This is a genomic window from Sphingomonas sp. NIC1 (genome assembly GCF_001638925.1).
In the GTDB taxonomy this organism is placed as follows: domain Bacteria; phylum Pseudomonadota; class Alphaproteobacteria; order Sphingomonadales; family Sphingomonadaceae; genus Sphingomonas; species Sphingomonas aquatilis.
This window is the reverse complement of the sequence record NZ_CP015521.1, coordinates 1864766-1977839: the sequence shown is the minus strand read 5'-3', so window position 1 is coordinate 1977839 and position 113074 is coordinate 1864766. Positions and strand designations below refer to the sequence as shown.

106 protein-coding genes, 1 pseudogene and 1 riboswitch (1 of these 108 only partly in view) are annotated in these 113074 nt (G+C 68.4%); of the genes and pseudogenes, 47 read left to right on the top strand and 60 right to left on the bottom strand.

The features are described from left to right. A protein-coding gene (locus tag A7E77_RS09495; RefSeq protein WP_226341701.1) for a hypothetical protein crosses the window boundary here: on the bottom strand, nt 1–105 show its beginning. Its footprint begins 489 nt before the window's first position; 105 of the gene's 594 nt are visible here — the first part of the coding sequence; it begins with the start codon at nt 103–105; the stop codon falls past the left edge of the window. Between the two features lie 248 nt (nt 106–353). Here A7E77_RS09495 and ychF point away from each other — a divergent pair, with 248 nt between their 5' ends. The 3 genes from ychF to A7E77_RS09480 all read left to right on the top strand — a co-directional run bounded on the left by ychF (nt 354) and on the right by A7E77_RS09480 (nt 3423). Then, nucleotides 354–1454 carry a redox-regulated ATPase YchF gene (ychF, locus tag A7E77_RS09490; protein ID WP_063687504.1) on the top strand — a complete coding sequence of 367 codons (1101 nt, stop codon included), beginning with the start codon at nt 354–356 and terminating at the stop codon, nt 1452–1454. Nucleotides 1455–1633: 179 nt separating this feature from the next. Then, nucleotides 1634–2965: an ectonucleotide pyrophosphatase/phosphodiesterase gene (locus tag A7E77_RS09485; RefSeq protein ID WP_063687502.1), complete on the top strand. Its 1332-nt coding sequence runs from the start codon at nt 1634–1636 to the stop codon at nt 2963–2965. Between the two features lie 11 nt (nt 2966–2976). Next, on the top strand, nt 2977–3423 hold the full coding sequence (locus A7E77_RS09480; protein WP_063687500.1) for a MaoC family dehydratase: 447 nt from the start codon (nt 2977–2979) through the stop codon (nt 3421–3423). Nucleotides 3424–3452: 29 nt separating this feature from the next. Here A7E77_RS09480 and A7E77_RS09475 read toward each other — a convergent pair whose 3' ends face one another. The 5 genes from A7E77_RS09475 to petA form a co-directional block, all read right to left on the bottom strand. Further along, nucleotides 3453–4115, bottom strand: a complete 663-nt coding sequence (locus A7E77_RS09475; RefSeq protein WP_063687498.1) for a hypothetical protein — start codon at nt 4113–4115, stop codon at nt 3453–3455. Between the two features lie 323 nt (nt 4116–4438). After that, complete coding sequence (locus A7E77_RS09470) at nt 4439–4969, bottom strand: adenine phosphoribosyltransferase (protein WP_063687497.1); 531 nt, start codon at nt 4967–4969, stop codon at nt 4439–4441. Nucleotides 4970–5366: 397 nt separating this feature from the next. Continuing rightward, nucleotides 5367–6230, bottom strand: a complete 864-nt coding sequence (locus A7E77_RS09465; protein WP_063687496.1) for a cytochrome c1 — start codon at nt 6228–6230, stop codon at nt 5367–5369. A gap of 24 nt (nt 6231–6254) precedes the next feature. Further along, complete coding sequence (locus A7E77_RS09460; protein ID WP_043060285.1) at nt 6255–7541, bottom strand: cytochrome b; 1287 nt, start codon at nt 7539–7541, stop codon at nt 6255–6257. A gap of 16 nt (nt 7542–7557) precedes the next feature. Continuing rightward, a complete protein-coding gene (gene petA / locus A7E77_RS09455) occupies nt 7558–8139 on the bottom strand; it encodes a ubiquinol-cytochrome c reductase iron-sulfur subunit (RefSeq protein ID WP_017977513.1) in 582 nt (193 codons plus the stop codon). Nucleotides 8140–8299: 160 nt separating this feature from the next. Between petA and A7E77_RS09450 the strand changes: the two genes are divergently transcribed. From A7E77_RS09450 to A7E77_RS09435, 4 genes are all read left to right on the top strand, one after another. Beyond that, nucleotides 8300–8770, top strand: a complete 471-nt coding sequence (locus A7E77_RS09450) for a tRNA (cytidine(34)-2'-O)-methyltransferase (protein WP_063687494.1) — start codon at nt 8300–8302, stop codon at nt 8768–8770. A gap of 34 nt (nt 8771–8804) precedes the next feature. Next, the gene (locus tag A7E77_RS09445; RefSeq protein WP_151895473.1) at nt 8805–9230 is read left to right on the top strand and encodes a hypothetical protein; all 426 of its coding nucleotides are present in this window, start codon (nt 8805–8807) and stop codon (nt 9228–9230) included. A gap of 77 nt (nt 9231–9307) precedes the next feature. Continuing rightward, nucleotides 9308–10150: an oxygen-dependent coproporphyrinogen oxidase gene (gene hemF / locus A7E77_RS09440; protein WP_063687489.1), complete on the top strand. Its 843-nt coding sequence runs from the start codon at nt 9308–9310 to the stop codon at nt 10148–10150. 4 nt (nt 10151–10154) lie between these two features. Continuing rightward, nucleotides 10155–10739, top strand: coding sequence for a GNAT family N-acetyltransferase (locus A7E77_RS09435; protein ID WP_063687487.1), 585 nt, complete (start codon nt 10155–10157; stop codon nt 10737–10739). 52 nt (nt 10740–10791) lie between these two features. Here A7E77_RS09435 and A7E77_RS09430 read toward each other — a convergent pair whose 3' ends face one another. The 7 genes from A7E77_RS09430 to A7E77_RS09400 all read right to left on the bottom strand — a co-directional run bounded on the left by A7E77_RS09430 (nt 10792) and on the right by A7E77_RS09400 (nt 17146). Beyond that, nucleotides 10792–11736: a phytoene/squalene synthase family protein gene (locus A7E77_RS09430; protein WP_063687485.1), complete on the bottom strand. Its 945-nt coding sequence runs from the start codon at nt 11734–11736 to the stop codon at nt 10792–10794. Then, a complete protein-coding gene (locus tag A7E77_RS09425) occupies nt 11726–12307 on the bottom strand; it encodes a TIGR00730 family Rossman fold protein (RefSeq protein WP_043060303.1) in 582 nt (193 codons plus the stop codon). Before A7E77_RS09425 ends, A7E77_RS09430 begins: the two co-directional genes overlap by 11 nt. Before the next feature lie 38 nt (nt 12308–12345). Next, nucleotides 12346–12882, bottom strand: coding sequence for a septal ring lytic transglycosylase RlpA family protein (locus A7E77_RS09420; protein ID WP_063689847.1), 537 nt, complete (start codon nt 12880–12882; stop codon nt 12346–12348). Nucleotides 12883–13139: 257 nt separating this feature from the next. Continuing rightward, nucleotides 13140–14615: a phytoene desaturase gene (locus A7E77_RS09415; protein WP_063687483.1), complete on the bottom strand. Its 1476-nt coding sequence runs from the start codon at nt 14613–14615 to the stop codon at nt 13140–13142. Nucleotides 14616–14631: 16 nt separating this feature from the next. Continuing rightward, a complete protein-coding gene (crtY, locus tag A7E77_RS09410; RefSeq protein ID WP_063687481.1) occupies nt 14632–15798 on the bottom strand; it encodes a lycopene beta-cyclase CrtY in 1167 nt (388 codons plus the stop codon). Nucleotides 15799–16178: 380 nt separating this feature from the next. Beyond that, complete coding sequence (locus A7E77_RS09405; RefSeq protein ID WP_226341700.1) at nt 16179–16481, bottom strand: hypothetical protein; 303 nt, start codon at nt 16479–16481, stop codon at nt 16179–16181. Nucleotides 16482–16486: 5 nt separating this feature from the next. Continuing rightward, on the bottom strand, nt 16487–17146 hold the full coding sequence (locus A7E77_RS09400; RefSeq protein WP_063687477.1) for an acyloxyacyl hydrolase: 660 nt from the start codon (nt 17144–17146) through the stop codon (nt 16487–16489). 83 nt (nt 17147–17229) lie between these two features. Between A7E77_RS09400 and A7E77_RS09395 the strand changes: the two genes are divergently transcribed. The 3 genes from A7E77_RS09395 to A7E77_RS09385 are packed head-to-tail and all read left to right on the top strand — an operon-like array spanning nt 17230 to nt 18721. Continuing rightward, nucleotides 17230–17859: a hypothetical protein gene (locus A7E77_RS09395; RefSeq protein WP_063687475.1), complete on the top strand. Its 630-nt coding sequence runs from the start codon at nt 17230–17232 to the stop codon at nt 17857–17859. Next, a complete protein-coding gene (locus A7E77_RS09390) occupies nt 17859–18491 on the top strand; it encodes a hypothetical protein (protein WP_063687473.1) in 633 nt (210 codons plus the stop codon). Before A7E77_RS09395 ends, A7E77_RS09390 begins: the two co-directional genes overlap by 1 nt. After that, nucleotides 18491–18721, top strand: coding sequence for a helix-turn-helix domain-containing protein (locus tag A7E77_RS09385; protein WP_017977498.1), 231 nt, complete (start codon nt 18491–18493; stop codon nt 18719–18721). Before A7E77_RS09390 ends, A7E77_RS09385 begins: the two co-directional genes overlap by 1 nt. Here the strand turns inward: A7E77_RS09385 and A7E77_RS09380 are convergent. Further along, nucleotides 18682–19575 (bottom strand): LysR family transcriptional regulator, encoded by an 894-nt coding sequence (locus A7E77_RS09380; RefSeq protein WP_063687471.1) that lies wholly within the window; start codon nt 19573–19575, stop codon nt 18682–18684. The genes A7E77_RS09385 and A7E77_RS09380 overlap by 40 nt on opposite strands. Nucleotides 19576–19674: 99 nt before the next feature. Here A7E77_RS09380 and bla point away from each other — a divergent pair, with 99 nt between their 5' ends. Beyond that, nucleotides 19675–20526 (top strand): subclass B3 metallo-beta-lactamase, encoded by an 852-nt coding sequence (bla, locus tag A7E77_RS09375; protein WP_063687469.1) that lies wholly within the window; start codon nt 19675–19677, stop codon nt 20524–20526. A 4-nt stretch (nt 20527–20530) separates the two neighbouring features. On the opposite strand, the gene A7E77_RS09370 is transcribed toward bla, so the two are convergent. From A7E77_RS09370 to A7E77_RS09350, 5 genes are all read right to left on the bottom strand, one after another. Next, complete coding sequence (locus tag A7E77_RS09370) at nt 20531–22102, bottom strand: spinster family MFS transporter (RefSeq protein ID WP_063687467.1); 1572 nt, start codon at nt 22100–22102, stop codon at nt 20531–20533. Between the two features lie 102 nt (nt 22103–22204). After that, nucleotides 22205–22852, bottom strand: coding sequence for a hypothetical protein (locus A7E77_RS09365; protein WP_226341699.1), 648 nt, complete (start codon nt 22850–22852; stop codon nt 22205–22207). A gap of 8 nt (nt 22853–22860) precedes the next feature. Next, on the bottom strand, nt 22861–24096 hold the full coding sequence (locus tag A7E77_RS09360) for a TIGR04063 family PEP-CTERM/XrtA system glycosyltransferase (protein WP_063687463.1): 1236 nt from the start codon (nt 24094–24096) through the stop codon (nt 22861–22863). 48 nt (nt 24097–24144) lie between these two features. Continuing rightward, nucleotides 24145–25293, bottom strand: coding sequence for a saccharopine dehydrogenase family protein (locus A7E77_RS09355; protein WP_017977492.1), 1149 nt, complete (start codon nt 25291–25293; stop codon nt 24145–24147). A gap of 324 nt (nt 25294–25617) precedes the next feature. After that, a complete protein-coding gene (locus tag A7E77_RS09350; protein WP_063687461.1) occupies nt 25618–27402 on the bottom strand; it encodes an ABC transporter transmembrane domain-containing protein in 1785 nt (594 codons plus the stop codon). 150 nt (nt 27403–27552) lie between these two features. Here A7E77_RS09350 and A7E77_RS09345 point away from each other — a divergent pair, with 150 nt between their 5' ends. Then, nucleotides 27553–28785 carry a polyhydroxyalkanoate depolymerase gene (locus tag A7E77_RS09345; protein ID WP_063687459.1) on the top strand — a complete coding sequence of 411 codons (1233 nt, stop codon included), beginning with the start codon at nt 27553–27555 and terminating at the stop codon, nt 28783–28785. Nucleotides 28786–28854: 69 nt separating this feature from the next. Here the strand turns inward: A7E77_RS09345 and A7E77_RS09340 are convergent, their stop codons facing one another. The 10 genes from A7E77_RS09340 to A7E77_RS09300 all read right to left on the bottom strand — a co-directional run bounded on the left by A7E77_RS09340 (nt 28855) and on the right by A7E77_RS09300 (nt 39097). Then, on the bottom strand, nt 28855–29337 hold the full coding sequence (locus A7E77_RS09340; RefSeq protein ID WP_063687457.1) for a pyridoxamine 5'-phosphate oxidase family protein: 483 nt from the start codon (nt 29335–29337) through the stop codon (nt 28855–28857). A 358-nt stretch (nt 29338–29695) separates the two neighbouring features. Continuing rightward, nucleotides 29696–30874 (bottom strand): acetyl-CoA C-acyltransferase, encoded by a 1179-nt coding sequence (locus A7E77_RS09335; protein WP_063687455.1) that lies wholly within the window; start codon nt 30872–30874, stop codon nt 29696–29698. A 61-nt stretch (nt 30875–30935) separates the two neighbouring features. Then, entirely contained in the window at nt 30936–31370 is a 435-nt protein-coding gene (locus A7E77_RS09330; RefSeq protein ID WP_172436207.1) for a MaoC family dehydratase, read from the bottom strand. 193 nt (nt 31371–31563) lie between these two features. After that, nucleotides 31564–32736 carry a mechanosensitive ion channel family protein gene (locus tag A7E77_RS09325; RefSeq protein WP_063687453.1) on the bottom strand — a complete coding sequence of 391 codons (1173 nt, stop codon included), beginning with the start codon at nt 32734–32736 and terminating at the stop codon, nt 31564–31566. A gap of 7 nt (nt 32737–32743) precedes the next feature. Next, nucleotides 32744–33757: a DNA topoisomerase IB gene (locus A7E77_RS09320; RefSeq protein WP_063687451.1), complete on the bottom strand. Its 1014-nt coding sequence runs from the start codon at nt 33755–33757 to the stop codon at nt 32744–32746. 55 nt (nt 33758–33812) lie between these two features. Then, nucleotides 33813–34850, bottom strand: a complete 1038-nt coding sequence (locus tag A7E77_RS09315; RefSeq protein ID WP_063687449.1) for an acyltransferase family protein — start codon at nt 34848–34850, stop codon at nt 33813–33815. Next, nucleotides 34847–36208 (bottom strand): DUF5935 domain-containing protein, encoded by a 1362-nt coding sequence (locus A7E77_RS09310; RefSeq protein WP_063687447.1) that lies wholly within the window; start codon nt 36206–36208, stop codon nt 34847–34849. The genes A7E77_RS09315 and A7E77_RS09310 overlap by 4 nt, the downstream gene beginning before the upstream one ends. Further along, a complete protein-coding gene (locus tag A7E77_RS17940) occupies nt 36201–36356 on the bottom strand; it encodes a hypothetical protein (RefSeq protein WP_192929956.1) in 156 nt (51 codons plus the stop codon). Before A7E77_RS17940 ends, A7E77_RS09310 begins: the two co-directional genes overlap by 8 nt. Nucleotides 36357–36542: 186 nt before the next feature. Then, on the bottom strand, nt 36543–36881 hold the full coding sequence (locus A7E77_RS09305) for a hypothetical protein (protein WP_063687445.1): 339 nt from the start codon (nt 36879–36881) through the stop codon (nt 36543–36545). After that, a complete protein-coding gene (locus tag A7E77_RS09300) occupies nt 36878–39097 on the bottom strand; it encodes a ribonuclease R family protein (protein ID WP_063687443.1) in 2220 nt (739 codons plus the stop codon). Before A7E77_RS09300 ends, A7E77_RS09305 begins: the two co-directional genes overlap by 4 nt. Nucleotides 39098–39244: 147 nt before the next feature. Between A7E77_RS09300 and A7E77_RS09295 the strand changes: the two genes are divergently transcribed. Both A7E77_RS09295 and A7E77_RS09290 read left to right on the top strand, forming a co-directional pair. Then, entirely contained in the window at nt 39245–40165 is a 921-nt protein-coding gene (locus tag A7E77_RS09295; RefSeq protein WP_063689844.1) for a rhodanese-related sulfurtransferase, read from the top strand. Nucleotides 40166–40343: 178 nt separating this feature from the next. Beyond that, complete coding sequence (locus tag A7E77_RS09290) at nt 40344–40724, top strand: hypothetical protein (RefSeq protein WP_063687441.1); 381 nt, start codon at nt 40344–40346, stop codon at nt 40722–40724. A 55-nt stretch (nt 40725–40779) separates the two neighbouring features. Here A7E77_RS09290 and A7E77_RS09285 read toward each other — a convergent pair. Beyond that, a pseudogene (locus tag A7E77_RS09285) lies at nt 40780–41691 on the bottom strand (SMP-30/gluconolactonase/LRE family protein). Nucleotides 41692–41799: 108 nt separating this feature from the next. Between A7E77_RS09285 and A7E77_RS09280 the strand changes: the two are divergent. Further along, entirely contained in the window at nt 41800–43452 is a 1653-nt protein-coding gene (locus A7E77_RS09280; protein WP_063687439.1) for a thiamine pyrophosphate-binding protein, read from the top strand. 12 nt (nt 43453–43464) lie between these two features. On the opposite strand, the gene A7E77_RS09275 is transcribed toward A7E77_RS09280, so the two are convergent. From A7E77_RS09275 to A7E77_RS09265, 3 genes are all read right to left on the bottom strand, one after another. Further along, the gene (locus tag A7E77_RS09275; protein WP_017977474.1) at nt 43465–43929 is read right to left on the bottom strand and encodes a RidA family protein; all 465 of its coding nucleotides are present in this window, start codon (nt 43927–43929) and stop codon (nt 43465–43467) included. 64 nt (nt 43930–43993) lie between these two features. Next, nucleotides 43994–44629 carry a hypothetical protein gene (locus A7E77_RS09270; RefSeq protein ID WP_063687437.1) on the bottom strand — a complete coding sequence of 212 codons (636 nt, stop codon included), beginning with the start codon at nt 44627–44629 and terminating at the stop codon, nt 43994–43996. Then, on the bottom strand, nt 44629–44904 hold the full coding sequence (locus A7E77_RS09265) for a DUF3572 domain-containing protein (RefSeq protein WP_017977472.1): 276 nt from the start codon (nt 44902–44904) through the stop codon (nt 44629–44631). The genes A7E77_RS09270 and A7E77_RS09265 overlap by 1 nt, the downstream gene beginning before the upstream one ends. Nucleotides 44905–44943: 39 nt before the next feature. Between A7E77_RS09265 and A7E77_RS09260 the strand changes: the two genes are divergently transcribed. Next, nucleotides 44944–45306, top strand: a complete 363-nt coding sequence (locus A7E77_RS09260) for a response regulator (RefSeq protein ID WP_018250532.1) — start codon at nt 44944–44946, stop codon at nt 45304–45306. A 150-nt stretch (nt 45307–45456) separates the two neighbouring features. On the opposite strand, the gene A7E77_RS09255 is transcribed toward A7E77_RS09260, so the two are convergent. Continuing rightward, nucleotides 45457–46200, bottom strand: coding sequence for a MauE/DoxX family redox-associated membrane protein (locus A7E77_RS09255; protein ID WP_063687435.1), 744 nt, complete (start codon nt 46198–46200; stop codon nt 45457–45459). 327 nt (nt 46201–46527) lie between these two features. Next, the gene (gene rpmG / locus A7E77_RS09250) at nt 46528–46695 is read right to left on the bottom strand and encodes a 50S ribosomal protein L33 (RefSeq protein ID WP_017977469.1); all 168 of its coding nucleotides are present in this window, start codon (nt 46693–46695) and stop codon (nt 46528–46530) included. Between the two features lie 174 nt (nt 46696–46869). Here rpmG and A7E77_RS09245 point away from each other — a divergent pair, with 174 nt between their 5' ends. From A7E77_RS09245 to A7E77_RS09235, 3 genes are all read left to right on the top strand, one after another. Continuing rightward, nucleotides 46870–47205: a hypothetical protein gene (locus A7E77_RS09245; protein ID WP_043060516.1), complete on the top strand. Its 336-nt coding sequence runs from the start codon at nt 46870–46872 to the stop codon at nt 47203–47205. 24 nt (nt 47206–47229) lie between these two features. Beyond that, on the top strand, nt 47230–47796 hold the full coding sequence (locus tag A7E77_RS09240) for a TMEM165/GDT1 family protein (protein ID WP_063687433.1): 567 nt from the start codon (nt 47230–47232) through the stop codon (nt 47794–47796). Nucleotides 47797–47907: 111 nt separating this feature from the next. After that, the gene (locus A7E77_RS09235; protein WP_017977466.1) at nt 47908–48399 is read left to right on the top strand and encodes a Dps family protein; all 492 of its coding nucleotides are present in this window, start codon (nt 47908–47910) and stop codon (nt 48397–48399) included. 62 nt (nt 48400–48461) lie between these two features. Here the strand turns inward: A7E77_RS09235 and A7E77_RS09230 are convergent, their stop codons facing one another. After that, a complete protein-coding gene (locus tag A7E77_RS09230; RefSeq protein ID WP_063687431.1) occupies nt 48462–49295 on the bottom strand; it encodes a metallophosphoesterase in 834 nt (277 codons plus the stop codon). A 51-nt stretch (nt 49296–49346) separates the two neighbouring features. Here A7E77_RS09230 and A7E77_RS09225 point away from each other — a divergent pair, with 51 nt between their 5' ends. Further along, the gene (locus A7E77_RS09225; protein ID WP_063687429.1) at nt 49347–50942 is read left to right on the top strand and encodes a cisplatin damage response ATP-dependent DNA ligase; all 1596 of its coding nucleotides are present in this window, start codon (nt 49347–49349) and stop codon (nt 50940–50942) included. A 140-nt stretch (nt 50943–51082) separates the two neighbouring features. Here A7E77_RS09225 and proS read toward each other — a convergent pair whose 3' ends face one another. Next, entirely contained in the window at nt 51083–52612 is a 1530-nt protein-coding gene (gene proS, locus A7E77_RS09220) for a proline--tRNA ligase (protein ID WP_063687427.1), read from the bottom strand. Between the two features lie 222 nt (nt 52613–52834). Between proS and A7E77_RS09215 the strand changes: the two genes are divergently transcribed. From A7E77_RS09215 to A7E77_RS09205, 3 genes are read left to right on the top strand one after another with little or no spacing between them, the layout of a single operon-like run. Beyond that, nucleotides 52835–53749 (top strand): DMT family transporter, encoded by a 915-nt coding sequence (locus A7E77_RS09215; protein ID WP_063687425.1) that lies wholly within the window; start codon nt 52835–52837, stop codon nt 53747–53749. A 60-nt stretch (nt 53750–53809) separates the two neighbouring features. Beyond that, nucleotides 53810–55981 (top strand): primosomal protein N', encoded by a 2172-nt coding sequence (locus A7E77_RS09210; protein ID WP_063689841.1) that lies wholly within the window; start codon nt 53810–53812, stop codon nt 55979–55981. Nucleotides 55982–56010: 29 nt separating this feature from the next. Continuing rightward, on the top strand, nt 56011–57000 hold the full coding sequence (locus tag A7E77_RS09205) for a N(4)-(beta-N-acetylglucosaminyl)-L-asparaginase (RefSeq protein ID WP_063687420.1): 990 nt from the start codon (nt 56011–56013) through the stop codon (nt 56998–57000). Between the two features lie 304 nt (nt 57001–57304). Here the strand turns inward: A7E77_RS09205 and A7E77_RS09200 are convergent, their stop codons facing one another. From A7E77_RS09200 to A7E77_RS09175, 6 genes are all read right to left on the bottom strand, one after another. Further along, the gene (locus tag A7E77_RS09200) at nt 57305–57556 is read right to left on the bottom strand and encodes an ATP synthase F1 subunit epsilon (RefSeq protein ID WP_017977459.1); all 252 of its coding nucleotides are present in this window, start codon (nt 57554–57556) and stop codon (nt 57305–57307) included. A 1-nt stretch (nt 57557) separates the two neighbouring features. Beyond that, nucleotides 57558–57740 carry a hypothetical protein gene (locus A7E77_RS09195; protein ID WP_063687418.1) on the bottom strand — a complete coding sequence of 61 codons (183 nt, stop codon included), beginning with the start codon at nt 57738–57740 and terminating at the stop codon, nt 57558–57560. After that, nucleotides 57740–59221, bottom strand: a complete 1482-nt coding sequence (gene atpD, locus A7E77_RS09190; RefSeq protein WP_063687416.1) for a F0F1 ATP synthase subunit beta — start codon at nt 59219–59221, stop codon at nt 57740–57742. The genes A7E77_RS09195 and atpD overlap by 1 nt, the downstream gene beginning before the upstream one ends. Nucleotides 59222–59246: 25 nt before the next feature. Next, on the bottom strand, nt 59247–60155 hold the full coding sequence (locus A7E77_RS09185; protein ID WP_017977456.1) for a F0F1 ATP synthase subunit gamma: 909 nt from the start codon (nt 60153–60155) through the stop codon (nt 59247–59249). Nucleotides 60156–60230: 75 nt separating this feature from the next. Further along, a complete protein-coding gene (gene atpA, locus A7E77_RS09180; RefSeq protein ID WP_063687414.1) occupies nt 60231–61760 on the bottom strand; it encodes a F0F1 ATP synthase subunit alpha in 1530 nt (509 codons plus the stop codon). A gap of 5 nt (nt 61761–61765) precedes the next feature. Further along, a complete protein-coding gene (locus tag A7E77_RS09175) occupies nt 61766–62314 on the bottom strand; it encodes a F0F1 ATP synthase subunit delta (protein ID WP_078462262.1) in 549 nt (182 codons plus the stop codon). A 196-nt stretch (nt 62315–62510) separates the two neighbouring features. On the opposite strand from A7E77_RS09175, the gene A7E77_RS09170 reads away from it, so the two are divergent. Both A7E77_RS09170 and A7E77_RS09165 read left to right on the top strand, forming a co-directional pair. Further along, a complete protein-coding gene (locus A7E77_RS09170) occupies nt 62511–63452 on the top strand; it encodes a hypothetical protein (RefSeq protein WP_043060525.1) in 942 nt (313 codons plus the stop codon). Nucleotides 63453–63500: 48 nt separating this feature from the next. Beyond that, a complete protein-coding gene (locus tag A7E77_RS09165) occupies nt 63501–64526 on the top strand; it encodes a methylated-DNA--[protein]-cysteine S-methyltransferase (RefSeq protein ID WP_063687404.1) in 1026 nt (341 codons plus the stop codon). 214 nt (nt 64527–64740) lie between these two features. Here the strand turns inward: A7E77_RS09165 and A7E77_RS09160 are convergent, their stop codons facing one another. Both A7E77_RS09160 and A7E77_RS09155 read right to left on the bottom strand, forming a co-directional pair. Continuing rightward, the gene (locus tag A7E77_RS09160) at nt 64741–66279 is read right to left on the bottom strand and encodes a hypothetical protein (RefSeq protein WP_078462261.1); all 1539 of its coding nucleotides are present in this window, start codon (nt 66277–66279) and stop codon (nt 64741–64743) included. 107 nt (nt 66280–66386) lie between these two features. After that, a complete protein-coding gene (locus A7E77_RS09155; RefSeq protein ID WP_063687402.1) occupies nt 66387–67889 on the bottom strand; it encodes a S1C family serine protease in 1503 nt (500 codons plus the stop codon). A gap of 334 nt (nt 67890–68223) precedes the next feature. Between A7E77_RS09155 and A7E77_RS09150 the strand changes: the two genes are divergently transcribed. Genes A7E77_RS09150 through A7E77_RS09140 form a run of 3 tightly spaced genes read left to right on the top strand, consistent with a single transcriptional unit; the run spans nt 68224 to nt 72644 of the window. Further along, nucleotides 68224–69759, top strand: coding sequence for a CpaF family protein (locus A7E77_RS09150; protein ID WP_078462260.1), 1536 nt, complete (start codon nt 68224–68226; stop codon nt 69757–69759). An 11-nt stretch (nt 69760–69770) separates the two neighbouring features. Continuing rightward, a complete protein-coding gene (locus A7E77_RS09145; RefSeq protein ID WP_063687398.1) occupies nt 69771–71414 on the top strand; it encodes a DUF6311 domain-containing protein in 1644 nt (547 codons plus the stop codon). 42 nt (nt 71415–71456) lie between these two features. After that, the gene (locus A7E77_RS09140) at nt 71457–72644 is read left to right on the top strand and encodes an aspartyl protease family protein (RefSeq protein WP_063687396.1); all 1188 of its coding nucleotides are present in this window, start codon (nt 71457–71459) and stop codon (nt 72642–72644) included. Between the two features lie 265 nt (nt 72645–72909). Here the strand turns inward: A7E77_RS09140 and A7E77_RS09135 are convergent, their stop codons facing one another. From A7E77_RS09135 to phaR, 3 genes are all read right to left on the bottom strand, one after another. Continuing rightward, entirely contained in the window at nt 72910–73596 is a 687-nt protein-coding gene (locus A7E77_RS09135) for a hypothetical protein (RefSeq protein ID WP_063687394.1), read from the bottom strand. Nucleotides 73597–73834: 238 nt separating this feature from the next. Then, nucleotides 73835–74020, bottom strand: coding sequence for a hypothetical protein (locus A7E77_RS17720; RefSeq protein WP_043060532.1), 186 nt, complete (start codon nt 74018–74020; stop codon nt 73835–73837). A gap of 12 nt (nt 74021–74032) precedes the next feature. Beyond that, a complete protein-coding gene (phaR, locus tag A7E77_RS09130) occupies nt 74033–74596 on the bottom strand; it encodes a polyhydroxyalkanoate synthesis repressor PhaR (protein WP_063687392.1) in 564 nt (187 codons plus the stop codon). Between the two features lie 89 nt (nt 74597–74685). Between phaR and A7E77_RS09125 the strand changes: the two genes are divergently transcribed. The 3 genes from A7E77_RS09125 (at nt 74686) to A7E77_RS09115 (ending at nt 80266) form a co-directional block, all read left to right on the top strand. Continuing rightward, complete coding sequence (locus tag A7E77_RS09125) at nt 74686–75693, top strand: alpha/beta fold hydrolase (protein ID WP_078462339.1); 1008 nt, start codon at nt 74686–74688, stop codon at nt 75691–75693. A 21-nt stretch (nt 75694–75714) separates the two neighbouring features. After that, complete coding sequence (locus tag A7E77_RS09120) at nt 75715–76887, top strand: acetyl-CoA C-acetyltransferase (protein ID WP_063687387.1); 1173 nt, start codon at nt 75715–75717, stop codon at nt 76885–76887. Nucleotides 76888–77071: 184 nt separating this feature from the next. Beyond that, nucleotides 77072–80266: a TonB-dependent receptor domain-containing protein gene (locus tag A7E77_RS09115; RefSeq protein ID WP_078462259.1), complete on the top strand. Its 3195-nt coding sequence runs from the start codon at nt 77072–77074 to the stop codon at nt 80264–80266. Nucleotides 80267–80323: 57 nt separating this feature from the next. Here the strand turns inward: A7E77_RS09115 and A7E77_RS09110 are convergent, their stop codons facing one another. From A7E77_RS09110 to A7E77_RS09090, 5 genes are all read right to left on the bottom strand, one after another. Beyond that, nucleotides 80324–81346 (bottom strand): alanine racemase, encoded by a 1023-nt coding sequence (locus A7E77_RS09110; RefSeq protein ID WP_063687385.1) that lies wholly within the window; start codon nt 81344–81346, stop codon nt 80324–80326. Between the two features lie 53 nt (nt 81347–81399). Beyond that, nucleotides 81400–82170 carry an ABC transporter ATP-binding protein gene (locus A7E77_RS09105; RefSeq protein WP_063687383.1) on the bottom strand — a complete coding sequence of 257 codons (771 nt, stop codon included), beginning with the start codon at nt 82168–82170 and terminating at the stop codon, nt 81400–81402. Next, nucleotides 82161–83117 carry a FecCD family ABC transporter permease gene (locus A7E77_RS09100; protein WP_063687382.1) on the bottom strand — a complete coding sequence of 319 codons (957 nt, stop codon included), beginning with the start codon at nt 83115–83117 and terminating at the stop codon, nt 82161–82163. The genes A7E77_RS09105 and A7E77_RS09100 overlap by 10 nt, the downstream gene beginning before the upstream one ends. After that, nucleotides 83114–83911 (bottom strand): ABC transporter substrate-binding protein, encoded by a 798-nt coding sequence (locus A7E77_RS09095; RefSeq protein WP_063687380.1) that lies wholly within the window; start codon nt 83909–83911, stop codon nt 83114–83116. The genes A7E77_RS09100 and A7E77_RS09095 overlap by 4 nt, the downstream gene beginning before the upstream one ends. A 422-nt stretch (nt 83912–84333) precedes the next feature. Then, nucleotides 84334–86259 (bottom strand): TonB-dependent receptor plug domain-containing protein, encoded by a 1926-nt coding sequence (locus tag A7E77_RS09090; protein WP_063687375.1) that lies wholly within the window; start codon nt 86257–86259, stop codon nt 84334–84336. 135 nt (nt 86260–86394) lie between these two features. Further along, a riboswitch (cobalamin riboswitch) is annotated at nt 86395–86604 on the bottom strand. Between the two features lie 154 nt (nt 86605–86758). Here A7E77_RS09090 and A7E77_RS09085 point away from each other — a divergent pair. From A7E77_RS09085 to A7E77_RS09070, 4 genes are all read left to right on the top strand, one after another. Further along, nucleotides 86759–87616, top strand: coding sequence for a glucose 1-dehydrogenase (locus tag A7E77_RS09085; RefSeq protein WP_063687374.1), 858 nt, complete (start codon nt 86759–86761; stop codon nt 87614–87616). Between the two features lie 214 nt (nt 87617–87830). Beyond that, nucleotides 87831–89411 (top strand): aldehyde dehydrogenase (NADP(+)), encoded by a 1581-nt coding sequence (locus A7E77_RS09080; RefSeq protein ID WP_063687373.1) that lies wholly within the window; start codon nt 87831–87833, stop codon nt 89409–89411. Nucleotides 89412–89764: 353 nt separating this feature from the next. Further along, complete coding sequence (locus A7E77_RS09075; protein WP_063687369.1) at nt 89765–90622, top strand: dienelactone hydrolase family protein; 858 nt, start codon at nt 89765–89767, stop codon at nt 90620–90622. Nucleotides 90623–90633: 11 nt separating this feature from the next. Beyond that, nucleotides 90634–91251 (top strand): glutathione S-transferase family protein, encoded by a 618-nt coding sequence (locus A7E77_RS09070; RefSeq protein WP_063687367.1) that lies wholly within the window; start codon nt 90634–90636, stop codon nt 91249–91251. Between the two features lie 215 nt (nt 91252–91466). Here A7E77_RS09070 and A7E77_RS18465 read toward each other — a convergent pair whose 3' ends face one another. After that, nucleotides 91467–92195 (bottom strand): hypothetical protein, encoded by a 729-nt coding sequence (locus A7E77_RS18465; protein ID WP_264176989.1) that lies wholly within the window; start codon nt 92193–92195, stop codon nt 91467–91469. A gap of 110 nt (nt 92196–92305) precedes the next feature. Between A7E77_RS18465 and A7E77_RS09060 the strand changes: the two genes are divergently transcribed. The 3 genes from A7E77_RS09060 to A7E77_RS09050 are packed head-to-tail and all read left to right on the top strand — an operon-like array spanning nt 92306 to nt 95267. Beyond that, nucleotides 92306–92977, top strand: coding sequence for a response regulator transcription factor (locus tag A7E77_RS09060; protein WP_063687365.1), 672 nt, complete (start codon nt 92306–92308; stop codon nt 92975–92977). Next, nucleotides 92974–94341 (top strand): ATP-binding protein, encoded by a 1368-nt coding sequence (locus A7E77_RS09055; RefSeq protein WP_063687364.1) that lies wholly within the window; start codon nt 92974–92976, stop codon nt 94339–94341. The genes A7E77_RS09060 and A7E77_RS09055 overlap by 4 nt, the downstream gene beginning before the upstream one ends. Before the next feature lie 59 nt (nt 94342–94400). Continuing rightward, nucleotides 94401–95267, top strand: coding sequence for an SMP-30/gluconolactonase/LRE family protein (locus A7E77_RS09050; protein ID WP_063687363.1), 867 nt, complete (start codon nt 94401–94403; stop codon nt 95265–95267). Between the two features lie 65 nt (nt 95268–95332). On the opposite strand, the gene A7E77_RS09045 is transcribed toward A7E77_RS09050, so the two are convergent. Both A7E77_RS09045 and A7E77_RS09040 read right to left on the bottom strand, forming a co-directional pair. Beyond that, nucleotides 95333–96010 (bottom strand): DUF1013 domain-containing protein, encoded by a 678-nt coding sequence (locus A7E77_RS09045; RefSeq protein WP_020486343.1) that lies wholly within the window; start codon nt 96008–96010, stop codon nt 95333–95335. A 240-nt stretch (nt 96011–96250) separates the two neighbouring features. Beyond that, complete coding sequence (locus A7E77_RS09040; RefSeq protein ID WP_078462258.1) at nt 96251–97267, bottom strand: NAD(P)H-quinone oxidoreductase; 1017 nt, start codon at nt 97265–97267, stop codon at nt 96251–96253. Between the two features lie 95 nt (nt 97268–97362). Between A7E77_RS09040 and A7E77_RS09035 the strand changes: the two genes are divergently transcribed. The 3 genes from A7E77_RS09035 to A7E77_RS09025 all read left to right on the top strand — a co-directional run bounded on the left by A7E77_RS09035 (nt 97363) and on the right by A7E77_RS09025 (nt 100555). Then, nucleotides 97363–97557 (top strand): DUF1192 domain-containing protein, encoded by a 195-nt coding sequence (locus tag A7E77_RS09035; protein WP_017977424.1) that lies wholly within the window; start codon nt 97363–97365, stop codon nt 97555–97557. A 134-nt stretch (nt 97558–97691) separates the two neighbouring features. Beyond that, nucleotides 97692–100007, top strand: a complete 2316-nt coding sequence (clpA, locus tag A7E77_RS09030; RefSeq protein WP_017977423.1) for an ATP-dependent Clp protease ATP-binding subunit ClpA — start codon at nt 97692–97694, stop codon at nt 100005–100007. 77 nt (nt 100008–100084) lie between these two features. Next, a complete protein-coding gene (locus tag A7E77_RS09025) occupies nt 100085–100555 on the top strand; it encodes a hypothetical protein (RefSeq protein WP_063687361.1) in 471 nt (156 codons plus the stop codon). Here the strand turns inward: A7E77_RS09025 and A7E77_RS09020 are convergent. Continuing rightward, on the bottom strand, nt 100548–100991 hold the full coding sequence (locus A7E77_RS09020; RefSeq protein ID WP_063687359.1) for an NUDIX domain-containing protein: 444 nt from the start codon (nt 100989–100991) through the stop codon (nt 100548–100550). The two genes, A7E77_RS09025 and A7E77_RS09020, sit on opposite strands and share 8 nt — an antisense overlap. 151 nt (nt 100992–101142) lie before the next feature. Here A7E77_RS09020 and A7E77_RS09015 point away from each other — a divergent pair, with 151 nt between their 5' ends. Further along, nucleotides 101143–102813 carry a sensor domain-containing diguanylate cyclase gene (locus tag A7E77_RS09015; protein WP_063687357.1) on the top strand — a complete coding sequence of 557 codons (1671 nt, stop codon included), beginning with the start codon at nt 101143–101145 and terminating at the stop codon, nt 102811–102813. 116 nt (nt 102814–102929) lie between these two features. Next, nucleotides 102930–103124: a hypothetical protein gene (locus tag A7E77_RS09010; RefSeq protein WP_017977419.1), complete on the top strand. Its 195-nt coding sequence runs from the start codon at nt 102930–102932 to the stop codon at nt 103122–103124. Between the two features lie 23 nt (nt 103125–103147). Here A7E77_RS09010 and A7E77_RS09005 read toward each other — a convergent pair whose 3' ends face one another. Genes A7E77_RS09005 through A7E77_RS08995 form a run of 3 tightly spaced genes read right to left on the bottom strand, consistent with a single transcriptional unit; the run spans nt 103148 to nt 108157 of the window. Then, nucleotides 103148–104506, bottom strand: a complete 1359-nt coding sequence (locus A7E77_RS09005; protein ID WP_063687355.1) for an NAD-dependent succinate-semialdehyde dehydrogenase — start codon at nt 104504–104506, stop codon at nt 103148–103150. 46 nt (nt 104507–104552) lie between these two features. Next, complete coding sequence (locus tag A7E77_RS09000; protein ID WP_063687353.1) at nt 104553–105608, bottom strand: glycosyltransferase family 2 protein; 1056 nt, start codon at nt 105606–105608, stop codon at nt 104553–104555. A gap of 2 nt (nt 105609–105610) precedes the next feature. After that, nucleotides 105611–108157, bottom strand: a complete 2547-nt coding sequence (locus tag A7E77_RS08995) for a DegT/DnrJ/EryC1/StrS family aminotransferase (RefSeq protein ID WP_063687350.1) — start codon at nt 108155–108157, stop codon at nt 105611–105613. A gap of 153 nt (nt 108158–108310) precedes the next feature. Between A7E77_RS08995 and A7E77_RS08990 the strand changes: the two genes are divergently transcribed. The 4 genes from A7E77_RS08990 to A7E77_RS08975 all read left to right on the top strand — a co-directional run bounded on the left by A7E77_RS08990 (nt 108311) and on the right by A7E77_RS08975 (nt 113029). After that, nucleotides 108311–108781: a MarR family winged helix-turn-helix transcriptional regulator gene (locus tag A7E77_RS08990; protein ID WP_063687348.1), complete on the top strand. Its 471-nt coding sequence runs from the start codon at nt 108311–108313 to the stop codon at nt 108779–108781. After that, the gene (locus tag A7E77_RS08985) at nt 108778–110193 is read left to right on the top strand and encodes an efflux transporter outer membrane subunit (RefSeq protein WP_063687346.1); all 1416 of its coding nucleotides are present in this window, start codon (nt 108778–108780) and stop codon (nt 110191–110193) included. Before A7E77_RS08990 ends, A7E77_RS08985 begins: the two co-directional genes overlap by 4 nt. Next, the gene (locus A7E77_RS08980; protein WP_063687344.1) at nt 110190–111383 is read left to right on the top strand and encodes an efflux RND transporter periplasmic adaptor subunit; all 1194 of its coding nucleotides are present in this window, start codon (nt 110190–110192) and stop codon (nt 111381–111383) included. The genes A7E77_RS08985 and A7E77_RS08980 overlap by 4 nt, the downstream gene beginning before the upstream one ends. 113 nt (nt 111384–111496) lie before the next feature. Further along, nucleotides 111497–113029, top strand: coding sequence for a DHA2 family efflux MFS transporter permease subunit (locus A7E77_RS08975; RefSeq protein WP_043060816.1), 1533 nt, complete (start codon nt 111497–111499; stop codon nt 113027–113029). The last annotated feature ends 45 nt before the right edge of the window (nt 113030–113074 follow it).

Here is a 113074-nt window from a genome sequence, read left to right as displayed (position 1 = left end):
CGGCGTTCGCTGTGCCGCCATCGGCGCGGGCGCGGTCAGGATCGCAAGCGGCGCGACCTGCGCCTGTGCCCCCGTGGCCGTCGCCGCGGCCAGCCCTGCCATCATCCACCCCGACCGACGCATAAGCCCCCGTTGCAGCGTGCGTATCTGTCTGCCGTCGTTCCCGCGACGTATCCGCTGCACGACATAGACGACGCGGTATCAATCAAGGCACAATTGCGGCAGCGCTGGCCTGCGACGAGCCGGTGGATTCCATCGCCAAAGTGCGAAAACCTCGGAACGGCTGGTCAATCGCGCGCCATATGGCTAAGGCCGCGGCCTCCATTCCCTTTGTAGAAAACAGAGCACGACCCATGGGTTTCCGCTGCGGCATCGTTGGCCTGCCCAACGTCGGCAAGTCCACGCTTTTCAACGCACTGACCGAAACGGCAGCGGCGCAAGCGGCCAATTATCCGTTCTGCACGATCGAACCCAATGTCGGTAACGTCGCGGTGCCCGACCCGCGGCTGTACAAGCTCGCCGAGATCGCCGGCTCGGCGAAGATCATCGAGACGCAGCTCGCCTTCGTCGACATCGCCGGCCTGGTCCGCGGTGCGTCGAAGGGCGAAGGGCTGGGCAACCAATTCCTGGGCAACATCCGCGAGGTGGACGCGATCGTCCATGTGTTGCGCTGCTTCACCGATGGCGACGTGACGCACGTCGAAGGCAAGGTCGATCCGATCGCGGACGCCGAAACGGTCGAAACCGAGCTGATGCTATCCGACCTCGAAAGCCTGGAAAAGCGCGTCCCCAACCTCATCAAGAAGGGGCAGCAGGGCGACAAGGAGGCCAAGATCGGCGCGGCTGTGCTGGGCCAGGCGCTCGAGCTGCTGCGCGACGGCAAGCCCGCGCGCCTGACGCAGCCCAAGGATGCCGAAGAGGCACGCGTCTTCGCGCAGGCGCAGCTGATCACGGCGAAGCCCGTCCTCTACGTCTGCAACGTCGACGAAGCCGATGCGGCGAACGGCAATGCGCTGTCGGCCAAGGTGTTCGAAAAGGCGAAGGCCGAAGGCGCCGAGGCGGTCGTCGTCTCCGCGGCGATCGAAGCGGAAATCGCAACGATGGCACCCGAGGATCGCGGCGAGTTCCTGAGCGAGCTGGGGCTGGAGGAAACCGGCCTCGCCCGCGTTATCACCGCCGGGTACAAGCTGCTGAAGCTGCTGACCTTCTTCACCGTCGGCCCCAAGGAAGCGCGCGCTTGGACCGTCCATGCCGGCGCCAAGGCGCCCAACGCGGCGGGCGAGATCCACACCGACTTCGAACGCGGTTTCATCCGCGCCGAAACCATCGCGTACGATGATTACGTCTCCTGCAAGGGCGAAGCGGGCGCGCGCGAGGCGGGCAAGCTGCGCCAGGAAGGCAAGGAATATGTCGTCCACGACGGCGACGTGATGCTGTTCCGGTTCAACGTGTAAGCGGGCGGGGCCGAGGCGGCGGCCTGCCGGGCTCGCCTTGCCCACCTCTTCATCGTTTGCGCCTTAGGGGGGAATGACGTGGGACGGGCGGCCGGAAGCGCTGCCTGCTCCGCCCTTGTCGCCCCTCCCCGCTCGCGGCTAAAGGCAAGCATGCCTGCCATGATCGGGGTGATCGCCGCGTGAACCTTCGTCCGACCGCTTTTCTCGCCACGCTCGCGCTCGGCGCCTGCGCGCTGCCCGCCACGCCGCCGGCGCTGTCGCCGGTGACGCAGCCCGCGCCGTCGCAAACGGCGGCCTTGCCTGCCGAGCCCGACGCGCCCCCCGCGCCGCTGCCGCGCACGGTGACGCCGCCCGTGACGATTCTCGTCTCGATCGACGGCTTCCGGCCCGATTATCTCGACCGTGGCGTCACGCCCAACCTCAACGCGCTCGCGGCGGGCGGAGTGTCGGCGTCGATGCGGCCGTCCTTCCCGTCGGTGACCTTCCCCAACCACTGGACGCTGGTGACGGGCAAGGTGCCCGACCACCATGGCATCGTCGGCAACACGATGGAGGACTCGGCACGCCCCGGCGAGACCTTCACCATGGCCAACGACGATCCCTTCTGGTGGAACGAGGCCGAACCGATCTGGGTCACCGCGGAAAAGGCGGGCGTCCGCACCGCGACGATGTTCTGGCCGGGCGCCAATGTCGGCTGGGGCGGCACTTTGCTGCCCGACAGCCATGGCGCGGTCGCGAACGCCACCCGGCCCGAGGACTGGCAGCAGTTCAATCAGGCGGTGACGGGCGAACAGCGGGTCGATTCGGTGATCGACTGGCTGCGCCGCCCGGCGGCGACCCGGCCGCGCTTCGTGACGCTGTATTTCGACATCGTCGACACCGCCGGCCATGCGTATGGGCCGCAATCGCCCGAGGTGACGCAGGCCGCCGCCAAGGTCGACAGCCAGATCGGGCGGCTGGTCGCCGGTCTGCGCGACCTCAATTTGCCGGCCAATCTGGTCATCGTCGCCGACCACGGCATGTCGCCGACCAGCAGCACGCGCACGATCGCGATCGACCGGATCGCGGACCCGCGCACGTATCGAACGCTCAACAGCGGACCCTATATGGGTCTGTACCCCATGCCGGGGCGGCAGCAGGCGCTGGAGGCGGCGCTGCTGAAACCCCACGCGCACATGCAATGCTGGCGCAAGGGGGAGATTCCGGCGCGGCTGCGTTACGGCACCAATCCGCGTGTGCCGCCTTATATCTGCCTGGCCGAGCCGGGCTGGATGATCACCAAGACGGCGGTCAAGACCGCGTTCACCGGCGGCGCGCACGGTTACGACAATCAGGCGCCGGACATGGCGGCGCTGTTCATCGCCAACGGCCCGGCCTTCGTCGGCGGCAAGCGCTTGGCCAGCTTCGACAATACCGACATCAATCCCTTGCTGCGCGATCTGCTGAACCTGCCCGCGGGCCAGGGGCTGGACGGAAACGACGCACCGTTTAGGCAGGTGCTCAAACGATAGGAGAGCGACGGGTGCAGTATTTCGAGGACATCGAGGTCGGCAGCACGGCACGGTTCGGCGATTATGCCGTGACCCGGGACGAGGTGATCGCCTTTGCCGAGAAATACGATCCCCAGCCCTTTCACCTGTCCGACGCAGCGGCGGCGCAGACGCATTTCGGGCGGCTGTCCGCCAGCGGCTGGCATACGTGTGCGATGACGATGGCGATGCTGGTGGAACATCTGAAGGCCAACAACCAGGCAGGGTTGGGATCGCCCGGCATCGACGAATTGCGCTGGCTGACGCCGGTCTATCCGGGCGATCGGCTACGCTGCGAAAGCGAGGTGCTGGACAAGCGTCGGTCGGCGAGCCGGCCAGAAATGGGCATCTTTAAGAGCCGCATGACCGTGTTCAACCAGCATGACGTGCCGGTGATGACCTTCGTGTCGAACGGGCTGATCGCCACCCGCGAGCGATAGGGGCGCCGGCAGCGCGGCACCCCCGTCGATCAGCGGCGACCGCGGTCGCCGCGCGGGCCGCCGCCGCGATTGCCGCCCCAGCTCCGATTGCCGTTCCAGTTGCGGTTGCCGCCCCAATTGCGGTTGCCGTTCCAGTTGCGCTGGCCCTGCCAATTGGGCTGCGGATTGGGCGGGGGCGCCGCGCCGGCCAGCGGCTGCGGTGCGGGCGCGGGTTGGCCCGAGAAATTCTGGCGGTTGCCGCGCCAATTGCCGCGATTGCCCCAGTCCGGTCGGCCGGGATTGCCCACCCCCGGGCCGCCGGGGCCACCCGGCCGATCGCCGCGCCAGCCGGGGCGACGATCGAACCCGTTCCAATCGTTGCGGAAGTTGCGGTCGCCACGCCACTGATTGCGGCGTTGCTCCCAATAGCGGCGCTGGCCATCGTTCCACCGATAGGGTCGCCGGTACTGGTCGTAGACGTAGATGCCGGTGCCCGGATAATAATAGTCGCCGTACCAGCCGAAGTAGCTGGGATAGCCGCCATAGCCGTAGCCGCCGTAATAGGGATCGGCAAAACCGTCGTCGTAATAGCCATAGCCGCCGGTGCCGTAGCCGACGGACACGCCGCTATAGCCATAGCCGTCGGTGCAGGCGCTGGTTGCGACACCGGTGCCGAACAACAGGCCGACTAATGCCAAACGCTTGAAGATCATGGATGCTCTCCCATCATCGAAGGGCGCCGGCGAGTCGGATTGGCGAATCGGGGACGCAACCTATTGTCGTTCAACGAGGGCGGATCGTCGCGGGTTCCGGCTGAATGGGTCATGAGCAGGCGATGGGGCAACATCGGCGTGGTGCCATCGTACAGTGCCTACGCGTCCTCCGCTCGCGCTGAGCCTGTCGAAGCACAGCGTTGCGCACGCGAACCGATCGCTTGAGGCGCCCCGCCCTTCGACAGGCTCAGGGCGAACGGCATTGGTCACGGTTGGGGGGATTGGAGCGGCCGCGACGGTCGGGTTGGCGACGTTCCGGCCCCTCAGTGCCCCTCGAACGCGAAGAGGGCATCGGTCTGCACGCCATCGGCGCGCAACGCGTCCGCGCCGCCGAGGTCGGGCAGATCGATGACGAACTGCGCCTGCTCGACGATGGCGCCCGCCTTGCGCAGCAGCCGTACCGCGGCGCGCGCGGTGCCGCCAGTTGCGATCAGGTCGTCGACCAGCAGCACGCGCTGGCCGGGCACCAGCGCATCTTCGTGCATCGCGATCCGATCCTGCCCATATTCGAGCGCATAATCCTCGGCGATGGTCGCGCCGGGCAGCTTGCCATCCTTGCGGATCAGCAGCACGCCCGCCTTCAGGGGCACGGCGAGCGCGGCCGCGAACAGGAAGCCGCGGGCTTCGATCCCCGCGATCAGATCGACGGGGCCCGTGGTCGCGGCGACCATGCGGTCGATCGTCGCGGCGAGGCCGGCGGGATCGAGCAGCAGCGTGGTGATGTCGCGGAACTGGATGCCGAGCTTGGGGAAGTCCGGGATCGTGCGGATCAGCGCTTTCAGGTCGTCGTTCATGGCGGCGTGTGTCGCGTGTGGCGGGTGCGGGGTCAATGGTGGAGGGCTCCCTTCGTTATCCCGGCGGACGCCGGGATTCGTGGGTGGGGCGTGGCTGGCGCGCCGCGCCAACGCTTCCTCATTGCGTCCATGGATCCCGGCGTGCGCCGCGATGACGAAGGGAGATATGCCCCCCGTGCCTGCACACCACCATCATTCCCGCGGAGGTGGGAATCCAGAACCTCTGACGTCGCGGCTGGAGGGGCGACGGTAGCGCGTCTGGATTCCCGCCTTCGCGGGAATGACGGGGAGAGTGGGGCGCGGTCGTCTCCCTGCCCGCCTGCACACGAAAAGGGCGGGCGGTGCCGTGTCGCACCGCCCGCCCCGTCCCTCGGAACCGCCGGTCAGGCGGCCGGGATCAGTGCTTAATGTCGCGCCAGACGTTCTGGTAGGCGCCCCAGGCGAGGAAACAGAACACCAGCAGGAACAGCGCCGCCGCGAGGCCCGCACCATGGCGGGTGTCGAGGTTGGGTTCGGCGGTCCAGGTCAGGAAGGCGGCGATGTCGCGCGCCATCTGGTCCTTGGTCGCCTTGGTGCCGTCCGAATAGGTGACCTGGCCGTCCTGCGTCAGGGGCGGCGGCATCGCGATGTTCAGGTTCGCGAACCACGGATTGAAGTGCAGGCCCTGCGGCGTCTTCGCATCCGGGAACATCTTGAGGAGCTCTTCGCCCTTCTCGTTCTTATACCCGGCCTGGTTGCGATAGCCCATCAGCAGCGCGTGGACGTAGTTCGAACCGTCGTGGCGCGCCTTGGTCATCAGCGACAGGTCGGGCGGCAGCGCGTTGTTGTTCGCGGCGCGCGCGGCGACTTCGTTGGCGAAGGGCGACGGGAAGTGATCGCTGGGCACGTTCTTGCGCGTCGAGGCTTCGCCCGTCTCCGGGTTCACGGTCGGCTGTTCGATCACCCACTGGTTGGCGATCGCCTTCACCTCGGCTTCGGTATAGCCGATCTTCTGCAGGTCGCGGAAGGCGACGTACTTCAGGCTGTGGCAGGCCGAGCAGACTTCCTTGTAGACCTGGAAGCCGCGCTGCAGCTGCTGATTGTCATATTTGCCGAAGAAGCCGTTCGACGACAGCCCGATATTCTCGGGGTGCATGTGGAACAGCTGTTCGACGGTTTCCTTCGCCGGATCCTCGATCGCGGTCTTGGCGGTGCCGAAGAGCGCGAGTCCGAGGACGAAGATGAAGGCGGCGCCGACCAGGGAGGCGATGATGCGAGGCATGGTTCTGATTATCCCCCAGTCGGTTCAGGCTTGCGCCGCGCTGTGCGCGAGGCTGGTGCCACCGTGCTTTGCCAGCACCGCTTCGGTGATCGAATTGGGCAGCGGGCGCGGACGCTCCGACCGGGCGACCCAGGGCAGGATGATGAGGAAGTGCGCGAAATAATAGGCCGAGGCGATCTGCCCCAGGATCACGTTGCGCGCATTCGCTTCCGCCCCGCCGACATAGCCGAGCACCAGCACGTCGAGCAGCAGGATGCCGAGGAAAATGCGGTACTTCGGACGATAGTTCGCCGAGCGCACCGGCGACGTATCCAGCCACGGCAGGAAGAACAGCAGCAGGATCGAGCCGAACATCGCCAGCACGCCCCACAGCTTCGCGTCGAGGATGAAGTTGGCGGTGAAGCTCTTCAGGATCGCGTAAAAGGGCAGGAAGTACCATTCGGGCACGATGTGCGCCGGCGTCGAGAGCGGGTTCGCCTCGATGTAATTGTCCGGGTGGCCGAGCAGGTTCGGGCTGAAGAAGATCAGCAGCGCGAAGATCAGCATGAACACGCCGACGCCGACGCCGTCCTTCGCCGTGTAATAGGGGTGGAACGGCACGGTATCCTGTTCGCCCTTCACCTCGACGCCGGTCGGGTTGTTCGATCCCGGAATGTGCAGCGCCCAGATGTGCAGGATGATGACGCCCGCGATCACGAACGGCAGCAGATAGTGGAGCGAGAAGAAGCGGTTGAGCGTGGCGTTATCCGGCGCATAGCCGCCGAGCAGCCAGACGCGGATCGTCTCGCCCACCAGCGGAATTGCCGAGAAGAAGCCGGTGATGACCTGCGCCCCCCAGAAGCTCATCTGCCCCCAGGGGAGCACATAGCCCATGAACGCGGTCGCCATCATCAGCAGGAAGATGACGACGCCCAAGAGCCACACCATCTCGCGCGGTGCCTTGTACGAGCCGTAATAGAGGCCGCGACCGATGTGGATGTAGACGACGGCGAGGAACATCGACGCGCCGTTGGCGTGCGCATAGCGCAGGAACCAGCCGGCGTTGACGTCGCGCATGATGCTTTCGACCGAGCCAAAGGCGACGCCGGCGTTGGCGGCATAATGCATCGCCAGCACGACGCCGGTGATGATCTGGATCGCGAGCGCGGCGCCGGCGAGGACGCCGAAGTTCCAGAAATAGTTGAGGTTGCGCGGCACCGGATAGCCGGCCCCTACGGCATTGTAGACGAGGCGCGGCAGCGGCAGCTTCTCGTCCAGCCAGCGCATCAGCGGCTGCTTGGGTTCGTAATGCTTGGCCCAGGGAAAGCTCATGTGGTCTACCTTTCCCTTAACCGACCGTCACGACGGTGTCGGAGTTGAACGCATAATCGGGCACGTGCAGATTCTTCGGCGCCGGTCCCTGGCGGATGCGCGCCGCGGTATCGTAGGCCGAGCCGTGGCACGGGCAGAAATAGCCACCGAACGGCCCCTTGTTCTCGCCCTCGCCCGCGCCGAGCGGCACGCAGCCGAGGTGGGTGCAGACGCCCAAGGTGATCAGCCAGTTTTCCTTGCCCGGCTTGGTGCGTTCGGCGAGCGTCTGGGGATCGCGCAGCGTCTTGATGTCGACCGCATTCGCCTCGGCGATTTCCTTCGGCGTCAGGTTGCGCACGAAGAGCGGCTGCTTGCGGAACTGCGCCTTGATCGCCTGGCCCGGCTGGATCTTGGACAGATCGACCTCGGTGGTCGACAGCGCCAGCACGTCCGCCGACGGGTTCATCTGGTTGATGAGCGGCAGCACGATCGCGAGCGCACCGACGCCGGCGAAGGACACGGCGGCGATATTGATGAAATCGCGACGGCGGGGATCGTGGACTTCCTCGTGGAACGGCGCCGGCGATTCACCGGGAGGTACGTTGTCGTCAATCGCCATTCGTCTCTGCCCTTGCGTCTATGTTCTTGCGGAAGTGCCGGAGTGCAGCCCCACCGAACCCTGCCGTCCCCACGGCGGGCTTATGGCCTGATAGACGGCGGCCGCGCGCTTTGCCAACAGCATTTTGCGCTTCGCCGGCCCGCCGCTAAGGACGCGAGCCATGACCAGCCCCCTGCGCCTCGCCCTCTACCAGCCCGATATCGCCGGCAATGTCGGCGCGGTGATGCGCACAGCCGCGTGCCTGGGCGTGGCGCTGGACCTGATCGAGCCGATGGGCTTCCAGTGGGACGACAAGCGCGTCGCGCGCGCGGCAATGGACTATATCGACCATGTGTCGGTGACGCGGCATGCGGACTGGGACGCGTTCCAGCGGCAGGCGACCGGCCGGCTGGTGCTGCTGACCACGCGCGGCGCGACGCCGCTGCACGACTTTGCGTTCCGGGCGGACGACGTGCTGCTGTTCGGCCGCGAAAGCGCGGGCGTGCCGGAGGAGGTGCATGCGCGGGCGGACGCACGGGTGGTGATCCCGATGGCGCCGGGGCTCAGGTCGATGAACCTGTCGGTGTCCGCGGCGATCGTCGCGGCGGAAGCGCTGCGGCAGACGGGCGGGTGGCCGGGTGGCTGTCAATAAGGACCTTTTAAGATAGAACTGCTAAATCCCAAGCATGGGCCGCATACTCCTAATTGCACCGGCAGGCGGATTAATTGGCTGCTTTTTAGGCGCTGTCATCTGTGTGATCTTTTCTCTGCCCCATGCAAAGACTAACATCGACGTGGCACTTACGATTATTCAGATCGGCCTAGGTCTTTTTTCGCTATCCTCCATCGTGGCGGTTCCGATGTGCATCATTATTGGAGCTCCGATTATTTTTCTTTTTCGCCACAAGCTCACTCACAGCCCATTTGCGTGGTCAGCTGTTATAGGCCTGATTGGCACGTTGTTTAGCGCAGCGTCCCTTTACCCCTTGTTTGACGGCCGCCCGAAGCTGATGGAATCGCTCGTTCTGTTGCTGTTTGGAACAACCTGCGCATTTTCCTTTGCTCTCCTGTACGGATGGAGGACACGCAAAAGGCTAATTAAGCTGAATTGACCGACTGGAGCCAAGCGCTCCCCTGAGACAATCCGCCCCATCGACACCCCCTCCCCCGCGCCGCTAAGCCGTTGCCCATGCTGACGCTCGACGACCAACAGACCGCCGCCCGCCACTGGTTCGAATCGCTCAGGACGCGCATCTGCGCCGCGTTCGAGGCGATCGAGCGCGAGGCGGGGTCGGATGCGGCGTTCGACTATACGCCGTGGGACCGCGCCGATCCGTCGGGCGAGCCGGGCGGCGGCGGCGTGCGGGGCGTGATGAAGGGCAAGGTGTTCGAGAAGGTCGGCGTCAACGTCTCGACCGTCGGCGGCACGTTCGAGGGCGAATTCGGCAAGACGATCCACGGCGCCGGCGAGGACCCGCGTTTCTTCGCGACCGGGATCAGCCTGGTCGCGCACATGGCCAATCCGCACGTTCCCGCGGTGCATATGAACACGCGCTTCCTACGCACGACCAAGCAATGGTTCGGCGGCGGCGCCGATCTCAACCCGCCGCTGCCGGTCGAGGGCGACACGGCGGACTTTCACACGACGTTGCAGGCGGCGTGCGATGCGCACGGGGCCGACTATTACGAGCGCTTCAAGGCTTGGGCGGACGACTATTTCTACATCCCGCACCGGAAAGTGCATCGCGGCGTCGGCGGTATCTTCTACGATCATCTAGAGGGCGATTTCGACGCCCACTTCGCCTTCACCCGCGCGGTGGGCGAGGCGTTCCTCGACGTCTACCCGCGGATCGTGCGGCGGCGGATGCATGACGCCTTCGACGCGAACGACGAGGCGCAGATGCTGGAATGGCGCGGGCGCTATGCCGAGTTCAACCTGGTCTACGACCGCGGCACGTTGTTTGGGCTGAAGACCGGCGGGAATATCGACGCGATCCTGATGAGCCTGCCGCCACGCGCGAATTGGGCTTAAGGCGATGGCGCTGATCCCGGTCGACGACGGCGAGCTGGCGACGATCGTCACCACGCTGGAGATGACGCGCCGCCCGCCGCTGCGCCCCCTGCCCGCATCGCCGCTGCGGCTGGTGCGCTGGGCGACGCCCGAGCCGGAGAAATACCGCACGCTGTTCCGCCGCGTCGGGGGGCCGTGGCTATGGTATTCGCGGCTGGCGATGGATGATGCCGCGCTGACCGCGATCGTCCACGATGCGGGTGTGGAGGTCTATGCCGTCACCGATCGCGCGGGGATCGAGGTGGGGCTGCTCGAACTCGACCTGAGGCACGCTGGGGCGTGCGAGCTGTCCTATTTCGGTCTGGTGCCGGAGCTGGCGGGACGCGGCCATGGTGGCTGGCTGATGGCGGAGGCGATGGCGCGCTGCTGGCGGCCGGGGGTGACGCGGGTATGGGTGCATACCTGTACGCTCGATCACCCGGCGGCGCTGGGCTTCTACCGGAAGCAGGGGTTCGTGGCGGTGAAGCGGACGATCGAGACCTTTCCCGACCCGCGGCGGTTGGGCCTGCTGCCGGTGGAGATGGGCGCGCACGTTCCGTATCTAGCGTGACCTGACGCAACCGTCACCCCAGCGCAGGCTGGGATGACGACCATTGCCCCGTCTAGCGCGGGCGGGTCCATAGCCCGGTGCGGGGCGTGTCGAGGATATCGTGCCGGCCGCGCGCCTCGATCGCCGACTGGACGATGAAGGCGATCTTTTCGCCCTTCGACGTCGTCACGCGCACGTCCCACGCCGCCGGGCCAAGCGCGGCGACCTTGCGGCCGATCGTGCCATAGATGCGCGCCGCCGCCAGCACCGCCCAAGCCGATCGGAACGACAGCGCGCGCGTGCCGACGCGGGCGCTCGCTTCGAACGCCGCGGCGCGGTCCGTCAGGCGGCGCGCCAGCTCGGCCAGCACCGGGCGGTGTTCGGGCGCAAGGATGGCGTCGGGGGCGATCCCCTTTTCCGCCAGCCAGTCGGACGGCAGATAGCAGCGCCCGCCGCGCGCATCTTCGTCGATGTCGCGGGCGATATTTGCGAGCTGGAAGGCTAGGCCCAGGTCGCAGGCACGGTCCAGCACGGCGTCGTCGCCCGGATCGACGCCCATGATGACCGCCATCATGCACCCGACAACGCCGGCGACATGGTAGCAATAGGTGAGCAAATCGTCCTCGGTCTGCGGCCGCCAGCCGTCGCCGTCGAGGCGGAACCCCTGGATCAGATCGTGCGCGAAGCGGCGCGGCAGGCGCGTTTCGGCGGCGACGATGCGCAAGGCGTCGAAGGCGGGCACCCCCACCACCTCGCCGGCCAGCGCCGCGTCGGTGAGCGCCGCCATCTCGGCGACCCGGCGCGGCGCATCCTCGACCGGACGCAGGTCGTGGCCATGATCCTGCCCGTCGGCGATATCGTCGCACGCGCGGCACCAGGCATAGAGCAGCCACGCCCGTTCGCGCGTCGCCTGATCGAACAACAGGCTCGCCGCCGCGAAGCTTTTCGACCCCTTCGCGATCGATTCGTGCGCGGTCGCGACGATGGCGTCGCGGCTGGGCTGCGCCTCAGAGGTCAGACGTCTTCATCCGTACGATCGGCTGCGTCGGCACGTGCGCCGCCATCTTGTCGAGCAGGCCGTCCAGCGTCGTGTCGACGATCAGCAGGTCGCGGTGCTGCGGGCGCAGGAAGCCGACTTCGGCCGACTTTTCCCAGAAGGCGATCAGGTGATCGTAATAGCCCGCGACGTTGAGCAGGCCGACCGGATCGGCGTGATAGCCAAGCTGTGCCCAGCTCAGCGCTTCCCACAATTCATCCATCGTACCGGTGCCGCCGGGGATGGTGACGAAGCCGTCGGCAAGGTCGGTGAAGGCCGCCTTGCGCGCGTGCATGCCGCTGACGACGTGCAGTTCGGTGAGGCCGCGGTGCGCGACCTCGGCATCGACCAGCGCCTGCGGGATCACACCGATCACCTCGCCGCCCGCACTGAGCGCGCTATCGGCGATCGCGCCCATCAGCCCCAGCCGGCCGCCGCCATAGACGACGCCGATGCCGCGCTCGGCCAGCGTACGCCCGATGGCGCGGGCGGATTCGATATAGACGGGATCGGCAGGCGTCGCCGAGCCGCAGTAGATAGCGAGACGTTTCATGGCGCTGCCGCTACGCCGATGCGGGCGCAGCGGCAAGCTCAGCGCGTTTCCATCCAGCGCTGGCGGAGCGTGGCGAGCGTGTCGGGCGACGCATCCGGGCGTGGGCTGGCGGGCTTGCCGGCGCGCAGCCGGGCGCGGTCGCGTTCGGGCGGGTCGACCAGCCGGACGCGCACCGCCGCAGTGCCGCTCGCCCGGATGCCGAGCAGATCGGCCGCCCCGCGCGACAGGTCGATGATCCGCCCGCGCACGAAGGGGCCGCGATCGTTGATGCGCAGCAGGATGGTGCGGCCGGTATCGAGCGCCGTCACCTCGACGTAGCTCGGCAGCGGCAGCGTCGTATGCGCGCCGCTGATCGCCTTCGCGCGGAACCGCTCGCCGCGCGCGGTGACGTTACCCGATTCGCCGCCGTACCAGCCGGCGTACCCGAGCGCGTCATATCCGGGCGCGGGGGCGGGAACGTAGGTAACGCCGCGGACGGTGTAGGGGCGGCCGATCTTGACTGGAACGTCGGTGACCGCGCGGCCACCGCAGGCGGTGAGGGAGAGGGCGAGAAGCAGTGTGGACGTCCACCCCATCCATTTCGTCATTCCCGCGCAGGCGGGAATCCAGAACCTCTGCCGCTTCGGCGCAATCGCTACCCGTCGCGCGTCTGGATTCCCGCCTCCGCGGGAATGACGATGACGGACGAATTGGGGCAGAGGCCCTCTCGCGTCTCCTTTCGTCATCCCGGCGCATGCCGGGATCCATGGGCCCGGCGAAAGGCGTATCGCGCGAATCCGCTTGTCGCCCCTATCCATGGATCCCGGCGTGCGCCGGGATGACGAAGGAAGGCTCACCGCCCCGACAGCATCAGCGCCGCGGTGGCCTTGGCGCTGCCGACCACGCCCGGAATACCCGCGCCCGGGTGCGTGCCGGCGCCCACGAAATACAGGTTCGGGATATGGTCGTCGCGGTTGTGGACGCGGAAATAGGCGCTCTGCGTCAGGATCGGTTCGAGGCTGAAGGCGCTGCCCAGATGCGCGTTGAGGTCGGCGGCGAAGTCGCTCGGCGCGTAGCTGAACTTGGTCACGATCCGATCGTGGATATCGGGGATCAGGCGGCGGCCGACCTCGTCAAGAATGCGCTTTTCGAGGATCGGGCCGATCTCGTTCCAGTCGACCGGGAACTTGCCCATGTGCGGCACGGGGGCGAGCGCATAGAAGGTCGAGTGCCCCTCCGGCGCGAGGCTCGGATCCGTGACGGTCGGATGGTGGAGGTAGAGCGAGAAATCCTGGGCGAGCACGCCGTGGTCGTAAATGTCCTCGAGCAGCCCCTTATAGCGCGGGCCGAACAGGATCATGTGGTGCGGGATGCCGGGCCACGCGCCCTTAATGCCGAAGTGGACGACGAAGAGCGACGGTGAATAGCGCTTCTTTTCGAGCGCCGCCTTGGTGCGCTGGCCGCTGCGCGACGTCTTCAGCAGGTCGCGATAGGTGTGCATGATGTCGCTGTTCGCGGCGACGGCATCGGCCTGCATCGTCCAGCCGCTTTGCGTGGTGACGCCGGTCACCCGGTCGCCTAACGTCTCGATCGCGGTGACGGGATCGCCGAGGCGCAACGTGCCGCCGATCCGCTCGAAATGCGCGACCATGCCGGCGACCAGCCGGTTGGTGCCGCCGCGCGCGAACCACACGCCGCCGTCGCGCTCCAGCTTGTGGATCAGCGCGTAGATGGCGCTGGTCGTCATCGGATTGCCACCGACCAGCAAGGTGTGGAACGACAGCGCCTCGCGCAGTTTCTCGTTCTTCACGAACTTGGACACGATCGAATAGACCGAGCGCCACGCCTGGTATTTCGCCAGCGCGGGCGCCGCCTTCACCATCGACGCGAAGTCGAGGAAGGCGACGTGGCCGAGCTTTTCATAGCCTTCGTGGTACACGCCCTCGGCATATTCGAGGAAGCGGTGGTAGCCGGCGATGTCGGCGGGATCGAGCTTGCCGATCTCGCGCTGCAACGCCGCTTCGTCATTGGTGTAATCGAAGTTCGTGCCGTCGGGCCAGTTCAGGCGGTAGAAGGGGGTCACCGGCTCCAGCGTGACGTCGCGCGCCATGTCGGCCCCGGTCAGCGCCCACAATTCCTGCAGGCAGGCCGGATCGGTGATGACGGTCGGGCCGGCGTCGAAGGTGAAGCCGTCCTTTTCCCAATAATAGGCCCGGCCGCCCGGCCGGTCGCGCGCTTCGACGATCGTCGTCGCGACGCCCGCCGATTGCAGCCGGATCGCCAGCGCCAGCCCGCCGAATCCCGATCCGATGACGATCGCCGACTTCATGTCTTCTATCCCTGTCCTACCGCCATGCCGTCGTCCGCAGCGCGTGCAGCGCGCGACCGACCGGCACCGGCGGTTTCCCTGTTACGATGCGAGCCTTGTCCCCGATGCTCGACCGCCCCGCATAGAAACGGGTGATGAGCGCCGGGTCCAGACGGTAGAAGCGTTCGATGATGCGCCAGCGTTCCGCCGGATCGCCCGCGCGGAACATCATCGTGTTGAGCATGCGGTAGAATGCGCCGCGCCGCCAGTGCTCGCGCGCGTGATCATAGGCGAAGGTGGCGAGGCTCACGCCGGACCAGTCGCCGCTGTCCGCCAGCGCGATGGCGAAGCGCACCGCGTCGGGCAGCGAATAGCCGGTCGCGGGCTGGAACAGGCCGGCGCGCATGCCCGCCTTGGCGATCCCCTTGCCGGTCGAGCGCCAATAGGCGTCGAAATCGCCACCCAAGGTGATCGGCAGCGACCCCGCCTCGCGCCGCACGACCTGTGCGCCCGCCCACCCCCGTGCCTGTGCATAATCGGCTATGCGCGCGCGGATCGCGGGCAGGTCGAGGCCGGGCGTGTCGCTGTAATAGGTGTCCTCGACGAACATCCGGTCGGGCGCGAAGGGCAGGCAATAGACGAAGCGATAGCCGTCGATCTGGTCGACGGTCGCGTCCATCACCCGCGGCCGCTCGATGCCGTGCGGCGTCGGCAGCGCCAGTTCGTGGCCGACGAACTTCTGCCAGCCGAGCTCCAGCGTATCGAGGTCGCCGGGGCCGCGGCAATCGATGACGCCGCCCGCCTCGATCCGGTCGCCGTCGCCCAGCACCACGGCGGTCGCCGACAGCGCCAGCACGCGCCGGCCGGTCATGATCGCCTGCGGCGGCAGCTTGGCGCGCAGCACGGCATCGAACCGTTCGCTGGTGATCGAATAATAAGTCGCGTCGACATCGCGCGTCAGGTTGGGGAAGACGACGTCATAGCCGCGCCAGCCATGCACCACCATGTCCTGCACCAGCCCGCGATGGGCCTGGGCGACATCACTGCCGAAGAACGACCAGACGTGCTCGCCGCCCAGCGTCGTGCCGCTCTCGACGATGCGCACGTCGCATGAGGGCGCGCGCGCCTTCACCGCCAGCGCGATCAGGCCGCCGGCCAGCCCACCCCCGACGATCGCCAGGTCGCAACGGATCGTCGTGCCCATGGAAGAGCGCGTAGCCGAAAGACGGGGGGGAGAGAACCCGGGTTCGAGGCGTCCACCGTCGGTTCGTTGAGGGGCGCGATCGGACGGCGCGCGGGGAGGCTTGCCACCTCCGGTCCGTCATGCCCGCGAAGGCGGGAATCCATACCCTCTGACGTGCCGGCCGGAGGCGTGACGGTAGCGCGTCTGGAGTCCCGCCTTCGCGGGAATGACGATGAGAGGTGGAAGGCGACCATGGCCCCATTCACGCCGTCACCCCGGACTTGGTCCGGGGTCCACTCTGCAGCGAGGGGGATGATGAGAGGCTCTTGCCGTCCCCCCGTGGCCTGGTGGACCCCGGACCGAGTCCGGGGTGACGGGGGGCAAAACGACAGGCCTGCGCATCACCCCGCAGGCGCTGCCTCGCCATCGATCAGCCGCTTCCAGACCGGCGTCATGCACGCCGTCACCTGGGCGCTGGTCCGCGACATCGGCGCGCAGGCGAGCAGGCCTGCGCACATCCCCGCATCCAGTGCGGCATCGCCGCTGCGCCGTTTGAAGACGCAGCGTAGGTCGCCAGTGCGGCGATCGGTCTTGGTCACGATCCGCAGCCGTCTCGCCGCGCGTCGTCGCGCCACGACGACGATATCCTCTGCCGACGGCTCCGCGACGGGCGTCACCGCCTGCGCCGCCAGTAACAGCGCCACGACGATCACCGCCCCAGCGCCCGCACCAGCCGAATGCCGACATTGTCGATGCCCGGATTGACGTCCGAGAACAGCTGGCGGTGGCTGAAATGCTCCCAGGTCGCCTCGACCGCCCAGCGGCGATCGATCCGCACGCCGATCGAAGCATTGGGGTTGAACAGCACGCGCGATCCGAAGCCGGTGCGGGTCTGGTAGATTTCGTAGCGACGCCAGGCCTCGGCACTGTCCAGGCCGGGCAGGAAGGGGTTCGGCAAATAGCGATAGCCGTCGTGGATCGTCACGCCGATGCCGACCTGCGCATAGACGCGGCCCTTGAAGGCATGCTGCCGCCATTCCGCGCCGAGGCTGGCGAAGCTCGTCTTACCCGCGGTGCTGACCTGCACCTTCGCCGTCAGCCGCGGTTTCAATGCCCAGCGGATCGGCAGCATCTTGGTACGATAGACCAGCTGGACGTCGGTGGTGCCGTCCTCTTCCATGCCCTCATACACCTGCCCCGGCGGCAGTGTCGGGAAGGTCAGCTGGCTGCCCAACGGATGGAAGTTCGCGCCGTGCCGCAGCACGCCGATCGCCACTTCGGGCGCATGTGTCACCAAATCCTGCGCCATCGCCGGCGTCGGGCCAAGCAGCATCGTGGCACCCAACAGGCGCATCAACCCGGTCTTCATGACGTGTATCCCCTTCCACGGCTGTCGACCAGCCGACGTCTTTGGTGTATGAAGCCAAGAAATTTCTGTCAAACAGAAAGAATATGATGAGAGACGGATATTGGCTGCCGCCGCGCAAGGCGTGGCTGTGTCGGCTTGCGGGGCTGGTGTTTCTGATCGGCGCCGCGGTGATGCTGCCGGTGATCGTCTTTGCCGGGCTGACCCCGGGCGCGTCGCCGGGATGCGGCGGCGGCTACGGCTGCGTGTGGGAGGCGCGGCCGGTGACGCTGATCGACAGCGACGAGCGACTGCGCGTGGAGGCGTCGCCCGCCGCGCTGAAGGCGTTGAACGCCTTTGCCGCGCAGGGCCGGGTGCGCTGGGGCCTTGCGGGGATCGAGGCGATCAACGCTTTGCCCTTTGCCGCGTTGCTGTTCAGCGTCGGCGTGGCCCTCCGCCGCCTCGGTGGACGCGGTGCCGATCCGTTGCAGCGGGCATTGCCGTGGCTGCGCCGCGCCTCGATCGCCGCCATCGTCTGGACGCTCGCCCATGCGGTGTATCAGACCGCGCTCGAATCGTGGCTGTCGCCGGGCACGCCGGCCGGACCGACCCTGTACACGAACATTTACCTCGCCGACATCGCGACCGGCCTGCTGCTCGCCATCGCCGCCTATTGCGCAATCTGGGCAATCGAAGCGGGGTTGCGCGCACAACGCGATCTGGACGATTTCGTCTGATGCGCCCGCCGCTCGCCCCCCGTACCCGAATCGCACGCAAAGCCCGGCGCTGCCGTATCGCCGGCCTGCTGTTCCTGCTGATCGCGGCGCTCGTCGCGGCGACGATCCCGCTCGCCGGCCTGTGGCCAGCGCCCCGATCGCATTGCGGCGACCAGGGCTGCACTTGGTCCTCCGACCCCGTCACGCTGTTCGACGAGCAGGATGCCGAAAAGCTGCGCGCCGCGCCCGCCGATATCCAGCACCTCAAGGTCTATGTGCAGCGGCCGCTGGTTCGCCTCGGCCTTGCCGGGATCGAAGCGATCGACGTCGGGCCGCTGGTCGTCCTGCTCGTCGCGGCCGGAATCGCGCTGCGCCGACTGGGAGGGCCGCCCCGCGATGCCTTCGCGCAGGCGTTGCCGTGGCTGCGGCGCGCGACGATCGCCGCGATCCTCTGGGCGATCGCGCAGCCGCTGTCGGACAGCCTGCGCCAGATGCTGCTCTATCGCGGCACCTCCTGGGGACCGCATTGGCTGATCGCCCTCGATTTCAACGCGATGGCGATGCCACTGCTGCTCGGCCTTGCCGCCTATGCCGCGGTCTGGGCGCTCGAATCGGGGTTGCAGGCGCAGCGCGATCTGGACGATTTCGTCTGATGCCGGTCATCGTCAACCTCGACGTCATGCTTGCACGCCGCAAGGTGCGGTCGAAGGAGCTTGCCGAGGCGATCGGCATCACCGAATCGAACCTGTCGCTGCTGAAATCGGGTCGGGTGAAGGGTGTGCGTTTCGGCACGCTCGCCGCGATCTGCCGCTATCTGGAGTGCGAGCCGGGCGACATCCTGGGCTACGAACCGTCCGACGACGACCTGAAGGCGGCGGACTGATCGAGCAGCCAGCGGCGGAACGCCTGCATCGCCGGGCTTTCCTTGCGCGACAGCAGGCGGGTCAGCCAGTAGCGGCCGGCGTCGACCTCGATGGCGAAGGGCTGGACCAGTCGTTCGCTGGCGAGATCGCGCAGGCACATCGCGCGCGGGGCGAGCGCGACGCCCTGGCCCGCCGCCGCCGCGCCCGCCATCAGCGCCGAACTGTCGAACATCGGCCCGCGCAAGGGTGGTGCGTCAGCCCCGGCGGCGGCGAACCACAGGCTCCATTCGCTGGGGCGGTAGGAGCGCAGCAGCCGTTCGCGCGCCAGATCGGCCGGGGCGGTCAGTCGCGCCGCGACCGCGGGCGCGCACAGCGGGGTCAGCGGCGCGTCGAGAACCGCCTCCGCCGCCGTACCGTGCCATGCGCCGTCACCGAAGCGGATCGCGTAATCCAGCCCCTCACCTGCCAGATCGACGCGATTGTTATTGATCGCGAGGTGCAGGTCGATGTGCGGATGCGTCGCGTCGAAATCGTCGATCCGCTCGATCAGCCAGCCCGTCGCGAAGGTGCCGACCACGCCGACGTGCAGCGGGTGACGGAAGCGGCCGTCGGCATAGCCGTCCAGCGTCGCACCGATCCGGTCGAACGTTTCGGCGAGTACCGGCACCAAGGCATGGCCGTCGTCGGTCAGCGCGAGCCCGCGCGGCAACCGGTGGAACAGCCGCGTGCCCAGCCGGCGTTCGAGCTGCGCGACCTGATGGCTGACCGCGCCCTGGCTGACGCACAGTTCGATCGCCGCGCGGGTGAAGTTGAGATGCCGCGCCGCCGCTTCGAAGGCACGCAGCGCATTGAGGGGCAATTGGGCGCGATCCATGCGCCTAGGCATGAGGGGAGTTCATGCCTGTGTCGAGAGAAGATGCTTTGTCGGCGGTGTCTGCACCGAGGCATTCTGCGCAGCGAAGGAGATCCGCCGATGCTCATTACCCTGTCTGCAGCCATGCTTGCCGCCGTTTCCCCAACCGCGGACGATCCGCTGACCCGTCCGATCGCGGTCGAACAGGCGAAGGACTGGCTGCGCCCCGCCCCGCCGGTGCGGGTGTTCGGCAAGACCTATCTTGTGGGCTTCGGTGGGCTCAGCGTCGCGCTGATCGACACCGGCGACGGCCTGATCCTGATCGACGGGGCATTGCCGCAGGCCGAGCCTGCGATCCTCGCCAACATCCGCAAGCTGGGGTTGGACCCGCGGCGCATCCGCTACATCCTCAGCACCGAACCGCATTTCGACCATGCCGGTGGCCTCGCCGCACTGGTGCGCGATACCGGCGCGACGGTGGTCGCCAGCGTACGCGGGGCGGAGGGGCTGCGCTCGGGGCGGCTGGCCGCCGACGATCCGCAGCGCGGCTATGACAGTCGCTTTCCGGCGGTGCCGGCGGTGCGCACGATCCGCGATGGCGAGACGCTGCGGCTGGGCGATACGGTCGTCACCGCGCGGGCGACGCCGGGGCACACGATGGGCAGCATGAGCTGGAGCTGGCGCGCGTGCGAGGTGCGGACGTGCAAGGCCATCGTCTTCGCGAGCAGTCTCAACCCCGTGTCCGCGCCCGGCTATCGGTTCAGCGCGCCCGCCGCGCGGCCGGTGCTCGCTGCGTTTCGCCGGGGTCAGGCGGCGATGGCGGCGCTGCCGTGCGACCTGCTGATCACTGCGCACGCCGATCAGGACGACGCGACCGATCGCTTCCGCACCGCGCCCGGCGCCTGCCGCGCCTATGCGCGCGCGTCGGCGGTGAAGGTCGCCACGCGGTTGCGCGAGGAGCGGTCGCGCTAGGCGATCAGATCGGCTCCCCCGCCGCCCGCGCGCGCGCTTCGCGTGACGCCTCGGCGGCGGGGACGAGGCGATAGGCGGCGATCGCGCAGGTCAGCGTCACCGGCATGATCGCGAGCAGCGACAGCATGCCGACCGACAGGCTGCCCGACAGAGTCGAGATGCGGCCCGCCAGATACGGCCCCATCGCGAGGCCCATCAGCGTCGTGCCGATGAAGAAGGTCGCGGTCGCGGTGCCGCGCATGCGGGGCAGCACCAGATCCTGCGTCGTCGCCGCCGCCGACCCCAAAGCGCCGCTGGCAGTGAGGCCCGACAGGAACAGGCAGGGATAGAAGACCCAGACGCTCGACGCGGTGAAGGCACCGATCAGGAACGGGATCGGCACCGTCGCGCCGAAGATCACGACGATCAGCCGCCCGGCGGGGTCCGTGCGGCGCAGACGGTCGGCGACGATGCCGCCGATGGTCAGCCCTAGAAACCCGGCGAGCGCGCCGCTGCTGCCGAGCAACAGGCCGGCCCGCGCCGGTGTCTCGCCCAATGTGCGCAACACGTAGGGCGCGGCCCAGAAGCTGGCAGCGTAGCTGAGGAACGAGTTCAGGCCGTAGGCGACGACGGTGCAGAGGAAGGCCGGCGTGCCGACAATCAGCGCGAAGGTGGCGGGATCGCGGCGCTTAAGCGCGCAGGCCCAGGAGAAGACCGCATAGACGCCGATGCCGATCGCCAGCCACTGCGGCTTGGGTTCGCCGATGCCGATCAGGAAGGCGACGACCGCCACCACCGCGGCAAGGCCGGTGAGGTTGATGAGCAATGCCCGCGTGCCGCCGCGCGCCGCACCGATCAGCGTGAGCGGCGGGATGATCGTGAGCAGCTCCTGGAAGAAGGCGCGGAAGGGGGCGGGATGCTTGTCCGGTTCGGGCAGCCCCTCGACCAGCCCGCGGATCGGTTCGCGGATCGTCGCGACCCATAGCGCGACGATGAGGCCGGGGATGCCGACCGCGAGGAACGCCGCCTGCCACCCGACGAGACCGAAAGACCCGCCGTCGGGATAGGCGCGGTTCCAGCCCTGGACGATCAAGCCGCCGATGAACAGGGATACCCCGCCCCCGACGTACAGGCCCGCCGAATAGATCGACAAGGCCGTCGCGCGCAGCCGCTTGGGGAAATAGTCCGAAATCAGCGAATAGGCGGCGGGACTCGCGGTCGCCTCGCCGATCCCGACGCCGATGCGCGCCGCGGCGAGTTGGCCACCGGTGCGTGAAAAGCCGGACAATGCGGTCATGGTCGACCAGAGCGCGAGGCCGACGGTCATCAGCCGCACGCGGTGCCAGCTGTCCGCGAGGCGGCCGAGCGGGATGCCGAACAGCGCGTAGAACACACCGAAGGCGGTGCCGTAGAGGAAGCCGAGGTCCTCGTCCTTCAGATTGAGGTCGCGCTTGATGTCTTCGGCCAGGATCGAGATCACCTGCCGGTCGACGAAGTTGAGGACGTAGACGACGAACAGGATGCCCAGCACATACCAGGCATAGCGCGGCGCGGGCGCCTGCGCCGCCACGTCCCCGGACGCGGTGGGACCAGCCATCGACCTCTCCTTCGATTTTTTCGAAGGCTAACAGAGGTTCCGGGGCCCGATAACCCCAAAAGCGATACCCGATATTCTAAAGTGTGTCTGGCGGCGTGGACCTCACCGCTTCGGACGGCGGCGCGTGACACGCTCCAGCCGATCGATCAGCGATTCGATCGTCGGCGGGGCGGCGGGGGCGGCAGGCTCTTCGGCGGCCGGCTTGGCGGGCACGCGCAGCGGCGGCACGGGGCGCACCGGCGTCAGCGGCACGGGGGGCAGCGCACCGGGGTGGAAGGCGGCGAGCGGCAGGTCAAGGTCCGCCGGAATCGGCTGCTCGACCGGCGGTGGTGGGGGTGGCGCGCTGGTAACGGGGCGCGCAAACATCGTGTCGTCGTCATCCTCCAGATCCGCGGCTGATAGCGGGCGGCGCGCAGGCGCGTCAGGGTGCGCGTCGGCGCGGCGCAGGACGGGGACGCCATCGCTGGAGGCGGCGCGCGGGGCGAGCAGGCCCCCCGGGCCAAACAGCAGGAACAGCGCCGACCAGGTGACCGCACCGGCCAGCGCCCCGCCGGCCAGCGCCAGCACGGTGCGCGCGGTCGTGCCCAAGGGCGGTTCCGCCGCGCCGATCAGCGACGGCAGGCCGCTGCGCCATACCCAATCCTCCAGCACGGTGGCGGGTAAGGCAACGAACAGCAGGACGACGGCCAGCGCCGCCACTGCGCCACCCACCGGGGCGATCCAGCGCATCATCGCGGCGCGCGACGGCATGGTCTGGGTCATAGGCTGGCCGGGGAATGCTGGCATGCTGTGTCCATCAGCGCGGCCGACGTGAGCCGCTGGTAAACGGGATCGTAACGACGAATGTTTGACGACCAGTTACGCTCCGCCTCGACGAACGCGCGCCCACGGGCGCGGCGCGCATCCCAGCCGCTGCGGTCGGCGAGCAGGCCGGCGAGCGCCATCGCGATGGCGGCGGGATCGTCCGGGGCGAAGAGCGTGCCGGTGTCGCCGTCGCGGATCAGTTCGCGATGGCCGCCGACGTCGGAGGCGGCGACCAATTTGCCCTGCGCCATCGCCTCCAGGGGTTTGAGCGGTGTGACGAGGTCGGTGAGGCGCATGCGCTTGCGCGGGTAAGCGAGCACGTCGACGAGCGCGTAATAGCGTTCCACCTCGGTATGCGCCACGCGGCCGACGAAGCGGATCGCGTCCGCCGCCGGGGATGCCGCCGCCTGCGCGCGCAACGCCGCCTCCATCGGCCCGCCGCCGACTAGCAGCAGCCGCGCTTTGGGCCGGGCCGTGACCAGCGCGGGCATGGCGGCGATCAGATCGTCCAGCCCCTCATAATCGTAAAAGCTGCCGATGAAGCCGATCGTCTCGGCATCGTCGAGCCCCAACGATGCGGCGAGCGCGGTATTGCGCGCGACCGGTTCGCCGAAGAGCGTCAGGTCGACGCCATTGGGCGACACGACGATCTTGTCCGCCGCCACGCCACGCGCGATCAGGTCGCCGCGCAGGCCCTCGCAGATCACCGCCACCGCATCGGCGCGCCGCACCGCCCAGCTCTCCATCGCGCGGGTGACGCGATATTTGGCCGACCCTTCGGTGCCCGTGCCGTTGCCGACCGCCGCATCCTCCCAAAAGGCGCGAATTTCGTAGACCAGCGGCAGGCGCCGCGTGCGCGCGACGCGCAACGCCGCGATCGCATCGAGCACGGGCGAATGGGCGTGGAGGATGTCGGGGCGAAAGGCGTCGACGGCCGCGTCGATCCGCCGGGCAAAGGCGGCGAGGCCGCCGACCTCCCCCAGCACGCCGCCCTTTCGCGTCGCCTGGGTGCGATAAAAGGTCAGGCCATCGACCGATTCGACCGCGTCCGGCGCCAGGCCATGCCGCGGGCCGGTGACGGCGGCGACGTGCCAACCGCGCGCCTCCTGCGCCTTCAGGATCGCGCGCGTGCGGAACGTATAGCCGCTTTGCAGGGGCAGTCCGTGGTCGAGGACATGGAGAATCCGCATGGCCCAAGCCCTTGCACCCACAGTGCTTAATGCCGCGTCAACCGCAGCCTAGCCCGCGGTAAAGGTCAGCCCCGCTTTGTCCTGCAAGCGATCGCGCAATCCGGTGCCGAGCAGCGCGCCCGGCGTCCAGATGCCGCCCGCCCCCTCCGTTTCGATCAGGCAGCGCGCGGTTTCGGCGATCATCTTGCTGGTCGAACCGTAACCGGGGTCGCGGTCACCGGTCACCACCGCATCGAAGCGCGCGCCATCGGGCATCAGGCCGACGAACAGCAGGTCGTAATGGCCGCTGTCGCGCTCCTCCTTGCTGGGGCCTTCGCCGGGCTTGGGGCCCTTGTCGCCGGCGAGCGGATTGAGCTTGGCGATCGCTTCGGCGGCGGCCTTGCCCATGTCGCCCAGCCCGGCAACCATCATCTCGTCATAGACGAAGTCGGTGCCGTAGCGGTGGCCGAGCAGATAGTTGGTGCGGTGGACGTTCTTGGTGTTGATCGCCGCCATGATGAACGGCGCGACCCAGGTGTTGAGCGTCGCGTCGAATTCGGGGAGCATGCCGGTCGGCTGATGGGGGCCGCTGAAGCCGGGCGTCAGCGCGAACGGGCTGGCGAGCAGCCCGACGATCGAGGGGTCGCGTGCCGCCGCGGCGAGCGTCGCCTTCAGGCTGGCGGCGGTGCCACCCGAAAAGCCGCCCTTCATCGCGCGCACCCGGCCCTTCACCCGCGGCGCGGGCATGCCGTATTTGGCGCGTGCGCATTCTTGCAATGTCAGCACGCCGAGGTCGAAAGGGATCGAATCGAAGCCGCAGGAAAAGACGATGCGCGCGCCGGTGCGCTGCGCCTCGGCATGATGCGCGTCGATCATGTGGCGCATCCACGCCGGCTCGCCGCACAGGTCGACATAAGCGGTGCCGGCGGCGACGCAGGCGGCGATCAGCGGTGCGCCGTAGAGCTGGTACGGGCCGACGGTGGTCAGCACGACCTGCGTCGATTCGGCCATCGCCTTCAGCGAGGCGGGATCGTCGGCATCGGCGACGACCAGCGGCGTATCGGCCGGCGCGCCGATGAGGTCACGCACCTCCTCCAGCTTGGTGCGGCTGCGTCCCGCCATCGCCCAGCGGGTGACGCCCTGCTGGCTGAGATATTCGGCGACGAGACGCCCGGTGAAGCCGGTGGCGCCGTAGACGATGATGTCGAAGTCGCGCATTGCCCTCTCCCGTTTGCTTTACGCAAACGTCATGCGCTTTGAGGGCGGTGGGGGCAAGGCCTGCCTTCTCCCCGTCATGCCGGTGTATGCCGGGATTCATGGTTTCGGTATGGCTGATGGCGTACGCACCATCGCTGGCTTCGAGCGTCCATGGATCCCGGCGTTCGCCGGGATGACGAAGGGGTGGTGTTCCGCTTCATCCCACGCCGTCATTCCCGCGAAGGCGGGAATCCAGAACCGCTACCGGTGCGGCTCGAGCAGGACCTGCGCGTCTGGATTCCCGCCTTCGCGGGAATGACGGAGGAGTGTGGGGCGATTGGCCCCTTACGCCGCTTCGTTGAACTGCAGCCGGGCGAGTCGCGCGTACAGGCCGCCGCGTTCGATCAGGCTGGCGTGGGTGCCGTCCTCGACGATGCGGCCCTGGTCCATCACCACGATGCGCTGCGCGGCGCGGACCGTCGCAAGCCGGTGTGCGATGACCACCGTCGTGCGGTTCTGCATCAGCCGTTCGAGCGCCTGCTGCACCAGCCGTTCGCTGGCGGCGTCGAGCGCGCTGGTCGCCTCGTCAAGCAGCAGGATCGGCGCGTCGCGCAGCAGCGCACGGGCGATCGTCACACGCTGGCGCTGGCCACCCGACAGGCGCGCGCCGCCCTCGCCCAGATGCGTATCAAGACCCTGCGGCAGGGTTCGCAGGAATTCGGCGGCATTGGCCGCCTCCGCCGCGGCCCACAGCTCGTCGTCGCTCGCCTCCCACCGGCCATAGCGCAGATTGTCGCGCGCGCTGGCGCCGAAGATCACCGCATCCTGCGGCACCATCGCCATCTGCGCACGCACTGCGGCGGGATCGGCTTCGCGCAAATCGACGCCGTCGAGCAGCACGCGACCCGCGGCGGGATCGTAGAAGCGTTCGGCGAGCTGGAACAGCGTTGACTTGCCCGCTCCCGAGGGGCCGACCACCGCCACCGTTTCGCCCGGGCGGATGGTGAGCGTCAGGTCGTCGATCGCCGCCGCATCGGGACGGGTGGGATAATGGAAGCGCACGCCTTCGAACGCGAGCGCGCCCGCGACCGGCACGGGCAAGGGGATCGGTGCGGCGGGTCGGGCGATCTCGGGCGTCTCGCGCAGCAGTTCGGCAATGCGGCTTGCCGCGCCCGCGCCGCGCAGCAGGTCGCCATAGACTTCGGTCAGCGCGCCGAACGCGCCCGCGACGATGCCGCCCGTCACGACGAAGGCGAACATGCCGCCGCCCGACAGGCGCCCGGCGGTGACGTCGGCGACGCCTTCCCACACGACCAGCACGATCGACCCGAAGACGAGGCCGATCATGATCGCGGTCATCACGGCGCGCAGCGCGATGCGGCGCTTCGCGGCGGCGAAGGTCGCGTCCACCGCCGCGCCGAAGCGCGCCGCCTCGCGCGATTCCTGACCGAATGCCTGCACGATCTTCATCGCGCCCAGCGTCTCGGTCACCAACGCGCCGACATCGGCGATCCGATCCTGCGAGGTGCGCGAATGCGCGCGGATGCGGCGACCGAAGATGGTGATGGGCAGCACGACCAGGGGGATGCCGAGCAGCAGCATCCCGGCGAGCTTGGGCGACAACACGAACAGGTAGACCATGCCGCCGATGCCCGTGGCGGTGTTGCGCAGCGCGATCGACACGGTAGTGCCGACGACCGTCTCGATCAGCGTCGTATCGGACGTGAGCCGCGAGGCGATTTCCGACGGGCGGTTTTCCTCGAAGAAGCGCGGCGTCAGCGCCAGCAGGTGCGCCTGCACCTTCAGCCGCAGGTCGGCGACGACGCGCTCGCCCAGCCACGACACGTGGTAGAAGCGGATCGCCGTCGCAATCGCCAGCACCGCGACAATCATGAGCAGATAGTGGAAGGAGGCATCCACCGTCCCCTGCCCGCCCGCGACGAAGCCGCGGTCGATCACCCGCTTGAAACCATAGGGAATGCCGATCGTCGCCGCCGAGGTGGTGGCGAGCGCGGCCAGCGCGATGGCGATGTGGCGGGGATAGCGCAGCGCGATCTCCCACACGAGGCGAAGGTCGCCGAGCCGGCCCTTGCCGGCGGCGGGAGTGGGGGAAACGGGGGAACGCGCCATCGCTCGCGCCTAGCAGCAGGGGGCACACGGCTCAACGCCGCCGGCGCGTACTCGGTCTGGCGCTTATCGCGCGTCTCGGGCGTTCAGACGATTGCGGCAAGCGCGAATGCCGTTACGTATACGGCAACCAATACAGGCTAAGACACGATCATGCTCTACGACGCCTATGAAATGCAGCGCTCGATGCTGGCCGGGGCCAGCGCCATGGCGACCTTCGGCGCGGACTGGATGCGCAATCCGGCCAACCCTTGGTCCTATGTCGGCGGCGGCCAGCTGGTCAGTTCCGCGCTGGAGGTGTTCGCCCATGCCTCCGCGACGCGCGGCAAGCCGGCCTTCGGCCTCGATCACACCGTCATCGATGGCCAGGAGGTGGCGGTGCATGAGGAGATCGTGCTGCAAAAGCCGTTCGGGCAGCTCAAGCGCTTCCGCCGCGATGGCGTGGAAGGCGGGCCGAAGCTGCTGATCGTCGCACCGATGTCGGGCCATTACGCGACGCTGCTGCGCGGCACGGTGGAACGCATGCTGCCGAGCGCGGACGTCTACATCACCGACTGGCGCGATGCGAAGCTGGTGCCGTTGAAGGACGGCCATTTCGACCTCGACGATTATATCGACTATCTGATCGCCTTCCTGGAAGCGATCGGGCCGAACGAGGGCCAGGGCGGCACGCATATGCTGGCGGTCTGCCAGCCGTCGGTGCCCTGCTATGCCGCGGTCGCGCTGATGAGCGCGGACAAGCACCCCTGCCGGCCGAAGACGCTGACGATGATGGGCGGGCCGATCGACACGCGCGAGGCGCCGACCGCGGTCAATACGCTGGCCACCGAACGCCCACACGCCTGGTTCGAACAGAATGTCGTCGTCACCGTGCCGATGATGTATCCGGGCGCGGGGCGGAAGGTGTATCCCGGCTTCCTGCAACTCGCCGGCTTCATGTCGATGAACCTCGGCAACCACATGATGAGCCATTGGGAGATGTTCAAGCATCTGGTCCAGGGCGACGGCGAAAGCGCGCAGGCTACCAAGAACTTCTATGAGGAATATCGCGCGGTCTGCGACATGACGGCGGAATTCTATTTGCAGACGGTCGATCTCGTCTTCCAGACGCATGCCCTGCCTCGTGGCGAGATGCTGCATCGCGGGCGCCGCGTCGATCCGGGCGCGATCACCGATGTCGCGGTGCTGGCGATCGAGGGCGAGCGCGACGACATTTCTGGGCTCGGACAGACCAAGGCGGCGCTGACGCTCGCCATCAACCTGCCAGCCGATCAGAAGCGCTATTACATGGCCGAGGGTGCGGGCCATTACGGCATCTTCAACGGCTCGCGCTGGCGCAACAAGGTGGCGCCGATCGTCGAGGAATGGATGGCGGCGCACGCCTGACGCGCCGGATACGCGAAGGGGCGGCTCCGGTCGGAACCGCCCCTATCGTCGTTTATAAGGCCGGACGCCTCAGGCGACCGAGTCGACCACGGCGTGGCTGCTCGATTCGTCGCTGCGGATCGTGCCGCCGAACAGCATTTTCAGCCGGCCGCCGATCGAGATATCGGTTTCCCACAGCTCGGCGCTGTCGATGTCGAAACGCAGCAGCGTGAGATTGGGGTCTTCCTTGCCGCCCGGGAACCAGGCTTCGACCTGATTATTCCAGAGCTTGTCGATCTGCGTGCGATCGTCGTCACGGCTGACGGTGCCCGCCAGGCACGCGAAGAAGTCGTGCCCCTTGCCGACGAACTGCGCCATGGCGTCGCCGCCCTTGGCAATGCGGTTGTCGCGGCCGGCGAAGAAGAACAGCGTATTGGGCTGATCGTCGTCGATCTGCGCGGTCATCGGCTCCGAATGCTCGCCGTCCATCAGGCCGATCATCACGAACGGGCTGGACTTCAGCTTGTCGAGGAACTTGGCGGCCACTTCCTGCGGGCTGTCTTGATCGGCCATGCATCGTCTCCTGTACCGGGGGTTCGGCCGGAAGAACGAGCGCACCGGGGGTTGGTTGCGCGGAAAGACCGCATCGGCCACGATCGTCGGCGGCGGCAATCCTGCCGTCGCAACAGAGGAGTGGGCCTATGACGCTCGCCGATCTGTGCCTGATCTTGGGCGTACTCTTCGCCTTCGGGACCTTGGTCCTGAAGATCATCGAAGTGGCGCGTACCAAGTAAGGTGCCGGGCGGGGCTCGGGTAGCAGCCTGAGCCCCAAACGATTTGAGCCCCGGTCGTAGCAGCGACCGGGGCTCATACAGAGGGCGCCTATGACTTCGCCAAAACCTATATACCCTTCCCGGGCCTAACTTTCAACTTACAGGACCTCGAACAGCCCCGCCGCGCCCATGCCGCCGCCGACGCACATCGTGACGACGACGTACTTGGCGCCGCGCCGCTTGCCCTCGATCAGGGCGTGACCGGTCATGCGGGCGCCGGACATGCCGTAGGGATGTCCAATCGAGATGGCGCCGCCGTTCACATTGAGCAATTCGTCGGGAATGCCGAGCGTGTCGCGGCAGTAGAGGACCTGGACGGCAAACGCCTCGTTCAGTTCCCACAGGCCGATGTCCTTCATCGTCAGGCCGTTCTTTTCGAGCAGCTTGGGGATCGCGAAGACCGGGCCGATGCCCATTTCGTCGGGCTTGGTGCCCGCCACCGCCATGCCGACGTAGCGACCGAGCGGGGTCAGCCCCTTCGCGGCCGCGACCTTTTCCTCCATCAACACCGATGCCGAGGCGCCGTCCGACAGCTGGCTGGCATTGCCCGCGGTAATGACGCCGTCCGGCCCGACGACCGGCTGCAACGCCTGCAAGCCTTCCAGCGTCGTGTCGGCGCGATTGCCCTCGTCCTTCGACAGCGTGACGTCCTTGGTGCTGACCTCCTTCGTCACCTTATCGACGACGTTCATCGTCGCCGCCATCGGCACGATCTCGTCATCGAACTTGCCCGCCGCCTGCGCCGCGGCAGTGCGCTGCTGCGACTGGAGGCCGTAGGCGTCCTGCGCCTCGCGGCCGATGCCGTAGCGCTTGGCGACCGTTTCGGCGGTCTGCAGCATCGGCATGTAGATGTCGTTGTGCATGGCGAGCAGCTGCTTGTCGGGGGCGACGCGCATCTGCGGGGTCTGCACCATGCTGATGCTTTCGACGCCGCCGCCGATCGCGACATCCATGCCGTCGATCACGATCTGCTTGGCCGCGGTGGCGATCGCCATCAGGCCGCTGGCGCACTGGCGGTCGAGCGACATGCCCGACACGGTGATCGGCAGGCCGGCGCGCAGCGCCGCCTGGCGCGCGATATTGCCCGCCTGATGCCCCTGCTGAAGCGCGGCGCCGAACACCACGTCTTCCACTTCGGCGCCGTCGATGCCGGCGCGCTTGACGGCATGGTCGATCGCATGGCCGGCCAACGCCTGCGGCGTCGTGTTGTTGAAGGCGCCACGATAGGCGCGGCCGATCGGCGTGCGGGCGGTGGAGACGATGACGGCGGAGCGCATGGGCTGGCTTCCTTGATGGGGCGCGACGCGGCGCGCGGGTTCGGTGACTATAGGGTTGGCGTCAGACGAAAATCTGGCTGATCCATTCGGCGATCAGGGCAGGCTTGTCCTGCCCTTCGATCTCGACGACGAAATTGGTGGTCTGCTGGAACTGGCCCGGCCGCTTCTCGTCGAAGGCGAGCAGGGTGAAGCGGCCGCGCACGCGCGATCCCGAACGGACGGGGGTGAGGAAGCGGACCTTGTTGCCGCCGTAGTTGACGCCCATCCGCGCGCCTTCGATCTGCGGCGCGTCGGGCACCTTGCTGCTGAGCAGCGGCATCAGCGACAGCGTGAGAAAGCCGTGCGCGATCGTGCCACCAAAGGGTGTCTGCGCCGCCGCGACGGGATCGATATGGATGAACTGATGGTCGCCGGTCGCTTCGGCGAAGCGATCGATCATCGCCTGCGTCACCTCGACCCAGTCGGACACGGTTTCGGTGCCGACCCTGTCCTTCATCGCCTGCGCGGTGATCGTCGTCACGAAGAATCGCCCTCCCGATTGCGGCGCGCGGATGGCGTTCCGCGTCGCGCCATCCTGTAGGCGGAGCCGGGGGCGTTCCGCAAGCCCCTCTCCCGACCGAAAGCTTGAACCGCGGCATCCATACACGACGAACCGCGCCAAACGCGGCGGACCCGATGTTCGAAAACACCTAGGACGCGGGGGCGTAGGGCATCACGAGCTTGCCGTCCGGGCCGGCGGTGTAGGTCGTCTGCGTCGGATAGGCGATGCCGATCCCTTCCGCGGCGAAGCGGCGGATCAACGACACCATGATGCGGTCGCGCATCGGGTGCGCGGTCGCCCAATCGTCGCCGGGGATGTCGAATTGCAGCACAAAATCGAGGCTGGAGGCGCCGAAGGTTTCGAAGCTGGACCGCGCGACCTTGCCGCCCTCGCCCTCGACGATCTCGCGCATGATCTGCGGCACGCGGGCGAGCGTATCGGGCGGGGTTTCGTAGGTGACGCCTATCGTGAACGCGAGCCGGATATGGTCGCGCACGCTGATGTTCTGGATTTCCTTGTCGAGCAATTGCTTGTTGCTGATCACGCGCAATTCGCCGGTGAAGGCGCGGATGCGCGTGCTCTTCAGGCCGATCGATTCGATCACGCCGTTGGTCGTGCCGTAGCTGATCTTGTCGCCGCGGCGGAACGGACGGTCGAAGATGATGGCGAGCGCGGCGAAGAGGTCGCCGAAAATGCCCTGTGCGGCGAGGCCGATGGCGATACCGCCGACGCCCAGGCCGGCGATCAGCCCGGTGACGTTGACGCCGAGATTGTCGAGCACGACGACCAGCGCGACAGCGAACAGCGCGACGGTGACGAGCAGGCGGATGAGGCCCATCGCGCTGAGCAGTGCCTCGCCCGAATAATGTTCGCTGCTGGTGCGGTGTTCGATCGCGCCGAGGATCAGCTCGCGCGCCCAGATCGCCGCCTGAAATACCGAGGCGACGGTCCACAGGAAGTTGATCGTCGTCGATACCTGGCTCGGTGCGCCGGCATAGCCTGCGACCAATTTGGCGGCGAGCATGACGATGAAGAAGTTGTTGGTGCGCGCGATCGCCCGGCCGACGATCGCGCCCCAGCCGCGGCGGACGAGCGTCTCGGCGACGCCGCCGACATCCTTGCGGCGGCACAGGCGTTCGCCCAGCCGACGCAGGCCGTGCAGCGCGACGACGATCACTACGCCGACGGCGAGCGCGATGAGGATTTGCAGCCAGTGCGTGTGCAGCCAGACTTCGCTGGCAGTGTACAGGCCGGTCAATTGGTCCTGGACGCCGTTGCTGTCGAAGATCGGCGAAGCGGTAGCGGTCGTATTTTTGGACATAAGGGGATCAGGCCGCGGCTTTCAGCGGCGCCGTGCTGGGCGTGCCGGCTTCGAGGAAGGCGATGAGCCCACGCTCCTCGCGGCTGAGATGACGGGCGGAGCGCGGCAGGCGCAACGCGCGGCGGAAGGCGCCCTGCCCCGTCTTCACCAAGGCGATGAGGGACGGGTGGACGTAGCTCTTGCGCGCGATGGCGGGGGTATTGCCCAGGCGGGCGACGACGGGTTCGAGCAGCGCCTTCAGGCTGAGGTCCGCCTCGGCGCGGGCCAGCGCCTCGAACGCGGCGACGCTGGCGCCCCAGGTGCGGAAATGCTTGGCGGTGAAGTCGCCGCCGGTCGCGCGCTTGATATAGTCGTTGACGTCGGACGAGGTGACGGGGTGCGCCTCCCCATCGTCGTCTACCCAGGCGAACAAATGCTGTTCGTCGAGGTCCTGCATCTTGCGCACCGTCGCGGCGAGCCGCTTGTCGGTGATCGCGACATCGCGTTCCTTGCCGGATTTGCCCTTGTAGCGCAGCTTCAGCGTGTTGCCGCGGACGCTGCCGTGGCGCTTGCGCAGCGTCGTGGCGCCATAGCTCTTGTTCGCTTCGGCATAGGCTTCGTTACCGACGCGCAGGTGCCCGATGTCGAGCAGGCGAACGACTGCGGCAATGGCGCGATCGCGCGGCAGACCGCGGGCGGACAAATCCGCCTCGACGCGGGCGCGCAGCTTGGGCAGGCAATGGCCGAAATCGGCGCATTTTTCGTATTTCGCCGCCTCCTGCGCTTCGCGGAAGCCGGTGTGATAGCGATATTGCTTACGCCCCTTCTCGTCCCAGCCGACCGCCTGGATATGGCCGTTGGACTTGGGGCAAAACCAGGCGTCGCGATAGGCGGGGGGCAGGCCGACCGCGTTCAGCCGGTCAATCTCGTCACGGTCGGTGATCCGGTCGCCGTCGGGCGCGTAATAGGCCCAGCCATTGCGAACCTTGCGGCGCGTGATGCCGGGCTTGGAATCATCGCAATAGACTATGCGTGCGGCCAATTGGGCACTCCCTTCCTAGTAGGAAATGCCCAGGCGACGCAGGCGGTTCCGAGCGCTACCCCGCGGCGCGCGGCCGCCCGAGCGCGTTGACCCAGCGTTGCGCGGGCCGTTCAACCCAGCGGTAGAGGAGCACGGACGCGGCGAAGACCAGCGCGAGATAGAGCGCGATGACCGGCCAGGGCACCGACGCGGCATCGCGGACGGCGACGAGCTTGAATGCCTTCCACAGCAGGAAATGCGACAGATAGGTTGCGTAGCTGATGTCGCCGAGCGCGTGGAGCCAGCGCCCCTCGAGCGGATGGTGCGGCGTGCCGGCGGTCAGCGCCAGCGCGAGCAGCAGCGCGGCGAACGTGACGGGCGCGGCGAGGGTTTCGGGCAAACCCAGCACCCATGCCGCCGCGCCGACCGCGGCGATGCCGAGTGACCAGACGAGCGACGGGCGGCGCAGGAACAGCGCGGCGAGGATCGTGCCGGTGGCGAATTCGGCGAGACAGCGGATGAGGCCGAAGCGCGGAATGTCCCAGCCCAGCGTCGGCGCACCCTGCATGGCGATGTGCAGGCCAGCGAGGATCGCCGCTGCGATGGCCACCAGCGCAAGCGCGGGCAGGCGTCGCCAGTCGATCGTCAGGATCAGCAGCGGGAACAGCAGATAGGCGGCGAGTTCGCAGCTGATCGACCAGGCCGGATCGTTCCAGTGCAGCGCATCGGTGACGCCCCAATTCTGCACCAGCAGCACATGCAGCGGCAGTTCGGCGAAGGGGAAGGCGGGGTCGCTGCGCCCGGTGGCCCGCAGCGCGAGCGCCAGCGCGACGCCGAAGGCCAGCATCACCGCGTGCAGCGGCCAGATGCGCGCCACGCGCTTTTGCAGGAAGCGGGCGATGCCGGCGGCGCCCTGCCCGCGCAGCCGGTCGTGCCAGGTCAGCCAGATGACGAAACCAGACAGGAGGAAGAAGAAATCGACCGCCAGATAGCCCTTGGCGAACACCGCCTCGACGCCGTGCGGCAGGCCCGCGATGCTGGCGCGGATGTGGTAGAGGACGACCAACCACGCCGCGATGCCGCGGGCAGAGGTGAGGGCGCGCAGTTCGCTCATGCTGGAATGGCGTCGCTCCGCGGCTTGCGCAGCGGCGCCTGGCCCTCTTCGCTGCGGCGGCGGGCGAGATAGGTGTCGAGGCCGATCTGCGCGCCCAATAGCATGTAGATGAACGGCTGGAAGGCGATGGCGATGAACGCCGCGCCGAGCAGATAGACGAGATGCGCGGTCTGGAGCGCGGCGGCGAGCGGGCCCGCCCAGCCGAAGGGGCCGGCGGGATCGCGATAGCGGCGGCGCAGCACCTCCATGCGGACGAGGCCGATCAGGCTGATCGCCAGCCACAGGGCCAGGCCGGGATAGCCCTGTTCGCCCAGCATCTCGAAATAGGCGCTGTGATAGCCGCGCGCCTTGTCGGTCACCGCCTGATCGGCGACGGTCGCGGCGGCATCGCCCTGCGCCGCGGTCGTCTTTTTGATCTCGTAGCGGATGTGGTTGCCGCGGAACGCCTCGAATCCGCCGCCGAAGGGGTGCGCCTTGGCATAGTCGATCGTCCACTGCCACACGGCGATACGGGTGGAGGCGGATTCGTCGGCGTCATGGCTCTTGATGGTGCTCATCCGCTCGGTGAAGCTCGCGGGCAGGAACGGCACCGCAAGCAGCCCGGCCGCGCCGATCATGGCGAGATAGGTGAACTTGCGCTTCGTGTTGCGCAGCGACAGCAGCGCGACGAGGACCGTGCAGAGCGTGCCGGTACGCGTTGACGTGCCGATCGGGATCAGCAGGCAGGCGAAGATCAGGCACAGGCAGAAGCCCTTCACCTTCCAGTCGGGCGGGAAGATCGTGCCCCAGCGCATGAACCAGGCGATCAACGGCACGATCGCGATCGCGACGGTGGAGATGGTCGACCCTTCGTACAGGCCCGAATTGTTGGTCACCATCAGGTCGAGCTGGCCATAGCCGCCGCCGCCCGCCGCGGTCTTGATACCGCCGACAATGATGATCGTCGCCGCCGACAGGATCATGAACAGCAGCAGCGACTCGATGCGCAGGCGCGTGCGCAACGTCAGCGGCAGGAAGGCGGCGAAGGCCAGACACTTCCACACCCAGTCCCATTTGTCGCGCGCGTCGACGGGGAAGTCGGCGCCCATCGTCGTGATCCCGCAATAGAGCAGCAGCAGGATGATGAGGCCCTGCCGCGGCGCGAAGCGGCTATCGCTCTTGTCGTCCATCAGCAACCAGCCACCGACCGCCAGCACCACCGCGATCAGCGAAATCGGCACGGCGTTGAGCAGGATGTACGTCAGCCGCTGCGGCGAGACGATGTCGATATAGACGTAGGCGCACACCAGCAGGAACGGACGGCGGAGGCCCATTCCGAACAGCGCGGCGAGGAAGGCGACGAAGACGAGATCACGCACCGGCGGGCGGCTCCGGCGGCGCGCTGCGGCGGGCGCGCCAATGGCGGGGCGGCGGCGCTTCGGAATCGAGATCGGGCCGGCGCAGCAGGCGCCAGGCGGCGAGCAGCATCAGGCCGTGCGTCAGCGCCAGCGACAGATTGTCGATCATCGCGTGCGAGCGCTCCTTGTCCAGGCGACAGGTGTAGGGGGTTCGGGTTGATGCGGCGTTAAGGGATTACTCGCTTCGTCATCCCGGCGGACGCCCGAATCCATGGTTGCGGTGCCGCTTGTGGTGTGACCGCCACGGACGCCGCGTGTCCATGGATTCCGGCGTTCGCCGGAATGACGAGTGGGACTAGATGCGGTAGAAAGCCACCGCGACCGCGGCGACCAGCAGCGCGACCATCAGCAGCACCGGCACGCGCTTCGCCCGGCGCGCCGCGGCGGCGGTTTCGTAGGCATGCATGTCGAACCAGAAGCGGCCCTGCCCCACGCCGCGGATCGACCCGTCGGCGATCATCGCGGCGAAGGCCTTCGCCTCGCGCGCGTCGGCGGGGGTGAAGGGCATGGCGTCGTCGGCGATCACCGCATGCGCCGCGACGAAGCGCGGGGCGATCGTGCCGTGGACCAGATAGCGGTCGCGCACCGTGCCGCGCGGCCCGGATGTCGCGACGCGCGTCAGCCGGCCGCTCACCGCTGCTTGCCGTTGTGGCGGATGTTGCCGGGCCGGCCGCGGCGCGCGACGACGCGATCCTTGCGGCCACCCTTGATGCCCTTGCCGAGATGCCGCGGCCCCGGTGCGGCGCCCTTGCCGCCGGGCAGTTCGAAGCGCAGCGCACCCGACACCGGATTGGCCTCCGCGAGCCGCAATTCCAGCCGTTGCCCCAGCGCATATTCCTCGCCGCTGTCCTCGCCGGTCAGCGTACGCGCCGCCTCGTCGAAGCGGAAATATTCGCCGCCCAGGTCGCGGACCGACATCAGGCCGTCGCCGCCGATCCCCTCGACGGTGGCGAAGAAGCCGTAATTCTGCACGCCGGTGATCCGCGCCGACACCGTCTCGCCGACGCGTTCGGCGAGGAAGGCGGCGACGTACCGGTCGATCGTGTCGCGCTCCGCCTCCATCGCGCGTCGTTCGAGCGCGCTGATCGTCGTGCCGATCTGCTCCATCGCCTCGGCATCCGCCTTGGTGAGCCCGCCCTCGCCCAGGCCATAGGCCGCGACAAGCGCGCGGTGGACGACGAGGTCGGCATAGCGCCGGATCGGCGAGGTGAAGTGGGCGTAGCTACCCAGCGACAGGCCGAAATGCCCCTGGTTGGCGGGCGCGTAATAGGCCTGGGTCTGCGTGCGCAGCACCTGCTCCATCACCTGCGGGCGGAAGTCGGCATCACCGATCCGGTCGAGGATATGGTTGAACGTCGCCGGGCGGATGACCTGGCCGAGCGCGAAGGGCACGTCGAACGTCTCGAGATAGTCCTTCAGCGCGACGAGCTTTTCGCGGCTGGGCGGTTCGTGGACGCGGTACATGACCGGCGCCTTCTTCGCCTCCAGCGCCTTGGCGGCGGCGACGTTGGCGGCGATCATATAATCCTCGATCAGCCGGTGCGCATCGAGCCGCTCGCGCGGGGCGACCGACATGATCCGGCCCTGCTCGTCGAGCACGACGCGGCGTTCGGGCAGGTCGAGGTCGAGCGGTTCGCGCGCATCGCGCGCCTTCGCCAGCGCGCGCCAGCAGGCCCAGAGCGGGCGCAGCACGTCGATCAGCGCGCCGGCATCGGCGTCGATCGTCGCCTGCGCGTCTTCATAGGCGAGGTTCGCCGCGATGCGGACGCGGGCGCGAGCGAAGCGCCAGCTTTCGAGCTTGCCCGATTTGGAGATGTGGAGGTGACAGACCAAGGCCGCGCGGTCCTCGCCTTCCTTCAGTGAGCACACTTCCGCCGACAGGATTTCGGGCAGCATCGGCACGACGCGATCGGGGAAATAGACCGAATTGCCGCGCCGCCGCGCCTCGCGGTCGAGTTCCGAGCCGGGCCGGACATAGAAGCTGACGTCGGCGATCGCGACGACCGCCTGCCAGCCGCCGTCCTCATGTGGCGCAGCCCATACGGCATCGTCATGATCGCGCGCATCCACCGGGTCGATCGCCACGATCGGCAGGTGCGTGAGGTCTTCGCGGTCCTCGCCGAGCGGCAGTTCCGACACGCGCTTTGCCTCGTCGAGCGTATCGCCCGAGAAGACGTCCGGGATGCCAAGCTTATGGATCGCGATCAGCGAGAAGCTGCGCGGTGCGAACGGGTCGCCGAGGCGCTGGACGACACGAACGGTGATGCGTGGCGGTCGCCCGCCCATTTCCGCCATGACGAGGTCGCCGGCCGCCGCGCCGCCGGTGTCGGAGACGGGAAATTCGCGCCGCTCCTTCTTTTCGACGCCGGTCAGCCAGAAGCGCTCGCCCTCTTGCCGCAGCACGCCGAGAATTTGCTCCGAAGCCTTGGCGAGCACCTTCATCGGATGCGCGATCCAGCCGTTGCCCGCCTCTTCGGTACGCGCGAGGATGCGTTCGCCGATGCCGAGCGCGCCACGCTTGCGTTCGCGGACGCGCAGCCGTGGCACGGGGCCGTCCGCTTCCCAGCGATCGGGCACCGCCCAGACATTGCCGCCATCGTCCACATCGGCGATGCGCAGCACGGTTACCTTGGGCAGACCACCCATCTTGTGAAAGGCGCGGCCGGGGGCGCTGTCGATCAGGCCTTCGTCGGCCATGTCCTTCAGCATCGCCTTCAGCGCGATCTTTTCCTGTGCGGTCAGGCCGAACGCCTTGGCGATCCCGCGTTTGCCGGCGGGAACCTCCGATTGCGTGATGAAGTCGAGGATCTGCGCCTGCGTCGGCAGGCCGGGTCTGGGTTTCTTTGCCACTTAGTGGAGATAGGGCGCGCGGGCGGGTTCGTCACCGCATGTTTGTTCACGCGAAGGCGCAAAGACGCGACGAGGTTGCGGATGAGCGAGGTCGCCCTGCTTCTTCGCGGCTTCGCGTTGTCGCGTGAACCGACTATGGGCCTACCCATGTCCGTCACCGTTGCCGCGCTGTACCACTTCACCCGTTTCGCCGATCCCGCCGCGCTTCAGGGCCCGTTGCTGGCCTTGTGCGAGGCGCAGGGTGTGCGCGGCACGCTGTTGCTGGCGGAGGAAGGGATCAACGGGACGATCGCCGGACCGGCCGAGGGAGTCGACGCCGTGCTCGCGCATATCCGCGCCCTGCCCGGCTGTGCGGCGCTGGAGGTAAAGTTCTCCGCGGCGGACACGATGCCCTTCCACCGTACCAAGGTGCGGCTGAAGCGCGAGATCGTGACGATGGGCGAACCGCTGGTCGACCCGACCGATCCCGGCACCTATGTCGATCCCGCCGACTGGAATGCGCTGATCGCCGATCCGGGCACGGTGCTGATCGACACGCGCAACGATTACGAGGTGGCGGTCGGCACGTTCGACGGCGCGGTCGATCCGGAGACTCGGTCTTTTCGCGAGTTTCCGGGTTGGTTTCGGGCGCATCGCGACGAATTGCTCGCCGGCACCAAACGCGTCGCGATGTTCTGCACCGGGGGCATCCGCTGCGAAAAGGCGACGGCGTTCCTGAAGGCGGAGGGCGTGCCCGACGTGTTCCACCTGAAAGGCGGCATCCTGAAATATCTGGAAGAGGTGCCCGCCGAGCAGAGCGCGTGGCGGGGCGAATGTTTCGTGTTCGACGAACGGGTGGCGGTGGGGCACGGCCTGGCGCCGGGCAGCCACGGCTTGTGCCGGGCGTGCCGGATGCCGGTGTCAGAGGCGGATCGCGCGTCGCCGCTGTACGAGGAGGGGGTGAGCTGCCCGCGCTGCCACGACACGCGCGATGCGGCGGCCCGGGCGCGCTATGCGGAGCGACATCGGCAAGCGCAGCTGGCGGAGGCGCGCGGCGAGGCGCATGTCGGGCGGCGGTTTGAGGATTGAGCCGCGGGTTGCCCCGCCCTCACCCTTCCGGCGCTACGCGCCTCCCTCCCTCTCCCGATGGGAGAGGGAAGAGACGGCGAAGCCGTCGATAGGGTGAGGGTGCGTGCGGGACGGCCGCCTGTCGGATGAACCAACCCCCGGCATCGTCGTTATGCTGCCGTAACAGGAGGCTCGACGGATGCTGTTCACCACCACCACGCAATTCGCCGCGCTGGCGCTGTGCCTGATCGCAGGCTGGTTCTTCGGATTGGCGAGCAGCAGCGGCGGCAAGAAGTGGAAGGCGCGCTATGCCGCGGAGCGCGAGGCGCACGGCACCTATCGCAAGCAGGGCGACACCAGCCTGGCCGCCGCGAATGCGCGCGTCGCCGAACTGGAGCGCGAGAATGCGCGTCTGACCGAAGCGGCGCAGGCCCGCCCCGTCGCCGCGCCGGTCGCCACCACGACGGCGCCGACGATCGGCGAGCGCCTGACCGGCCGCCGTCAGACCGCCGCCCGTCCGGCCTATCCGGCAGGCCAGCGTCCGGGCTGGTTCGACTTCGGTCCGCGGTCGCGGGTGTAAACGGACGATAAGGCGCTCAGCGGTCGGCGGACCGATCACGGCGCGCGCCTTTTCGTCAATAGGCCAGGCGCAAGCCGGGCCGCGGCCAGCGCATCGTCACCAGCCGGCCGCTGCCCGACAGCGTGACATAGGCGTCGTGCAGATCGTCCCCGCCCCAGCAGATGTTGGTCGTGAACACGTCATCAGTCGTGACGAATTTGACAAGGTCGCCCGTCGGGGACACGACGCTGATCCCGCTTTCGCCGATCGTCGCGACTCAGACGTTCCCGCCGGCCTCGACACCCAGCGAATCGAAGAATTTATACCCCGCCGGTCGATAGACCGGGATGCCGGGCCCGCCTGGGCCGCCGCCGGGCGCGACCTTGCCGGGGGCGATCACGTCGAATGCCATCAGCCGGCATGTGTAGGTCTCTGCCGCGTAGAGGCGGCTGCCGTCGGGTGACAGGCCGATGCCGTTCGGGTTTTCCGACGGGAACACCACCTCTTCCAGGAAGCTGCCGTCCGCCTTGGCGTAGAAGATGCCGGTGACGTCGCGCTCCCGGGGGCGCGTCTTGCCGTGGTCGGTGAACCAGAAACCGCCATGCGCGTCGAACACGATGTCGTTGGGGCCACGCAGCGAACAGCCGAAATCGCCGTCGGCGTACAGCACCTCGACCGTGCCGCGCATCGGGTCGATGCGTTCGATGCGCCCGCCGCTATAATCGTCGGCCTGCCCGTGCGGCGCCAGAAAGCCGCCCGCCTCATGCCAGTTGAACCCGCCGTTGTTGCAGCAATAGAGCTTGCCGTCGGGACCCATCGCCAGGCCATTGGGTCCGCCGCCCGGCTCTGCGACCACGTCGATCCGGCCCTCGGCATCGATACGGGTGATGCGCCCGGCCGCGATCTCGACCAGGATCACGCTGCCGTCGGGCATCGCCACCGGTCCTTCGGGAAAGCGCAGGCCCTGCGCCACCGTCCGCCACGTCATCTGCGCGCCCCTCCCACGTCGTCGATGCTGCCGCAGCATCGCCAGGGGCGGTGGCGCTGGCAAGTCCCTTCCTCGACATCGCCGCCGCCGCGGGGCACAGTCGCGCGCATGGAGAGACAGACCCGGACCGGCGGCCGCATCCTCGTCGACCAATTGCTCGCGCAAGGGTGCGAACGCATCTTCACCGTGCCGGGCGAAAGCTTCCTCGCGGTGCTCGATGCGCTGCATGATACGCCGCAGATCGAAACCGTGGTGTGCCGGCAGGAAGGCGGCGCGGCGTTCATGGCGTGCGCCGACGGCACGCTGACGCATCGGCCCGGCATCGCCTTCGTGACGCGCGGGCCGGGCGCGACCAATGCCTCGATCGGGGTGCATGTCGCGCGGCAGGATTCGCAGCCGATGATCCTGTTCATCGGCGACGTCGACCGCGGCACGCGCGATCGCGAGGCGTTCCAGGAGGTGGATTTCGCCGCGATGTTCGGGCCGCTCGCCAAATGGGCGGCGCGGATCGACGACGCGGCCCGCATCCCCGAATATGTCGCGCGCGCCTATGCGGTGGCGATGAACGGGCGGCCGGGGCCGGTGGTGCTCGCGCTGCCCGAGGACATGCTGCTCGATGCAGTCGAGGCGGTCGACCGGCCGCGTGTCGAGCGCGCGGCGCAGGGGTGCGACGAGGGCGCGATGGCGCAGCTTGCCGATCTGCTCGCCACCGCCGAACGCCCCGTCGCGATCGTCGGCGGTGCGGGGTGGGACGGGATCGCGGCGCAGGATTTCGCCGCCTGGGCGGATCGCACCGGCGTGCCCGTCGCCGCCGCCTTTCGCCGGCAGGATGCCATCCCCAACGCTTGCCCCGCCTATGCCGGGAACCTGGGCTATGGCCCGAACCCGAAGCTCGTCGCGCGGATCAAGGCCGCCGACCTGCTGCTGGTCGTGGGCCCGCGACTGGGTGAGGCGACGACCGATGGCTATGCGCTGATCACCCCGGAGCATCCGGGCCAGCGGCTGATCCACGTCCACCCGGACGCCGACGAGCTGGGCATGACCTACCGCACCGACCTCGCAATCTGCGCCGGCATGGCGGAATTTGCGGAAGGCTTGAACGCGATCGACGGACCGCCGAACGCCGGTGGCGCCGCCGCGCATGCCGATTGGCAGGCGTGGTCGACGCCCGCGGCGCGCGACGGCGTGGCGATGGACCTGGGGCCCTGCGTCGCGGCGATGCGCGCGGTGCTGCCCGCTGATACGATCATCTGCAACGGCGCGGGCAATTACAGCGGCTGGTGGCACCGCTATTGGCCCTATGCCGCGCCGGGCACGCAACTGGCGCCGACGGCGGGGGCGATGGGCTATGGCCTGCCCGCCGCCGTTGCCGCGGCGCTGCGCCATCCGGGGCGGCAGGTGGTGGCGCTCGCCGGCGACGGCTGTTTCCTGATGAACGGGCAGGAACTGGCGACTGCGGTGCAATATGACGCGCAGCTGCTGGTGCTGGTGATCGACAATGGCGGATACGGCACGATCCGCATGCACCAGGAGCGCGAATTTCCGGGCCGCGTATCAGGCACGGCGCTGGCCAATCCCGATTTCGCGGCGCTCGGCCGGGCCTATGGCTGCTGGGCGGAGACGGTGACGCGGACCGAGGATTTCGCGCCGGCGCTCGCGCGGGCACAAGCGCAGCGCGGGGTGCGCCTGTTGCATATCCGCACCGATATCGAGGTCATTACCGCCGGCACCACGCTGAGCACGGTGGCGCGGCGGGGGTGACGCCGCGCCGGATTACGCCAGTTCGATGATCGCGTCGACCTCGACCGCCGCGCCCAGCGGCAGGACGGGGACGCCGACGGCACTGCGGGCATGCTTGCCGGCGTCGCCGAACAGCGCGACCATCAGTTCGGACGCGCCGTTCGCGACCTTGGGCTGATCGGTGAAGTCGCCGTGGCTGTTGACGAACACGCCCAGCTTCACGACGCGCTTGATGCGCGACAGGTCGCCGCCGAGGTGCTTCTTGACCTGCGCGACGATCATCAGGCCGCACAGGCGCGCGGCCTCTTGCCCCTGTTCCAGCGACACGCCGTCGCCCAGACGGCCGGTGACGAGCTGGCCGTCCTTGAAGGGCAGCTGGCCCGACAGGTGCAGCATGCCGCCCGCCTCGACCACCGGCACATAGGCCGCAACCGGCGCCGCCGCTTCGGGCAGGGTGAGGCCGAGTTCCTCGAGCTTGCGATCGACGTGCGTGGTCATGGCAGTATCCTTCGATGATGCGTTGCCCGCGCGTCTAGCCGATGGCGCGGCGGGCGGTAAACCGTCAGGCGGCGGGTTGCCCCGCGGCGAAGCGCGCGGCGATCCAGTCCGCCGCCTCGCGCCAGTCGTCGATGCGCGCATGCGCGTGCGGCGCGGGGGCGACGCTGGGCGCGAGGCTGGGTTCGGAGACCATGTGCAGCCGGTGGACCTGCGGCGCGTGGCGCGACACCGATTCGTGATGAACGGCCAGATCGTCGACGAACACCGTCACCGGGTTGCCATGCTCCTCGACCAGCCGCGACACGGGATCGCCCTTGCCGCCCTGGTTGCATTCGACGCGGTGATGGATGCCGAAGGCGGCGAGCTGGTCGATCCGCGCGGTGCGGCAGCTGTCGAGCAGATTGGTGAGGACGACGATGTCCGCCACCTCGCTGAGCCGCGCCAGCGCCTCGGCGGCGTGGGGGACCAGAGTCTGGCGGTGCATTTCGGAGGGGAAGAAGCCGCCGAGCATCGACCACATCTCGGCCTGCGTCGGCGTTTCGCCCGTCGAGCGGCGGCGCATCGAATTGGCGAAATCGGCGCCATCGGGCGTGAAGTCGATATCGTGCGTTTCGCGCACCCATGTGCCAAAATGCTTGACCATATGCAGCAGCACTTCGTCGCAATCGGTGATCAGCAAGGGTCGGGGTGTCTGCGTCATCAGCGAGCCTCCAGCATCTGGTGTGCGGCGACCAGCGCCGACGGGGTGACCCCCAGCGCATCGGCGCAGGCGATGAGATCGGGTTCGTACGCCTCGAGATAGGCCAGCACCGCGGCGAGCACAGCGGGTTCGCCGGCACGGGCGCGCAGATCGTCGGGGTAGAGGCCGGTCGTCGCGATCAGGCGATCGGCACGCGCCTGTTCGCCGAGCGTCCAGGCCAGCGCCTGAAGCCCCAGCAATTCCGCATCGGGGGTGTTTGTATCGCGACCGCGCATTGCCTATCGTCCGCTGACTGGAAAGGATCGGTGACCCACGTGGCGAAACGGGTGCTCGTTGTCGAGGACAACGAACTCAATCTGAAGCTGTTCTGCGACCTGCTGCGGGCGCACGAGTTCGTCGCCGAACCGGTGCGCGACGGACGCGAGGCCGTGGCGCGCGCGCGCGAGGTGATGCCGGACCTGATCATCATGGATATCCAGATGCCGCATGTGACGGGATATGAACTGATCCTGGAACTGATGGCGGACGAGCAGCTGCGCGATATCCCGGTGATGGCGGTCACCGCCTATGCGGGACGCGACGACGAGGAGCGGATCCGGGCGGCCGGCGCGCGATCCTATGTCTCGAAGCCGATCAGTCTCGCGCGATTCATGGATGCGGTGAACGCGCTGGTCTGACCCGAGCGGCGCGACACGAAAAAGGCACCCTGCCGCGGCGATCGGGCCGCGACAGGGTGCCGCGCGCTCTCAGCGCCCTTACCCCCCGAAAAGGGCGCGGGAGCTGCGAGCTATGGATAAAACGACGATTCCTCAACGCGGTTCCCGGCATCATCCCGTCAGCATCATCCATACCGCCATCGCGACCATCATCAGGTTTTCGGTCAGCGACACGAAGCCCAGCGGCACGTTGCTGTCACCGCCGACGCAGGCGCATCTGAGCGCGCGCCGATCGACATACACCGCCTTGTAAACCGACACCGCGCCCACAACGCCGATGACGAGCGCGACGGGCACCGACAGCCATGTCGCGACGCCCGCGATCATCAACACGCCCGCCAGCCCCTCCAGATACGGGTAGAGCGTGGCATAGGGCACCCAGCGTTGCGCGAGCAGGTCATAGCCCAGGAACATCGTCGCGAATCGATCGACGTTCTGGAGCTTGAGGATCGCCAGCACGACCATGCTGAACGCGATGAACCATTCGCCCGCGCGGACCGTGACCGGCGAGCCGAATGCGGCGAGACTGGCGGCCATCGCCATCAGCGCGGTCATCGCGAACACGGCCAGGACCGGGCGATAGCTGATTGCTTTGGGGTCCGGCACCGACAGTCCGACGAATCGCCGCAGGTCGTCGTAGCCGCCGATCCGCACGCCATCGATGAACGTCTGCGGCGTGGTCTTCACGTCATGTTCGGCCTTGAACGCATCGGTTTCGGCACGAGTCGTCAGGTGGCGATCGTCGACCGCATAGCCCTTGCGGCGCAGCAGATCGCGCGCCTTCAGACCATAGGGACAGATGTGGGTCGGCATGACCATGCGGTAGAGGACGGCGCGCTTCGACATGACCGACATGTGGGGACACGACCGTCAGGCCGCCAGCACCCCGCATAAACCAAGGGCGGCCCCCTCAATTCGAGAAGACCGCCCTTAGCCCGTAGTGACGCGATACAGGGCGGCCGGATCGTCCGGCCACCACGGTCCGCTATGCCGACCGAACATGAACGCAATGTGGCCGAACCTAGCCCCCACCATGGCTTCGTCACAAAAACGCATAGATTGCCCGCACGTCGCTTTCCTACGCAGGCACGCACGCGAAGAGCCGCCGATGCGCGGGGCACCGGCGGCTCTTCGCGATTCGATTCGGCAAGCAACGCGGGGCGGCGGCGCCCCGGCAGCGGCTTACTTGATCTTGGCTTCCTTGAACTCGACGTGCTTGCGCACGACGGGATCGTACTTGCTGAAGCTCAGCTTCTCGGTCTTGGTGCGCGGGTTCTTCTTCGTGACGTAGAAGAAGCCGGTGTCGGCGGTGCTGACGAGCTTGATCTTGACGGTAGTCGGCTTGGCCATGAGCCCTAATCCTGAAAACAAGGAGAGCGGCAGCACCAACGCCGCCGCTCGATCAGTCGCGGCGCATGGGCCAGACGGCGAGGAAAGTCAACCGCGGATGCCCCCACCCCATCGTTAACCACCACGTTACCGGTGCGGGCGCATGAATGCCACATGACATGACGGGAGCAGGACATGGGGCATCAGGGGCATATCAACGACATGGCGCTGGACGCAGTGCGCGCCGATCTGGCGGCGCGAATCGCCGCGATCGACGTGAAGGCGCCTTATACCTGCGCACGCGACCTGAAGCCCGATATCAACCAGATCCGCCTGATCGCGCATCGTCATGGCCTGAACCCCGCGGTGACGGTCGCGCATTTCGTCGATTCGGCACTGTCGCGTGGCGAACATGGCGCTCTGGTGCATGGCTGGCTGTCGATGCTGGGTGACGCGGTCGCCTGCGACCGGCAGGATGTACGGGCGTGCGACACGTTTGCGGCGGCCTGTTCGGTGCGCCTCGCAAGCTGAACACCGACGACGGGACGGGACGGCATGGATGCACTGATGGCGGCGCTGGTCGCCGCCGCGCTGGCACAGGTGGGCGACCGCCCCGCCTGGCTCGCCGCGATCCTGGCCGATCGCTACCGCGCACCGGGCCTCGTCATCGCAATGGCGGCCATCGCGCTTGCCGCGTCCGCGGGATTGGCGGGCGCGGCGGGGGGCCTGATCGCCCCGCAGCTGACGCCCGAGGCGAAGCAGCTGTTCCTGGCGCTGGCGCTGGTGCTGCAGGGCGCCGGCGCGCTGTTCCCGGCCAAGGCCCCCGACCGGCTCGAACGCTGGCGGCTTGGCGCTGCGGCGACCAGCATGCTCGGGCTGTTCATCCTCGCCTTCGGCGACGGCGTGCAGTTCATTGTCCTGACCCTGAGCGCACGGGCGGAGCTGGTGTGGCTCGCGCCGCTGGGTGCGACGCTGGGATCGCTTGCCGTGATTGCGCCGGCGGCGCTGCTTGGCGAAGCGGGATGGCGTGCGCTGCCGCTGCGGTCGCTGCGGATCGGAATCGGCATCCTGTTCCTGATCGTCGGGCTCTGGCTTGGCGTGGGGGCCCTGCGTCTGATCTAGCCGCCCGATCAATCTGACCATGATTCCTGATGCAAAATCCCGGTCCGACCGGGAGCGTTTGCGCTATCGGATCGTTTCCGCAACGAACCCATTTCTGTCAGGAGCTTCCCCATGGCCGACGTCAATCCGGCGCTCAACACGCCCACCGATCTGTCGAACACGCGCTCGGTCGCCGACGCCCTCAATGCCTCGCTCGCCGATTGCTATGCGCTGTATCTGAAGACCAAGAACTTCCACTGGCACGTCAGCGGCCCGCATTTCCGCGACTATCACCTGCTGCTCGACGATCAGGCCGCGCAAATCCTGGGCGTGACCGACGCGATCGCCGAACGCGTGCGCAAGACCGGCAACGTAACGCTGCGCTCGATCGGCGACATCAGTCGCCGCCAGACGATCGCCGACAATGACAAGGATTTCGTCGAAGCCGGCGCAATGCTGGCCGAGCTGCGCGAGGACAATCTGAAGCTGGTCGAAAGCTTCCGCGCGGTGAAGGACGCCGCCGAAGCGGCCAAGGACAATGCGACCAGCGGCATCGTCGACGATTGGACCGACCAGGCCGAAGAGCGCGCCTGGTTCCTGTTCGAAGCCAGCCGCAAGGGCTGACCCGGTTTGTCCGTCACCCCGGACCCGATCCGGGGTGACGGTTCGACGGCTGCGGCCGGCCGTCAGCGGGAGGGGATAGGGCCGACGCGCACCAGCCACAGGTCGGGCGGCGCACCGAAGCGGATCGGCAGGTTGCTGGTGCCCAGCCCCGCCGTCACCACCGTCAGCCGATGCGGATCGCGCACGATGCCGCAGCGATAGCGCGGATTGGTCACCTCGACCGGCGCGCCGATCAGCGGCAGTACCACCTGCCCACAATGCGTGTGGCCGGCGAGCAGCAATGTCGTGCGCCGCGACAGCTTCACCGCGACATCGGGCGAATGCGCGACCATCACGCCGGCGCCCGCCAGCGTCGCCAGCGCCGCCTGGGTCGAGGCGATACGATCGTGATGCGTCGCCGGATCGTCGAGGCCGCCAAGCGCAAGCGGCCCAAGCCCCTCACCCTGATTGATCAGCACGACCACGCCGATCCGCCGCAACATCGCTGCGATCGGTGCAGGATCGGTCCAGTGATCGTGATTGCCGAGCACCGCGACGACCCCCAGCGGGGCCTTCAACTGCGACAGCGGGCGTGCCAGCAACGGGATCGCCCGCTCCGCCTCGCCGGCGCCGCGCCCCTCGATGAAATCGCCGGCCAGCACGACCAGATCGGGGTGGAGCGCATTCACCTGCCCGACGATGCGGGCGAGCCGCCCCTCGTCCATCGCCATGCTTTCCATGTGGATATCGCTCATCAGCGCGATGGTGATCGGCGGTTTGCCGGCCGGCCAGTCGGGCAGCGCCATCGTCACGCGGCGAACGACCGGGTCGGCGCGGGCGTTGCGATAGCCGATGAGGAAGACGGCGCCGGCGATAAAGGCGACGATCAGCGCGGCAGTGAGAAGCGGACGTTTCACGATGCGGGTCCTAGCGGGAGCGCTTCGGCGGCGCCATGCGTTCGTGTGTCTATGCAAGCCTTTGCCGCGCTTCTCGATTCGCTGATCTACACGCGGGGGCGGAACGCGAAGCTCAAGCTGATCGTCGATTATCTGCACGCGACGCCCGATCCCGATCGCGGCTGGGCGATGGCGGCACTGACCGGCGATCTCGATCTGCCCGGCGTGAAGCCGGCGCAGATCCGGGCGCTGATCGAGGCGCGGGTCGACCCCGTGCTGTTCCGGATGAGCCGCGACTATGTCGGCGATACGGCCGAGACGGTGGCGCTGCTATGGCCAGCGCCAGTGGTGCCGCCGCCCGATACCGGTCCGCTGTCGATCACCGCTGCGGTCGACGCGCTGCGCCATCTATCGCGCTCCGATGCGCCCGCTGTGCTCGCCGGCATGCTCGACCGGCTGGATGCGGAAGAGCGGTTCGCGCTGCTCAAGATGGCGACCGGGGGCCTGCGTATCGGCGTGTCGGCGCGGCTCGCCAAGACCGCGCTGGCGCAGGCGTTCGGGCTGGACGTCGATGCGGTGGAGGAGGTGTGGCACGGCCTGTCGCCGCCCTATGCCAGCCTGTTCGCCTGGGCGGAGGGAAAGGGCGCGCAACCGACCCCGGCGGACGTGCCGGTCTTCCGCCCCTTCATGCTCGCGCACGGGCTGGAGGACGCGCAGGTCGACCTCGCCGATTATGCCGCCGAGTGGAAATGGGACGGCATCCGCGTCCAGATCGTCCATGTCGCGGGCCAGACGCGCCTGTACAGCCGCACCGGCGACGACGTGACGGGCAGCTTTCCCGACGTCGCCGCGGCCTTCACCACCCCCGGCACGGTCGATGGCGAGCTGCTGGTAAAGGGCGAATTCCAGGGCGGTGCGCTGGACGACGGTGGTGGGGCGGCGAGCTTCAACGCGCTGCAACAGCGGCTGGGACGCAAGCAGGTGTCGGCGAAGATGCTGGCCGACTATCCCGCGTTCGTCCGCCTCTACGACATCCTGTTCGACGGGCCCGAGGATCTGCGGGCGCTACCTTGGACGGAGCGGCGCGACCGGCTGGAGGCGTTCGTGCCGCGGCTCGATCCCGATCGCTTCGACCTCAGCCAGGTGATCGCGGCCGACAGCTTCACCGATTTGGAGGCGATCCGCGCCGGTGCGCGCGATGCGGCGATCGAGGGCGTGATGCTGAAACGCCGCGACAGCCCCTATGTCGGCGGGCGGCGCGCCGGCCTGTGGTACAAATGGAAGCGCGATCCGCTGACCGCCGATTGCGTGATGATGTACGCGCAGCGCGGCAACGGGCGCCGATCGTCCTATTACAGCGACTATACCTTCGGCTGCTGGACCGAAGAGGGTGAGCTGCTGCCGGTCGGCAAGGCCTATTCGGGGATCACCGACGAGGAATTGCGCATGCTGGACAGCTTCGTCCGCCGCCATACGGTGAAGCGCTTCGGCCCGGTACGCGAAGTGGAGAAAACGCTGGTGCTGGAGATCGCGTTCGATTCGATCCACACCTCCACGCGGCATAAGTCCGGCGTCGCGATGCGCTTCCCTCGCATCGCACGCATCCGCACCGACAAGCCCGCGGCAGAGGCGGATCAGGTCGAAACGCTGCGGCGGCTGGTGACGTAAGGCGGAAGCGACGTACTGGCTCCCCCCCCTCCGCGACGTCATCCCACCGAACGCAGTAGTCTCCCTGCTGTCGCGCCCAGCAAGAACCGCTCGAGGCCCCAGCCTTCGCTGGGGCGACGTTTCCGGGGCGCGCCTGTCGATCAATACGCCCGGGCGAGCAGCACGCGTTCGACGGCTGGCGCGCCGGTGAAGACGCAGGCGCCGTCCGCAGGGGCCTGATCGCCCGGCGCGTTGCGGATCGTCAGCTTCAGCGCCTTCAGCCGCTCGACCACCTGATCGAGCGCGGCGCCGGTCGGGCGCGACCATTGCACCTCGACCCAGCCGGGGTTCTTCTGCCCTTCGGCGAAATGCGCCTCGACCGCGGCGAAGTCTGCCACCGGCACGATCGCCGCCTGCATCCGCGCGGTCGCCTGTTCGTGCAGCGCCTGCTGGATCGCGGCGAGCAAGGCGGGCGCATCCGCCTCGAAATCGCCGCGCGGCATCACGACGCTGTCGAGCTTGCCGTCCTCGCGATACAGCCGGTCGCGGCGGATGACCGAGACGTTGCCGCCCGCCATGTCGCGGCCGCCGATCTCGATGACGATCGGCGCGCCCTTCTTCACCCAGCCCCAGCGCTTGGTTGCGGCCTTGGCGGGCTTGAGGTCGAGTAGCGCGCGCACCGGCTCGCCCAGCGCGGTCAGGCCGGCGAGGTTCGACTGGATGTCCTTGGCGTAGGCGATCAGCGCCTCGTCCTCGGGCTGGTCGCGCAGCATTGGCACGATCACGATCTGCCACGGCGCGATGCGCGGCGGCACGCGCAGGCCGTCGTCGTCGCCATGGACCATGATGACGCCGCCGATCATGCGGGTGCTGACGCCCCAGCTGGTCGTGTTCGCCAGCTCCAGCTCGCCGCTGGCATTCTGGAAGCGGATGTTCTGGGCGTGCGCGAAATTGGTGCCGAGGAAGTGGCTGGTGCCCGCCTGCAGCGCCTTGCCGTCCTGCATCATCGCTTCGATGCTGTAGGTCGCGACCGCGCCGGGGAAGCGCTCGTTCTCGGGCTTCTCACCCGCGACGACCGGCAGCGCGAGGCAGGTTTCGGCGAAATCGCGATAGACCTCGAGCATCTTGCGCGTTTCTTCGCGCGCTTCGTCGGCGGTGGCGTGGGCGGTATGGCCCTCCTGCCACAGGAATTCGCTGGTGCGCAGGAACATGCGCGTCCGCATCTCCCAGCGAACCACATTGGCCCATTGGTTGATGAGCACGGGCAGGTCGCGCCACGACTGCACCCAGCGGGCAAAGGCGGTGCCGATCACCGTTTCCGACGTCGGGCGCACGACCAGCGGCTCTTCCAGCTTGGCGGCCGGATCGGGCTTCAGGCCGCCGTGGCCGTCGGGGATCAGGCGATGGTGCGTGACGACCGCCATCTCCTTGGCGAAGCCCTCGACGTGCTCGGCCTCCTTTTCGAAATAGGACAGCGGGATGAAGAGCGGGAAGTAGCAATTCTCATGCCCCGTCGCCTTGATCCGATCGTCGAGCAGGCGCTGGATCCGCTCCCAGATGCCATAGCCCCACGGCCGGATGACCATGCAGCCGCGCACGCCCGATTCCTCGGCGAGGTCGGCCTCGGTGATGACGGATTGATACCAGGCGGCGAAATCGGCGTCGCGGGTGACGGGGAGAGCGTGCTTCATGGAGGGGCGAGTTATCCATTATCTGGATATTAGGCCAGCCCGCACGTCGTCCCGACACTCTCCCCCGTCATTCCCGCGCAGGCGGGAATCCATAACCTCTGAGCTCACGGCAGGAGCGGAAAGGGCAGCGCGTCTGGATTCCCGCCTGCGCGGGAATGACGAATAGGGTGAGCCGCCGGAATAGCGATGCACCCGCAGACACTTCCCGCTACAGCCCGCGGCATGAACGACCGCATCCTGCCCGCGATCGGCCTGCGCCTGCTGTCGGTCGTGTTCTTTGCCGCGATGAACGCGAGCATCAAGCTCGCCGAACATGCCGGTGCGAGCGTGGTCGAGATCCTGTTCTTCCGCCAGTTCGGGGCGGCGCTGCTGGTGTCGGCCGTCATCGCCAGTGGTCCCGGCATGACCAGCGTCGCGACGCAGCGGCTGCCGGCGCATGTTGCCCGCGCGGTGGTGGGGCTGAGCGCGATGGCGCTGACCTTCCACGGTATCGTGCTGCTGCCGCTTGCAGAAGCGACGACGATCGGCTTTACCGTGCCGCTGATCACGACGATCCTCGGCGCACTCGTGCTGCGCGAGCCGACCGGGGTGTGGCGCTGGGGCGCGGTGGTGGCGGGGTTCGCCGGCGTGCTGATCGTCGCGGCGCCGGGCCTTGCCGCCAACGACGGGCATCTGCCGCTGGGCGGCGCGGCCTTTGCGCTAGGCGGGGCGTTCGGGACGGCGTGCGTCACGATCCTGCTGCGCCAGATCGGGCGGACCGAGGCGGCGCTGACCACCGTCTTCTGGTTTTCGACGCTGTCGCTGGTGCCGCTGACGCTATTCTACGTGCCGGTCGCGCAGAGCCATAACGCGTTCGGCTGGGCGTGCCTGGCCGCGGTCGGCGTGCTGGGCGGGTGCGCGCAGATCGCGATGACCAATTCTCTGAAGCTCGGCCCCGTGTCGGTGGTGGTGCCGATGGACTATTCCAGCCTGTTGTGGGCGACCGCGCTCGGGTGGCTGATCTTCGACACCTTGCCGGCCAGCGCGACCTGGATCGGCGCGCCGGTGATCATCGCGAGCGGCCTGATCATCGTGTGGCGCGAGCGGGTGCGCCAGCGGCAGGAAACGATCGCGGCAAGCGCCGACGACGTCGCCTAGCCGTCCGGACGTCGCAATCCGGCGCTTCCCGTCGAGTCGATCAGCCCCCATATGGACGCCATGTCGTCGCGCGCCCGCGTTCTCGTCCTTAATTCCGCGCTCGGCCCGCTCGACTATCGCGTGCCGGCGGGCTCGCATGTCGAGCCGGGGTCGGTGGTCATCGCGCCGCTGGGGCCGCGTCAGTTGCTCGGCGTGGTGTGGGAACCCGAGCGCATGCCGTCGGATGCGGAGGTCGGCGACAACCGCCTGCGGCCGCTGCTCGGCGTGGTCGATGTGCCGCCGCTCGCCGCGCCGTTGCGCCGGCTGATCGAGTGGACCGCCGACTATTACCTCGCGCCGCCGGCCGCGGTGGTGCGGATGGCGCTCGCCTCCACCTCGGCGCTGGAGGGGGCGCGGACCGTCACCGAGTATCGCGCCACCGGCACCGTGCCGCCGCGCCTCACCCCACAGCGCGAACAGGCGCTGGAGCGGATCGGCGACCGGCAGGGACTGATCCGCGAGCTCGCAACCCTCGCTGACGTGTCCGACGCGGTGGTCCGTGGGCTGGTGAAGGCCGGCGCTCTGGAAGCGGTGAGCGTCGATATCGACAGCCCCTATCCGCACCCCGACCCCGCCTTTGGGCCGCCGACGCTCGCCGAGGCGCAGCAGGCCGCGGCGGACGAACTGGTCGCCGGGGTTGCGGCGCATGACTTCCGCCCCACCCTGCTCGACGGCGTCACCGGATCGGGCAAGACCGAGGTGTATTTCGAGGCGGTGGCCGAGGCGATCCGGCAGGGGCGGCAGACCCTCGTGCTGCTGCCCGAGATCGCGCTGACCGAACCGTTCCTGAAGCGCTTCCACGACCGCTTCGGCTGCGAGCCGGTGGCGTGGCATTCGGGCCTGCGCTCCACCCAGCGGCGGCGGGCGTGGCGCGCGATTGCGAGCGGCGAGGCGCTGGTGACGGTCGGCGCGCGGTCCGCTCTGTTCCTGCCCTATCGCAACCTCGGCCTGATCGTCGTCGACGAGGCGCATGAGACGAGCTTCAAGCAGGAAGAGGGCGTCCATTACCATGCCCGCGACGTCGCGGTGATGCGCGGCAAGTTCGAGCAATGCCCGGTGATCCTGGCCAGCGCGACCCCGGCGATCGAGACGCGCCAGCAGGTGGCGCTGGGCCGCTATGCCGAACTGAAGCTGCCCGGCCGCTACGGCCCCGCCGAAATGCCGACGATCGAGGCGATCGATCTGATCCAGCACCCACCCGAACGCGGGACGTGGATCGCGCCGAAGCTGGTGACGGCGCTGCGCGACACGTTCGAGAAGGGCGAGCAGTCGCTGCTGTTCCTCAACCGGCGGGGCTATGCGCCGCTGACGCTGTGCCGCAATTGCGGGCACCGCTTTCAATGCCCCAATTGCACCGCCTGGATGGTCGAGCATCGCCTCACCCGCCGGCTCGCCTGCCACCATTGCGGCCATGTGATGCCGACGCCCCGCGCCTGCCCCGAGTGCAAGGCGGAGGACAGTCTGGTCGCCTGCGGTCCCGGCGTCGAGCGGATCGCGGACGAGGTGGCGACTTTGTTCCCCGAGGCGAAGACCGCGGTCGTCACCTCAGATACGATCTGGTCGCCGGCCAAGGCCGCGGAGTTCGTCGGCCGGATGGAAGCGGGCGACATCGACATCGTCGTCGGCACGCAGCTCGTCACCAAGGGCTATCACTTTCCCAATCTGACATTGGTCGGCGTGATCGATGCCGATCTGGGGCTGGAGGGCGGCGACCTGCGGGCGGCGGAGCGGACGTTCCAGCAGATCCGGCAGGTGTCGGGGCGTGCGGGGCGTGGAGCCAAGCCGGGGCATGTGTTCATCCAGACGCACAGTCCGTCGGCGCAGGTGATGCAGGCGCTGATCACCGGCGATGCCGAGGCATTCTACGAGGCGGAGACCGAGGCGCGTCGCGATGCGGGCGCTCCGCCCTTTGGCCGCTATGCCGCGATCGTCGTGTCGTCGGAGGAGCAGGCGTGTGCGCATGAGGTGGCGCGGGCGGTGGCGCAGAGCGCGCCGCGGGTGGATGGCATGGCGGTCTATGGCCCCGCCCCTGCCCCGCTCGCCATGCTGCGCGGGCGGCACCGCTATCGGTTGCTGGTGCATGCCCGGCGCGCGCTCGACGTACAGGACGTGATCCGCGACTGGCTGGGCGGGCTCGACTGGCCGGCGAAAGCGCGCGTGACGGTGGACGTCGATCCGTATAACTTCCTGTAAGGACCAATACCGGTCCAAAGGATGACGGCATGACGACGCGGCGCGGGTTTCTGGGTGGCATGGCGGCGGCAAGCGGTGCGGCGGCGCTGCCCGCGATGGCGGCGAGCCCGGATCACGCGCTGATCGTGTCCACCTGGGATTTCGGTGCGGCGGCGAACGATGCGGCGTTTGCGCGGATGAAGGCGGGGGGCACGTTGCTCGACGCGGTCGAGGCAGGGGCGATGGTGCCGGAGGCGGACCCGGAGAATCATTCGGTCGGCTATGGCGGCTATCCCGATCGCGACGGGCATGTGACGCTGGATGCGGTGATCATGGACGATGCCGGCGGCGTCGGCGCGGTCGCGGCGCTGGAGAATACGGTGCATGCCATCTCCGTCGCGCGGCGGGTGATGGAGAAGACGCCACACACGTTCATCGTCGGCGAGGGCGCGACGCGGTTCGCGCGCGACCAGGGCTTTCCCAAGGTCGATCTGCTGACGCCGCCGGCTGAGAAGGCGTGGCGCGAGTGGCTGAAGACCTCGCAGTACACGCCGGTCGCCAATATCGAGAACCGCCGCGCGCCTTTGGGCGGTGCGCTGGACCACGACACGATCGGGTTGTTGGCGCGCGACGCCTCGGGGCGGATGGCGGGGGCCTGCACCACGTCGGGCATGGCGTTTAAGATGCGCGGGCGGGTGGGCGATTCGCCGCAGGTCGGCAGCGGATTATACGTCGAGGCGGGCGTCGGCGGGGCGACCTCCACCGGGCTTGGCGAGGAGGTGACGCGGATCGCCGGCACCGCCCGCGTCGTCGCGTCGATGCGCGCCGGGCTGTCGCCTCAGGCGGCGTGCGAGGAAGTGGTGAAGCATATCGCCAAGCTGCGCGGGGATGCGATCAAGGGCGTGCAGGTCGGCTTTCTGGCGCTGTCGCCGCAGGGTGAGGTGGGGGCGTTCTGTCTGTTGCCGGGCTTTACCTATGCGGTGACCGATGCGGCGGGGCGGACCGTGGTGCGCAAGGGGCGGTCGCTGTTCGCTGCGTGAGCGACGATGGACACCCGAACGGAAACGATGCGGGTGTATCGTTTCCGGTCTGATCGAAACGCTCCGTCACCCCGGACTTGATCCGGGGTCCCGCTTTTTGCCCGCCGAAGAAGAAGAAGCGGGACCCCGGCTCAGGGCCGGGGTGACGGGAATGGGGTGAGCGGTGGTGAGAAAGAGCCGGGGTTTGCCGGCTGCTGTATCGGAGTGACGGGCTGTAGGACAGCCGGTGCCGATTATGGGCCCTTGCGCAGGGACTTAGCGGGAGGGCGATCCAACAGTCTGGATCGCCGCTGGCCCCGGTCGATTACGCCGCGTGTTCGGCGAGGACGGTGAGGCCCTGGGCGTTCACTTCCGCAAAGCCGCCCTGGATCGCGATGGTTTCGGGCTGGCCGCCTTCGGTGCGGTACACCGAGAGCGCGCCGTCGCGGACGGTGGACATCAAGGGCGCATGGCCCTCCAGCACGCCGAAGTCGCCTTCGGTGCCGGGCACGACGACCATGTACACGTCCTCGGAGCGGACGAGCTTTTCGGGCGTGACGAGTTCGAAGTGGAGCATGTCAGAGTCTCGTTTCAATCACGCGATCGAACGCGGTGATGGCCGCGTCGAATTTGTCCCGGCAGCCGGGATTGCAGAAACCGACCACCGCGCCGCGATAGACCGTCAAGGCATCGTCGCTGATCGGCTTACCCGACCAGGGACAGATGGCGTTGACGGCGTCCTCGCGGCGCAGCGCGGGCATTACGCCTCGGCGGCCATCTTTTCGGCCTTGGCGACGACTTCGTCGATGCCGCCGACCATGTAGAAGGCTGCTTCCGGCAGGTGATCATATTCGCCGTCGACGACCGCCTTGAACGAGCGGATCGTGTCTTCGATCTGCACGAACTTGCCGCTGATGCCGGTGAAGACTTCGGCGACGTGGAACGGCTGGCTGAGGAAGCGCTGGATCTTGCGCGCGCGCGTGACGGTCAGTTTATCCTCTTCGGACAATTCGTCCATGCCGAGGATGGCGATGATGTCCTGCAGCGACTTGTAGCGCTGGAGCAGCGACTGGACGGCGCGCGCCGTGTCGTAATGCTCCTGGCCGACGATGCGCGGTTCGAGCACGCGGCTGGTCGAATCGAGCGGATCGACCGCCGGATAGATGCCGAGTTCCGAGATCGCGCGGTTGAGCACGGTCGTCGCGTCCAAGTGGGCGAACGAGGTCGCTGGCGCCGGGTCGGTCAAGTCGTCCGCGGGGACGTAGACGGCCTGCACCGAGGTGATCGAGCCCTTGTTGGTCGAGGTGATGCGCTCCTGCAGCGCGCCCATGTCGGTCGACAGCGTCGGCTGATAGCCCACCGCCGACGGAATGCGGCCGAGCAGTGCCGACACCTCTGCGCCCGCCTGCGTGAAGCGGAAGATGTTGTCGACGAAGAACAGCACGTCCTGGCCTTCCTGGTCGCGGAAATATTCCGCGATGGTCAGGCCCGACAGCGCGACGCGGGCGCGGGCGCCCGGCGGCTCGTTCATCTGGCCGAACACCAGCGCGACCTTCGACCCTTCGCTGATCGGATTGCCGTCGGCATCCTTGGCGATGACGCCCGCGTCGAGGAATTCGTGATAGAGGTCGTTGCCCTCACGCGTGCGCTCGCCGACGCCCGCGAACACCGAGGTGCCGCCATGGCCCTTGGCGATGTTGTTGATCAGTTCCTGGATCAGCACGGTCTTGCCGACGCCGGCACCGCCGAACAGGCCGATCTTGCCGCCCTTCGCGTAGGGCGCGAGCAGGTCGATGACCTTGATGCCGGTGACGAGGATCGCGCTGTCGGTCGACTGGTCGACGAATTCCGGCGCCTTCGCGTGGATCGGCGCGCGCAGGTCGGTGGCGACCGGGCCACGCTCGTCGATCGGCTCGCCGACGACGTTCATGATGCGGCCGAGCGTCGCCGGGCCGACGGGAACGCTGATCTGCGAACCGGTGTCGCGAACGGTCTGGCCGCGGGTCAGGCCCTCGGTCGCGTCCATCGCGATCGTGCGGACGGTGTTCTCGCCCAGATGCTGCGCGACCTCGAGCACCAGCTTGGTGCCGTTGTTGTCCGTTTCCAGCGCCGACAGGATCGCCGGCAGCGTTTCGGGGAAGTGGACGTCGACGACGGCGCCGATGACCTGCGCGATCGTGCCGGTGGTGTTGCTGCTGCCCGTCGACTGGGTCGGGCGGATGTCGTCTGCGGCGGTTGCCATGGCGGTTCTTCCTGCTTCGGATTCGTTAGAGCGCTTCGGCGCCGGAGATGATCTCGACCAGTTCGGTCGTGATCGCGGCCTGGCGCGTGCGGTTGTACTGGATGGACAGGCGGTTGATCATGTCGCCCGCGTTGCGCGTCGCATTGTCCATCGCGTTCATGCGGCTGCCCTGTTCCGACGCGGCGTTTTCCAGCATCGCGCGGAAGATCTGGATCGCGACGTTGCGCGGCAGCAGGTCGGCGAGGATCGATTCTTCATCGGGCTCGTATTCGACCACCGCGGCGGGGGCGGAAGTGTTGCTGGAAGTGGACGAAGTGGAGGGTACGTCCTTGTCCAGAACGTCCACCGCGACCGGAATGATCTGACGGCCGACGGGCAGCTGGACGAGCGCCGAGACGAACTTGGCGTAGAACAGGTGCGCGACATCGAACTCACCCGCGGCGTAGCGCGCGAGCAGGTCGTCGGCGACTTCGCGCGCCTGCTGGAAGCCGAGCACCTTGTGCTGGCCCAGCTCATGGTCGGCGAGGATCGCGTTCGGGTAGAAGCGACGCAGCACGCGGCCCTTCTTGCCGGCGAGGTAGAAGCGCACGGTCTTGCCCTGCGCCTCCAGCTCCTCCGCCTTGCGGCGGGCGGCGCGGACGATGTTGCTGTTGAACGCGCCGGCGAGGCCGCGTTCCGAGGTCGCAACGACGAGCAGGTGGACCTGGTCCTTGCCGGTGCCCGACAGCAGCGGCGAGACGCCCGCGCCGCCCGCCAGCTGGCGCGACAGGCTGGCGACGACCGCCTCCAGCCGCTCGGCATAGGGACGACCGGCCTGCGCCGCTTCCTGCGCCCGGCGCAGCTTGGCGGCGGCGACCATCTTCATCGCCTTGGTGATCTTCTGGGTCGACTTGACCGAGTTGATCCGGATCTTGAGGGCCTTCAACGACGCCATTGTTGTCCTTCATGTGTCCCCGCGACGGCGGGGACCCAGTACTGGGCTCCCGCCTGCGCGGGAGCACATTGAACGTTACGCGAAGGTCTTCGCGAACTGGTCGAGCGCGGCCTTGAGGCCCGCCTTCGCCTCGTCGCCGAGATCGCGGGTGTCGCGGATCTTGGTGAGGACGTCGGCGTGGTTGGCGCGCAGGTCGGCGAGCATCGCGGCTTCGTAGCGGGTCACGTCCGCGACGGGGACGGTATCGATATAGCCGTTGGTGCCGGCGAAGATCGACGCGGTCTGCTCCTCGAACGGCATCGGGCTGAACTGCTTCTGCTTGAGCAATTCAGTGAGGCGCGCGCCGCGGTTGAGCAGCTTCTGAGTCGAGGCGTCGAGGTCCGAGCCGAACTGCGCGAAGGCGGCCATTTCGCGATACTGCGCGAGCTCGAGCTTGATCGAGCCCGACACCTTCTTCATCGCCTTGGTCTGCGCGGCCGAGCCGACGCGGCTGACCGACAGGCCGACGTTGATCGCGGGGCGGATGCCGGCGAAGAACAGGTCGGTTTCGAGGAAGATCTGGCCGTCGGTGATCGAGATCACGTTGGTCGGGATGTAGGCCGACACGTCGCCCGCCTGCGTTTCGATGATCGGCAGCGCGGTGAGCGAGCCGCCACCGTTGGCGTCCGACATCTTTGCGGCGCGCTCGAGCAGGCGGCTGTGCAGATAGAACACGTCGCCCGGATACGCTTCACGGCCCGGCGGACGGCGCAGCAGCAGCGACATCTGGCGATAGGCGACCGCCTGCTTCGACAGATCGTCGAACACGATCAGCGCGTGCATGCCGTTGTCGCGGAAATATTCGCCCATCGCGGCGCCGGTGTAGGGCGCGAGGAACTGCATCGGCGCGGGCTCCGACGCGGTCGCGGCGACGACGATGGAATATTCCATCGCGCCATTCTCTTCGAGCGTCTTGACGAGCTGTGCGACCGTCGAGCGCTTCTGGCCGACCGCGACATAGACGCAGTACAGCTTCTTCTTTTCGTCGGTGCCGGCGTTGACGCCCTTCTGGTTGATGAAGGCGTCGATCGCGACGGCGGACTTGCCGGTCTGGCGGTCGCCGATGATCAGCTCGCGCTGGCCACGGCCGACGGGAACGAGCGCATCGATCGCCTTGAGGCCCGACTGCATCGGCTCGCTGACCGACTGGCGCGGGATGATGCCCGGCGCCTTCACCTCGACGCGGCTGCGCTGGTCGGCGACGATCGGGCCCTTGCCGTCGATCGGGTTGCCGAGGCCGTCGACCACGCGGCCGAGCAGGCCCTTGCCGACGGGCACGTCGACGATGGTGCCGGTACGCTTGACGGTGTCGCCTTCGCGGATTTCGGCGTCCGAACCGAAGATCACGACGCCGACGTTGTCGGCTTCGAGGTTCAGCGCCATGCCCTGCACGCCATTGGCGAATTCGACCATCTCGCCCGCCTGGACGTTGTCGAGGCCGTAGATGCGCGCGATGCCGTCGCCGACGCTGAGCACCTGGCCGGTCTCGCTGACCTGGGCCTGGTCACCGAAGTTGCTGATCTGGTCCTTGATGACCTTCGAGATTTCTGCGGCGCGGATATCCATTTGCGTTAGCCCTTCATCGCGTGCGCGAGAGTGTTGAGACGGGTGCGGATCGACGAATCGATCATCTGGGAACCGATACGGACGACCAGGCCGCCGAGCAGTTCGGGGTCGACCGACAGGTCGACGGAAACGTCGCGGCCGACGCGGGTGCGCAGCTGCTGCTTGAGTTCGCCGACCTGTTCCTCGGTCAGCGGATGCGCGCTGGTGACCTCGGCCGACACTTCGCCGCGGTGCCGGCTGGCGAGCGCGCGGAAGGCGCGGATGATCTGCGGCAGCGCGGCGAGGCGGCGATTTTCGGCGAGGACGCCGAGGAAGTTCTTGGTCGTCGCGTCGAGGCCCATCGCGTCGGCAGCGGCGAGCACCGCCTTCACCGCGGCGCCGCGGGCGACCAGCGGGCTGGTAGTGAGCTTGGCGAAGTCGTCGCTGTCGCGCAGCGCGTCGCGGACCGCCACGAGGCTCGCCTCGACGGTGTCGATGCTCTTCGAATCGCGGGCGAGTTCGAACAGCGCGATCGCATAGCGTCCGCCCAGGCTCGCCTGGATACCGCCGCCCAAATTACCGCTGGATGTCTCCACGGAATCGAAGTCCTCGTGCCGAAATGTTGGCCCATGGGGAAGAGGGCGCGCGAGTTCGCGCACCACTTATGGGTGGCGGGCGGCTAGCATGGGGGGCGAACAAGCGCAAGTAGACGCGCAGCTTCTGTTCAGGAACGGGGCCGTAACGCTGGCAACAGGGCAAAACGGGAGGCGGATGATGCGGTGGGCGGCGATCGTATTGGCGGGACTGGCGATCACGGGCACGGCGCGGGCCGAGGTGCTGCACGTGGCCGGCGTGTTCGGCGCCAATGCACGTGCGGCGAGCCTGCTGCCGACGATCGGGATCGGGCCGTTCGACGGCGCCTATGGCGGTACGCTGGCCGATGCGATCGAGCGGCGGCTGAGCAAGCTGGGCGCGGACGGCGTGCCGCATGCGGTGCTGGTGCCCGCGGGCCTGCGCCCCGACGGGCTGCTGTCCGGCCATACCGGCGTCAACGTGTCGACGAACGATTACACCGAAAGCCGCGAGCGCTGCGTTGAGAAGAACAAGGACGGCAAGTGCGTCGCCAAGCAGCGCTATCAGGTGCGCTGCACCAACCGCACGATCGACATCCGTGCCGATCTGGTGCTGCGCGAGGCGCGGAGCGGCGAGAAGCCGTACGACACCACCAAGACGCGGCACGACTTTTCGAGCTGGTGTGAGGATCGCGGCGTGGCCAGCGACGTCGGCTTCACCGTCGGCAGCATGGCCGATTCGATCGCGCAGGAGGTGCGCCTCGACCTCGCCCCGCATGCCGAGGATTATAAGGTGCGCGTCCGGGAGGAGCGCGACGGCCTGCCGCCCGACATCGCGAAACAGTTCAAGGCCGCGGTCCATCTGACCAAGAGCGACGAACACGCGGCGTGCGACGCCTTTGCCGCGATCGACAAGGCGGTGCCCGATCAGGGATCGACGACGTTCAACCTGGCTTTGTGCGCCGAAGCCGCGGGCCGCTATGCCGAAGCGGCGGATCGCTATACGCGGGCGCGGCTGTTCGCGCCGGATGCGGGCAGCGCGGTGAGCAAGGGGCTGGAGCGTGTGGCGAGCCTGGCGGCCGGGCGCGACGATGTCGCGATCATGCGCGCACGGCCGCCGGTGCGCGGCACCGGGTTTTGATCGCAAGCCGCGGGATGAGCGGCGCGCGCCTGCGCGCTATGACGGGGCATGAGCGAGATCGATCAGGATGCGGCCTGGGCCGCCTTTGTCGCGCGGGACCGGACAAAGGACGGCGCGTTCGTCGTCGCGGTCACCAGCACGGGCATCTATTGCCGGCCGAGCTGTCCCGCGCGGCGCCCGGCGCGGGCGAACGTGCTCTTTCTGGCGGATGGCGCGGCGGCGCGGGCGGCGAGCTATCGGGCGTGCCGGCGCTGCCTGCCCGATGGCGTGGCGCGCGACACGCAGGCGGTGGCCGACGCCTGCGCGGCGATCGCGGCGGCAGAGGGGCCGGTGACTTTGTCGGACCTCGCTGGCGCGGTCGGCTATGCGCCGCATCATTTCCAGCGGGTCTTTACGCGGGCGACGGGGGTGAGCCCCGCCGCTTACGGGCGGGCGGTGCGCGCCGGACGGGCGGCGGCCTCGCTCGACGCAGGCACGGGCGTGACCGAGGCGATCCATGCCGCGGGCTATGGGGCGGCGAGCCGTTTCTACGCCGACGGCGCCGCGCGACTGGGCATGGCACCGCGCGCGCGGGCGAAGGGCGCGGCGGGGCTGACGATCCGCTGGACCGTGGTGGCGACCAGCCTGGGGCCGTTGCTGGTCGCGGCGACGGACACGGGCCTGTGCCGGATCGCGTTCGATGAGGATGCGGGCGCGCTGACGGCGCATTTCCCGCAGGCGACGATCGTACCCGGCGATGCCGCGCTGGCGACGCTGGCGGCGGAGGTGGTGGCGCTGGTCGAGGCACCGGGACGCGACGCGGGCCTGCCAGTCGATGTACAGGGCACGGCGTTTCAGGAGGCGGTGTGGCAGGCGCTGCGCACCATCCCGGCGGGCGAGACGCGCAGCTATGCCGAGCTGGCGGCGGCGGCCGGACGACCGGGGGCGACGCGCGCGGCGGGGACGGCCTGCGGGCGCAACCCGCTGGCGGTGCTGGTGCCGTGCCACCGGGTGACGCGCGACGATGGCGCGATGGGCGGTTATGCCTGGGGCGTGGAGCGCAAGCGCGCCCTGCTGGCGCGCGAGCGGGGGTAGCGGCGCGTAATGCCGCTTGGGTGGTGCATGCGAGCGCGGTGCGCGGTCTGGGGGCTGATCGGGTGACGCCGTCGAGGGCGGTGGATGGGAGTGTCTGTGGTTGCGAGGCACTGCCCTGACCTCCCCCTCCGTCATGCCTGCGGCATGCCACCTCCCCCTGGCGGGGGAGGACTTTGGGGGCTTGGCCTATTGGGTCGGCTCGGGGTCCGGCGCTTTAGTCCAGCGTTACGTCGTCCTTCTTGCCGCCGGCCGCGGCGAGCGCGGCGGGGCCGGTCTTGCCGGCATCGATCTGGGCGAGCAGGCGGGCGGCGGGATTGTCGACCGGCGCATGCGGGGAATAGGCGAGCGTTCGGAGCGCAAGGCGCGCGTCGTCGGTCTTGCCGTCGAGCAGCGACTGGACGCCATAGGCGAAGGTCAACGCTTCGTCTTGCGGCACGAGCATATGCGCCTGTGCCAGCGCAGCCTTGGCGTTCGCGGTCGGCACGTCGTGCGCCATGCCGAAGCTGGAATAATAGAGCATGAGGGCATAAGCGTCGTTGTTGTCGAGCTTGTTGGCTTTCAGCAGCCACGAGCGCGCCTCTTTCCACACGGCCGGGTCCTTGGCGTGCGCGGCGCTGGCGCGGCGGAGGTGGACCTGCGCCTTATAGACCAAAGCCTGCGACGATTTCGGATCGAGTGCGAGCGCGCGATCCGCCGCCGCCTCGGCAACGTCGTTGCGCCCCGCATCCAGCGCCATTTCCGCAAACCAGCCCTGGACCACGGGATCGTCGGCATATTTCGCCGCGATCGGCGTGGCTTCGGCGAGGATCGGCTGCGCCGTTTCGCGGTTGACGCCCCGATCGGACCGCATGCGGAGCGCGATCATCGCCTTTTCACCCGGCCGTAGCGGCCTGAGGCTCACCTCGGGCTTGGGCAGCCGATCGTTGGACAGTTTGTATGCGGGGAAGCTGGAACCGCTGAGGCGCTTGTTCATCTCCTTATTCAGCGCCTTGAGGTCGCCGAAGGCCTTGGTCGCCGCCTCGATGCTCGGCATGCCCTGATTGAACAGCGTGAGGTAGGTGGCAAATTGCGCCGCACGCGTCCGGTCGAGCGCGAGGACGTGCGTGAGCAGCCAGCCGCGCGCATACAGCTCGCTCGTTTCCGAATCCGACAATTTGCGGCGATCGGTGGCGAACAGCTTTTCCGCCGACATGCCCTGCCCTTCCAGCAGCGTATAGGCACGATGCTGCGCCGGCGCGCCGATCCAGAAGACGTCCTTGTCGAACCGCGTCGTCGACATGAACTCCGCGAACCCCTCCGAATACCAGCGCGGCACCGCAAGCTCGGAATGCCCGAGCAGCGCGTGATGCGCATATTCGTGGAAGAGGACGATCTGCGGATCGAGCCCGCCCTCCGATCGATCGCTGCGACCGGGGGTGAAGGCGACCGATCCGCTGGCGCGGCCATCATAGAAACCGGCGATGTTCTTGCCGCCGGCGCCGAACAGCCGCTGGACCGCCGAATCGTTGGCGACGACGTAGACGGTCAGCTTGTTCGAGGTATCGAGGTCGGTGTCGGGTAAGCCGCGCACCAGGCGGATCGCCGCATCGAACCGTTCCAGCTGCTCGGCCTGCTTGCGAACGGCATCGGCGCTGTCGTTGGCGTAGACGACGACGTGGCGACCGGTCGCTTCATACCATTCGGCCTGTGCGGGCGCAGCGAGCGTGGCCGCTCCGATCGCCGCCGCCATCATGCCCCGTATCGCGAATCGCATCCCCCGCCCCCTTCGGTCCGATGTGGGTAGCGTAACGCGGCCCGTGCGAGGTGCCAGCGGTGATTTGTGTGCGGCGCGACGGTTTTGCCCGCCGGACGCCGCACCCCTCAGCCCGCGCGGCGGCAGGCGTAGACGAGCTTTTCGTTGGGGAGCGGGGGCAGCGCGGCGCGCTGGGCGGATTGCTGCTGGACCAGGCGTTCGGTGGCGACCGGATCGACGGTGCAGCGCTGGCCGACGGTCTTCGCACTCAGGCTGCGCAGCGCCTGCATCGCCTGCGCGCCGAGCATGTAGCGCGTGACCGTCAGGCGGCGGGTGACGGGATCGAAGACGCGCGACGACACGGTCTGTTCGTCGTCGGGGACGGTGAGGCGCTGCCACGCGTCACCAGTGGCGAGATATTGGGTGCGACCGTCGGCGCAGCCGCTCTTGCCCCAGTCGAGCGTCACGTCGTCGGTCGACGAGACGGTGACGCGGCTGGCGTCGGCCTGCAACGTGCAGACGAGCTTGCCGAGCGGTGCGTTGGGCACCGCCTGGCGCGCGGCAACGGGGACGGGCGGCAGATCGGCGCGGGCCGAGGGGCGCAGGACGAAGGTCGCGACGCCCGCCGCCATCGTCGCGGCCCCGATCCCCGCGGCCCAGAGCGCGGCGCGGCGGCGGCCCTTCGCGTCGAGCAGGCCGGCGCCGCCCAGCCCCATTGCGCCGAAGACCAGCAACAGGCCGGCGATCCCCATGACATTCTCGCGGCGCGCCTGTGCGGCCTCGCGCGCGGTGGCCAGCGCTTCCTCGCGGCCCATGGCGGCGCGGGTCGCTGCTTCGCGGGCGGTGGTGAGCGCATCCGCGCGGGCGCGGGCGTCGGCCTCGCTATCCTGCCGCAACCGCTCCTCGATCGAGGTGCAAGGCGCGCCGGTGGTGGCGAAGGGCTGTTTGGCGGTGCGCAGGAAGGCGGCGAGTTCGGTATCGGCGATGGCGAAGCCGAACGAGCTGTCACCCTCTTCGCCGCGGGTGATCGCCGAGTTGATGCCGATCACCCGGCCGCAGCGATCGAGCAGCGGCCCACCCGAATTGCCACGCGCGATGCTGGCGGTGTGGAGCAGCACTTCGGTGCCGGTCAGGCTGCGGCGGCCGGAGAACACACCCTCCGACCGCACCGGCGAGGTGGGGCGGATATAGTCGGCGGCGGATTTCGCCGTCGCGAGGTCGACGTTGCCGGGATAGCCCAAAGCCACCACCGCATCGCCTTCGCCGATCGGCCCGGTGTAGAGCGTCGCGGGCGGCAGGCTGGCGCCGGTGAATTCGATCAGCGCGAGGTCGGCGCGCGCGTCATAGGCGATGACGCGACCCTGATAGCTCTTGTCGCCTTCGGACGGCACGACCCCGACCACGACATTGTCGGGATAGCGTTCGGCGAGATCGACGACATGCGCGTTGGTGACGACGCGATTGGGCGCCACCGCGACGCCGCTGCCATGGCCGAAGCCCACCACCTGCCCGTCGACCACCGCGATGGTGACGACGCGCACCACACCGCGCGCGGTGGCGCCGATATCGTCGGCGCGCGCCGGCTGGGTCCAGCCGAGGAGCAGCAGCAGGGCGAGGAACAGGCGGCGCATGGCCCGGTCTCGAAGGCTAGCCACGCCACGCTGTCAAGCCTTGTCCGGGCGGACGGGATGGATCGGGCGGGATGAGGGGTGTGTTCGCGCAGAGGCGCGGAGACCGCAGAGGTGTCGCGCCCGCTGCACGCACGGCCCGACCCGAACACGCGCAAAAGGAGGCACGCGTGGCCGCGCGACGGACACCTCCGCGTCCTCAGCGCCTCTGCGCGACCACAGCCCTCGCCAGCCTTTGGGATGTCTTCCCGGCACACCGGCCCGCGGCGCATCGTGGTTAGGAAAATGTCAAACCTTGGCCCCTACCCCTCTCGGCAGGACCATATTGGAATTGGGTATGAGCGCGTTCGGGCGTCGGAACGGAATGGGTGGCGGACAGCCGGCGAGGCCGGCGTTCGGCGTCGCGCGCCCGATGCAGAGCAGCGGCGTGGCGCCACGGCCGGCGGAAGACACGCCGCCGGGCAGCCAGTTCCCGCCGATCGAGTCGGCGCTGCTAGCGCCCGAGGATCCGCTCGCCCCCGCGCCGCCCGCCGGCACCGTCGATGCGATGGCGCGGCTGACCGAGCGGCAGAATGCCAGCGGCGATGCGGGCAGCAGCCGCAATGAGGGCTTCGAAGCCTCGATCCACAAGATCAAGGAGCAGGTGCTGCCGCGCCTGCTGGAACGCGTCGATCCGGAAGCCGCGGCGACGCTGAGCAAGGACGAGCTGGCCGAGGAATTCCGCCCGATCATCGGCGAGGTGCTCGCCGAGCTGAAGCTGACGCTGAACCGGCGCGAACAGTTCGCGCTGGAAAAGGTGCTGGTCGACGAGCTGCTCGGCCTGGGGCCGCTCGAGGAATTGCTCGCCGATGCCGCCGTCACCGACATCATGGTCAACGGCCCCGACCAGACGTACGTCGAGCGCAAGGGCAAGCTGGAGCTTGCGCAAATCCAGTTCCGCGACGAGGAGCATCTGTTCCAGATCGCGCAGCGCATCGTCAATTCGGTCGGTCGCCGCGTCGATCAGACGACGCCGCTCGCCGACGCGCGCCTGAAGGACGGCAGCCGCGTCAACGTGATCGTGCCGCCGCTGAGCTTGCGCGGCACCGCGATCTCGATCCGTAAATTCTCCGCCAAGCCGATCACGCTCGACATGATGGCGGGCTTCGGCAGCATGAGCCCCAAGATGGCGACCGCGCTGAAGATCGCGGGCGCCAGCCGGTTCAATGTCGTCATTTCGGGCGGTACGGGTTCGGGCAAGACGACGATGCTCAACGCGCTGTCGAAGATGATCGACCCGGGCGAGCGCGTGATGACGATCGAGGACGCGGCCGAATTGCGGCTGCAGCAGCCGCACTGGCTCCCCCTCGAAACGCGGCCCGCCAACCTGGAAGGCCAGGGCGAGATCAGCATCCGCGACCTGGTGAAGAACGCGCTGCGTATGCGCCCGGATCGCATCATCCTGGGCGAAATCCGCGGGTCCGAGTGTTTCGACATGCTCGCCGCGATGAACACCGGCCACGACGGATCGATGTGTACGCTCCACTCCAACTCCCCGCGCGAGGCGCTGGCGCGTATGGAGAACATGGTGATGATGTCGGATATCAAGGTTCCCAAGGAGGCGATCAGCCGCCAGATCGCCGACAGCGTCGACATGATTATTCAGGTCAAGCGCCTGCGCGACGGCAGCCGCCGCGTCACCAACGTCACCGAAGTGATCGGCATGGAAGGGCCGGTGATCGTGACGCAGGAATTGTTCAAGTTCGAATATCTGGACGAAAGCGCCGACGGCAAGATCATCGGCGAATATCGCTCAATGGGCCTGCGCCCCTATACGCTCGACAAGGCGAAGCAGTTCGGCTTCGACCAGGCGTTCCTCGAAGCCTGTCTGTAAGGCGGGGCGGCATGGCAAGCCTTCCCAGTGCGGTGGACGGGTTTGCCTCCGCGGCGGCCCGGCCGGCCGACCCGGCCGTGTGGCAGCGATGGGTCGCGCCGCTGCTGCTGCTGGCGTTGCCGCTGCTCGCCTTCGCCGCCTTCTTTCACCTTGAAACGCTGCGCATCGACAATGCTGGCTGGCTGATCCGGGCCAGCGACAATGGCGAGAATGCGCTGGGCGCGCATGCCTATTGGCATGATCGCGCCGCGGGCGCGTCACTGAAGACGCATCTGCTGAACGCGCCCGACGGCATTCCAGTGCTGTTCACCGACAGCAATCCGCTGCTGACGCTGCTGATCAAGCCGTTCGCCGGCCTGCTGCCCGCCGATGCGCAGTTCGTCGGGCAGCTAATCCTGTTCAACTTCGTGTTGCAGGCGCTGTTCGCGTGGCTGTTGCTGCGTCGCCATGCGCCGGGACCGCTGGCGCTGTGGGCGGGGGTCGTATTGCTCGCCTTCCCGCCGACGCTGATGAACCGGTTCGTCCACGTCAACTTGATGGCGCACTGGACGATCCTGGCGGCGCTATACATGTTCCTTGATCCCGTTCGCCGCGACCGGCTGGGCTGGTGGGCGGCTCTGGTTGCGGTCACCGCGCTGATCCACAGCTACCTGCTGGTGATGGTCGGCGCGATCTGGGCATCGACGATCCTCGTGCGCGTGACCGAGGGATCGTGGCGATCGCGGCTGACGACGATCGCGCAGGCCGCGGCGATGCTGACGCTGGTCGGACTGCTGGCGATCTGGCTAGGCGTCGGCGGCCAGATCGCGGCGCGCAATTTCGGCCAATATTCGATGCCGCTCGACGCGCTGTGGAACCCGGGGCTCGACCATTTCTCCACGCTGTTGCCGGGGCACGAGCCGACGCCGGGTCGCTATTTCGAAGGCTTCCAATATATGGGGGCGGGCGCGCTGATCCTGGTGATCGCGGCGATCGTCATCGCCCGGCACGTACCCGAGGCGCCGCGCCAGCGCGCGGTGCGCGAACGCCTGCGCCAGCTGGCACCTGCGCTAATCGTGCTGGCGATCCTGGCGGTGACGCGCATGCACCTGCCGCCGTTCCTACAGGTGGCGCTGGACCCGGTGCGCGCGTCCGGCCGGCTGTTCTGGCCGATCGGCTATGTGCTGATGATGGTGCTGTTGCTGACCGCCTATCGCCTGCCCGCCCGGCGCAGCGGGATGCTGCTCGCGGGCTTGCTCCTGATCCAGCTGCTCGACCTGACCGGCATGGCGCGCGCGGTACGGGCGCAGAGCCAGGATGCCGCGTCCGGGCCAATGTACGTCCGTACGCAGGACCCGCGCTGGCAGCCACTGATCGCCGGATCGCGATCGGTCGCCTTTATCCCCGGCGACGTGACGCACGACCTCGGCCTGTTCCAGGAGGTGGCGTGGCGGGCGATCAATGCCGGGCATCCGGTGTCCAACGTCTATGCCGCGCGCACCAGCCGCGAGACACTGCACCGGCTGCGTCGGGAGCGCGCCGCCTTCGATTCGGGGGCGCTGGTGCCCGGGCGCCTGTATGTAATCCAGTCGCCCGTGCCGCTGCCGGCCATGGCCGACCATCGCCCCATCGCGATCGACGGCATCACCGTACTGGCACCGATCACCCGCCACTAACCACCTGTCGCGTTTGTCGCGCCGCCGCGGCTATAGGGGGGTATGCGGCGCCTGTTCCCCATCCTGCTTGCCACCTGCCTGCTCGCCGCGGCGCCTCCGCCTGCGGGACGCGAGGGCGTCGCGACGCTGGCCGCGGATACCGATGCGCGTTGGGTGCCATTCGACCTGACGCCGGGCAACCAGATCCGCTTCACGCTGACGCTCGACGGTGCGCCGTTGACCGCGATTCTCGACACGGGGGTGAGCTATTCGGTGCTCGCGCGTGCCGCCGCCGATCCGGCGCGGGTGCAGAGCGACGGGCAGGCGACCGCGATCGGCGGGGCCGGCAGTGGCGCGGTCGCCGTCGGGTGGCAGCCGACGCGGACGCTGACGATCGGCGGGCTGACGCGCACCGGCGGCGGCGTCACCGTCGCCGACCTGCCCGCGCTGGCGACGGGCAGCGCCAAAGCGGTCGACATGCTGATCGGCCGCGACGCGATCGGCGGGCAGGCGCTCGACATCGATTATGCCAATCACCGGTTCCGCCTGCTGCCGTCGGGGCGGTTGCCGTTCGTCGGCGCGCTGGCGCCGCTGACGATCTCGCCCGCGCGCCATGTCTACGAAAGCCAGGTCAGGATCGGGCGCCGTACGCTGTCGCCGGTGATCGTCGATACCGGCGACGGGTCGGCGCTGACGCTGTCGGAGAGCGCGGCGAAGCGCGCGGGCGTGACGCGGCTGCCGAGCACCACCACCGTCTCGTTCGGTCTCGCCGGCGAGACGGTGAGTACGCTGACGATCGTGCCGACGATCACGATCGGCGAACAGGCGATCCGTAGCGTCGAAACGCGGATCGAGCCTGCGAACGGCTTTTCGGAAACGATCGGCGTCGCCGGGCGGATCGGATCGGGGCTTCTGCAGAATTATCGCGTGCTGCTCGATCCCGCCGCGGGGCGCATGGTGCTGAAGCCCGGCCCCGATGCGAACCGGCCGCCGCTGCGATCGACCAGCGGACTGCTCGTCGGGCTGGAGCGCGACCGGCTGAAGGTGCTGCACGTCATGCGCGGCGGCCCGGCGGCGACGGCGGGCTGGCAGGTCGGCGACCTGATCTGCCGGATCGACGGCCAGCCGATCGGCGCGGACTATCCGACGAGTGCGCTTGCCAAATGGTCGATCGGTACGCCGGGCACGATCGTGCGGCTGGGCCTGTGCGACGGCACCGTCCGGTCGCTGACGCTGAAGCGCTTCTATTAGAACCGACCGCCGTTCGATACGGTGCGCGAAGTCCTCCCCCGCACGGGCGAGGTGGCATGCCGCAGGCATGACGGAGGGGGAGGTAAGGGAAGTCCTTCGTTACCGGGGATATTCCTGGCCGCCCCCTCCGTCACCGCCTTCGGCGGCGCCACCTCCCCCTGGCGGGGGAGGACTATCGACCCGCGTGAAACGCCGATAACCACCTCGATAGAGATGGCCGGCAAAGCGCGACGGCGAGAGTGGATTGCAAGCGCGCCATCCGCGCTCACTTCACCGGCTGGTGGCCGCTGAACGTCACGTTGGTTTTCAGCTCGCCCGACTTGCCCATCATCGATCCCGTCATCGCCATCGCGAAGGATTCGGGGACGATGCCGATGCCCGGCGCGGCGACATAGCGGCTGCTGCTGTCGATCCGCTTGACCGAGGCGACCAGCATCATGCGGAACCCCTTGGTCGAAGTGAAGCGCACGCGTTCGACGAAGGGGGTCGCGCTTTTGGTGTTGACCAGCACGTCGGCCGCGGTGTCGGCGGAGGCGTCGTGGTTGCCGATCTTGAGCTCGCCTGCGGGCAGGCGGTCGAAGTGATAGGCGGCATAGCCCGCCGGCGCCTCGACCCGGCGGGCGGGCGTGCCGAACCAGTCGGCAAGGTCGCCGTAGGAACCGGGCTTCTTCTTGCCCTCGCGCGCCTTGGCGATGTCTTTGGCGGTGGGGGCCTTGCCGTCGACGCTGACCAGCGTCCAGCGCTCGGCGACGGGGCGGCGGGGGTCGTAGCGTTCGACGATGGTGCGCCGCGCCTGCCCGGTCGTCTCGACGACGATCGTCTGCTGGAAGGCGAAGGCGGTGGCGCGCGCCGCCTGCATGCCCGCGAGCAGTCGCGACTGCAGCTCGTCGGCATGGGCGGGCGCGGCGAACAGGACGGCCGCCGCGGCGGTCGGGATCAGCAGATGGCGCACGGATGTCGCTCCCCGGAAGACGGCGGGGAGATAGGCCCGCGATGGCCGCAAGCGTAAGCCATTGAAGGCAGGACGCAACGGGATTTTGCGGAGGTGCGCTTCACCCCTTTGGCCGTTCGTCCTGAGCCTGTCGAGGGACGGGTCGCCACACGCGCGGCGCGGCGGTGGACGCCTGCCCTTCGACAGGTTCAGGGCGAACGGGGGGATGGCGCGACAGACTGGCTGGTCGCTGCGCCCCTCAGCGCGTATGCAGCCCGACGCTGACCAGCAGGATCGTCGCGAGCAGCGCCGCCATCTGCACCGTCCGCCAATCGACGAAGCCGACGCGATCGGGATCGTGGCGCAGGCGGCGGCGGCGGTCGGCGAACGCCGCCACCAGCGCGACGCACAGGCTGGCGCCCGCGCTCCAGAACATCACCGGCACGGGCGCGCGCCGTCAGCCGAGCTTTTCGACCTTGTCCTGCAACCGCGTCAGCTCCGCCTTCAGCGCAGCGATCTCGTCATCCTCGCTGGCGGGTGCGGCGGGCGCAGCCGCGGCGGCGGGCGCCATCGTCGGCGCGACGCCGAACGCCTGGGTTGCGGCTTCGAACATCTGCATGTTGCGCTTGGCGATTTCGGCGAAGGGCGAATGGGCGAACGCGCCCTCGACCGCCGATTTGAACTGTTCCTGGTTGCGGCGGAAGCTGTCCATCGACGCCTCCAGATAGCCGGGCACCATCGACTGCATCGAATCGCCGTACATGGCGATCAGCTGGCGCAGGAAGCTGACGGGCAGCATCGTCTGCCCGCGGCTTTCCTCTTCCATGATGATCTGGGTCAGCACGTTGTGCGTGATATCGTCGTCGGTCTTGGCATCGACGACCTTGAAGTCGCGGCCTTCGCGAGTCATCGTCGCGAGATGATCGAGCGTGATGTAGGACGAGGTCTCGGTGTTATAGAGCCGCCGGTTGGCGTATTTCTTGATGATGACGACGCCGTCGCCCGGCTGTTGCTTCTTCATACGCGTCCCCTGCCCGTTCCGGTGTTATGCCCGTGATCGAACCGCATGCTACGCCTCAATTTTCCGCACCGCAACACGGTCCGCGGCCGTTGCCCCTGTTCCTCGACATGCTGCGCAGCGAAACCGCAGCATATCCCGAACGGATGGCCGCCGCGCTTGCAGGGCTGACCGCCTATCAGCAGGCGCCCCGCCCCCCTGCCCCGCCGCCGATGCCGGCGCTGGCCACGGCGGGACGGGCGGCATTGCGCTATTACGGCGGGCGGGGGCGGATGGTGGTGTGCGTGCCGTCGCTGATCAATCCGCCCGCAATTCTCGATCTGGGCGCGGTATCGCTGGTGCGCTGGCTGGCGGCACAGGGCTTTCGCGTCGCGCTGGTCGACTGGGGCGCGCCGACGCCGGCGGACCGGGACATGGACATGACCGGCCATGTCGAATCGCTGCTGCTGCCGCTGATCGAGCAGCTCGATGCGCCGCCGGTGCTGGTCGGATACTGCCTGGGCGGCACGATGGCGACCGCCGCGGCGGCGGGCACGACCGTGGCGGGGCTGGCAACGATCGCGGCGCCGTGGCGGTTCGATGGCTATGGCGCGGCGCGGAGCGGGATGCGCGACCTGTGGCAGGCGGCGCTGCCGACCGCGGAGGCGCTGGGCGTGCTGCCGATGGAGGTGCTGCAGGCGGGATTCTGGCGGCTCGACCCGGCGCGCACGATCGCGAAATATGAGGCGTTCGGGCGGATGGCGCCCGACAGCGAGGCGGCGCGCGCCTTCGTCCGGCTGGAGGATTGGGCGAATGCCGGCGAGCCGCTCCCCCTCGCCTGCGCGCGCGATCTGTTCGATCGCTTCATCACCGCCGATGCGCCGGGACAAGGGCAATGGACGATCCGTGGGCACAGCGTGATCCCTGAGGCGCTCGCCTGCCCGACGGTGGAGTTCGTCTCCACCACCGACCGGATCGTCCCCGCCGCCACCGCGGCAGGGCTGGCCGATCATCGCGAGCTGGCGCTGGGCCATGTCGGCATGATCGTCGGCGGCCGCGCCCGCGCATCGCTATGGCAGCCGCTTGCCGACTGGATCGCGGCCCTGCCCGCCGCTAGATAGGCGGCGCACAAGGAGATCATCATGACCGAGATCGTCATCACCGCCGCCAAGCGTACCCCCGTCGGCAGCTTCCTGGGCGCCTTCGCCGCCACCCCAGCGCACGAGCTGGGCCGCGTCGCGATCGAGGCCGCGCTGGAACAGGCGGGCGTGAAGGGCGAAGAGGTGTCGGAGGTGATCCTGGGCCAGGTGCTCACCGCGGCGCAAGGGCAGAACCCGGCGCGTCAGGCATCGATGGCCGCCGGCATCCCCAAGGAAGTGCCCGCCTGGGGCGTCAACCAAGTGTGCGGATCGGGCCTGCGCGCGGTGGCGCTCGCGTGCCAGGCCATCCAGACCGGCGATGCGTCGATCGTCGTCGCCGGCGGGCAGGAAAGCATGTCGCTCAGCCCGCACGCACAGACGATGCGCGGCGGCACCAAGATGGGCAACGTCAGCCTGGTCGACACGATGGTGAACGACGGCCTGACCGACGTGTTCAATGGCTATCACATGGGCATCACGGCGGAAAATCTCGCCGAGCAATATCAGGTGACGCGCGGCGAACAGGACAGCTTTTCGGTCGCCAGCCAGAACAAGGCGGAGGCGGCGCGTGGGTCTGGCCGGTTCAAGGACGAGATCGCGCCGGTCACGATCAAGGGCCGCAAGGGCGACACCGTCGTCGCGGACGATGAATATATCCGCGCCGGCGCGACGATCGACAGCGTCAGCGGCGTGCGCCCGGCGTTCAAGAAGGACGGCACCGTCACCGCCGCCAACGCCAGCGGCCTGAACGACGGCGCCGCCGCGCTGGTGCTGATGAGCCGCGAGGAAGCCGAGAAGCGCGGTGCCCCGGTGCTCGCGACGATCAAGAGCTGGGCGAGCGCGGGCGTCGACCCGTCGGTAATGGGCATCGGCCCGGTGCCGGCATCGAAGAAGGCGCTGGAAAAGGCCGGCTGGACCGTCGCCGACCTCGACCTGATCGAAGCGAACGAGGCGTTTGCGGCGCAGGCGCTGTCGGTCTGCAAGGAACTGGGCCTCGACCCCGCCAAGACCAACGTCAACGGCGGCGCGATCGCCATCGGCCACCCGATCGGCGCCAGCGGCGCCCGCGTGCTGACGACGCTGCTGTACGAAATGCAGAAGCGCGACGCGAAGAAGGGCCTGGCGACGCTGTGCATCGGCGGCGGCATGGGGATCGCGATGTGTGTGGAGCGGTGATCGAGAGCATTGTCACCATACGGCAGCATAGCTGCACCAATGTTGCGTGCCAGTCACATCATGACGTGAAAATGTAGTTTTTTGTTGCCGATGGGCGATCGATCGTTGCGATCGCCGTCATCTGATGTTCACAATGGGCCCCTGGGATAAGCACGAACACGTGCTCTTCAACAGGGGACCATGCATGAATATCCGTACCTTGCTGGCGGCGTCGGCGCTCGCCGGCACTTTGGCAGCCTATCCTTCCGTAGCAGCCGCGCAGGCTGGTAAGACCGATACCCCCGTTCAGTCCGGCGCCGACGCGCAAGCCAATGCGGCGACCGACCCGACGAGCGAACAGACCGAAACGTCTCGGGACGGCGAGATCGTCGTAACCGGTTCGCGTCTCGCTCGACCCAATCTTGATTCGCCTGCGCCCGTCACCTCGGTGACGTCCGAGTTGCTCACCTCGACCGGCAACCTGTCGATCGGTGACGCACTCAACCAGCTTCCAGCATTGCGCACGACGTACAGTCAAGCCAATTCGACGCGTTTCATCGGTACGGCCGGTCTTAACCTGCTCGATTTGCGTGGTCTCGGGACGCAGCGCACGCTGGTGCTGGTCAACGGCCGCCGCCACGTGACGTCGCAGCCGGGCAGCTTCGTCGTCGACACCAACACAATCCCGACCGACCTGCTCGAGCGCGTCGACGTTCAGACCGGCGGTAGCTCGGCCGTGTACGGTTCGGACGCGATGGCCGGCGTGGTGAACTTTGTGCTGAAGCGCGACTTCGAGGGCATTCGCGCTACCGGGCAAGGCGGCATTTCGTCGCACGGCACGCGCGGATCCTATTTCGGCGCGCTGACCGTCGGCAAGAACTTCGCCGACGGCCGCGGCAACATTGCTGCCGCTGCCGAATATTCGCGCTCCAACGTGGTCTATTACACCGACCGTGACGACATCACCGGCGCCTATTCGGGCCGCAGTCAGTTCAATGCGACGCAGAACACTGGACCGCAGCTCAACCCCAATGGCGGCGCCATCCGCACCGGGCCGGAATCCTCCTTGGGTGATGGCATTCCTGACACCAGCTTCCTGCGTAACGTGCGCAACAACACGATTTCGGAAGGCGGTCTGTTCACAGCTACCTGCCCGACCGTGGCTGCCACCGGTGAATCCGCTGCCGCCTTCGCGGCACGGCGTGGCGTAGCCTGTTCTGGACTCGCCAACGTGGGCAGCACGAACACCCTCAGCCAGTACGGCCGCACCTTCGTGTTCAACCCGGATGGTTCACTGACTGCGAATAATTGTATCACGGATCTACGTCCTTTCGGTTCGGGGAATTGCGTCGGCGGACAGGGTTCGACGCTGCGACTCACCGGCATGCTTCAGCCCAAGCTGGAACGCTACTCGGCCAATATCCTGGCCCATTACGACTTCTCAGACGCTTTCAAGCCGTTCGTGGAAGCAAAGTACGTCCGTATCGACGCGTTGCAGGAAGGTCAGCCGACCTTCGCCAACAACACGTTCAGCATCAACAACCCGTACCTCACCGATCAGGCCCGCGCGACGCTGGTGTCGGCACTGGCACCGGGGGCGACCACGTTCACCGCTCAGCGCTTCAACGTCGATTTTGGCGGCCGCGGTGAGGTTCATCGCCGTGAGACGTTCCGGATCGTTGGCGGCGTCGAAGGAGACTTCGGCCAAGGCTGGCATTACGAAGTGTCGGCAAACTACGGCCGCCTCGATACGTTCTACAAGACGAACGGCAACTACGTTACGCAGAAGTACGCGAACTCGATCAACGCTGTGCGCAATGCGGCGGGCCAAATCGTCTGCGGAATCAATGCAGACGCGATCACCACAAACGACGATCCGAGCTGCGTGCCCGTCAACCTGTTCGGCCAGGGACAGGTCAGCCAAGCGGCGCTGAATTATTTTTCGGTGACCTCGACGCGTAAGCAGAAGGCCGAAGAGTTCGACCTCGTCGGTTTCGTCAACGGCAAATTGTTCAAGCTGCCAGGCGGTGACGTGACCTTCTCGATCGGTGGCGAATACCGCCGTGAGACGGCATTCTCGAAGTATGACGACCTGACCGCCAGCGGCGCGACGTTCCTTAACTCGATCCCGACGTTCGCACCGCCAGCGTATGACATCAAGGAAGCGTTCGGCGAACTCAGCATTCCGCTCTTGGCCGACCGACCGTTCTTCCACGAACTGACGCTGAGCGGTGCGGCGCGCGTGTCGCATTACAATATCGGCAATGCCGGTACGCCGTGGACGTACAACCTCAACGCGGTCTGGGCACCGATCCGTGACATCACCTTCCGCGGCAGCTACGCCCGGTCGGTGCGTGCGCCGTCGCTGATCGAACTGTACAATTCGAATTCGCAGACCTTCGCCAATGGTCTTGCCGATCCGTGCAGCCAGGCGAACATCAATAATAACCCCAATCGCGTAAAGAATTGCGCGGCGGCCGGCGTTCCGACCACTCAGACGTTCAATGGCACGACCGAGCCGTTCACGAATAACGCCGCTTCGGGCATCTCGGGCTTCAACCGGGGCAACCCGAATCTGAACGCCGAAAAGAGCCGCAGCTTCACCGCTGGCGTGATCCTGCAGCCGCAGGCGCTCCGCGGCTTCTCGCTGACGCTCGATTACTACAATATCACGATCAAGGACGCGATCTTCTCGCTGGCAGCACAGACGATCGTGAACCAGTGCTACGACAACCCGAGCGGCATCAACAATCCGTTCTGCGCGGCGGTCTTCCGCAACCCCAACGGCACGTTCCAGGGTCAGCAGAACGTCGTTCACGGTGGTTCGACGGTGTCGTTCCCGATCACGGGTCCGGCGTTCTTCTCGCAGGGCTTCAACTACGCGAAGCTGGAAACGTCCGGGTTCGACCTCGACATGTCGTACCGGACCCGGATCAGCGACACCGGCACGCTGTCGCTACGCCTGCTCGCCAGCTATGTAGCGCAGAACAACGCCTACACCGACGTCACCGATCCGACCTACCGCGACCGCCAGAAGGGTGAGCTCGGCTATGCCGCATGGCGTGGCCAGTTCGTCGGAAACCTCGACTTCAAGACGTTCGATATCCAGTATCGCGTCCGGTACGAAGGCAAGTCGACGATCGGCGAATGGGAAACGCAGCACGCGTATGACGGACGTCCGGCACGCAATCCGGATGCTTACCCGGTCGTTTTCTACCCGGAAGCGTTCTATCACTCGATCCAGTTGGGCTTCAACGCAACCGAGCGTTTCCGCTTCTACGTCGGCGTCGACAACATCACCGACAAGAAGCCCCCGTATGACCTGCTGGGCGTTGCCAGCGGCGACCCGTACGACAATATCGGCCGTTTCTTCTATTCGGGGTTCAAGGCGAACTTCTGATCATTTAGAAATGGAAAAACAGTTGGGCCGCTTCTTCGGAAGCGGCCCTTTTTTTTGTCACCCCCACACCCGCGCATAGCGCGCGCCCAGCCCCGTTAGCAGCTCGTACTGCGACAGGCCGCTCTGCGCCGCCGCAGCCGGCAGCGCGAAATCGATCGCCAGCCAGTCGCCCTCCGCCACGTTCGGCGCGGATGTCACGTCCACCGCCAGCAGGTCCATCGAGACGCGGCCGATGACCGGCAGCGTGCCGCCCAGTGCGCTGCCGCGGTCGGAGAAGGCGCGGAGGTAGCCGTCGGCGTAGCCAAGGTTGAGGATGGCGACCTCGGTCTCGCGAGGGGCGGTCCAGGTGGCATTGTAGCCGACGGTGTCGCCCGCAGCGACGATGCGGCGCTGAAGGATCTGCGCTTCGGGCTGGACGACCTGGCGGATCAGACCGGCGAAGTCGGACCGCGGGATGCCGCCGTAGAGCGCTATGCCGGGGCGGGTCAGGTCGAAGGCATAATCGGTGCCGAGCGCGATGCCGGCCGAATTGGCGAGGCTCATCCGCCGCGCGTCCGTCGCCCCGCGCAGGGCGGCGAAAGCGGCGAGCTGGCGCGCGTTCATCGCGCTGTCCTCGTCGGCGCAGGCGAGGTGGCTCATCAGCGTGTCGATGCCGAGGCCGTCGAGCAGGCCGGTCCGCACCGCTTGCGGTGACACGCCGAGGCGGTTCATGCCGGTATCGACCATCACGTCGCACGCACCACCACCACCCGCCCGCCAGCGCGCGACCTGCGCGTCGGTGTTGAGCACGGGCCGCGCGATGCCGGTCAGCGCGATCGCCATGTCCTCGTCACGCACGCCGTGCAGCACCGACAGCGGGAGCCGCAGCGGGGCGAGCCGTTCGGCCTCTGCCCAAGTGGCGACGAAGAAGTCGCGGCATCCTGCTTCGCGGAGGTAGAATGCGACCTCTGTCGCGCCCAGGCCATAGCCGTTCGCCTTGAGCGCCGCGCCGCAGGCCGCGCGGCCGCTCATCCGGTCGAGCGTGCGCCAATTGTCGGCGAGGGCGGCGGGGTCGAGGCGGAGGCGGAGGGGAGCAGTCACGCGTCAGCGCATAATCGCGCGCGCCCCTTGCGTCGATGCCTCAGGGCCGACAGTCAGCGGACGATGCGGCCGATCGGCACCATCACGCGACTGCCGGGCAGGCTGGCGACGGTGACGTCGAACACCTCGGCGATGCGCGCGGCGGTGAGGGTGCAGCTGGCCGGTCCGGCGGCGACGATGCCGCCATCGCGCAGCAGGATGACGTCGTCGGCGATGCGCGCGGCCTGCGCGAGATCGTGGAGGACGAGCACGACGCCGCGCCCGGCGACGGCGATGCCGCACAGGCGATCGAGAATGTCGATCTGATGCGCGGGATCGAGGCTGGCGAGCGGCTCGTCGGCGAGCAGCCAGTCGGGTTCGCCGGCGAGGACGCGGGCGAGCAGGACGCGCGCCCGCTCGCCGCCCGACAGATCGGCGATGGGGCGATCGGCGAGGTCGGTGGCGTGGGTCGTGGCGAGCGCGGCGTCGATCGCGGCGCGGTCCACGGGCGACGGGCCGGCGAAGGGCGCACGATGCGGCACGCGGCCGAGCGCGACGACATCGCGCGCGGGGACGTTCCAATGGACCGCGGCCTCCTGGGGCAGATAGCCGATGCGGCGCGCGCGCTGGCGGGGGGCGAACGCGGCGAGCGGCTTGCCCTCCAGCGTCACACTGCCTGCGGCCGGGGTGACGAGGCCGGCGAGCGCCTTCAGCAGCGTGCTCTTGCCTGCGCCATTGGGGCCGAGGATGACGGTGACGCGCCCGCGCCGGATGGTCGCGTCGACATCGTACAACACCCGGCGCGAGCCGAGATCGACCGAGAGGCGGTTCGCGATCAGATCCATGCCCGCCCCCGATGGCGCAGCAGCAGGCCGAGGAAGAAGGGCGCGCCGATCAGCGCCATGGCGACGCCGAGCCGTACTTCGCCCGCACCCGGCGCCAGGCGGCACAGGCTGTCGGCGACCAGCACCAGCGCCGCGCCGCCGAGGCCGCTCGGCAGCAGCAGCGCGGACGGGCGGTGGCCGAAGACGGGGCGCAGCAGGTGCGGCACGACGAGCCCGACGAAACCGATCACGCCGGTCGCCGCGACGCCCGCGCCGACGCCGAGGCCGGTGCCGAGCACGACCAGCGCCTGGACGCGGCCGAGCCGGATGCCGAGCGAGCGGGCGGCGCCCTCCCCCAGCGTCAGCGCGTCGAGCGCGGGGCCGGCGGCGGCGAGCAGGACGGTGCCGACGACCAGGAAGGGCGCGGCGCGCGCGACATCGGCGAGGCCGCGGTCGGTGAGCGCGCCCATCAGCCAGTCGAGCACGCCTGCAACGGCGTAAGGATTGGGGGCGATCGAAATGAGGAAGGCGGTGAGCGCGCCGGCAAGGCTCGACAAGACCGTGCCGGCGAGAATGAAGGCGACCGGGTCCGCGTTGCGCCAGGTGAGCGCGACGAGCAGCAGCATCGACGCCACCGCGGCGCTCATTGCCGCGGCGAAGATGCCGAGGCTGGACGCGCCGGCATAGAGAATCGCCGCGACCGCGCCGAAGGCGGCGGAGGACGATACGCCGATGACGGCGGGGTCGGCGAGCGGGTTGCGCAGGAAGCCCTGCAGCACCGCCCCCGACACGCCGAGCATCGCGCCGAGCAGCAGACCGAGCAGTGCACGTGGCAGGCGCAGTTCGAGGAAGATGGCGGTGGCGGCGTCGCTGCCCCAGGGCAGCCACTGCTTGCCGGCGACCAGCGACAGCGCGAAGCCGGCGACGACGAGCGCGGCAAGGCCTGTGAGGCGGAGCCCGCGGCTCATGACAGCACCTGCGCGCGGATCGCGGACAGGCGGCGCAGCGCGGGGACGATCGTGGGGCCGCCGCAATTCATCAGGTGTCGGGGAAAGCGCACCTCCGCGACATGCGCGCCGCTGCGGGCGAGGATGCGGCGGCGCAACTCGGCCGTGCGGCCGTCGCCGTCGCTGAGGATCAGCGCGGGTGGATGCGCGACGATGGTTTCGATCGGCAGCGTACCGGTGAAGGCGAGGCCGTAATCGGCGGCGGCGTTGCGCAGGCCGGCGCGGGTCATCAGGTCGTCGAGCAGCGTGCCGCCGCCATTGGCGAGGTCGCCCGAGATATAGAGCAATGCGGCGGGCTTCGCGCCGGTCGCGGGCGGGATCGCGCTCTGCATCGCGCGGACCATCGCCGCGCCGCGCGCAGGAACGCCGGCGGCAGTGGCGATCTGCATCACCTGCGCCTCGCTGGCGGCGATCGTGGCGGGGGAATCGAGGGTGAGCACCTTCAGCCCGGCGCGGTCATAGGCGGCACGCGTCGCGGCGGGGGCGAAGGTGTCGGTGACGACGAGATCGGGGTGGCGCGCGATCACCTCTTCGGCGGTGCCGGCAGTCGCGGGGTAGCGGCGCGCGAGGGCGAGCGGCATCGAGGTCGCGGCCGGATCGTGCGAATAATGGCTGATCGCGGCGAGGCGATCGGGCGCGATCTGCGCGAGGATCGCGTCGGCGCAGGGGTTGGTGGAGACAATCCCGCCCTGCCGGGGGGCGGGGCCGCAGGCGGTGAGGGCCAGGGTGAGCGCGAGCCACACTCCCGCCGTCACCCCGGACTTGGTCCGGGGTCCACCGGGCCGCGAGGGGGTGGCCTGAGCCTCTTGCCGTCGCCCTAGCCGCAGAGTGGACCCCGGAACGAGTCCGGGGTGACGGGGAATGGGAGGCACGCGGTTGCGCACCCGATCGGCGAACCCCCGCCACGGCGCAGTGCCGCCAGTGAATATCAGCGCGGCGACCCGTCCCACCCACTCCGTCATCCCCGCGCAGGCGGGGATCCAGACTGGCTGGCCTTGCGGCGCTTGCGAGACGGTAGCGGGTCTGGATTTCCGCCTTCGCGGGAATGACGGAAGGAAGGTAAGCACAGACGATAGGAGGCGACGACCCTCACCCGTCCGGCGCTGCGCGCCTCCCTCCCTCTCCCATCGGGAGAGGGAAGAGCCGGCAACACCGGTGTAGGGTGAGGGCATCCGCATCAGTCCAGCTTCACGCGGACGCCGCCATAGGCCGCGCGGCCGTAGGTGCCGTATTCGGCGACCGTCTGGTAGCGCGCGTCGGTGACGTTATCGATGCGGCCGTAGATCGACAGGCGATCCCCGATCGGCAGTTCGGCGCGGACGCTGGCCAGCGCATAGCCGTCGACACGCACGCGGCTGCCGTAGCTGTCACTGTCGAAGCTGTCGCCGACGATCTGCACGGTGCCACCGATACCCAGGCCGAACGGCAGGCGATAGTCGACGACGAACGCCGCGGTTTCCTTGGGCCGGCGCAGCAGATCGGTGCGGAAGGCGGTGCCGGGCGTGCGGTTTTCGGCATCGATGTACGACACATTGGCCGAGACGGTCAGCGCATCGACCGGACGCAGGCCGATCGCGAACTCCACGCCCTCGGCATGGGTGCGCTGGATGTTGTCATAGACGCCGAACGGGCGGTTGACGCAGATCGAGCCGGTGGTGGTCTGCTCGGCGCCCGAGCAGCCGCGGAAGCTGATCTGGTTTCGCGTGTCGCGGTTGAAGTAGGTCGCCGAGACGCGGGCGCGGCCGTCGAGCAGCGCCTGTTCGATGCCGGCATCCCAGTTGCGCGCGGTTTCCGGATCGAGGCGCGTGTTCCCGTACGGGCTGTAGAGCTGGTAAAGGGTCGGCGCCTTGAAACCTTCGCCATAGCTCGCCCGCAGCGTCGTACCGGTGCGCAGCGCCAGCGCAGCGTCGGCGCCGAAGGTGGTGTGGTTGCCGAACGTCTCATGGTCGTCGTTGCGGACGCCGCCGGTCAGGGTCAGCGCGTCGAACGGCTTCACGATCGCTTCGCCATAGACGCTGGTGATGCCGACTGAGCGGCGCAGGCTCGAATCGCGGTAGCGGCTGTCTTCATGTTCGACGCCGGCGACGATGCGGACCTGATCGATCGGCTGGTAATCGCCCTGATATTCGTAGCGTTCCGAGCGGCCGCGGAACGGCGACGGCGTGGCGCCGGGCTTGGCATAGGTGTCGCGATTGATGTCGGCGATGGTGAAGGCGACGCGGTTGCGGAACGTGCCAAAATTGGCGTGCAGGCCGGCATAGCCGTACAGTTCGTTCGCGGTCGAGAAGCTGGGGTCGTCGGCGAGGATGTAGTTCGGCGCAGGATAGCCGTCGGTCTGCGTCTTGCTGTCGGCCCAATAGCCGCGCAGGTCGAGGCCGATGCCGTCGGTGAAGTCGACGCCCAGGCGGCCGGTCGCGCCATATTGGCGATAGCCGTCACGCTCGGTGCCGTTGGCCGCGGCCGAGATGCCGTCGCTGCGCAGATAGCCGCCGGTCAGCGCGCCGGAGATCGCGCCGCTGCGACCCGAGATGCCGCCTTGCGCGTAAAGGCTGTCGGCATAGCCATATTCGGCGCTGGCACGCGCCTTCAGCCGCTCGGTCGGTTCTTCGGTGATGACGTTGACGACGCCGCCGATCGCCTGGCTGCCCCAGGGGACCGAATTGGGGCCGCGCAGCACTTCGATGCGCTGGACGCTGGCCGACAGCAGATTGGCGAAATCGAAGCCGCCGCCGGGCGACGAGGGATCGTTGACGCGCACGCCGTCGATCACGACCAACGTCTGTTCCGCCTCGGCGCCGCGCAGGCGCACGCCAGTGAAGCCGCCCAGGCTGCCGTTGCGCGTCACGGTGACACCGGGGGTGGTCGACAGCAGATCGGCGACCGACACGGTCTGGCGGCGATCAATCTCGTCGCGGGTGATGACGGTCACGGCCTGGCCGACTTCGGCCGCAGGCTGGGCGACGCGGGTCGCGGTGACGACGATGTCGTCGCTGTTGGCAGGATCGGCGGTCGGCGCGATTTGCGCGGCGGCGGGCGCGGCGAGCAGCAGGCCTAGCGTCAACAGCGACGGACGGACAACGGACACAGATAGGCGAACAGTCATTGGGCACACCCCTTATGACCGCACGCGACGGATCGCGCGCGGCGGCCTTTTTGACCGCGCGCGACCATTCGCGCACGGCGGATGTCGCTCGCATCGAGGGGGTTCCCTCGTCCGCCCGGTACACCCCGTCCGCGCGAAGGATCGACGGCGAAAGGCAGGTCTCCTGGCTTCCGGGTCGTAGCCTGTGTCCCCGCCTTCCCAGCATCCCGATGGGGCACCAGTGGCTTGATGGGGACCGGCTCGCCGGTCACAGTTGCGGGGGCAGCGCCGGATCCGCGCCTCCCGTTGCGCATCCCGGCTTCCCTTTTGACCCCGTCTCCGGGGACCTTTCACGGCCCGGCCCTTACGGTCAGACGGGCCGAGGCGTCAATGCCGCGCCGCCGCGGTGTCGGTGTCGGTGTCAGTGTCGGTGTTGGTATCGGGGCGACTTCATTGATCCAGGTTGATGTGCCGGAACGGGTAAGCACGCGATCGGTTGGCCGGAGCGAAGGAGTGCCCCATGACCGATTACCCCACCCCGCCCTATCCCGAACAGCAGCAGGCGATCCCCGGCCGTACCGAGGCGATGGACCCGCGCCCCGACCATGGCGAATCGAGCTACAAGGGCTCAGGGCGCCTTGCCGGCAAGAAGACGATCGTCACCGGCGGCGACAGCGGCATCGGCCGCGCGGTCGCCCTGGCCTTTGCGCGCGAGGGCGCCGACGTGCTGATCGCCTATCTCGACGAACATGACGACGCCGAGGCGACCAAGGCGCTGGTCGAGGCGGAGGGCCAGCAGGCGGTGCTGGTCGCGGGCGACCTGTCGCAGCCCGACCAGTGCCGCACCGTGATCGCCAAGGCGGTGGAGGCGCTCGGCCGGATCGACGTGCTGGTCAACAATGCCGCGCACCAGCGCAGCTTCGAGACGCTGGAAGATATCGCCGACGAGGAATGGCAGCTGACCTTCGCCACCAACATCCATGCCATGTTCTATCTGTCGAAGGCCGCGGTCGCGCACATGGGCGAAGGCGCATCGATCATCAACACGACATCGATCAACGCGCAGGACCCCAACCAGCAATTGCTCGCCTATGCGACGACGAAGGGCGCGATCTACAATTTCACCTCCGGCCTGGGGCAGATGCTCGCGGAGCGGAAGATCCGCGTGAACGCCGTCGCGCCGGGGCCGGTGTGGACGCCGCTGATCCCGTCGACGATGCCGCCGGAAGCGGTGAAGACGTTCGGCGAGAACACGCCGCTCGGCCGCGCTGCGCAACCGGCGGAGCTGGCGCCCGCCTATGTGCTGCTGGCGAGCGATGAATCGAGCTATATCACGGGCGCGACGATCCCCGTGACGGGCGGGCGGGCGTTTTTGTAAACGCTGCCCATTCACACCACCCCCGTTCGCCCTGAGCCTGTCGAAGGGCGCGTTGCCACAGGAGACGGCGCGCATTTGGCAACCCGTGCTTCGACACGCTCAGCACGAACGGGTGGTGGGGAATGGGTAGCGACTCCCGAACAATCGGTCATTGTCCGCAGCGTCGTGCCGCCCTACAATTAGTCAGACATTATCTTCGATACGAGGCACATCCATGATCGACGGCGCCCTGCTGATCGGCGGCGACACTCGCCAGGCCGAGACCCGTTTCACCGCGGTCAACCCTGCGACCGGCGAGACGCTGACCCCCGATTTCTCGTCGGCGGGTGCCGATGCAGTGGCGGAGGCGTGTGCGCTGGCCGATGCCGCCTTCCCCGCCTTTGCCGCGACCGATCCCGAGACGCGCGCCGCGTTCCTCGAGCGGATCGCCGACAACATCGTGGGACTCGGCGATGACCTGATCGTGCGCGCGATGGCGGAAAGCGGCCTGCCGCGCATGCGGCTGGAGGGCGAGCGCGGGCGGACCGTCGGCCAGCTGAAGCTGTTCGCGGGCGTGGTGCGCCAAGGTGATTTCCTCGACGCGACGATCGATCCGGCGATGCCGGACCGTGCGCCGCTGCCGCGCCCCGACCTGCGTCGCGTCAATGTCGCGATCGGGCCGGTCGCGGTGTTCGGCGCATCGAATTTCCCGCTCGCCTTCTCGGTCGCGGGCGGCGACACCGCCTCGGCGCTCGCTGCGGGCTGCCCGGTGGTGGTGAAGGGCCATCCGGCGCACCCGGGCACCGGCGAACTGGTCGCGCGGGCGATCGCCCAAGCGGTGAAGGACAGTGGCCTGCCCGCGGGAGTCTTCTCCTACCTGCCCGGCGAAACGAACGAACTGGGGGCTGCGCTGGTGCGCGATCCGCGTATCCAGGCGGTGGGCTTCACCGGATCGCGTGGCGGGGGCCTCGCGCTGGTCCGCATCGCCGCCGAGCGTGAGGAACCGATCCCGGTCTATGCCGAAATGTCGAGCATCAACCCGGTCGTGCTGTTCCCCGCCGCGCTCGCCGCACGGGGCGAGGCGCTGGGCAAGGAATTCGTCGCGTCGCTGACGATGGGCGCGGGCCAGTTCTGCACCAACCCCGGTCTGGTGCTGGCGATCGACGGCCCCGATCTCGATGCGTTCATCGCCTCTGCCGCGGCGGCGATGACCGACGCGGCACCGGCGACGATGCTGACGCCGGGCATCCATGCGAGCTTCGAACAGGGCGTCGATGCGCTTGCCGGCCATGATGCGGTGAAGACCGTCGCGCGCGGCAAGGTGGGCGATGGCGTCAACCAGGCGGTCGGCGCGATCTTCGACACGACGGCCGAGGCGTTCCTGGCCGACCACGCGCTGAGCCATGAGGTATTCGGATCGTCGTCGGTCGTCGTGCGCTGCCGCGACATGGCGGAGATCGCGCGCGTCATCGCCGGACTGGAAGGCCAGTTGACCGCGACGCTGCAGATGGACGCCGCCGACGAGGCCGATGCCGTGCGGCTCGTGCCGGTGATCGCGCGCCGCGTGGGTCGCATCCTCGCCAATGGCTGGCCGACGGGTGTCGAGGTCGCGCCGGCGATGGTGCATGGCGGCCCCTTCCCGGCGACGAGCGACGGGCGCACGACGTCGGTCGGTACGCTCGCCATCGCGCGCTATCTGCGGCCGGTGTGTTTCCAGAATTTGGCACCGGCGCTGCTGCCGAAGGCGCTGGACGACGCCAATCCGTGGGGCATCGCGCGGCGGCTAGACGGCAAGCGTGAGGCGAGCCCGCGTTAAGGGTTGCTCCCCTTCCGTCACCCCGGACTTGGTCCGGGGTCCACTCTGCGGCGAGGGGGTTGGTTTGAGGATCCTGCCATCCCCTTGCGGCCCGGTGGACCCCGGAACAAGTCCGGGGTGACGGGGTGGGTGGGGGCGATCGTCGGCCGCCCCACCACCGTCATCCCCGCTGAGGCGGGGATCCAGAACCTCTGACGTCCGCGATGGAATCGGAACGGTAGCGCGTCTGGATTCCCGCCTGCGCGGGAATGACGGCGGTGGTGGGCGGGGCAAAGGTCTTTGGCCACACGCTTTTCCGGCTGGAGCCACGGCCCGCACTCGATTAGCCTCCCCACAACATCAGGAGAGGCCGCATGTGCGACGAGATCACCGAAGCCGATAACGCCACCCATCTCACCCGCCGCCAATTGGGCGCGTCTGCCGGTGCGGTGGGCATGGCGGCGCTGCTGCCGACCTCGGCCGACGCCAAACCCGTGAAGGGCCGCGACGTCACGATCACGACGCCCGACGGGCAATGCGACGCCTATTTCACCGCGCCGGCCAGCGGCAAGCATCCGGGCGTGCTGATGTGGCCGGACATCATGGGGCTGCGGCCTGCGTTCCGGCAGATGGCGGACCGGTTGGCGGGCGAAGGCTATGCGGTGCTGGTCGTCAATCAATTCTACCGGTCGACCAAGTCGCCGATCGTCCAGCCCGGCGAATCGTTCGACCAGCCCGCGGTGCGCGACAAGATCATGCCGTGGCGTGCGGCGCTGACCGCGGACGCGGTGACGCGCGACGGGACGACCTTCGTCACCTTCCTCGACAAGCAGAAGGAGGTCGACACCAAGCGGCCCATCGGTAGCGCGGGCTATTGCATGGGCGGGCCGATGGTGCTGCGCACCGCCGCCGCGGTGCCGAACCGCGTGCATGCGGGCGCATCCTTCCATGGCGCCGGCCTCGTCAGCGAGGCGGCGGACAGCCCGCACCGGCTGATCCCGAAGCTCGCCGGCGGCTATCTGATCGCGATCGCCAGCAACGACGATGCCCGCAGCCCCAACGACAAGACCGTGCTGCGCGACGCCTTCGCCGCGGCGAAGCGCCCGGCGGAGATCCAGGTCTATGCCGACGCGATGCACGGCTGGTGCGTCATCGACAGCAAGGTCTACAACCAGCCGCAGGCCGAACGCGCCTGGGGCCGGATGCTCGACCTGTTCTGCAAGCAGCTCTGAAGGAACGCCCGATGCCCGCCGATCTGACGCTCTACACCAACCCGATGTCGCGCGGCCGGATCGCGCGCTGGATGCTCGAGGAAACCGGCGCGCCTTATGACGTCGTGCTGCTCGATTATGCGACGACGATGAAGGCCGAACCGTATCTGTCGATCAACCCGATGGCCAAGGTGCCCGCGATCGTTCATCGCGGCCATGTGGTGACCGAAGGCGCGGCGATCTGCGCCTATTGCGCCGACGCCTTTCCGGACGCCGGGCTGGCACCGACCGACGACGAGCGCGCGGATTACTACCGCTGGCTGTTCTTCGCCGCGGGGCCGGCGGAGCAGGCGATCACCAACCGATCGATGGGCGTCGCGCCGACCGCGGAGCAGCAGCGGATGGCGGGATACGGCAATTACGATCGCATGGTCGACGTGCTGGAGCGCGCGGTCGCGGCACATCCGTACATCGCCGGCGATCGGTTCACCGCGGCGGACGTCTATGTCGGGGCGCAGGTGATATGGGGGCTGCAATTCGGGTCGCTGCCCAAGCGCACGGCGTTCGAGGAATATGCGGGCCGGTTGGCAAGCCGCGAGGCGCTGATCCGCGCGGCGGCGCTGGACGATGCGGCGGTCGCCGCGGGGTAGAGCCGCCTGGGGTTCGCGTGGCGGCGGTTTGGTCACGCGAAGACGCTAAGACGCGAAGGGGGCGTGCCTGCCGCACGCGCGGCCGTTTCCGTCATGATCCGATGGGCAGGGTCGAGCGTAGCCTGGAACGCGCCATCGTCGCGTCTTCGCGTCTTTGCGTCTTTGCGTGACCATAGGAAAAGCCGGCCACCCATCAGGGCAGCCGGCTCGTCAGATCAGCGCGCCGGAGCGGCGGGCGGCGGCGCGGTAGGGGCGCCTGCCGCGGGGGCCGGCGGACGGGCGCCTGCGGGCGGCGGCACCGGGGCGCCGGCGGCCGGCGGAGCGCCCGCTGCACCCGGCGGCGGCGGCGGGGCGACACCGTTCGCGCCGGCAGGGGGCGGCGGCGGCGGTGCGCCGGTCGGACCCGCTCCGGCAGGGCCAGCGCCGGGCGGCGGCGGCGGGGGCGCACCGGCGGGGCCGGCACCCGGCGGGGGCGGCGGAGGACCGGCAGTGCCGGCACCCGGAGGCGGGGGCGGCACGCCGGGGCCGTGCGGCGGATGCGCCGGGCCGACCGCCTCGACCGCACCATTCGGGCCGACGAGGAATTGTGCCCGCAACTGGCCCTGGTCGTAGCGGCCCTGCACCATCACCGGCGCGCCGGTGGTGAGGTTGCTCGCGCCATCGGGTCCGGCGTCGATCATCGCGCGACCGCTGCCGTCCTGCACGACGATGCGGTTGCCGAACACCTCGGCGACGCGGCCCTTCACCGTGACGATGCCGCTGCTCGAGGCGAGCTTGGCGATCGGCGTGGCGACGGTCGGCGCCATTTCGATCGACGGCCGCGTCATTGCCATCGCGCCGGCGCCGCCAGCGCTTGCAGCGAGCACCACCACTGCGCCCAGCGCCGCCCATTGGCGATGCTCCAGCGTCAGTTTTTCCTTCATACGCTTCGTGAACCTACCCATCTGTCGTCTCCTTGGGGGTCGATGAGGGGGTTCTACCGATTCGCAGCCGACGCCCGCTGAACCATGCGGTTCAGTTTCGGTTTAGGCAGGGGCCATAGGTGACGGGTGTCATGCGGATATTGCTGGTCGAGGACGACGACGAACTGGGCCCGGCGATTGCGCGCGCGCTGCGGGCAGAGCATTGCGCGGTCGACCTGATCGCCGACGGCATCGACGCGGCGCACCTGGGCGAGACCGAGGCCTATGACGCGGCCGTCCTGGATCTGGGCCTGTCCGGCAAGGACGGCATCACGGTGCTGCGCGAATGGCGGGCGGCGGGGCGCGCGCTGCCGGTACTGATCCTGACCGCGCGCGACGGCTGGTCGGACAAGGTGGCGGGGTTCAAGGCGGGCGCCGACGATTATTTGGTGAAGCCATTCCGCGTCGAAGAGCTGATGATGCGGCTGCGCGCGCTGGTCCGTCGCGCTGCGGGGCACGCGCAGCCGGTGCTGACCTGCGGGCCCTTGTCGTTCGATACGCAGATCGGGCATTTCGAGCTCGACGGCCTGCCGCTGAAGCTGACCGCGTTCGAATGGCGCGTGCTGTCGGCCCTCATGCTGCGCAAGGAGGCGGTGATCGAGCGGCTCGACCTGCTGGAGCGCGTCTACGAAGGTGACGCCGATGTCGATTCGAACAGCCTGGAGGTGATCGTTGGCCGGCTGCGTCGCAAGATCGGCGCCGACCGGATCGAGACGATCCGCGGGCGCGGGTATCGGCTGACGTGCGGGGGTGCCGGATCATGATGCCGCGATCGTTGCAGGGGCGGATGCTGCTGCTGTCGGCGGTGGCGATCCTGGCGGCGCTGGGCATCGCCGGCTGGGCGATCGCGGGCGTGCTGGAGCGCGTCGTCACCGAAGGCATCGACCGGCGGCTGGATGCCGAAATCGCGCTGATGGCGAGCGTCGTCGATGGCGACGGCCGGGTCGATCGCGCGGCGCTGGCGCAGCGGCAGGGGGCGCTGGACGCGGGGCGCGACTGGTTGTGGCGGATCGAGGCACCGGGTGGTGCCATCGGCTCGACCGACCGGTTCGTGCCCCGGCCCGATGCGGCACGACCCGGCCCGCGCCTGCCGGGACCGCCCGGTCCGCCACCACCGGGCGCGGCGCCGCTACCGGATGCGGGGCCGCAGGGCGTGGACGGCACCGATGCCAGCGGCGCGCGCCTGCATGCGCGACGGCTGGTGCTGACGACGCGTAGCGGCCCGGTGACGCTGTTCGCCGCCGCACCGCGCGGGGTGATCGCACGACCGCTGCGCGAGGCGCTGGTGCCGTTGCTCGCCGCGCTGGCGATCCTCGCCGGACTGCTCGCGACGGCGACCTTGGTGCAGCTGCGGCTGGGGTTGAAGCCGCTCGCCCGGCTGCGCGCGCAGCTCGCGGCGATACGAGCCGGTGAAGCGGAGCGGGTCGATGAGGACCAGCCCGTCGAGCTGCAGGGCCTCGCCGCCGAACTCAATGCGCTCGCCGCGGACCGCGCGCAGGCGCTTGCCACCGCGCGCCAGGCCGCGGCCAATCTCGGCCATGCGCTCAAGACGCCGGTCGCGACGCTGGCGTTGCGGCTCCGCGCAGATGCGGAGGGAGCCGCGCAGGTCGAGCGGATCGACGCGACGATCCGCCATCACCTCGCCCGCGCCCGTGCCGGTGTGGTCGATACGCGCGCCAGCACCGCGGTGCGCCCCGCGGTGGATGATCTGGTGCAGGCGATCGGGCGGCTGCACGGGATGCGCGGCCTGGCGATCACCGCCGACGTCCGCGGCGATCCGGTCGCGGCGATCGAGCCGCAGGATTTCGATGAACTGCTCGGCAACCTGCTCGATAATGCTGCGCAGCATGCCCGCAGCATGGTGCAAGCGTCCGCGTCGCTCGACCCGGCGGATGCGCGGCGGCTGGTGCTGACCGTCACCGACGACGGCCCCGGCATTCCCGAAGAAGAGCGCAGCCGCGTCACCCAGGCGGGCGTGCGGCTGGACGAACGCGGCGAAGGCCATGGCTTCGGCCTGGCGATCGTGCGCGAACTCGCCAGCCTGCATGGCGGCGCGTTGACGCTGGATGCCCGCGAGGGCGGCGGCCTCGTCGCGCAGGTCACCCTGCCGGCGCGCGCATTTGTCTGACTAGACGCCGGCCCCGCGAGCGGGAATGGTGCGCGGGACAGACGAGAGGATGATTCCCGATGCGCCATGATGTTCGATCCGTCCTGCCGGTCCAGGCGACGCTGGGCGAGGGCCCGGTGTGGATCGGCCGCGACGCCGCCCTGTGGTTCGTCGACATCAAGCAGCGCCACGTCCACCGCTTCGATCCGGCGACCGGCACCGCGCATCGCTGGGACGCGCCCGAACAGGTCGGCTGGGTGCTGCCCTCCGCGGACGGCGGCATGATCGCCGGGTTGCAGAGCGGCCTGTATCGCTTCGATCCCGCCGACGGCACCTTCCGCCCGCATGCCACGCCCGATGGCCATCCGACGCACAACCGGCTGAACGATGCGGCGACCGATTCGCACGGCCGCATCTGGTTCGGGACGATGGACGATGGCGAGAGCGCCGATACCGGCCGGCTGTTCGCGCATCACGGCGGCGCGATCCGATGCAGCGGGCTGCCGGCGGTGACGATCACCAACGGGCCGGCCGTGCATGGATCGACGCTCTACCACACCGATACGCTGGGCAAGACGATCTGGCGCGCGGCAATCCGCGACGACGGCACGCTGGGGCCGGAAGAGCGCTTCGTCACGATCGAAGAGGGGGCGGGCTGGCCCGACGGTTCGGTTGCGGACGCGGACGGGTGCCTGTGGGTCGCTTTGTGGGGCGGCTGGGGCGTGCGCCGCTACGATCCAGCGGGCCAGCTGATGGGGACGGTGCGGCTACCCGCGTCGAACATCACCAAGATCGCGTTCGGCGGACCCGATTTGCGCACGGCCTATGCGACGAGCGCACGCAAGGGGCTGGACGCGGCGGCGCTGGCCGAGCAGCCCGAGGCGGGGAACTTGTTCGCCTTCGATCCGGGCGTGGCGGGCGTCGCGGTGACGCCCGCGGTGGTGTGAGGGGGTTCAGAGCGAACCGCCTAACATATCGTCACCCCGGGCTCGACCCGGGGTGACGGGCTAGATCAGCGCTTGAACGGGTCCTGGAACAGCGCCTGGGCGGCCGCTGCCGGATCGTTGTCGTAGGAATCGACCTCGCGGTTCGCCGCGTCGCGCTCGGCGCGCAGCGACGCGATCAGCGCCTCGCGATCGCCTTCCAGGCGGGTGTCGGCCGGGGCGGCTTCGCCCGTGCCCTTCGATGCCTTGGCGACCGCGGCGTCGAGTTCGCGCTGCGTCGTCAGACCCAGCGTCACCGGATCCTTGGGCGTGATGTTGGCGATGTTCCAATGGCTGCGGTCGCGGATCGCCGCGATCGTCGTGCGGGTGGTGCCGATCAGGTTGCTGATCGCGCCATCGGTGATTTCCGGATGGTTGCGGATGATCCAGGCGATGCCGTCCGGCTTGTCCTGACGCTTCGACACCGGCGTGTAGCGCGGCCCCTTGGTGCGGCGGACCTGCTCGGGGCCCTTGATCATCTTCAGGCGATAGGCGGGATCGGCCTGGCCCTTGTCGATCTCGTCCTGCGTCAGCTCGTGCGCACGCACCGGATCGCGGCCGGTCAGCTTGGTCGCGGCGGTATCGTCGGCGATCGCCTGCACTTCGAGGATGTGGAGACCGCAGAAGTCCGCGATCTGGTCGAACGACAGCGAGGTGTTGTCGACCAGCCAGGAAGCGGTCGCATGGGGCATGAGCGGCTGGGCCACGGGAAAACTCCGTCGGAAATAAATAGGGCCGCCCCATCCGGAGCGGCCTGCTGCACCCTTCGATGTACGGTACGCGCACGCGAAGGGCAAGGCGTGTGGTGGAATTGCGCGGTTTTCTCCCCGTCATCCCGGCCTTGAGCCGGGATCCCGCTTCTTCCTCTCGCGGCAGTAAAAGCGGGACCCCGGATCAAGTCCGGGGTGACGGGGGCCTTACGTCTGGGGCGTCCATGTGCAGCCGCCTCACACCGTCAGCACGATCTTGCCCACATGATCGCCCTCTTCCAACCGCGCATGCGCCGCGGGGGCGTCGGCCAGCGGGAAGACCTTGTCGATCACAGGCCGCAGGCGGCCCGCCTCGACGTGCGGCCAGACGGTGCGCGCGATCTCGTCGGCGACCAGCGTCTTGAACGCGGTGTCGCGTGGGCGCAGCGTCGATCCGGTCAGCGTCAGGCGGCGGCGCATGATCTCGAAGATCGGGATCGTCGCGGTCGGGCCGCCCTGTACCGCGATCGAGACGTGGCGGCCATCGTCGGCGAGGCATTGGAGGTTGCGTGGCACATAGTCGCCGCCGACCATGTCGATGACCGCGGTGACGCCCTTGCCGTCGGTGATCGCCTTCACGCGCTCGACGAAATCTTCGGTCTTGTAGTTGATCGCATGCGCCGCGCCGAGTTCGAGCGCGCGGGCGCATTTGGCGTCCGATCCGGCGGTGACGATGATCGTCATCCCGAACAGCTGACCTAGAGCGATCGCCATCGTGCCGATACCGCTGGTGCCGCCATGGACCAGCACGCTGTCGCCCTCGGTCGCAAAGGCGCGTTCGAACAGGTTCGTCCACACGGTGAACAGCGTTTCGGGGATCGCCGCGGCATGGACCATATCGAGCCCGTGCGGCACCGGCAGGCACTGGCCCGCGGGTGCGACCGCATATTCGGCATAGCCGCCGCCTGCGATCAGCGCGCAGACCGGCTGGCCGATCATCGTATCCTCGACGCCCTCGCCCACGGCGACGACGGTGCCGGAAACCTCCAGCCCCATGATCGACGGCGCGCCCGGCGGCGGCGGATAGCCGCCCTTGCGCTGGAGTACGTCGGGGCGGTTCACCCCGGCGGCAGCGACGCGGATCAGCACCTCGCCCGATTGCGGCTGCGGCACCGGGCGTTCCACCAGCCGCAGCACCTCCGGCCCGCCATGCGCCTCTGGATCGATCGCCTGCATCGTCGCGGGGATCGTTGCCCCGTGCTGCCGTTCGTCCATCCGCCCATCCTGTCCCTGTTGCCCGCCGCAAACGCGGCGCGCGCCCTATGGTACCTTATTGACATCGCACCGGCGGGGGTCAACGTTAGCGCTTCATGGATATGGACGACGCCCCCTCCCGTCCCGACGACGCCCTCGGCCTGCTGCTGCGGCAGGACCTCGACCCGCTGTCGGTCGCCGAGCTGGAGGCGCGCATTGCCGCGCTGGAGGGCGAGATCGCGCGCACCCGGCGGCATATCGAACGCTCCGTTAACCATCGCGCAAGCGCCGACGCGCTATTCCGGCGATGAGCGACGCGCGCACCGGATCGGGTTCCCGCCAGCCCCGCCCGGTGTGCCGCCCGCCGCTTGATGCACGGCCCAACGATACCGACATAGGTGGAAAGGGCCGGGCATCACGATCCGGTCCGACTGGAGTAAGCTGAATGCCATCCTTCGCCCCCGCGCTCGAGACCACGCTGCACAAGGCGCTCGAGGCCGCGTCCTCGCGGCGGCACGAATATGCGACGCTCGAGCATTTGTTGCTCGCGCTGATCGCCGACGAACATGCATCCCAGGTCATGGAGGCGTGCCACGTCAACCTCGGCGACCTGAAGACCACCGTCGCGCATTACCTCGACACCGAACTCGATGCGCTGAAGGTCGACACCGCGACCGATCCGTCGCCGACCAGCGGCTTCCAACGCGTCGTCCAGCGCGCGATCCTGCACGTCCAGTCGTCGGGCCGTGACGAAGTGACCGGCGCCAACGTGCTCGTCGCTCTGTTCAGCGAGCGCGAGAGCTACGCCGTCTATTTCCTGCAGCAGCAGGACATGAGCCGCCTGGATGCCGTCAGCTTCATCAGCCACGGCGTCGGCAAGGGCGGTGCGCAGACCGAAGCCTCCACCCCCAAGGGCGCCGAAGAGGAAAAGCCGGCAAAGGGCCAGGACAAGGGCAAGAGCGAAAGCGCGCTCAAGCAGTTCACCGTCGACCTCAACGAAAAGGCGAAGATCGGCAAGGTCGATCCGCTGATCGGTCGCGGGCCGGAGGTGGATCGCACGATCCAGATCCTGTGCCGCCGCAGCAAGAACAACCCGCTGTACGTGGGCGATCCCGGCGTCGGCAAGACCGCGATCGCGGAAGGCCTGGCGCGCAAGATCGTCGAGGGCGAGGTGCCCGACGTGCTGAAGGAAGCCGTCATCTACAGCCTCGACATGGGCGCGCTGCTCGCCGGCACGCGCTATCGCGGCGACTTCGAGGAGCGGCTGAAGGCGGTCGTCAACGAACTCGAAAAGCTGCCGCATGCGGTGCTGTTCATCGACGAGATCCATACGGTGATCGGTGCGGGCGCGACAAGCGGCGGCGCGATGGACGCGTCGAACCTGCTGAAGCCCGCGCTGTCGGGCGGTTCGATCCGCTGCATCGGTTCGACGACGTACAAGGAATTCCGCAACCACTTCGAAAAGGATCGCGCGCTGCTGCGCCGGTTCCAGAAGATCGACGTCAACGAACCGACGATCGAGGATACGATCAAGATCCTCGCCGGGTTGCGCTCGGCGTTCGAGGACCATCATTCGGTCAAGTACACGCCCGACGCGATCAAGTCGGCGGTGGAACTCAGCGCGCGCTACATCAACGACCGCAAGCTGCCTGACAAGGCGATCGACGTGATCGACGAAGTCGGCGCGATGCAGATGCTGGTGCCCGCGAACAAGCGCAAGAAGACGATCACCGCCAAGGAGATCGAAGCGGTGATCGCGACGATGGCGCGCATCCCGCCGAAGTCGGTCAGCACCGACGATCGCGCCGCACTGGAAAGCCTGGAGACGGACCTGAAGCGCGTCGTGTTCGGCCAGAATGCGGCGATCGAGAAGCTGTCGGCGGCGATCAAGCTCAGCCGTGCCGGCCTGCGCGATCCCGAAAAGCCGATCGGCAACTATCTGTTCACCGGCCCCACCGGCGTCGGCAAGACCGAAGTCGCCAAGCAGCTGTCGTCGATCCTGGGCATCCCGCTCCAGCGGTTCGACATGTCCGAATATATGGAGCGGCATTCGGTCAGCCGGCTGATCGGCGCGCCCCCGGGCTATGTCGGCTTCGATCAAGGCGGCCTGCTGACCGATGCGGTCGACCAGAACCCGCATTGCGTGCTGCTGCTCGACGAGATCGAGAAGGCGCATCCCGACCTGTTCAACATCCTGCTGCAGGTGATGGACAATGGCCGCCTGACCGACCAGCACGGCAAGACGGTCGATTTCCGCAACGTGATCCTGATCATGACCACCAATGCGGGCGCCGCCGACATGGCGCGCGAGACGGTGGGCTTCGGCAATTTGACCCGCGAGGGCGAGGACGAGCAGGCGGTGCAGAAGATGTTCTCGCCGGAGTTCCGCAACCGGCTGGATGCGATCGTGCCGTTCGGTTACCTGCCGCCGGAAGTCGTCGCGCGCGTCGTCGACAAGTTCATCCTGCAGCTCGAACTCCAGCTCGCCGACCGCAACGTCCACATCAACCTGGACGATGCCGCCAAGTCGTGGCTCACCGAAAAGGGCTATGACAAATTGTACGGCGCGCGTCCGATGGGCCGCCTGATCCAGGAAAAGATCAAGCAGCCGCTCGCCGAGGAACTGCTGTTCGGCAAGCTGGTCCACGGCGGCGAGGTGACGGTGAAGATGAAGGACGGCGCGTTGTCGTTCGCGATCGAGCCCGCCGCGCCGAAGAAGCCGCGCAAGAAGGGCAAGGCGGAACCCGTCGACGCCAAGTAACCGCGACCAAGCGCAACTGCCTCCGAAACGGATCGGATCCACCCGGATCCGGTCCGTTTTCGTGTTAGCCAGCCGGCGTGGACCCGCACGATCCCCTTGCCGGCCTACCGCTCGACGCGGCCGATCCCGCCGATGCGGCGGCGCTGGCCGATCTGGCGGCGGGGCGGGTAGTCGACAGCGACCAGATCGTCGGTTGGCTGGGCGGCTGGCAGATGGCGCGGCAGGCCGACGCATTCGTCCCTTGCGCCCCGATCGCCGATCGCCAACCGCACGCGCAGGGCGATGCGGAGACGCGGCCCTTGGTCTGGACCGAGAGTGCGTACGATGCCTGTCGGCGTCTGCGCACGGATTTGGCGGCGCTCAGCAGCGACAGCGACCTCCGCCTCGTCGCCGCGCTGGTCGCCAAGATGGTGTCGCTGATCGTCGAGGGCGGCCATGCGCCCGGTTTTGCCGAGGTGGCGCTGATGCCGCCGCTGTACCTGCGCATCGCCGTCACCCGCACCCGCATCGCCGTGCTCGGGCTACGCTGGAACCGCACCCTCAGCTGATAGCCAGCGCAGCGACCGCGGCCCGCGTCGGCGTGGTGAGGTTCGGCGGCAGCGCATCCAGCGGATACCAGACCGGCCCGTCATGCTTGGCCGGTTCGCAGTTGCGCGGCGTGCCGGTGAAACTCAGCACGCGATAGATGGGCGCGACCCAATGCGTGCCCGCCGCCACGTCGATCTGGTCGACGAAGCACAGCAGTTGCACCGTGCCGACGACGATGCCCAATTCCTCGCCAACTTCACGCCGCATCGCGGCTTCGGCGGTTTCGAACAGGTCGATCTTGCCGCCGGCAAGGCCCCAGCTGCCCGCCTCGGGATCGGTCAGCCGGCGCAGCAGCAGGATGCGACCATCGACGACGATCGCCGCGCCGCAGCCGGCCCTGGGTTCGCTCTGCTTGCCCGGCCTGCGCGCCGGGGCCGTGTCGGGGGACGATGCCATGGTTCGCGATTCAGCCGCCCCCATGGCATAATGTCAACCAAAAGGCCCGACGCGGCTGTATATGTCACAGATAACGCTGCGATTTTTCATCTAGGTCAACTATGGCCGCGTTTACCGAAGCTTTGTAAAACCGGTGCTAGGGACAAGCCATATGCCGGCAGGTTTTCATTGGCGACGCATCGCGATGATCGTGCTGAGCTTTGCGATCGCCTGCTGCATCCTGCCCGCGGCGGCGCACGCGCGCACGCCGCTGAAGGCCTGCGTGCTGCGCGACACCGGATCGCAGAACCCCGCCGCCCTGTTCGCCGCGCCCGATCGGTTCGACTGCACGACGCCCCAGCGTGCCTTCGGCCCCGGCAGTTACTGGCTGCTGTCGCAACCTCTTACGGCCGGACCATCGGGCGAGCTGCTGCGGCAGGGCAGCGTGTGGCAGGATCGCGTGACGCTGTATGTCCGCTACACCGATGGGGCGATCCGCCATGTCGCCTTCACCAGCCGGACGACGTGGCGGCTGCTGCAACTGGGTGCGGTGATCCAGATCCCCCTGCCCGCCCATTCCGCCGCGCCGGACCGATTGCTGTGGCATGTCGAGGGATCGCTGAACCGCCGCGGCATCCTTGTCGCACCGGTGCTGGTCGATCGGCACACCGCACAAAACAGCGATCGCGAGATGGTCGCGCTGTATGCCGCCTTCGCCGGAATGTGCCTGGCGCTGCTGATCTACAATCTCGCGATCTGGGCGGCCCTGCGCCAGGGATTCCAGCCCGCCTATTGCGTCATGGTGCTGTGCCTGCTCGCCTATGCGCTCAGCGCGTCGGGCCTGCTCGGCCAGCTGACCGGCATGGACAACAACGATCGCCAGCGATTGAGCTATATGCTGCTCGCGCTGATCGCGGCCAGCGCGGTGATATTCGTGCGCGCGTTCATGGAACGCCGCGTCTTCGACGGATGGCTGCGGCCGGCCAGCAACGTGGTCATCGGTTTCCTGTTGCTGTCGGCGGCGAGCTTCACCGTGTTCGTGCCCCGTTACGCCGGGGTGACCGATCTGATGTGTACGATCGGCTATTGCATGGTCGTCGCGCTGACCGTGCCGGTGGTATGGCGCGCCTGGCGGTTGCGCAGCCGCTTCCTATTGCTGTTCGCGCTCGCCTGGGGCCCGCCGGTGCTGTGTGCGGTCGTCCGCATCCTGGCGTCGATGAGCCTGGTGAAGTGGCAGCTGTGGATCGACAATTCCACCTTCATCGCACTCGCGCTGGAAGCGTCGATGTCCTCGGTCGGCATCGCCTATCGCATCCGGCTGCTCAGCCGCGAACGCGACGAGGCGCGTGCGCAGGAGGTGGCGGCACTGCGCCTGGCCGCGGTCGATCCGCTGACCGGTCTGCTCAACCGCCGCGCGTTCCTGGAAGCGGCGATGGCGCGCGCGGGCGAACACCAATTGGTTCTGATCGACATCGATCACTTCAAGGCGGTCAACGAAACCATCGGACATGATGGCGGCGACGAGGTGTTGCGCGTCTTCGCCCGCGCGCTGCGCTCCGTCGCTGCACCCGAATCGCTGATCGCGCGCATCGGCGGCGAGGAATTCGCGATCCTGACACCTGCCGCCGCGCCGCTCGATGCGCGGCTGGTGCTCGACGGGCTGCGCGGTCATCGTATGCCATTCGACCTTGGCGTCACCGCCAGCATCGGCACCTGCGTCGGACCGCTCCATCGCGAAATCGACTGGAAGACGATGTACCGCAACGCCGACCGCGCGCTGTTCGAGGCGAAGGCGGCGGGCCGCGACCGCGTGCGGCACGGGCTGCGCAACGACGCCGCCTGACCTATCGACCCGACCATGCGCGGCAGGCCGATGGTGGCTTTTCGAATGCATGCTACACTATGGCCGTGACGGCCGCGCCATGATATGTCCTGCCCGCAGAAGGGGATGGGACGCGAATGACCGACCGGCGCAAATGGACGATCGCAGCGGTGGCTGCCGTGTCGCTCGTCGCGTTGCGCCATCCGACGCCCGACATCCGCCTGATCACGCATGACATCGGCGACCAGAGCCCGCGCCGGTTCCAGGCCGCGATCGACCTGGGTCTGGTAGGGATCTCGTTCCTCTACACCTGGACCGCACGACGCGGCTGAGGGCGATCCCCCAGCCGCACGCCTCAGCCGAACACCGTCTTGAGGTTCATGAACTCGTGCAGACCGTACGGGCCCAGCTCGCGACCATGGCCTGACCGCTTGATGCCACCGAACGGCGCTTCGGGCGTCGAGGACAGCATCGCATTCACCGCGACCATCCCCGCTTCGATATCGCGCTCGAAGCGCGCCCGCTCATCGGGGTCGTTGGTCCACACCGACGATCCCAGGCCAAACGGCACGTCATTGGCCAGCGCGATCGCCGCATCGATGTCGGCGGCGCGGAACACCATCGCGATCGGGCCGAACAGCTCTTCCTGCGCGGCCGGATCGTCGATCGGCACATCGACCAGGATGCCCGCCGACATATAGGCGCCCTTGCCCGGCAACGCTTCGCCCCCGAACAGCAGCCGCCCGCCGGCCGTCTGGATGGCGGCTAGCTGGTCGAGCGTGGTCTGCCTCTGCTCCTCGCTCGACAGCGGTCCCATATCGGTGTCGGCATCCATCGGATCGCCCGCCTTCACCGCGCGCAGCGCGTCCGAAAAGCGCTCGAGGAACGCGTCGTAGATGTCGGCATGGACGATCATCCGCTTGCCGCAGATGCACGACTGACCGGTATTCTGGATACGCGCGGTCACCGCCTGCTTCACCGCCGCGTCGAGATCGGCGGAGGGCATGACGATGAACGGGTCCGACCCGCCGAGCTCCAGCACCACCTTCTTGAGGTTGCGCCCCGCCGCCTCGGCGACCTTGATGCCGGCGCCTTCGCTTCCCGTCAGCGTCACCGCGACGATGCGCGGGTCGGCGATCAGCGCATCGACCTTGTCGGAGCGGATGGCGAGGTTCTGGAACAGGCCGGCGGGCGCACCGGCGGCAACGATCATCCGCTCGATCGCCGCGCCGCAGCCTTGCGTCAGCGAGGCGTGCTTCAGCAGCCCAACATTGCCGGCGAGGATCGTCGGCGCGGCGAACCGCACCACCTGCCAGAAGGGGAAGTTCCACGGCATCACCGCGAGCACCGGGCCCAATGGCTGCCAATGCGCGGTTGCCGGGCCGCCGGGCGTGTCGAAGCGGCGCGGCTCCAGCATCGCCGGTCCCTCCTGCGCGTAATGGCGGAAGGCGGCGGCACATTTCTGCACCTCGGCGATCGCAGACTTCAGCGTCTTGCCCATTTCACGCGTCGCGATCTCGGCAAGCTCGCGCGTGTTCGCCTCGAACTGTTCGGCAATCCGTTCGAGCAGCGCGGTACGGTCCGCGATCGGAGTCAGCCGCCATGCGCGATAGGCGCTGTCGGCACGCGCGATCGCCGCGTCGAGCGCGTCGGCGGTCAGTTCGGGGATGCTGTCGCCGGGCTGGCCGGTCGCGGGATTGATGCTGGTAAACATGCCGGCCCAACGCGCAGGCCCGGCACGCGATCCGCCCCCGATCCGCCTACGCCGCCCGCCGCGTGCGCTGCCAGCGCCGCACCGTGCCGATCGCGCCGTCCCACAGCAACGTTTCGAGGCCGGCATAGCCCAGCCCCAGATGAGGCGGCCGCGCGGCGACCACATCGGCGATCTGGACGCTACCCGATCGCAGCCCGGCGCGCCCGATCCGCGCCCAGCGCCGCGCGGTTTCCCAGCGGATCAGCCGCGCATCGTCACGACTCGGCCGCACACCCGCCAGGAACGCCGCCTGCAACGCCGCGATGCCATCGCCCAGTTGCATCAGCGTCGCGCGATCGGGCACCGGCACGCCGCCCATGTTGTGCAGCACCAGCAGCCGGGCGAGCGTCGCGGCATCGTCCGCGCCCAGCACGGCGGCATGCCGTTCCGCCAGCACGCGCGTCGCCGCGGTCTGCATCGTGTCGATAAAGCGCTTCGACACGCCACCCGCATGCTGGCGGTACAGAACCAAGGGCGAATCGATCCGCGCGATCCGACCGAGTGGCTGGACGCGGTGGTATAGGTCGAAATCCTCGGCATAGAGCAGGTCGGGCCGGGTGAAGGGATCGAGCGCGCGGGCGGTGTCGGCGCGCAGCATCACGGTCGACCAGACGAGCGGATTTTCGATCCAGCTGAGCCAGGTGATCAGCGCGGGCGTCGTGTTCGGCGCATAGTGCATCGGCGACACCCGCTCGTCGCGCAGCTGGCATGCCTGCGTCCCGACCAGCGCGACGTCGGGATGCGCCTCCAGATACGCGACCTGCCGTGCCAGCCGCTCAGGGAGACACAGGTCGTCCTGGTCGAGGCCCGCGACATAGCGCCCGCGCGCCGCCGCGACGCCGCGATTGCGCGCGCGCACCGGCCCCATATTTTCGGCATTCTCGATCAGCCGCACACGCGCGTCCGGCCAGTCCCGCATCATGGCGCGGGTCGCGTCGGTCGAGCCATCGTCAATGACGATCGCCTCCCAGTCGGTCAGCGTCTGGCGCTCAAGCGACCGGAGCGTGTCGGGCAGGAAATGTTCCCCGTTATACGCGGGGATGATCAGGGACACGATGGGCATGGCTACGCAGCGACTGCGCGCGCCTCCGGTTCCAACACCTGGTCGACGATCATCTGGCCGACGTCATTCTGCCACAGCCACAGGCCGTTCGCCTGCCCGCGGAAGCTCGCTTCGCCGCCCAGGCGCCCCCAGGGCACGAAGCCTGCCGACAGGCCGATGCCATAGGCGCCCGGCACCGGCCGGTCCGTGGCGTCGAGCAGGCGGCAATGCCGGTCGACCATCGGCCGCCCGACGTGATGCGCCAGCGACAGCGGCGCGCCGTCGACGCCGATCAGCGGCACGCAGCGCGGCCGATAGCCGAGCGCGCCGATCACCAGATCCGCGCCTTCGATGATCGCGCGCGCGGCGGCATCGTGATCGCCGGCGATGCGATGCGTCGTCACGCGCGGATCGGGCGTGCGACCGCCCAGCGACAGCATCCGCAGCACCAATTCGCGCGATTCGAGCCGCAATCCGGCAAGGCGCAGCACGAAACCGCTGACCGGGCAGATGTCGTTCTCGTCGAAATCGTGGAAGCCTTCGGCATGCGCCGCGGCGATCGTCGGGTAGAAGGGCTTGAGCGGCTGGCGATGCACGATGGTGATCGCGCCGGCACCGAAGGCGAAGCCCGGCTGGCTCTTCAGCAACAGCACCGCCGCCGCGATCGCGCTGGTCGAGGCACCGACGATCGCGATGCGCGGCGCCCGGCACGCCCGCAGCCGCTCCTGCACCGCCGCGATGCCGCCCTGACGCAACACGATATCGGAACGCATCAGCCGCCGGCCCGCCATCACGCCCAGCGGCATGCCGGCGACGCGTTTCGCGGCGACCTGTTCGTCGGTCTGATAGCCGCCGGTCGCCACGACGATCCGGTCGGACAGGATCGTGCGCACCGCACCATGGCCGTCGGCGACGCGCGTCGCCCAGCGCCCGTCGGCGGTCCGTCGCACCTCCTGCGCCTCATGGCCGGTCAACACGCTGCCGCCATGCGCGCGGACGATGGTGCCCAGCCGTTCACCCGTCGCCTCCAGCAGCGGCGCGGTGTCCGCCAGCGGCGCGCCGAGCTCGCCGATGTAGCGCTCCATCAGCCGCGCCGCGGGATGCTGCGCCAGCGCGGCGAGTTCGGGGTGGGGATTGTCCTTCACCGCCGACAGGAAGGTCTCGGCGGTCGTGTCCGATCGGATCGCATAGCCGCCCAGCGCCCCGGCACCCAGGCGCGGCCCCCGCTCGACAATCGCCAGCCCGGCCTCGATCAGCGGCACCAGGCGGTTCTGCTTGCTCGCCGCGGTCAGCATCGCCGTGCCAGCCGGTCCGCCGCCGATCACCACTGTCCTCACGTCATCCCCCGCGCCCTGCGCCACTGCGTGCTCCGTCCCGTGCGGCACGAGCATCCGCGCCATTTCCGCGTCCACCACGCGTTCGATCGCGCGGACCAGCCGGTGCGCGATCTCGGTCGCATCGGCGGGCGTCATCGCATCGGTGATCGGCAGGCTGAGCATGCGCGCGGCGACATCGTCGGCGACCGGCGTCGGCTCGATCACCGCCACGTCGCGGAACAGCGGCTGTTCGCCGATATGCGGGCTGAAATAGTGTCCGACGCCGACGCCGTCCGCCGCCAGCGCGGCGACGATCGCCGCGCGATGGCCGACGAGTGCGGGCGGCAGCAGCAGCGGCATGAACTGCGTTGCCTGCCGCCGCGCGGCGGGCGCCTGCATCGTGAACCCGGGCAAGGCGGCGCGATAGGCGGCATCGATCGCAGTCCGCGCCTCGCACACAGCATCGATCTCGGTCAGCTTGGCGCGCGCCATCAGCGCGATCACTTCGGGCAACTTCGCGTTGATCCCGGGTAGCGTCGCGCTGCGGGCGCCGCTCGATCCGGACGGGTCGAACCCGAAATTGGCCATCGCGCGCAACGACGCGATCCGGTCCGCATCGCCGCAATGGATCAGCCCCCCCTCCGCCACCGCGAAGGTCTTGGTCGCATGCATCGAATAGACGATGGCGAAGGGCGCACCCGTACCGAAGCCGCGTCCCGCCGCATCGATCGTCCCCAGCGACGCCGCCGCATCCACGACGACGCCGACGTCATAACGGCGCGCCAGCCACGCATAGCGATCGAGATCCAGACCGGTGCCGAAGGTCGCATAGGGCACGATCACGCCCACCCGATCGCCGTGGCGCGCGAGCAGCGCCTCCTCCTGTGCGGGATCGGATATCCAGCAAGACGGCTCGATATCGCCGATCAGCGGCGTCAGCCCCGCCCACAGCGCCGCCTGCGCGGTCGCGGCGAAGGTCAGTGCGGGCATCAGCGCGAGCGTGCCGGCCCGCGGCATCGCTCCGCCGCACCGCGCGGGCACCGCCTGCCGGATCGCGAGCATCAGCCCCAGCGTCGCATTTCCGACCGCCAGGCAATCGCCCACCCCACCGAACAGCTGCGCCGTCGCCTCGCGCTCGAACGCCTGCACCTCGGGCCCGTTGTTGCTGAACACGCCCGACGCCTCGACGCGCAGCAGCCCATCGGTCAGCGTGCTGAGCCGGGGTGGCCGGGGGGCGATCAGCGGAAATTCCATATGTGGCGTGTCCCGGGCAACGGAGCGTATCCGTCTAGCCGCGCGTCCCTAAGAAGCGGTTAGCGATGGAACGCGCCCGCCCTTCCGGCCGTTGGATCAGGAACATACGGAAACATGATTGACTGCCTCGGCAACGGTTGCCATGGCAACCAAATGCCCTTCTACACCGAGTCGGATTTCGCGCCGGAGCGCTCGATCGGGTATCTGATCCGCCGCGCCGAACAGCTCGGCACGCAGGCGATGGATCCGGTGTTCGCCGCCGCCGACATAACCAAGACGCAATGGAGCGCGCTGGCGGCGCTCCGCTTCACCCAAGCGACAACCTGCGCCGAAATCGCCCGCGACCTCGGCCACGATAAGGGCGCGACGACGCGGCTGGTCGATACGCTGGAAGAGCGCGGCTGGATCGTGCGCACCCGCAACGACGAGGATCGCCGCGTCGTGCGCCTGACGCTGACGCCCGCGGGCGAAGCGATCGCCACGGACGTCCGCAACACCGTCATTGGCCTGTGGAATGAATGGCTGGCCGATTGGCCGGACGGCGACATCGACCAGGCGATCCATCTGCTCCAGCGGCTGCGCGACACGCTGCAACGCGCGGCCGACGAAAGGGCCAGTGCATGACCCCCTATATCTTTAAGCCGAAACCCGCCCTGCTGCTCGCGCTGCTGGCGAGCGCATGCGCGGTGCCGCACAGTCCGCCTGCGGTCGCACCGGTCGCGCCCGCGTCGCTGGGGCTTGCCGCCGACGCGTCGCCCGCCATCGCGGACGATTGGTGGACGGCGTTCGGCGATCCTCAGCTCGACCGCCTCGTCGCCGACGCGACGAAGGAAAATCCCAATCTCGACGCCGCGCTCGCCCGTGTCGCGCAGGCGCAGGCGATGCTGGCGGCGCGTGATGCGGAGCGCGGCCCCGACGTGACGTTCGACGGATCGGCACAGGTCTCGCGCCTGTCGGGCCGCTACACCATCCCGCCGCCCTATGCCGGATCGGTGCGCTTCCTCGGCAGTGCGCAGGCGAACCTCAACTGGAACCTCGACCTGTTCGGCCGCCAGAAGGCCGCAATCGAGGGCGCGCGCGCCTCCGCCCGCGCCGCCGCGCTCGACGTCGCCGCCGCGCGCCTCGCGATCGCGGGGTCGGTGGTGCAGACCTATATCGACCTCGCGCGCGCCGAAGCGCAGGCGACGCTCGCCCGCCGCACGATCGCGACGCGCGAACGGTCGGTGCAGCTGGTCGACGTGCGCATCCGCAACCGACTGGCGAGCAATCTGCAGGCGACCGCCGCGCAGACGCTCCTGTCGCAAGCGCGCGTCGCGCTGGCGGAGGCGGACGGCGCCCGCGCCCGTGCGGTGAACGCGCTGGCGGCGCTCGCCGGCCGCGGCCCCGATTATGCCGCCGCGATCCGCCCGGCGACGCTGCGCCTCGACACCGCCTTGCCGCTGCCTGCGCGCGTCCCCGCCGACCTGATCGCGCGCCGCCCGGACATCGCGGCCGCACTGGCACGGATCGAGGCCGCCGCCGCCGGCCGCCAGGTCGCGCGCCGCGCTTTCTATCCCAACATCAACCTCGCCGCGTTCGCCGGCTTCCAGGCGGTCGGCCTTGGCAACCTCTTCAGCCTCGATGCCGGTACGGCGGGCGCGGGACCGGCGATCCATCTGCCGATCTTCGACAACGGCCGGCTGAAGGCGGATCTCGCCGGAGCGACCGCAGGCGTCGACCTTGCCACCGCCGACTATAACCAGCGCGTCGTTGGCGCGGTGCGCGAAGCGGCGGATGCGATCGCCGGCATCACCGCGCTGGCGCAGGAACGCGCCCGCACCGCCGAGGTGGTACGCGGCTTTGCCGAAACCAATCGCCTCAATGCGGTGCGCGTCGCCAGCGGCCTCGATAGCCAGCTGTCGCTGATCGACACCGACGTCCGGCTGCTCGACGCCGAACGCGCCCAGACCAACCTTGCCGCCGATGCGGCCCGCCAGCGCGTTGCGCTGGTGCTGGCGCTCGGCGGTGGCTTTTCCTCCCAGGAACCCGCCCGATGACCGACGCGCCCGATTCCAAGACCGACACCGACGACGGCGCACAGCCCGCCGGCCCCGCGCCACAACAGGGCAAGCCCAAGGCACGCCGTACCGGCATGCTGATCCTCGCCGCAGTGGTGGTGATCGCCGCGATCGTCTGGGCGGTGTTCCACTTCCTGCTGGCCAAGCCCGAGGAAGAAACCGACGACGCCTATGTCGCCGGTGACGTCGTCGCGATCACCGCACGCGATCCGGGCCAGATCACCGCGATCCATGCCGACAATACGCAGACGGTGAAGGCCGGGCAGCCGCTGCTCGACCTCGATCCGGCGACCGCGGACGTGCAGCTCGCCTCCGCCGCGGCGGAACTGGCGCGGGCGGTGCGTGCGACGCGCGCCGACTTCTCCAAGGTCTCCGAAAGCGGCGCGGCGATCGTGCAGGCACGCGCGCAGCTCAGCGCGGCGCAGGCCGATTACGCACGCCGCCAGGGCGCCGCCGCGCAGGGCGCGATCTCGGGCGAGGAACTGGCGCATGCCGCCGATGCGGTGAAGGTGGCGCGCGCCAACCTCGCCCTCGCGCAGAGCCAGCAGGCGCAGGCGCGCTCGGCGGTGCAGGGCACCGACACGAGCACCAACCCCGCCGTGCTCGCCGCGATCGCCGCCTATCGCCGCGCCGCGATCACCCGCAGTCATATGCACATCGTTGCGCCGATCGACGGCGTCGTCGCGCAACGGACCGTGCAGATCGGCCAGCAGGTCGCCGCGGGCACGCCGCTGATGGCGGTGGTGCCGCTCGGCAAGGTGTGGGTTGATGCCAACTTCCGCGAAACGCAGCTGAAGGACCTGCGCATCGGTCAGCCTGCCACCGTCACCGCCGACATGTATGGCGGCGACGTGGTGTTCCATGGCCATGTCGTCGGCGTCGGCGCGGGATCGGGCAACGCCTTCGCGCTGCTGCCGCCGCAGAATGCCAGCGGCAACTGGATCAAGATCGTCCAGCGCGTACCGGTGCGCATCGCACTGGAGCCAAAGGAACTGACGCAGAACCCGCTACGCATCGGCCTGTCGGTGAAGACGACCGTCGACACCGGCGACCAGTCCGGCGCCCGCCTGGGCCGGCCCGCGACGCAGGTCTATGGCGACAAGCCCACCGACGCACGCGACCCCGCGGTCGAGGCGCGCATCCGCCAGATCATCGCGGCGAATCGTTAAGTGAGCAAGCTGCCCTCACCCTTCGCCGCCTTGGGTGGCTCTTCCCTCTCCCGGTGGGAGAGGGAGGGAGGCGCGCAGCGCCGGAAGGGTGAGGGCCGGACAGGACGCGTCTAATGGCATCGCAACCCGCCCCCCTCACCGGCGGCAAGCTCGCGCTGATCGCCTTCGCGCTGGCGCTCGGCACGTTCATGATGGTGCTCGACAGTACGATCGCAAACGTGTCGTTGCCGACGATCGCTGGCAACCTCGGCGTGTCGAGCGACAATTCGACCTGGGTGATCACCGCCTTCGCCGTGGCGAACGGCGTCGCGGTGCCGCTGACCGGCTGGCTGATGGGTCGGTTCGGCGTGGTGCGGACCTTCTGCACGGCGGTGGCGGCGTTCACCGTATCGTCGTTCCTGTGCGGCATTGCCTGGGATCTGCCCTCGCTGATCGTGTTCCGTATCCTGCAGGGCGCGTGTTCGGGGCCGATGATGCCGGGCAGCCAGGCGCTGCTCATTTCGATCTTCCCGTCCGACAAGCGGTCCACGGCGCTCGGCGTCTGGTCGATGACGACGTTGGTCGGTCCGGTCATGGGCCCGATCCTGGGCGGCTATATCAGCGACAATTATCATTGGAGCTGGATCTTCCTGATCAACATCCCCTTCGGCATCTTCGTGACGCTGACGTGCTGGAACGGCCTGAAAAGCCGCGAGACGCCGACGCGGAAGCTGCCGATCGACACGGTCGGTTTGATGCTGCTGGTCGTCTGGGTGGGGTCGCTGCAGATCTTGCTCGATCTCGGCAAGAACGCGGACTGGTTCAACGATCCGGCGATCTGCGTGCTCGCGATCATCGCGGCGGTGGGCTTCATCGCGTGGATCATCTGGGAACTGACCGATGCCAACCCGGCGGTCGATCTGACGCTGTTCCTCAACCGCAACTTCGCGATCGGCACGCTCGCCTTCTGCCTTGGCTATGCGGTGTTCTTCGCCAACACCCTGATCCTGCCGCTATGGCTGCAGACGCAGCTCGGCTATACGGCGACCTGGGCGGGCCTGATCGCCGCACCCAGCGGGGTGGTCGCGGTGATCATCTCACCGCTGGCCGCGCGCCTGTCGGGCAAGATCGACGCGCGGTTGCTCGCGACGGTGGCGTTCCTCGCCTTCGCCACATCCTATTGGATGCGCTCCAACCTCGTGACCGGGGCCGCCGTCTTCGATTTCATGGCGCCGCTGCTGGTGCAGGGGGTGGCGATGAGCGTCTTCTTCCTCGCGATGGTGACGATCCTGCTCGACGGCATTCCGCCGCAGCGGATCCCGTCGGCGACCGGCATCTCCAACTTCGCGCGCATCGTGGCGGGGTCGTTCGCCGCGTCGATCATCACCACCGCGTGGGACCGGCGCGAGGCGCTGCACCAGAGCCGGCTTGCCGAGGCGATCGGGCAGGGCATGCCGTATCAAATGGCCAGCGAGCAGTTGCAGAAACTGGGCGCGACATCGACGCAGGCCGCCGCGGCGATCACCCGCCAGATGGTGGGACAGGCGTATCTGCTCGCGTCGACAGACCTGTTCCGCGTATCGGCATGGCTGTGCGCGGCGATGGTCGTGATCGTCTGGTTCACGCGTCGGCCACAGGGCGGCGGCGGGCACGTCGCGGCGGACTGATTTCGCGCAATGTTGCGGACCCGTTGCGGGGTCGTATCCAAAGCT

Coding starts and splice junctions, on each gene's coding strand:
- ychF (WP_063687504.1), top strand. CDS start 354: ATGGGTTTCCGCTGCGGCATCGTTGGCCTGCCCAACGTCGGCAAGTCC.
- A7E77_RS09475 (WP_063687498.1), bottom strand. CDS start 4,115: ATGATCTTCAAGCGTTTGGCATTAGTCGGCCTGTTGTTCGGCACCGGT.
- A7E77_RS09470 (WP_063687497.1), bottom strand. CDS start 4,969: ATGAACGACGACCTGAAAGCGCTGATCCGCACGATCCCGGACTTCCCC.
- A7E77_RS09465 (WP_063687496.1), bottom strand. CDS start 6,230: ATGCCTCGCATCATCGCCTCCCTGGTCGGCGCCGCCTTCATCTTCGTC.
- A7E77_RS09460 (WP_043060285.1), bottom strand. CDS start 7,541: ATGAGCTTTCCCTGGGCCAAGCATTACGAACCCAAGCAGCCGCTGATG.
- petA (WP_017977513.1), bottom strand. CDS start 8,139: ATGGCGATTGACGACAACGTACCTCCCGGTGAATCGCCGGCGCCGTTC.
- A7E77_RS09450 (WP_063687494.1), top strand. CDS start 8,300: ATGACCAGCCCCCTGCGCCTCGCCCTCTACCAGCCCGATATCGCCGGC.
- A7E77_RS09445 (WP_151895473.1), top strand. CDS start 8,805: ATGGGCCGCATACTCCTAATTGCACCGGCAGGCGGATTAATTGGCTGC.
- hemF (WP_063687489.1), top strand. CDS start 9,308: ATGCTGACGCTCGACGACCAACAGACCGCCGCCCGCCACTGGTTCGAA.
- A7E77_RS09435 (WP_063687487.1), top strand. CDS start 10,155: ATGGCGCTGATCCCGGTCGACGACGGCGAGCTGGCGACGATCGTCACC.
- A7E77_RS09425 (WP_043060303.1), bottom strand. CDS start 12,307: ATGAAACGTCTCGCTATCTACTGCGGCTCGGCGACGCCTGCCGATCCC.
- A7E77_RS09420 (WP_063689847.1), bottom strand. CDS start 12,882: ATGGGGTGGACGTCCACACTGCTTCTCGCCCTCTCCCTCACCGCCTGC.
- A7E77_RS09415 (WP_063687483.1), bottom strand. CDS start 14,615: ATGAAGTCGGCGATCGTCATCGGATCGGGATTCGGCGGGCTGGCGCTG.
- crtY (WP_063687481.1), bottom strand. CDS start 15,798: ATGGGCACGACGATCCGTTGCGACCTGGCGATCGTCGGGGGTGGGCTG.
- A7E77_RS09400 (WP_063687477.1), bottom strand. CDS start 17,146: ATGAAGACCGGGTTGATGCGCCTGTTGGGTGCCACGATGCTGCTTGGC.
- A7E77_RS09395 (WP_063687475.1), top strand. CDS start 17,230: ATGATGAGAGACGGATATTGGCTGCCGCCGCGCAAGGCGTGGCTGTGT.
- A7E77_RS09390 (WP_063687473.1), top strand. CDS start 17,859: ATGCGCCCGCCGCTCGCCCCCCGTACCCGAATCGCACGCAAAGCCCGG.
- A7E77_RS09385 (WP_017977498.1), top strand. CDS start 18,491: ATGCCGGTCATCGTCAACCTCGACGTCATGCTTGCACGCCGCAAGGTG.
- A7E77_RS09380 (WP_063687471.1), bottom strand. CDS start 19,575: ATGGATCGCGCCCAATTGCCCCTCAATGCGCTGCGTGCCTTCGAAGCG.
- bla (WP_063687469.1), top strand. CDS start 19,675: ATGCTCATTACCCTGTCTGCAGCCATGCTTGCCGCCGTTTCCCCAACC.
- A7E77_RS09370 (WP_063687467.1), bottom strand. CDS start 22,102: ATGGCTGGTCCCACCGCGTCCGGGGACGTGGCGGCGCAGGCGCCCGCG.
- A7E77_RS09365 (WP_226341699.1), bottom strand. CDS start 22,852: ATGCCGTCGCGCGCCGCGATGATGCGCTGGATCGCCCCGGTGGGTGGC.
- A7E77_RS09360 (WP_063687463.1), bottom strand. CDS start 24,096: ATGCGGATTCTCCATGTCCTCGACCACGGACTGCCCCTGCAAAGCGGC.
- A7E77_RS09355 (WP_017977492.1), bottom strand. CDS start 25,293: ATGCGCGACTTCGACATCATCGTCTACGGCGCCACCGGCTTCACCGGG.
- A7E77_RS09350 (WP_063687461.1), bottom strand. CDS start 27,402: ATGGCGCGTTCCCCCGTTTCCCCCACTCCCGCCGCCGGCAAGGGCCGG.
- A7E77_RS09345 (WP_063687459.1), top strand. CDS start 27,553: ATGCTCTACGACGCCTATGAAATGCAGCGCTCGATGCTGGCCGGGGCC.
- A7E77_RS09340 (WP_063687457.1), bottom strand. CDS start 29,337: ATGGCCGATCAAGACAGCCCGCAGGAAGTGGCCGCCAAGTTCCTCGAC.
- A7E77_RS09335 (WP_063687455.1), bottom strand. CDS start 30,874: ATGCGCTCCGCCGTCATCGTCTCCACCGCCCGCACGCCGATCGGCCGC.
- A7E77_RS09330 (WP_172436207.1), bottom strand. CDS start 31,370: ATGAAGGACAGGGTCGGCACCGAAACCGTGTCCGACTGGGTCGAGGTG.
- A7E77_RS09325 (WP_063687453.1), bottom strand. CDS start 32,736: ATGTCCAAAAATACGACCGCTACCGCTTCGCCGATCTTCGACAGCAAC.
- A7E77_RS09315 (WP_063687449.1), bottom strand. CDS start 34,850: ATGAGCGAACTGCGCGCCCTCACCTCTGCCCGCGGCATCGCGGCGTGG.
- A7E77_RS17940 (WP_192929956.1), bottom strand. CDS start 36,356: ATGATCGACAATCTGTCGCTGGCGCTGACGCACGGCCTGATGCTGCTC.
- A7E77_RS09295 (WP_063689844.1), top strand. CDS start 39,245: ATGTCCGTCACCGTTGCCGCGCTGTACCACTTCACCCGTTTCGCCGAT.
- A7E77_RS09290 (WP_063687441.1), top strand. CDS start 40,344: ATGCTGTTCACCACCACCACGCAATTCGCCGCGCTGGCGCTGTGCCTG.
- A7E77_RS09280 (WP_063687439.1), top strand. CDS start 41,800: ATGGAGAGACAGACCCGGACCGGCGGCCGCATCCTCGTCGACCAATTG.
- A7E77_RS09275 (WP_017977474.1), bottom strand. CDS start 43,929: ATGACCACGCACGTCGATCGCAAGCTCGAGGAACTCGGCCTCACCCTG.
- A7E77_RS09270 (WP_063687437.1), bottom strand. CDS start 44,629: ATGACGCAGACACCCCGACCCTTGCTGATCACCGATTGCGACGAAGTG.
- A7E77_RS09265 (WP_017977472.1), bottom strand. CDS start 44,904: ATGCGCGGTCGCGATACAAACACCCCCGATGCGGAATTGCTGGGGCTT.
- A7E77_RS09255 (WP_063687435.1), bottom strand. CDS start 46,200: ATGTCGGTCATGTCGAAGCGCGCCGTCCTCTACCGCATGGTCATGCCG.
- rpmG (WP_017977469.1), bottom strand. CDS start 46,695: ATGGCCAAGCCGACTACCGTCAAGATCAAGCTCGTCAGCACCGCCGAC.
- A7E77_RS09245 (WP_043060516.1), top strand. CDS start 46,870: ATGGGGCATCAGGGGCATATCAACGACATGGCGCTGGACGCAGTGCGC.
- A7E77_RS09240 (WP_063687433.1), top strand. CDS start 47,230: ATGGATGCACTGATGGCGGCGCTGGTCGCCGCCGCGCTGGCACAGGTG.
- A7E77_RS09235 (WP_017977466.1), top strand. CDS start 47,908: ATGGCCGACGTCAATCCGGCGCTCAACACGCCCACCGATCTGTCGAAC.
- A7E77_RS09225 (WP_063687429.1), top strand. CDS start 49,347: ATGCAAGCCTTTGCCGCGCTTCTCGATTCGCTGATCTACACGCGGGGG.
- proS (WP_063687427.1), bottom strand. CDS start 52,612: ATGAAGCACGCTCTCCCCGTCACCCGCGACGCCGATTTCGCCGCCTGG.
- A7E77_RS09215 (WP_063687425.1), top strand. CDS start 52,835: ATGAACGACCGCATCCTGCCCGCGATCGGCCTGCGCCTGCTGTCGGTC.
- A7E77_RS09210 (WP_063689841.1), top strand. CDS start 53,810: ATGTCGTCGCGCGCCCGCGTTCTCGTCCTTAATTCCGCGCTCGGCCCG.
- A7E77_RS09205 (WP_063687420.1), top strand. CDS start 56,011: ATGACGACGCGGCGCGGGTTTCTGGGTGGCATGGCGGCGGCAAGCGGT.
- A7E77_RS09200 (WP_017977459.1), bottom strand. CDS start 57,556: ATGCTCCACTTCGAACTCGTCACGCCCGAAAAGCTCGTCCGCTCCGAG.
- A7E77_RS09195 (WP_063687418.1), bottom strand. CDS start 57,740: ATGCCCGCGCTGCGCCGCGAGGACGCCGTCAACGCCATCTGTCCCTGG.
- atpD (WP_063687416.1), bottom strand. CDS start 59,221: ATGGCAACCGCCGCAGACGACATCCGCCCGACCCAGTCGACGGGCAGC.
- A7E77_RS09185 (WP_017977456.1), bottom strand. CDS start 60,155: ATGGCGTCGTTGAAGGCCCTCAAGATCCGGATCAACTCGGTCAAGTCG.
- atpA (WP_063687414.1), bottom strand. CDS start 61,760: ATGGATATCCGCGCCGCAGAAATCTCGAAGGTCATCAAGGACCAGATC.
- A7E77_RS09170 (WP_043060525.1), top strand. CDS start 62,511: ATGATGCGGTGGGCGGCGATCGTATTGGCGGGACTGGCGATCACGGGC.
- A7E77_RS09165 (WP_063687404.1), top strand. CDS start 63,501: ATGAGCGAGATCGATCAGGATGCGGCCTGGGCCGCCTTTGTCGCGCGG.
- A7E77_RS09160 (WP_078462261.1), bottom strand. CDS start 66,279: ATGCGATTCGCGATACGGGGCATGATGGCGGCGGCGATCGGAGCGGCC.
- A7E77_RS09155 (WP_063687402.1), bottom strand. CDS start 67,889: ATGCGCCGCCTGTTCCTCGCCCTGCTGCTGCTCCTCGGCTGGACCCAG.
- A7E77_RS09150 (WP_078462260.1), top strand. CDS start 68,224: ATGAGCGCGTTCGGGCGTCGGAACGGAATGGGTGGCGGACAGCCGGCG.
- A7E77_RS09145 (WP_063687398.1), top strand. CDS start 69,771: ATGGCAAGCCTTCCCAGTGCGGTGGACGGGTTTGCCTCCGCGGCGGCC.
- A7E77_RS09140 (WP_063687396.1), top strand. CDS start 71,457: ATGCGGCGCCTGTTCCCCATCCTGCTTGCCACCTGCCTGCTCGCCGCG.
- phaR (WP_063687392.1), bottom strand. CDS start 74,596: ATGAAGAAGCAACAGCCGGGCGACGGCGTCGTCATCATCAAGAAATAC.
- A7E77_RS09120 (WP_063687387.1), top strand. CDS start 75,715: ATGACCGAGATCGTCATCACCGCCGCCAAGCGTACCCCCGTCGGCAGC.
- A7E77_RS09115 (WP_078462259.1), top strand. CDS start 77,072: ATGAATATCCGTACCTTGCTGGCGGCGTCGGCGCTCGCCGGCACTTTG.
- A7E77_RS09105 (WP_063687383.1), bottom strand. CDS start 82,170: ATGGATCTGATCGCGAACCGCCTCTCGGTCGATCTCGGCTCGCGCCGG.
- A7E77_RS09100 (WP_063687382.1), bottom strand. CDS start 83,117: ATGAGCCGCGGGCTCCGCCTCACAGGCCTTGCCGCGCTCGTCGTCGCC.
- A7E77_RS09090 (WP_063687375.1), bottom strand. CDS start 86,259: ATGACTGTTCGCCTATCTGTGTCCGTTGTCCGTCCGTCGCTGTTGACG.
- A7E77_RS09085 (WP_063687374.1), top strand. CDS start 86,759: ATGACCGATTACCCCACCCCGCCCTATCCCGAACAGCAGCAGGCGATC.
- A7E77_RS09080 (WP_063687373.1), top strand. CDS start 87,831: ATGATCGACGGCGCCCTGCTGATCGGCGGCGACACTCGCCAGGCCGAG.
- A7E77_RS09075 (WP_063687369.1), top strand. CDS start 89,765: ATGTGCGACGAGATCACCGAAGCCGATAACGCCACCCATCTCACCCGC.
- A7E77_RS09070 (WP_063687367.1), top strand. CDS start 90,634: ATGCCCGCCGATCTGACGCTCTACACCAACCCGATGTCGCGCGGCCGG.
- A7E77_RS18465 (WP_264176989.1), bottom strand. CDS start 92,195: ATGGGTAGGTTCACGAAGCGTATGAAGGAAAAACTGACGCTGGAGCAT.
- A7E77_RS09060 (WP_063687365.1), top strand. CDS start 92,306: ATGCGGATATTGCTGGTCGAGGACGACGACGAACTGGGCCCGGCGATT.
- A7E77_RS09055 (WP_063687364.1), top strand. CDS start 92,974: ATGATGCCGCGATCGTTGCAGGGGCGGATGCTGCTGCTGTCGGCGGTG.
- A7E77_RS09050 (WP_063687363.1), top strand. CDS start 94,401: ATGCGCCATGATGTTCGATCCGTCCTGCCGGTCCAGGCGACGCTGGGC.
- A7E77_RS09040 (WP_078462258.1), bottom strand. CDS start 97,267: ATGGACGAACGGCAGCACGGGGCAACGATCCCCGCGACGATGCAGGCG.
- A7E77_RS09035 (WP_017977424.1), top strand. CDS start 97,363: ATGGATATGGACGACGCCCCCTCCCGTCCCGACGACGCCCTCGGCCTG.
- clpA (WP_017977423.1), top strand. CDS start 97,692: ATGCCATCCTTCGCCCCCGCGCTCGAGACCACGCTGCACAAGGCGCTC.
- A7E77_RS09020 (WP_063687359.1), bottom strand. CDS start 100,991: ATGGCATCGTCCCCCGACACGGCCCCGGCGCGCAGGCCGGGCAAGCAG.
- A7E77_RS09015 (WP_063687357.1), top strand. CDS start 101,143: ATGCCGGCAGGTTTTCATTGGCGACGCATCGCGATGATCGTGCTGAGC.
- A7E77_RS09010 (WP_017977419.1), top strand. CDS start 102,930: ATGACCGACCGGCGCAAATGGACGATCGCAGCGGTGGCTGCCGTGTCG.
- A7E77_RS09005 (WP_063687355.1), bottom strand. CDS start 104,506: ATGTTTACCAGCATCAATCCCGCGACCGGCCAGCCCGGCGACAGCATC.
- A7E77_RS09000 (WP_063687353.1), bottom strand. CDS start 105,608: ATGCCCATCGTGTCCCTGATCATCCCCGCGTATAACGGGGAACATTTC.
- A7E77_RS08995 (WP_063687350.1), bottom strand. CDS start 108,157: ATGGAATTTCCGCTGATCGCCCCCCGGCCACCCCGGCTCAGCACGCTG.
- A7E77_RS08990 (WP_063687348.1), top strand. CDS start 108,311: ATGCCCTTCTACACCGAGTCGGATTTCGCGCCGGAGCGCTCGATCGGG.
- A7E77_RS08985 (WP_063687346.1), top strand. CDS start 108,778: ATGACCCCCTATATCTTTAAGCCGAAACCCGCCCTGCTGCTCGCGCTG.
- A7E77_RS08980 (WP_063687344.1), top strand. CDS start 110,190: ATGACCGACGCGCCCGATTCCAAGACCGACACCGACGACGGCGCACAG.
- A7E77_RS08975 (WP_043060816.1), top strand. CDS start 111,497: ATGGCATCGCAACCCGCCCCCCTCACCGGCGGCAAGCTCGCGCTGATC.